This window comes from Arthrobacter sp. NPDC093128, assembly GCF_040683875.1.
Lineage (GTDB): Bacteria > Actinomycetota > Actinomycetes > Actinomycetales > Micrococcaceae > Arthrobacter.
In genome coordinates this window covers 57672-173014 of sequence record NZ_JBFBEY010000006.1, presented here as the reverse complement: position 1 = coordinate 173014, position 115343 = coordinate 57672, and the positions used below count along the sequence as shown (strand labels likewise).

The following is a 115343-nucleotide window of genomic DNA, read 5'->3' as shown; positions in this document are numbered from 1 at the left end:
AACTCCAACGATCCGGCAGAGGGCGTCTACGCCCGGCTCAAATTCGAAGGCGGCGTGCACCGTGTGCAGCGGGTCCCCGTGACGGAATCCCAGGGCCGCATCCACACCTCGGCTGCCGGTGTGCTGGTGCTTCCGGAAGTGGACGAACCCGAGGAACTCGAGATCAACCAGAACGATCTGAAGATCGACGTCTACCGGTCCTCGGGACCCGGCGGACAGTCCGTTAACACCACGGACTCCGCAGTCCGTATCACGCACCTTCCCACCGGAATCGTGGTGGCCATGCAGAACGAGAAGTCCCAGCTGCAGAACCGTGAAGCCGGCATGCGCGTCCTGCGTGCCCGCATCCTGGCCCACCAGCAGGAGCAGATCGACGCAGAGAACTCCGCGCAGCGGAAGTCCCAGATCCGCACGATGGACCGCTCGGAGCGGATCCGCACGTACAACTACCCGGAAAACCGGATCGCGGACCACCGCACCGGTTACAAGGCCTACAACCTGGACCAGGTCATGAACGGCGACCTCGAGCCCGTGATCCAGTCGGCCATCGAGATGGACGAACAGGCCCGCCTCGACGCCATCGGCGAATAGTCTCCGGCTGGCCCTTTGATGACACTTGGAACAGGACTGAGCCTGGCGGAGGCCGTCCGCGAAGCAACCGCACTGCTGGCCGACGCCGGTGTTCCCAGTCCCCGCGTGGACGCGGAACTGCTGGCGGACCACCTCCTGGGCGTCGGGCTGGGCAGGCTGCGGGCCATGCTCCTGGGGGATTCCCCGGAGCCGGACGGCTATGCCGAGCTGGTGGCGGAGCGCGTTCGTCGCGTCCCGCTGCAGCACATCACCGGTGTGGCCCACTTCCGGTACCTGCAGCTTGCCGTGGGTCCCGGCGTGTTCATTCCCCGGCCGGAAACCGAGTCTGTAGTCCAGCTGGTCATTGACTGGCTCAGGGACCTGGAGCGGCTGCACGGCAGGGACCACCCGAAGGTGGTGGACCTGGGCACAGGCTCGGGAGCCATCGCGGGCTCGGTGGCGCACGAGGTGCCCGGCGCGGAAGTCCACGCAGTGGAGTTCAGTGAATTCGCGCATGCCTGGGCGGCGGGGAACCTGGCTCCGCTGGGCGTCAAACTGGTCCGCGGGGACCTGCGCGATGCGCTTCCCGAACACAACGGAACCTTCGACGTCGTGGTTTCGAATCCGCCGTACATTCCCGCGGAAGCGGTCCCCAACGAACCCGAAGTGGCCCTGCACGATCCGCCCGAAGCCCTGTACGGCGGGGGAGCGGACGGAATGGAACTTCCGACGGCGGCAGCCGCGTCCGCTGCCCGGCTGCTCGTTCCCGGCGGCTACTTCGTGATGGAACACGCCGAAGTCCAGGCAACGTGGATCGCAGCGATGCTGAAGAACTCCGGTTACTGGTCCGATGTGACAACGCACGTGGACCTCAACGGCAAGGAACGTGCCACCAGCGCGGTCCTTACCGAACCGTCTGACCATAGTGATGAAAGAATAGGCCAGTGACCACAACCTATGACTGTACGGCAGCCGACCAGCGGGCTGAAGGGCTGGAGCATGCCCAGCGGGCCATCCGCCTACACAAATGCGTGGTGTTCCCGACGGACACGGTTTATGGAATCGCCGCGGACGCCTTTTCGCCGCAGGCCGTCACCATGCTGCTCGTCTCGAAGGGCCGCAGCCGGCAGATGCCGCCGCCCGTCCTGATCCCGAGGCTCAATGCCCTGGACGGACTGGCAACTGATGTGCCCGCAGAGGCCCGCAAGCTTGCCGAGGCCTTCTGGCCGGGCGGCCTCACCATGATTTTCCACGCACAGCCTTCGTTGGACTGGGACCTGGGTGAAACCAAGGGCACGGTGGCGTTGCGGATGCCGGCGGACGACGTCGCGCAGGACCTGCTGACGCTGACCGGACCCTTGGCGGTGTCCTCCGCGAACCGCACCGGCCAGCCGGCTGCCCGGACCGCCGCCGACGCCATGACCCAGCTCGCGGAATCGGTGGAGGTCTACCTCGAAGGTGGGCTGCGGCCGGCAGGCGACGGGGACGTTGAGGCTCTTCCGTCCACGATCGTCGACGCCACTGCACAGCCGCTCAGGGTGGTCCGCCAGGGTGCCATCACGCTGGAACGGCTCCGCGAGGTTGTCCCGGGCCTGTTGGACATTGACGGTAATGCCGCCGACGTCCCGGCGTCCGACACGGAACCCGGCAATGAGATGGTGGCTGAACCGGAGCCGGAATCAGATGAGCCTGCTGAACCGGCTCCCGCTGCCCAACCGCGCGTGACGGGAACCGGCACCGAATGATCATGACGCGGCAGCACATCCCTGTTCTTGGCGTGGACGCGACGCCACTCACCGTTTCCGAGATGACCGCGACGCTCAACCGCTTTGTCGCTGAAGGCGTCACCCGCACGGTGGTGGGCCACAACCTGCACAGCGTGACGCTCTTCCATTCGGACCCGGAATTCCGCGCCCTCTACGAAGGCAGCGATGTTGTGCTGCTCGACGGCGCCCCGGTCCTGTTGCTGTGGGGACGCTCGGGGGATGCCGACGGGCCGGTCATGGATTACCGGCTGGGCTCCACCGACTGGATCCCGGCCCTGGGGAATGTCGAAGGCCTCGAACGGATTGCCGTGATCGGCGCCGGAGCAGAGGCCAACGCCAAAGCAGTGGCGCGCCTGGCGGGAATCGTGCCGAATGCCAAGGTTGCCGGCATGCCCGGCGAAGGCTGGAACGACGACATTGAGGACCAGGCCGTGGCCTGGCTGGCGAAGCTTCGCCCGCAGCTGGTGCTGATCGGCCTCGGCATGCCCCTGCAGGAGATGGTTCTCCGCCGCCGGTTGGACGACCTTCCGCCGGCCGTATACTGCGCGGTGGGCGGAGCGATCGAACAGATTGCCGGCATCCAGAAGCTGGCACCGCGCTGGCTGGGCCGCCTGGGCCTGGAATGGGCGTGGCGGCTCATGCTGCACCCGCGCAGGGTGGCTTACCGCGTGTTCGGTGAGCCGTGGGTGCTCCTGGCGCTCCTGGTCCGCCGACGCCTTACGTCAAACCGCTAGAACTTCTGGTCCTTCAGGGGTGCGAACCCCTTGCCGCGGAGTCCGGTGGAAAACGCCCGGAACCAGTCGGCCAGCCCGCGGAAGTCGCCGCGACGCAGGAAGTAGCCGAGGTAGCCGCCCACGTCCGCCACGAGGGACTTGACCCGGAAGTGGCGGCGGATCAGGTAGCCGCGGTTCCGGTAATAGTAATAGCGCTTGAAAGCGGTCTCCGGAACAATCACGTGCCACCGGGCGCCCAAAACGTGCTTCGTCTCGGCAAACGCGTGCGGATGCGTGATTGCCGTCGTGGTTACCGTGCCGAACCGGATTCCCGCCTTGCGGAGCCTGATGGTGAAATCCACCTCGTCGCCGCGGATGAACAGCCGCATGTCGGGCAGGCCCACCTTGAAGAAGACGTCCGAACGGATCAGCGCGCCGTTGAAGAAGTGGCCATCGTCAGGCAGGAAGCCGAGCTTCTCCACTTCCGCACGGTCATGTGTCACTTTGCCGTCGAGACGGAAGAAAAAGGACAGCCGATCAGGGTGGCCGGGCGCAGCCACCAGCGGGACAACCGCGTCGAGGCCGCGCGACTCAGCCTCGCGGAGCAGCGTGGCGAGGCATTCCGGGTCACCGGGCTCGGCGTCGTCGTCCATCATCCAGATCCAGTCAGCGCCGCTGGCCACTGCCTTGAGGATGGCCAGCGAGAAGCCGCCGGCGCCGCCCAGATTCGCTTCCGACCGGACATAGTCCACGTTGGAGTGCTCTTCCGCCACGTCCTTGGCGGGCACAGTGCCGCTGTCCACGAGGCAAATGGAACGGACAGGCGAAGTCTGCCTGTTGATGGCGTTCAGCAGAACGGCGAGCTCACGGGGACGGTCAAACGTCACGGCAGCAACTGCAACCGACATGGACATTGCTGGTTCCTTTCAACACGGCCGCCGGTGGTTTTCCCGCCGGCATTGGGCCGTGTGACGCGAAGCCAGCAAGCCGTTGGCATTAGTATCTTGACTAGAGTCCACTGTAATACAGCCCTGTCAGGCACTACGCACTGCCTGCCGCGCGCACGGCGACGGAGAAGTTTCATTTATCGAAAGTCAGTTCCACAGCAATCCCGCCCGAGCTATCCAAGCCGCCCGGCATTGACCCGGCCGCAGGGATACACGCTGCCCAGGGCCGGTTCCGCTGACGGCACGGGGAAGGTGGCGTCCCCATGATCATGTACCTGCTCATGATGCTGACTGCGGCCGTGGTGTCCTATGGCGCAACCTGGGGCGCACGCCTGATCGGCAACAGGCTTCAACTGTTTTCGCCGATCCGTAGCCGCGACACGCACTCGCACAAAGTCTCCAGGCTGGGCGGCCTGGGCATTTACGCAGGATTCCTGGTGGCGCTCTGCGTTGCCAGCCAGTCATTCTTCGTCAAAGACATCTACCGCGGCAACGCCTCCCCGTGGGGGGTCCTCGCCGGCGCGACGCTGATCGTCATAGTGGGCCTCGCAGATGACTTGTTGGACCTGCGGTGGTGGGTGAAGCTGATCGGCCAGAGCGCCGCAGCAATGGTGGTGGCCATCTGGGGCGTCAGGATGGCCATCGTCCCGTTCGTACCGGAACCGATCATCCTCGAGAACGAGATCGTGAGCATAGTCCTCACCGCCGGGCTGATCGTGACCACCATGAACGCCTTCAACTTCATCGACGGGCTCGACGGGCTGGCCGCCGGCGTTGCCATCATCGGCGGCGCTGCCTTCTTCCTGACGGCCTACTGGGTGCACCGCAACTCGGACGTGCTGGACAAGTCCGACCTCGCGACACTCCTGACCGCCGTCGTGGTGGGCAGCTGCGTGGGCTTCCTGCCGCACAACTGGTTTCCCTCGAAGATCTTCATGGGCGACTCCGGCGCCATGCTCATCGGCCTGCTCCTGGCCTCCGCAGGCATCGTGTCAACCGGCCAGATCACCTCCGGACTCTATGACCGCGCCAACGGTATACCGACCATCATCCCCATCCTCCTGCCGTTCGCAGTGTTGTTCCTGCCGTTGCTGGACCTTGGCCTGGCTGTCGTTCGCCGCACGGCGCTGGGCCGTTCGCCCTGGTCCGCCGACCGCGGGCACCTCCATCACAAACTGATGGACATCGGATACTCCCACCGGACCGCCGTCGTCCTGATGTACATGTGGACGTGCATCCTGGCGTTCGGCGGCCTGGCATTCGCCATCTTCCCGTGGCAGACGGTGCTGGCCATGGACGTGGCCGCGGCCGCCGTTATGGCCGTGGTGACCGCATGGCCGTACCTTCGCGACAAGGCCCCGAAGCCCGGTCCGCGGTCGGAAGCAGAGGCCGAAGCCGAAGCCGAAGCAGCGGGGCAGGAATGAGCGTTGACGTCTCTTTTCCGAATAATTTCTATCTCATGTAGAATTCCAGTGCGGCCATTCGCCGCACCAACCCTTGCCAGCGCGCAGTACACGACGATTGGGATCTCATGACCTCCAACGCCGAACCCGGACCTAGCTCCGGCAACGGACCCGTTGGTGTCTCGGGCCCCACGAAGTCACTGTGGCTGCGGCTGTTGATTCTGAGCAGCGGCGCCGGACTGGCCGGTCTTGTCCTCGCGGGAATTCCGGCCGCCATCCTCAACGGCGCCGGGGGAGTGCTGTCCAGCACTTTCGGCGGCCTCCTGGTCATGGCCTTCTTCGCGATCAGCCTCCTGGTTGGCCATTTCGTCGGCCGGAACAATCCGTCAGGTGCCATCGGGGTCTTTGTCGTCACCTACTTCGTCAAAGTTGTGGGTTTTGCCGTGGTGCTCTTTGTCATCGGCACACCCGACTGGCTCCACGACCGCTGGTTCCTGATTGGAGCCGTTGCCTGCGTCGTGTTCTGGCAGGCTGCCGAGATCTACGGTTTCAGCAAAGCCCGCTTCCGCATCTATAACGACCCCGAACCCGTGAAAGACGGCCATGATGAGCAGCCGTAATTCCAAGCGCAAAAACGTGCGGCAAATCCCCAATTCCACGTCCGGTTCTCCCGGCGTATCTTCCGACGGCGGGGACGGCGGATACAACGCCGGCATCGCCGTCTTTAGCTACATAATTGGCGGAATCATCGTCTGGAGTTTGATAGGGTGGGGTCTGGATTATCTGTGGGGAACCCGCTGGATTGTGCTCGCAGGCGCTCTGCTTGGAGCTGCGGGAGGGTTCTATCTTTCTCATATGCACGGCCTCACCAGTAACAGAACGTCAACTGGTGAAGACAGTGCAGCCAGCGGCCCGTCCAAGGACGAGGAACAGTAATGCCTAACAATTTCACATGGGGAAGGGCGGTCATGAAGATCGCCGGACCCTCACCAACGCCCAATGATGGACACTGCAGAGAGGAAACGCGTTGATCGCGCTTGCGCTCCCGGCCCAAGATTCAGGAGAGTTCAATCCTCCTGGAATTGACGAAATGCACCTGCCGGCAATCCTGCCGTGGGGTGTGGCAGACGGATTCTCCAAGCAGATGCTGCTGGTAATCCTGTCGGTCGTCATTATCGCTACATTCTTTCTGCTAGCTGCGCGGAAGCAGCAGCTTGTTCCAGGCAAACTGCAGTTTGCAGGTGAGGCCGCCTACGGCTTCGTCCGCAACAGCATCGCCAAGGACATCATTGGCGGCAAGGACTTCATGAAGTACGTCCCGCTGTTGTTCAGCCTCTTCTTCTTCATCCTGGTGAACAACATCTACGGCGCCATCCCGGTGGTCCAGCTTCCGAGCTTCTCACACGTTGGCGGCGCCTACGTCCTGGCAGGCATCGTTTACTTCACCTGGATCGCCATCGGCGTCAAGAAGAACGGTCTCAGGTACTTCAAGCTGGCCACCGTTCCTTCGGGCGTGCCGGTGTACATCCTCCCGATCGTCATTCCGATCGAGATCATCTCCAACTTCCTGGTTCGGCCCGTCACGCACAGCCTCCGTCTGTTTGCCACCATGCTGGCCGGACACCTCATCGTGATGATTGCCGGATCCGGCATCGAGTACCTCGTCATGCAGGAGAACATCCTCCTCAAGGGCACCTCCGTACTGGTCCTCGCCGGCGCCATCGCCATGTACATGCTGGAAGCGCTGATCATGGCGCTGCAGGCTTACGTCTTCACGCTGCTGACTGCCATCTACATTGAAGGCGCACTGCACGCGGACAGCCACTAGGCACCCACAAACTTCCCCTTCGCGGGGATGAAGCAACCCAAACAACCTGCCACACGGGTGGCATCTTGAAAGGAAGAAAAATGGAAGGCTCCATCAACGGCTCCCTCAACCTCATCGGCTACGGCCTCTCCGCTATCGGCGGTGGTATCGGTGTGGGTCTCGTCTTCGCGGCTTACATCAATGGTGTGGCACGTCAGCCGGAAGCCCAGCGCGTCCTGCAGCCGATCGCGTTCCTCGGCCTTGCGCTGACTGAAGCACTCGCCATCCTCGGCCTGGTCTTCGCTTTCGTTCTTTCCTAAGCGTTAGAACTATCGAACATCCAGAACCGAGTAGATAAGGACGGGTGAAATATGAATCAGATGATCATCTCAGCCGCCACCGAAGGCGCCGAGCCGACTAATCCGCTCATTCCCAACGTATGGGAAATGGGCGTAGTCCTGGCCGGCTTTGCTGTCCTCTTTTACATCGTGGTCAAGTTCGTTGTCCCGATGTTCGAGAAGACGTTCGCAGAGCGTGCCGAGGCTATCGAAGGTGGCATCGCCAAGGCCGAAAAGGCCCAGGCAGAGGCTTCTGCCGCACTCGAAGAGTACAAGCAGCAGCTCACCGACGCCCGTGCCGAAGCCAACCGCATCCGCGAGGAAGCCCGTGCCGAAGGCGCCCAGATCCTGGCGGACCTGAAGGAAAAGGCAGCTGCAGAGTCTGCCCGCATCACCGCCCACGCCCACGCGCAGATCGAATCCGAGCGCCAGGCGGCCGTTGTGTCGCTGCGCTCGGAGGTCGGCACGCTGGCTACCACGCTGGCAAGCCGCATCGTCGGCGAGTCACTCAGCGATGACGCGCGTGCAGCCCGTGTGGTTGACCGCTTCCTGGCAGATCTGGAGAACCAGAACGCAGGTGCAGCTAAGTAATGGCAGGTGTATCGAGCGAATCGCTGACCGCGGCGCTGGTGGCGTTGGAAGCCAAGCTTCCCTTCGCTTCGCTGCAGTTGGCTAAGGAACTCTTCGGAATCCTGGGAACGGTGGACAGCTCGGCTGGCTTGCGCCGCGCCCTGACTGACCCGTCCCGCAGCGGTGACGAAAAGTCGGCGCTGGTCAAGCAGCTCTTCAGTGGGAAAGTCTCTACTGATGCTGCGGAAATTGCGAGCGGACTGGCCGGTTCACGCTGGGCGTCGGCTCGGGATATCGGCGATGCACTCGAGACTCTTGCCGCTTCGGTGGTAATTGCCGTTGCTGAGAACAAGTCGGCCGTCTCTGCCTCAGGAATCACCGGACTGGAAGCGCTGGAGAACGATCTGTTCGCCTTCAACCAGGCCGTCATTTCCAGCCACGAGGTACAGCGTGCTCTGTCCGAGCCGCAGGCGAGCCCGGCTGCCAAGACTGTCCTCGCCGAAAAGCTCGTTCCCAATGCGAGCGAGGAAGCGAAAGTCCTTATCGGACAGGCAGTTACGCAGCCCCGTGGCCTCAAGGTGACAAACCTTGTGCGCCGTTTCGCAGAGCTTGCAGCCAAGCGCCAGCAGCGCTGGATCGCAACGGTCAGCATCACCCGTCCGCTGACGGAGACGCAGGCCAGTCGACTGCAGGCAGGGCTGAACGCCCTGTACGGGCGCGAGCTCAAGATCAACATGAACGTTGACCCGGCACTGATCGGTGGCATCCGGATCCAGGTTGGTGACGAAGTGGTTGACGCTTCCGTTATCGCCCGCCTGGGCCAGCTCCAGCGTCAGCTTGCCGGCTAACCGGACAAGCACAACTTAACTGATAGAAACCCCGGTCATCGTGACAACGATGATCACGAAAACAGGAGAGCAGGGACTGCAGATGGCCGAATTGACCATCAACGCCGACGACGTCCGTATTGCGTTGAACGAGTTCGCGGCGTCCTACGAACCCGGAAACGCAGAGCGCGTAGAGGTCGGCCGTGTGACCACCGCAGGTGACGGCATCGCCCGTGTTGAGGGCCTTCCCTCGGTCATGGCGAACGAGTTGCTTCGTTTCGAAGACGGCACGCTGGGCCTGGCCCAGAACCTCGACGTCCGCGAAATCGGTGTCATCATCCTCGGTGACTTCACCGGCGTCGAAGAAGGCCAGGAAGTCCACCGCACCGGTCAGGTTCTGTCCGTGCCGGTCGGCGACGCCTTCCTCGGCCGCGTGGTTGACCCACTGGGCCAGCCGATCGACGACCTCGGTGAAATCAAGGCTGAAACCACCCGTGCACTGGAACTCCAGGCGCCCGGCGTGACCCAGCGTAAGTCGGTTCACGAGCCGATGCAGACCGGTCTGAAGGCTATCGACGCCATGATCCCGATCGGCCGCGGCCAACGTCAGCTGATCATTGGCGACCGCCAGACCGGCAAGTCGGCAATTGCCATCGACACGATCATCAACCAGAAGGCCAACTGGGCTTCCGGGGATGTCACCAAGCAGGTGCGCTGCATCTACGTGGCCATCGGCCAGAAGGCGTCCACCATCGCGGCTGTCCGCCAGACGCTCGAGGACAACGGCGCACTGGAATACACCACCATCGTGGCTTCCCCCGCGTCCGACCCCGCAGGCTTCAAGTACCTGGCTCCTTACGCCGGTTCGGCTATCGGCCAGCACTGGATGTACGGCGGCAAGCACGTCCTCATCGTGTTTGATGACCTCTCCAAGCAGGCTGAGGCCTACCGTGCAGTGTCGCTGCTGCTCCGCCGCCCGCCGGGACGCGAAGCCTACCCGGGCGACGTCTTCTACTTGCACTCCCGCCTGCTGGAGCGTTGTGCCAAGCTCTCCGACGAGCTGGGTGCCGGCTCGATGACCGGTCTGCCGCTCATCGAGACCAAGGCAAACGACGTCTCCGCCTACATCCCGACCAACGTGATCTCCATTACCGATGGCCAGATCTTCCTGCAGTCGGACCTCTTCAACGCCAACCAGCGTCCCGCCGTCGACGTGGGTGTCTCGGTATCCCGCGTGGGTGGTGCAGCACAGGTCAAGTCCATGAAGAAGGTCTCCGGTACCTTGAAGCTGGAACTGGCTCAGTACCGCGACATGCAGGCATTCGCAATGTTCGCGTCGGACCTCGACGCCGCATCGCGTCAGCAGCTGACCCGTGGTGCACGCCTGATGGAACTGCTCAAGCAGGGCCAGTACTCGCCGTTCCCGGTTGAGAACCAGGTTGTGTCGATTTGGGCCGGTACCAACGGCTACTTGGACGACGTTCCGGTTGAGGACATCAACCGCTTCGAGACCGAGTTCCTGGAGCACCTGAAGCACAAGTCCTCCATCCTGACGACGCTGGCACAGACCAACGTCATGGACGATGACACTGCGGAAGCACTGAAGACCTCGATCGTGGCCTTCAAGAAGGGCTTCTTCGGCGAGGGCGACAACTTCCTGGTTGGTGCGGGGCATGAGGAACACGCCCCCATCGACGAGACGCAGGTCGACCAGGAAAAAATCGTCAAGCAGAAGCGCTAGTTTCGCTGGCAGGGACTGCCGGAACCCCGACGGGTTCCGGCAGTCCCGGCCACCGGGATCTTAGGAAAGGATAAGTATGGGAGCCCAGATTCGGGTCTACCGCCAGAAGATCAGCTCGACGACGTCGATGCGCAAGATCTTCAAGGCGATGGAACTGATCGCTACCTCGCGCATCGGCAAGGCCCGCGCACGCGTAGCGGCTTCACTGCCTTACGCAAACGCGATTACGCGTGCCGTTTCTGCTGTCGCAAGCCAGAGCGAAATCGACCACCCGCTGGTCACCGAGCCCGAGCAGATCCGGCGCGCCGCTGTCCTGGTCATCACCTCGGACCGTGGCCTCGCAGGTTCCTACTCGGCAAGCGTGCTCAAGCAGGCGGAAGGCCTCACCGAGCTGCTTCGCGAGGAAGGTAAGGAAGTCAAGACGTACGTTCTCGGCCGCAAGGCCCAGGCTTACTTCGACTTCCGCAACCGTCCTTACGCCCAGGTATGGACCGGCAACACGGACGCGCCGGTGTTTGCAACCGCGCAGGAAATCGGCGCAGCACTGCTGGAGGATTTTGCCACCGCATACGAAGAGGGAGGCGTGGACGAGATCCACGTTGTCTACACCCGCTTCAAGTCCATGGTGACGCAGGAACCGACGGTCATCCGTCTTCTTCCCCTCGAGGTCGTCGAAGAGCAGGCGCAGTCCGATTCGGATCTCCTGCCGCTCTACGAATTCGAGCCGGAGGCGGAGCAGGTTCTCGATGCCCTGCTGCCGCGCTACATCGAATCACGCATCTTCGCCGCAATGTTGCAGGCAGCAGCTTCCGAGCTCGCAGCCCGTCAGCGGGCGATGAAGTCTGCCGGCGACAACGCCACGGACCTCATCAAGAAGTACACGCGTCTGCGCAACACTGCCCGCCAGGCTGAAATTACGCAGGAGCTTTCCGAAATTGTGGCCGGCGCCGACGCCTTGAACGCGTCCTAGCCAGCACGGTTCCGGATCCAGCTGTACCTGCATCAAAGATAAACTTAACATCCACGCCATCTACTGAGTGAAGTGAGAGAGATGACTGCCACCGCTACCGAACACGTAGCCGCGACGACCGGTGCAACCGGCCGTATTGCACGTGTTATTGGCCCGGTTGTCGACGTCGAATTCCCGGCTGACGCAATCCCCTCGATTTACAACGCACTCACCACGGAGATTACTCTCAACGGTGAGACCAAGACCATCACGTTCGAGGTTGCCCTGCACCTGGGTGACAACCTCATTCGCGCCATCTCCCTGCAGGCCACCGACGGACTCGTCCGCGGCACCAACGTAGTGGACACCGGCTCGCCCATCACCGTGCCTGTCGGCGACGGCGTCAAGGGCCACATCTTCAACGTCCTCGGCAAGCCGCTGGATGTTGACGAGTCCGAGATCCAGGCTTCGGACCACTGGGCCATCCACCGCAAGGCCCCGGCCTTCGCGACCCTCGAAGGCTCCACCGAGATGCTGGAAACCGGCATCAAGGTGATCGACCTCCTCACCCCGTACATCAAGGGTGGAAAGATCGGCCTGTTCGGCGGCGCCGGTGTCGGCAAGACCGTGCTGATCCAGGAAATGATCACCCGTGTTGCCCGCAACTTCGGCGGCACCTCGGTGTTCGCCGGCGTCGGCGAGCGTACGCGTGAAGGTAACGACCTCTGGGTTGAAATGGAAGAGGCAGGCGTCCTCAAGGACACCGCCCTTGTATTCGGCCAGATGGATGAGCCGCCGGGAACGCGTCTGCGCGTTGCACTGTCCGCGCTGACCATGGCGGAGTACTTCCGCGATGTGCAGAACCAGGACGTGCTGCTCTTCATCGACAACATCTTCCGCTTCACGCAGGCAGGTTCCGAGGTCTCCACCCTTCTCGGCCGCATGCCTTCCGCCGTGGGTTACCAGCCCAACCTTGCTGACGAGATGGGCCTCCTCCAGGAGCGCATCACGTCCACCAAGGGCCACTCCATCACCTCGATGCAGGCCATCTACGTTCCCGCGGATGACTACACCGACCCGGCACCGGCCACCACCTTCGCACACCTCGACGCGACCACGGAACTTTCCCGTGAAATCGCTTCCCGTGGTCTGTACCCGGCTGTGGATCCGCTGACGTCGACTTCCCGAATCCTGGACCCCCAGTACATCGGCAAGGACCACTACAACACGGCTGTCCGTGTGAAGCAGATCCTGCAGAAGAACAAGGAACTCCAGGACATCATCGCCATCCTCGGTGTTGACGAACTGTCTGAAGAGGACAAGATCGTCGTGTCGCGTGCACGCCGCATCCAGCAGTTCCTCTCCCAGAACACCTACACCGCCAAGCAGTTCACCGGCGTCGAAGGCTCCACCGTTACCATCAAGGACACGGTCGAAGGCTTCACCGCTATCTGCGACGGCGAGCTTGACCACGTTGCAGAGCAGGCGTTCTTCAACGTCGGTGGCCTGGATGACGTTGAGCGCCAGTGGGCCAAGATCCAGGAACAGACCAAGTAATATGGCTGAGCTTGAGGTTGAGATTGTCGCAGCGGATCACTTCGTGTGGTCCGGAGCGGCCAAGATGGTCAAGGCCCGCACCAGCGATGGTGAAATCGGAATCCTGCCCGGCCACTCGCCCCTGCTGGCGATTCTGGCCGAAGGTGAGCTGGCCATTGAGCCTGTTTCCGGTGACCGCATTGCTGTAGTTGTCGACGGCGGATTCTTCTCCGTCGACAACAACAGGGTCGTCATTGTTGCTGACAACGCCCAAATGGGTGACGCGGCTACTGCGGGGATCCGCTAGCACGACCTTGATGAACGATCCTGGTTTTCCGTTCATCGCGTTGGCAACTGCCCTTGCGTTGCTGATTTTTGCACTGTGCCTGTCCGGGGTACGCCGCTTTAACCTGCGGCGTGCCCTGGGCACAGTGGACGCCTCCATTTGCACGGCTGGAAAAAGCTGGCAGATGGGGGTTTGTCGTTATCAGGACAACGACCTGGAGTGGTTCAAGCTGCTCTCGCTCAGTGTCCGTCCCAAATACACTTTCCGGCGCAGCTCGCTGGAACTCGTAGGGCGCCGCAAGCCCACCGAAGCCGAACTCGTCAAGGTGCAGCCTGATTCCGTCATCGTGGAACTCCACTACGAAGGCCAGGAAGTCCTGCTGGCGATGAAGTTCGACGCCTATACCGGACTGTCATCGTGGCTGGAGGCCGGCCCGGTCATCGGTGTTGGCACCTGGCGCTAACGCCGGTGGATTTCGTAGCTGACATCCATCTCACCGACGGACCCATGCTCTGGATTGCCTGGGCAGCCGGAGCCGCTGGGTTCGGCTGGCTGCTGTGGGCCCGCGGACGCCGCTGGGCCCTGAGCGCGGGCGCTGCCCTCCTCCTGTCCGCCGGCGTCGTGGCCGGGGTGCACTGGCTGCTCATCTATGCGTTTTCCACCCTGCCCGAGGTACTCCCGCGCGAAGTGCTCGCGTGGTTTGTGGCAATGGTTTTTGCCCTGTTCCTCTGGGCGCTGCGGCTCTGGAAACTCCGCCGGCCGTCCCCTCCGAAGAGCCGCGGTGCGTGGCGGGGGAGGACCGCCGTGACAGCTGCCATGCTGGGAGTGTTCCTGCTCGGCGCCGTCCAGATCAATGCCTACTTCGGCCTCAACCATACGGTCAGTGATGTCATGGGCACGGCCGTGGCCAGGATCCCGCCGCTCGAATCCGAACTGAAGCGCCAGCCCGCGGCCGCCGCCCCCACTCCCTTGGATACCTGGCGGGCACCGGAGGGATTGCCGGCGGGCGGTGTGCTGCGGACGGCCGTAATCCCCGGCCCCGTGTCGGGCTTCAGCAGCCGCAAGGCCTACATCTACCTTCCTCCCGCCTACCAGGCCGCACCCCGCCCTGCCCTTCCGGTCCTTGTCCTCTTCTCCGGTCAGCCGGGCGGACCATCGGACTGGCTCACCGGAGGGGCGCTGCGCAGCAGGATGGACCGTTTCGCGGCGGAGCACAACGGCGTCGCGCCGGTCGTCGTCGTGGTGGATCCCAACGGAACGGCGTCGGCCAACACGCTCTGCATGGACAGCCGCATCGCCCGGGCCGACACGTTTCTGTCCCTGGATGTGCCGCAGTGGATTGAACAGAACCTGGACATTGATCCGGACCACCGGCAGTGGGCGGCCGGCGGATTCTCCTTCGGAGCCACGTGTGCCATGCAGATGGGCACCCGCCATCCCGACGTCTACGCTTCCGTCCTCGCCTTCTCCAGCGAGCGTGAACCGGCGCTTGCCAAGGAGCGGCACAAGACGGTTGACGCGGCCTTCGGCGGCGACGTGGCGGCCTTTGATGCACAGACTCCCCTGAACATCATGCAGAAGACCCGGTTCGAGGGCCATGCCGTGTACTTCGGCGCCGGTTCCAGGGATCCGGAGTTCATGGCCTACATGGACGAACTCTCCGCAGCCGCGCGCAAGGCAGGCTTCACCGTCCAGGCCCAGCCGGTGGCCAATACAGGTCACTCCTGGGAAGCCGCTTCCAGGGGCCTTCCGGCAGCCCTGGACTTCATGGCGCAGCGATGGGGAATCCTGCCGTGACCAACGAGCGAGTTGCAAGCCGGCCGGAGGCCAAGGACGGTCCCACAGCCGATGGCGGCGTGACGTGGGCCGCTGTCATCCTACGGGCGCTCCGGCGTACGCGGGACCACTTCATGGCGGTGCCGTTTACCCTGGTTGTCCTTGGCCTGTTCCTTGGAACGGGCGCGGCCACCAACAGTTTCCTGTCGGGTCCTCCGGAAGCCCTTCTCGACGTCGCCTCGGTGAACATGACGGCCCTGAAAGGCGGGCAGTGGTGGTCCCTGTTCACATCGCTCTTCTTCGCCACGAACCCCGCGGCCTACCTCACCGCCGCGTCCATGATCCTGTTGCTGCTGGGACTCGCCGAGCGCAGGCTGGGCACGCTGCGGACGGCGGGGTTCTTCTTCGGCGGACAGTTTGCTGCCGTTTCGCTGTTCCTGCTTTTCACCCAGCTCGCCCACTACGCCGGCGACGGCTGGATGGGGCTCATGGTGGACGCCCGGCTCATTGGGCCGTACGCCGCGGTCCTTGCCGCGACGTTGGGGGCCAGCGGACTCGTGCCCACCCTGTGGCAGCGGCGCCTTCGCACCGGCATCGTGTCGGCCTCGCTGCTCCTCGTCCTCTACGTGGGGCATCCGGAGACCGTGGTCGGGTTCCTCGGTGCCTTGGCCGGGCTGGCCACCGGGTGGTGGATCCAGAGCGACCACGGGACCCTCCACCGGCACCGCTCCACCGGCCGCGAGACGCGGAATCTCCTGTCCCTGATCGTTGGCATTTTCGCGGTCGGACCCATCCTGACAGCGGCCGTCCGGAGTCCCACCGGCCCGCTGGCGCTGCTGCGGGACGTGGTCCTGAACCCGTTGCCCACCCTCAGCCAACTGGAGCAGAACTGCGGCGGGACTGTGGACGTGGACTGCCTGGAGATGGGCCGTGCCGGGTTCGCGGGACCCCTGGGCCTTGCCCTGGCCGTGGTACCCGTGCTGCTGCTGCTGATCTGCGCCGACGGGCTCAGACGGGGCCGCGGGCTCGCCTGGCGGATCACCCTCGGCGTCCAGCTGGCCGTCATCGCGTTGTCCGCCGTGTACCTCACGCTCTTTGCGCGGATACCGCACTACCCGTCGCGGCCGCACACGGCTGTGATGGGTTCCGGGTTCGTCCATGTGCTTCCGCTGGTGGCAGTTCCGCTGCTGCTGGTGGTGCTGCTGTGGATCAACCGCCGCCAGTTCCGCGTGGAAACCTCGGCAGCGGACAGGCGGCGCCTGACCCGGGTGCTGGCAGGAACCTGGATGGCACTTGCAGGCACTTACACCATCGCCTGGCTGGCGGCCGGCGGATTAGAGCGCGACGGAGGCCCGTCCGGGCTCGCGGCCGAACTCGCCCGCCAGTATCTGCCGGTGCCCATTCCCAGCCTGTACAACCGGATCTTCCAGGACCGGAATTCGGTTGAGGCCTTCCTGTTTGCCTATTCAGGCATCGCTTTCTGGGCTGTGGCCCTGGCCGGCGTGTGGGTGGCACTCCTCGGGCGGCATCACGGTGCCGGGGCCGGTGTTGAGGAGCGGGACGTTGCCCGCCGGCTGGTGCGCAGGGGCGGCGATTCACTGTCCTGGATGGCCTTGTGGGAGCCCAACAAGTACTGGTTCAGTCCCGCCCGCGACGCCGGTGTGGCCTACCAGCAGCATGGCAGCGTCGCCCTGACGCTGGGCGGTCCGTTCGGAGACCCGGAACTGCGGGAGGAGGCCGCCGCCGGATTCATGCAATATTGCGCCGAGCACGCCCTGGTTCCTTGCTTCTATTCCTGCACTGACGGGCTTTGGCCGATGCTCCAATCGCGGGCGTTCAGCCGGGTAGCCGTGGCACAGGAGACCCGGCTTGCCGTCAGGGAGCTGGAGTTCAAAGGCAAGGAATGGCAAAACGTCCGGACAGCGTTGAACCGCGCCCGGAAAACCGGGGTCACTGCTGTGTGGGGACGCTACAGCGGGTTTCCCGCGGCACTGCGCGCCCAGCTCCTTGAAGTGTCCGAGGAGTGGGCCGCCCAGAAGTCCGTCCCGGAGATGGGTTTCACGCTCGGCGGCATGGACGAACTGATGGACGACGACGTCCTGTGCTGCGCCGCCGTCGACGGGGACGGCAAGGTGCACGGCGTGACCAGCTGGCTCCCGGTATTTGAGGACGGGAGCGTGGTCAGCTGGACGCTCGACTTCATGCGCCGGCGGGAGGACGGGTTCCCCGGCGTCATGGAGTTCCTGATTGCCTCCGCCGTCCTCGAACTGCGGGGTTCGGTTGGGGTCATTTCCCTGTCCGGCTCACCGCTCGCCAAGGAGCCTGCTGACGCGGCGGCGTCCGCCGCGCAGGGGGACCCGGACCGGGTGCCCGACCCGGACCCGAAGCGGGAGAAGGACGGGGAGCCGGAGGGCCTGGCGGCGATCCTTGATGTGGTGGGGCGGGCACTGGAACCCGTGTACGGCTTCCGCTCCCTGGCCACCTTCAAATCCCGCTTCAAACCTGACTACCGTACGCTCTACCTCTACTACCAGGACCCCCTGCAGCTGCCTGCCATTGGCCGGGCGCTGAGCCGCGCCTACCTTCCCGGCCTCTCGGTCCGCCACAGCGCCCGCCTGCTGCGGACATTGGTGAGCTAATTCGGTAACACCGGCCGAGCGTTTTCGGCATCATGTTTTCTGATTCTGAAAACATTTGTGACAAGAAACAATGCGTTGGCAGGCACCGGATAATGACAAAAAATGATCCCCGGCACTAATGCCGGGGATCATTTGATTCGTTGGAGGCCGCCGTCAAGCGGCCCTCCGACGCGGGACTAGACCAGCGTTACACCGGTAGCCTGGGGGCCCTTGGCGCCCTGGCCGATCTCGAACTGAACGCGCTGGTTCTCGTCGAGGGTCTTGAATCCACCGGTCTGGATCTCCGAGTAGTGAACGAAGACATCGCCATCGGAGTCGTCCGGGGTGATGAAGCCGAAGCCCTTTTCAGCGTTGAACCACTTGACGGTTCCCTGTGCCATTTATTTCTCCTCATTGTGGAACTTGCTTAAGTTCGGCACACTTCGTGCCGCACTTGGTCACTCCGCGAGAAGAATCCTGGCTTGCCGCCCGGTGGAACCGGACACTAGCTGACGAAGCTTCGCGCTCGCAACATGTCTTGCGAGCATGAAAAACACCTACACAAAGACTTATATAAGAATTTCATGTGGGTTGCGTCAGGTCAACGGGCAAAACGGGGAATTCGATAAATTTTGCGTAAAGCCCATGTGAACCGCTGCCTTATGACAGTGCGCCGCCCGCGCTATTGGACGGCCGCCAATTCAGAAGAGGCGGGATTCGCTGTCGTCAACGCCGCGCATGGCGTCGTAGTCGAGGGTGACGCAGTCGATGCCGCGGTCGTTGGCGAGCACCTTGGCCTGCGGTTTGATCTGCTGGGCGGCGAAGATGCCGCGGACCGGCGCCAGCAGCGGATCCCGGTTGAGCAGTTCCAGGTAACGGGTCAGCTGTTCGACGCCGTCGATGTCGCCGCGCCTTTTGAGCTCGATGGCCACCGTGGCACCGTCTGCGTCCCGGGCCAGGATGTCCACCGGACCGATGGCCGTGAAGTATTCGCGCCGGATGAGGGAAAAGCCGGTGCCGAGCCGTTCGATCTGATCGGCCAGCAACCGCTGGAGGTCAGCTTCGACGCCGTCCTTGATGAGGCCCGGATCCTGGCCCAGCTCATGGGAGGTGTCGTGCAGCTGCTCATGGATATTGATGATGAGCCGGTCATCGGTCTTGGCGGACTGGACGGTCCACTGCTCGGTGACACCGAGCTCGAGGTCCACCTCGTCGGGCGTGGAGACCCGGAGGCTGGCCGGGGGGCTCATCCAGTTCAGCGGCTTGTACGAGCCGCCGTCGGAGTGCACCAGGACGGACCCGTCCGCCTTGACCAGCAGGAGCCTGGTGGCAAGGGGGAGATGGGCCTTGAGCCGGCCAACATAATCAACAGAACAACGGGCTATGACTAAACGCACCCGGTAAACACTACCGTCTGGGCCCAAGGCAGGAACAACGCGGGGTCAGGGCCTGGGGCAGAATGGAGGCATGCCCCGTTCCAACCGCCCCCGCCGTGCCGCCTCCGGAAAATTGGGACAGGCCAGCCGCAAACACGCCGGCGGCCCCGTGCCGGAGCTGGACCTCGAACGTGCCCGGTCCGGCATCGCCCGGCGGGAAAGCGCCCCCGACGGCGAGTGGATGGTCCGCACCATGACGGCCAAGCGGGCCGAAAAGTCCTACATCTGCCCGGGCTGCTCCACAGCGGTCCTCCCCGGCGTGGAGCACCTCGTGGTCTGGTCCGAGGATCACCTGTTCGGCGCGGCGGCCGGCCTTTCGGAACGGCGCCACTGGCACTCCAACTGCTGGACGTCACGCACGTACCGCTATCGCTAAGCTGTTAGTCATGACTTTTGACCCGGCGTCGTTCGTATTCAGCCAGCCTTCCGAAGCAACCGCCATCCGTGCTTCGACAGTTCTTCCGGCCCGCCGGGAGAACGTGGAAATACGCACCGAAGACGGTCACGTCCTCGTCGGCGAACTCGCCGTCCCGGAATCCGGCGACATCACCGCCACGCTGATCACGCTGCATCCGCTGCCCACCCACGGCGGGTTCATGGACTCGCACGTGTACCGCAAAGCGTCCTACCGGCTGCCCGCGCTGGCCGGTGTGGCCGTCCTCAGGTTCAATACCAGGGGAACCAGTTCGCCCCGCGGCACCAGCGAAGGACGGTTCGAAGAGGGCATCGGCGAACGGCTCGACGTCGAGGCGGCCGTCAGGTTCGCCGCTGGCCGGAACCTGCCCAACCGCTGGCTCGTGGGCTGGTCGTTCGGCACCGAGCTGGCTCTTATGTACGGGGCGACGGAACCGGTGGCCTCGAAGGTGGAAGGCGCCGTGCTGCTTTCACCGCCGCTGCACCGGGCCACGGATGTTCACCTGAAGGAGTGGGCGGCCGCAGGCAAGCCCCTGAAGGTGCTGGTTCCCGAACACGACGACTACCTCCAGCCGGCCGCCGCCGCCGAGCGCTTCAGCCTGGTGCCGCAGGCGGACGTGGTGGGGGTCGACGGCGCCAAGCACCTGTGGGTGGGGGAGAAGTACGCTGCCCGGGTGCTGAACGAAATCGTCGACGAGGTCACGGAGCGCGGCGCAGGCCCGGACGGCCTGCCCCAGGAATGGAACGGACCCGTGGCCACGGCCGCGCCGTAGGACGGAACCGCTACACAACAGGACAGCCGCCGCGTGGACCCACGGGGCGGCTGTCCTGTTTCCTGGCGGAATCCCTGGTCAGTGCTTGTCCTGGCGGACGATGAAGATTTCCTTCACGAGCAGCATGACCGCCGCGGCGGTGGGAATGGCGATCAGGGCGCCGAGCACGCCCAGGAGGCTGCCGCCCGCGATCACGGAGATGACGGCAACGGCGCCGGGCACGGCCACAGCTTTCTGCATGATGCGGGGGGAGATGAAGTACGCCTCGAACTGCAGGTAGGCAAAGTAGCAAATGGCATAGACAACGGCGGTCTGCCACCCTGCGGTGAGGGCGATCAGCGTGACCAACACGCCTGCGATCATTCCGCCGACCAAGGGGATGAAGGCCAGCAGCGCCACAACGAACGCCAGCAGAACGGCAAAAGGGACGCCAACAATGGACATCACGATGAACGCAAAGGTCGCGTTGACGAGGGCAACGCAGGCCTGGCCGATGACGTAGTTGCCCACGGAACCGGTGATCTCTTCCGAAAGGGCTTCCACCCGTACCCGGCGGGAGCGGGGTGCCAGCCGGTAGCCCCACTTCTTCATGGCGGGAAGGGCAGCAAGGAAATATAGGCTCAGCACGAGGACAATAAGGGTTCCGAAGAGCCCGTTCGCCACCGTGGACCCGAAACCGACGACCCCTCCGAAGATGCCACCCACAGCATCCGGATTGTTAACGAACTTTTCCAGCTCCTGCGTGATGCGCTCCCGCACGCCAAACTGGTCGTCGAGGCTGCGGAAGAAGTCCGAATCGATGAAGTCCTGGATCCAGCGGGGCGCTTCCTGCACAATCTGGGTCACCTGCTGGACGATGGTGGGGATCAGCGTGGCAAAGAATCCGACGACGGCGGAGACAAGGACGGTGACCGACACCAGGATGCCGACGGGCCGCGGCAGCTTGCGCCCTTCCAGCCAGCGCACCACCGGGTCCAGGCCCAGGGCGATGAAGAGCGCGGTCACAATCCACAGCAGGAGCTGCGTGGTGTTGGACCCGATCCAGTAGACGAGCAAGGCCAGTCCGACGCCGACGGTCCCCATGAATCCCATATAAAGGGGATGCTGGGATGACATGCGCGGACCGGGATGGCCGAAGCGGGTACCGGTCTCGGTTTCGGGGGTGATGGAGTCCTCCGCGGACTCCGGCGGCATCTCGAAGCGCAGCCGGGGCTGGGCGCCGGGAATGGGCGTCCGCAGCCTGCGTACCACCGCCGCCGCCAGGTCCGGCAGCCGCCGTCTGCGTTTGTGTTGCCTGCCGTCCGTTACACCTTCCTGGGCACCGGATCCCGTGATGTCTTCCTGTCCTGGGGTGGACGAATCCGTGTGTTCAGTCACTGCGTTTTGGGGCCCTTTACCGTCTGTGGCACCGCCTTTGCGGGCCTTGTGATGATCATCGCAAACACTATCAGCAGGCCTGTCAGCGCCCCGTTTTCCTGCGGTCGCGGCCAGTTGCCCTAGGCTGGGAACAAAGCCCCGATCTGACTCATTGGTAACAAAACGGTTACTATTGAAAGTAAACCCCCGCTGATGATAGGTATCCTTTTGCGTTTCAAGACTGCAGTTGCACTAGTGCTGCTCGGCCTCCTAACACTGCTGGCCGGCGTAGGACAGAAGACCATCTGGGCCCCGGCCGAGACCGTTACAGCCTCGGCGCCCACCGACGGCACCGCCGCACCACTTACCGTCATTGACCAGAAGTTGAGGACCCTTCACGGGGGAACGGTCAAGATCAACGTCAAGGGCGAAGGCAGCTTCATGCTGGCCGCCGGCCGTCCCGACGACGTGGATGCCTGGGTCGGCAAGACGGCCCACAACACGGTCTCCGGTGTTGCCGAGGACAACAAGTCCCTCCAGCTGGCCCACACGGACGGCGAAGCCGCCGCACCGTCGCCCGCCGGTTCCGATCTGTGGGTCTCCTCGGAGAACGCCAGCGGTGAGCTGAACTACACCTGGAGTGCCCCGGCCGACGGCGACTGGTCGCTCCTGCTGGCCTCGGACGGCACCAAGCCGGCGCCGTCGTCTATCTCCATGACGTTCCCCAATGACACGTCCACTCCGTGGGCCGTGCCGTTGATGGTCCTTGGCGGCCTCCTGATGCTGGCCGGACTGGCGCTGCTGGTGCTCAAGCCCAAGGGCGGCAAGCCCGCCGACATTGGCGGGGAGGACACCGGCGAATCCCTGAAGGACAGACTCATCCGGCGTGCCCGTGCAGTCCGCCCGGCCGACAAGACGGCGCCCACAGCCCCTTCGCCTGTTGAAAAGCAGCCCGGCGGCGCCAGCTCCACCGCCACCTTCAGCACGAGGCGCGCAGGCGTGGCCATGGCCGCGCTCGCTGCCACGATCGTTGCCGGCACGGGCGTAGCCGCCCAGGCCACCACCCCGGCCCCTTCGCCGTCAGCCAGTGCAGCCGCCGGGGCGGACACCGCCGCGGACTCGCCGGTGCTGCTGGACGCCCAGTTCCGCCGGATCCTGGAGCAGGTTTCCAGCACGGTGGATGCCGGCGACGCCGCCAAGGATGCCGCGAAGCTCAAGTCCCGCGTTGACCGCACCGAACTCGAGGTCCGCACGCAGAACTACAAGATCCGCTCGCAGGTTGGCGCCTACGAGGCGCGCATGCCCGTCCGCGCCACCAAGCTGCTGACCACCGTTGTCACCAGCAAGCGCGCCTGGCCCCGTTCGGTCATGGCCGTCACCCAGGGTGAAGGCAACGTTGTGCCCCAGCTGCTGACCCTCGTGCAAAAGTCCCCGCGCGAGAACTACAAGCTCGTGGAGACCACGCCGCTGCAGCCCGGCACCACGTTCCCCGCCATCGGACGGGACGGCACGGAAACCCTGGCCGCCGACGACAAGTCAGGCCTGCTCTACAGCGGCGAGGAAGCCCTTGCCGGACTCGGGGACCGCCTGACCAAGGCCGATTCGACGTTCAAGGACAAGCTCGTGGAGGGTCAGTCCTCGCCGTATATCGCCGACACCCTTGCGTACCAGGCCGACGTCGCCAAGACCGGAGTCGACGGCAACTTCAGCTTCACGCACAAGGTGGCACCCGAGGAAACGGTGGTGTTCCGCACCGCAGACGGCGGCGCCCTGGTCCTTGGCCGCCTGAACTTCGCCTTCGACGGAACTCCCAAGGCCGAAGGGGACAAGCTCGCGATCGGTGACGACGCAGCCGTCCTGGCCGGGGGCAAGGAAACGAGCTCCGGCATGGTGCTCAACTTCGCCGAGTCCATGGCGGTTTACATCCCGCCGACCGGATCCAAGGACCCGATGAAGCTCGTGGCCGCCACCCGCGGACTCGTCGGAGCAACCTTCAAGTAGCGCCTGCTCCGGGTATGACCAGCAGCGGCCGGAGTGGCTAGAGTGGAGGCTATGAGTTCGCCAGCCTCCCGTCCAGTCCCTCCAGCCGCTGCCAGCCAGCTCAACCTGCGTGGCGCCGTCGACCTTTCCAGCCTGAAACAGCGCCCTGCGCCACCGGCGGGAGGGCAGCCGCCCGCCGGCGGGCAGTCTTCTGCCGGGCAGCCGGGGGCCGTGCCGCCGTCGGCGCCTGCCGAGGGGGCGGCGCCGGACACCGGCGGGCAGCCGCTACGCGTCGACGTCACCGAGGCAAACTTCCAGCAGCTCGTTGAACTGTCCGCGCAGGTGCCAGTGGTGTTCGGCCTCTGGGCAAGCTATTCGCCCGCCTCGGGCGAGCTGATCAGCGTCCTTGAGGACATCGTCAACAGCTATGGCGGACGCCTGGTCCTGGGTGCCGCAGACATCGACGCATTCCCGCAGCTTGCCCAGGCCTTCCAGGTCCAGGCAGTCCCGACGGCCGTGGCCGTGGTGAAGGGACAGCCGGTGCCGCTGTTCCAGGGCGGAGCCGACGAACAGCAGGTGCGCAGCCTGCTGGATGAACTGCTGAAGGTCGCGGCCGCCAACGGCGTCACCGGCAGCCTCGGCGGCGCCGGAGCCGCACCCGCCGACGCCGAACCTGCCCCGCTGCCCCCGCTGCCCCCGCTGCACCAGGCAGCCTACGACGCCATTGAGGCCGGAGACTACGCCGCTGCGGCCGCTTCCTACCGGCAGGCGCTGCTGGAAATGCCCGCGGACGCGGAAGCCAAAGCCGGCCTCGCCCAGGTGGAACTGATGGAGCGCCTGCAGTCGCTGACCGGTCCGGACGGCGATGCGCTCCGCCAGCTCGCCGCTGATCAGCCGGACAACCTCGATGCCCAGCTGGGCGTGGCGGACCTGGATATTGCCGGTGGACACATCGACGACGCACTGGGCCGGATCGTCGGTTTCATCGGCCGGAACTTCGGCCCGGAGCGCGAGACCGCACGGGTCCGGCTTCTGGATCTCTTCGAGGTGGTGGGCCCGTCCGATGAACGCGTCGCCAAGGCACGGCAGGGGCTGGCGCGGGTGCTCTTCTAATGCCCCCGGCCCTCTTTTCACCGCTGGAGCTCCGTTCACTGACACTGCGCCACCGCGGGTGGGTCTCGCCCATGTGCCAGTACAGCTGCGGCCCTGACACCGGCGAAGGCGTACCCCACGACTGGCATCTCATGCACCTCGGGTCCTTCGCGGCCGGGGGAGCGGCGCTGATCCTCACCGAGGCTGCGGCAGTCAACGCAGCCGGCCGGATCAGCCCCATGGACGCCGGAATCTACAACGACGAGCAGGCAGCCGGCTGGGAACGGATCACGGCGTTTGTGCACCGCCACGGCGCGGCGGACGCCAAGATCGGCACCCAGCTGGCGCACGCGGGCCGCAAAGCCTCGACCTACTGGCCCTTCTCGGGGAAGCGCGGTTCAGTGCCGGCGTCCGACGGCGGCTGGGAGACTGTGGGGCCGGGCACCTCGGCGTTCGACGGGTACGCGGCACCCGGCGCCATGACCGCGGCGGAAATTGACGGCGTCATCGCGGACTTCGCCGCGGCCGCCGTCCGGGCCGTCGACGCAGGGTTCGACACGATCGAAATCCACGGCGCCCACGGTTATTTGCTGCATCAGTTCCAGAGCCCGCTCATCAACGACCGTGCTGACGAATGGGGCGGCGACGAGTCCGGACGGAACCGGCTGACCCTGGCCGTGGTGGACGCGGTGCGCAACGCCATCCCCGATTCGATGCCGCTGCTGCTGCGGATCTCCGCATCGGACTGGGCCGAAGGCGGGATCGACGCCGCGGCATCGGTCCGTTTGGCCGGAGCGGCCGCCGAACACGGCGTGGACCTGGTGGACGTGTCCAGCGGGGGAGCGGTGGCGCACCAGCAGATTCCCGCCGGTCCCGGCTACCAGACAGGTTTCTCGTCCCGGATCCGGCGCGAGGCAGGCGTCCGCACCGGCACCGTGGGGCTCCTGACCTCGGCAGGGCAGGCGGAACACGCCGTCGCCACCGGCCAGGCTGACGGGGTCTTCATTGCGCGCGCGGCACTGCGCGACCCGCACTGGTGGCTTCGGGCCGCCTTCGAGCTCGGCCACGAGCTCCCGTGGGCCCCGCAGTATGAACGGGCCATTCCCCGCCATTCTTTCTAGGAAGTAACCCTTTCGGACGATCCTCCCGGGACATCCGGGAGACTACGCTGGCACCATGACTGAACCGCAACCCGGGCCTGATCCGTCCGCCGGCCCTCAGCAGCATCCCGTTCCAGCCCTTGCCATCCGCGGCCTTGCGAAACGCTTCGGCGGCAAGATCGCAGTCGACGGCATCAGCCTCGACGTGCCGGCAGGGTCCTTCTACGGGATTGTGGGTCCCAACGGCGCCGGCAAGACCACCACGCTGTCCATGGCCACGGGGCTCCTCCGGCCCGACTTCGGCACCGCCCTGGTGCACGGCGTCGACGTCTGGGCAAGGCCGCTCGAAGCCAAGAAGCTCATGGGCATCCTTACCGACGGCGTGCGGCTGTTTGACCGGCTCACGGGGGAACAGCTTGTGAGCTATGCGGGGCTGCTCCGCGGGATGGACAAAGACGTGGTGTCCGTCAGGGTGGCGGAACTGCTGGCCGCGCTTGACCTTAGCGCCGACGCCGGAACCCTGGTGGTGGACTATTCAGCCGGCATGACCAAGAAGATCGCCCTGGCCTCCGCCCTCATCCACGCCCCCAGGCTGCTGGTACTCGATGAACCGTTTGAATCGGTGGACCCGGTCTCCGCGGCGAACATCCGGGACATCCTGGACCGCTACGTTGCATCCGGCGGGACGGTGATCGTCTCCAGCCACGTTATGGACCTGGTCCAGCGGATGTGCGACCACGTGGCTGTGGTTGCCGCGGGCCGGGTGCTCGCGGCCGGCACGGTGGAGGAAGTCCGCGCCGGCGCCTCCCTGGAGGACCGGTTTGTCCAGCTGGTGGGCGGCCGAAGCCAGACGGAGGGCCTGGAATGGTTGCGCACCTTCTAAGGCTGAAAATCACGCTCCTGCGCAACAGCCTCCGGCGCAGCCCCTGGCAGCTGCTGGGACTGATCATCGGCGGGCTGTATGCCGTCGGGATCGCCGGTTTCTTCGGCGTGGCACTGGTGCTGCTCCGGACGGCTGAGCTGGAGCTTGCCCAGACCGTGGTGGTGCTGGGCGGTTCCGCCGCCTTCCTGGGCTGGGCCATCGTCCCTGTTGTTGCCTCCTCCGCCGACATGACCCTGGACCCGGCACGCTTCACCACCGCGGCAGTGCCCATGCCGCAGCTGCTGGCCGGGCTTGCCCTCGGCGGACTGATCGGGATCCCCGGCATCGCCACCGCCCTCGTCGCGCTGGCCACGGTGGGCACCTGGAGCAGGGGAGTGCCTGCTGTTCTGGCTGCCATGTTGGGTGCCGTCCTTGGTGTGATGACCTGCGTTGTCCTCTCCAAAGTTGTGACGACGGCGACGGCGGGCCTGGCGTCCTCCCGGCGGTTCAAGGATGTCAGCGCCCTCGCCTTTATGGTTCCGCTGATGTTTATGGGGCCGCTGGCGGCATTTGTTGCCCAGGGAGCTTCAGGCTCCGCCGGCTTCCTGGCCGATCTCGCACGGGTTCTGGCGTGGACGCCGGCAGGCGCAGCGTGGTCGCTCGGCGGAGACGCCGCCGCGGGTCACTACGGACCGGCCGTCCTGAAACTCCTCATCGCGCTGGCAACCCTGGCCGGCCTGGCCTGGTGCTGGAAGGTGCTCCTGCAGCATGCCCTCGTCACCCCGCCCTACACGGCCGGCGGCAAGAAGCGCGCCGGAAGAATGGGGCTGTTCGCAGTGATGCCGGCGACGCCCACGGGTGCTGTTGCGGCGCGCTCGCTGACCTATTGGCTTCGCGATCCCCGGTATTCAGGTTCACTGGTGGTCATTCCGCTGCTGCCCGTCCTGCTGTTCTTCCAGGCGAGCCAGACCGGTGACTACGGAGTGCTTGCGATTACCGGCCCGCTGGCGGCGTTCCTGCTGGCCTGGTCGATTTCCGCGGATGTCTCGTACGACAACACCGCGTTTGCCCTCCATCTGTCCAGCGGCGTCCGTGGTGTCCACGACAGGTTGGGGCGGGCCCTTGCGTGCCTGGCGTTCGCACTCCCGATCGTGCTGGTCTTCAGCATCGGCCCGTTCTTCTTCACCGGGGACTGGGAATGGCTTCCGTCGCTGCTCGGACTGTCCCTTGGCATCCTGTTCACCGGGCTGGGCCTGGCGTCCGTTGTTTCGGCGCGGTACACCGTTGCGGTTCCGCTTCCGGGCGACAGCCCGTTCAAGAAGCCCCCGGGAAATGTCGCCCAGACCATGGCCGTGCAGTTCGGCGGGATGGGCGTGCTGCTGGTGCTGGTGCTGCCGGAAGCGGCGCTGTTCATCGCGCAGTCAATCACGGGCAGCATGGTATCCGGATGGATCAACCTTGTGCTGGGTCCGGTCCTCGGACTGGCCCTCTTCGTGGCAGGCGTCCGCCTCGGCGGCAAGTGGCTTGACGCGCGCGGCCCGGAACTGCTGGCCCAGCTCGCAGTCAACCGCTAGGCCGGCCCGGGGCATGATGTAGTAATAGGGACGCGGAAAGGCGGTTGGCCATGGAAATCGTGATTCTTCCGGGGAGCAAGCAGATCGGAGCCCTGGCGGCGGACGCCGTCGAGGACCTGCTGCGCCGGAAACCGGACGCTGTCCTGGGCCTTGCCACCGGGTCCTCCCCGTTGCCGGTCTACGACGAACTTGCCCGCAGGCACGAACAGGATGGCCTCGACTTCAGCAGGGCACACGGCTTTGCCCTGGACGAGTACGTGGGCCTTGAGCCGGGGCATCCGCAGTCCTACCGGGAAGTGATCCGGCGGGAGTTCACGGACCGCGTGAACATTGCTCCGGAGAACGTCCACAGCCCCGATGGCTCGGCGGCTGACATCCCGGCCGCCTGCCAGGCGTATGAAGAAGCCATCAAGGCGGCCGGAGGCGTGGATCTGCAGCTGCTGGGGGTGGGGACCGACGGCCACATCGGGTTCAACGAGCCGGGCTCGTCCCTGGTGTCGAGGACCCGGATCAAAAGCCTGATCGAACAGACGCGCCGGGACAATTCCCGGTTCTTCAAGAGCATCCATGATGTTCCCCACCATGTGCTCACCCAGGGGCTGGGCACCATCATGGACGCCCGCCACGTGATCCTCATTGCAACCGGCGCCCAGAAAGCACAGGCTGTCCGGGACCTCGTGGAGGGTCCGGTCGCCGCCATCTGCGCCGCGTCCGTGCTCCAGATGCATCCGCATGCCACAATCCTGGTGGATGAGGCCGCTGCGTCGTCGCTCCGGCTGGCCGACTACTACCGCCACACCTATGACAACAAGCCCGGGTGGCAGGGCCTGTAGCCGCGGGGTTCAGTTTTTTGTCCGGGACAACGGCTAAGATGGATGCCATGACTAGCATGACGGATCCCCTCGAAAACGACCCGATGCGTGAGCTTTCCGGAGCAGGAACGTCCACTGCCACTATCGAGCGCGAGGAACTGCGCCAGGAAGTGGAGCCCGGTGACCGGGAACGGTTCTCCCACTACGTGCGCAAAGAGAAGATCATGGAATCGGCCGTGACGGGCGACCCTGTCATCGCACTGTGCGGCAAGGTGTGGACCCCCGGCCGCGATCCGCAGAAGTTCCCGGTCTGCCCAGAATGCAAAGAGGTCTACGAAGGCCTGCGTCCCGGCAACGACGGCGGCAAGGGCCCGGGCGACGATTCCGGCAAGTAGCCGGCGCTTCCCTGCGGTCACCCATTCCTTGAGGTGACCGTGCCCGGCCAGGGCAACAAATCACGGTGCGCTATTCCCTGCTGCGCGCGTCCCGTGACGTGATGATCGTGGTTACCGGACCAGTGCGGCTCTTCCGGAACAGATTGGTGTTTATGTTTATGTGTCTTTCGCTGACGGCTGCCGCAACGCGGGGAATTGAGGGCTCTGCGTGACGGAGACACTCTTTGGCGGGCCAACGCTGCCACCGGCCTACCCCGAACGGGCAGCGTGGGGAACCGCGCAGAAGCTCCGGGCCTGGCAGCAGGAAGCGCTTGACCGCTATTTTGCGACCGGCCCCAAGGACTTCCTGGCCGTCGCAACACCCGGAGCAGGAAAGACCACCTTCGCCCTCCGTGTGGCCTCGATGCTGATCGAAGCCGGCACCGTGAACCGGGTGACCATCGTGGCGCCCACGGACCACCTGAAACGCCAGTGGGCTGATGCGGCGGCCCGGGTGGGGATCGCGATCGACCCCAACTTCAAGAACTCGGACGGGCAGCACGGCCGCGGCTTCATCGGTGTGGCGGTCACCTACGCCCAGGTGGCCAGCAAGCCCATGCTGCACCGCGCGAAGACTGAGGCTGCCCGGACCCTGGTGATCCTCGACGAGATCCACCACGGCGGCGAAGCCCTGTCCTGGGGTGATGGCCTCCGTGAAGCCTTTGATCCGGCAGCACGCCGCCTTTCGCTGACGGGAACGCCGTTCCGCTCGGACACTTCGCCCATTCCGTTCGTGGAGTACGCCGAGGACCGGGACGGCATCCGCCGCTCCAAAGCCGACTACACCTACGGCTACGGGAACGCCCTCCGTGACCACGTGGTCCGTCCGGTCATGTTCATGGCCTACTCCGGTCAGATGCGCTGGCGCACCAGCGGCGGCGAGGAGATGGCCGCTTCCCTGGGCGAGACGGCCGTGACCAAGGACATCATTTCGCAGGCCTGGCGCACCGCCCTCAACCCGGCAGGCGAATGGATCCCGGCCGTGCTGGCCGGGGCGGACAAGCGCCTGAGCGAGGTCCGCCGGACCGTGCCCGACGCCGGCGGCCTGGTGATCGCCACCGACCACGACGACGCCCGCGCCTACGCCGGCCAGCTGAAGAAGATCACCGGCGAATCGCCCACCGTGATCCTTTCCGACGACGCCAAGGCATCCAGCAAGATCGAGGAATTCACCGCCAGCGAAAAGCGCTGGATGGTTGCCGTCCGCATGGTGTCCGAAGGTGTGGACGTGCCCCGGCTTTCGGTGGGCGTCTACGCGACTTCCACGTCCACGCCGCTCTTCTTCGCCCAGGCCGTGGGCCGGTTCGTGCGTGCCCGGAAGCGGGGCGAGACGGCCTCCGTGTTCCTGCCCTCCGTTCCGCAGCTGACCGCGCTGGCGAACTCGATGGAGGCCGAACGGGACCATGCCCTGGACCGGCCGGAGAAAGAGGACGGCGACGGCCTGTTCAATCCGGAGGACTCGCTGATGGAGGAGGCCAACCGGGAGGACAAAGCCTCCGACAGCCTCACCAAAGGCAAGTTCGAGGCCCTGGACTCGCAGGCACTGTTCGACCGGGTGCTGTTCGACGGCGGCGAGTTCGGCACCGGCGGCGACATCGGATCAGATGACGAACTGGACTTCCTCGGCATCCCGGGTCTCCTGGACGCCGAGCAGGTGGGCACGCTGCTGCGCCAGCGCCAGCACGAGCAGCAGAGCCGCAAGAAGCTCAGGTCCACGGAGCCCGTTGCCGCCCCTGCCGTGCCGGACCACCGGATGCTGATGGACCTCCGCAACGAACTGGCAAAGAACGTGGCTGCCTGGTCCGCCCGGACCGGAACGCCGCACGGCGTGGTGCACACCAAGCTCCGCACCGTCTGCGGCGGCCCGCCGGTGGCGCAGGCCAACGAGGAACAGCTGCAGGCCAGGCTGCGGAAGCTTCAGGACTGGTTCATCGGCCGCAAGTAGGGCCGGCCATCAACGAAGGGCCGGCTCAGGCCAGGTCCACGCCGCCCAGTTCCATTTCGGCGTAGGCGTCGTCGAGGTCGTCGGCGATCCCGGCCGTCAGGTCCCGGATCACCGTCACGGAGTAGCCTGCCTGCACGGCATCCAGGGACGTGGCCATCACGCAGTAGTCGGCGGCGAGGCCCACGATCACCACGTCTTCCACGTCATGGCTCTGCAGCCAGTCGTCCAGGCCGATCGCATCCTCGTCGGCGAATGAACTGGCGGTGAACGCCACCGCGTCGTCCGGCAACGGCAGGGCCCCGGGCTTGCGGTCACCTGTCGGGACGGCGTCCTCGGGGGCAAGGATGCCCTCGAAACCGGAGTAGGCGGCCGTGAACTGGCCCTTCTGGAAATAGGCCTGGATGTACTCGGTGTCCAGGTCCGGATGCAGTTCCGCGCCCTTGGTGCCGGCCACGCAGTGCGGCGGCCAGGTGTCAATGAAGTCGGGTTTCTCCGCGAAGTGCAGGCCGGGTTCGATGTGCCAGTCCTGAGTCGCCACGATGTGGTCGAACTGGCCGTGATGGGCATCGACGTACTCGCTGATTGCCCCGGCAACCTCAGCACCGCCCTTGACGGCGAGGGAGCCTCCTTCGCAGAAATCGTTCTGGACATCAACAATGATCAGGGCGCGGGACATCAGTTCTCCTCGTAGATGGTGGGGATGGCCGGTTCGCCGCGCTGCAGGCGGTTGACCACGGCGGGCAGTTCCGCCATGGAGTCCACGTGCCGCTGCCGGGCGCGGAACACGCCCTCCGTTCCGGTCCAGCCGGGGAGCAGCTCGCCGTTCTTGATGAACTGCTGCAGCAGCTGGCGGTCGTTGCCGTCGTCTTCGGGCCGGTGTCCCACCCCGACGATCTCCTGGGTGGCGACGCCCCGCTCGTTGAGCCGTCGCAACGCGTACTTCCGGCCGCCCTTGCTCGCCTTGTTCTTGGCGGCCTTGGCCACCGAAACGAATTCCCCGGCGTCATCCGTGCGGCTGACGAGTTTGTACACCATGCTCGCAGTCGGGGCACCGGAACCGGTGACCAGCGAGGTGCCGACGCCGTAGGAATCAACCGGTGCCGACTGCAGTGCTGCGATGGCGTATTCATCCAGGTCCGAGGTGACCACAATCTTGGTGTTCTCGTTGCCAAGGTCGTCCAGCAACTGCCGGACCCACTGGGCCTGCGCCACGAGGTCCCCGGAGTCCAGCCGGACTGCCCCCAGCTTGGGGCCCGCAAGGTCAACGGCCGTGCGGACGGCCGTTTCGACGTCGTACGTGTCCACCAGCAGCGAGGTTCCGCTGCCGAGCGAGGCGATCTGCGCCTCGAACGCTTCCCGTTCGGTGTCGTGGAGGAGCGTGAAGGAGTGGGCGGCGGTGCCCACGGTCTTGATGCCGTAGCGCCGCCCGGCTTCCAGGTTGGAGGTGCTGTCGAAGCCGGCGATGACGGCTGCGCGGGCGGCCGCGGCCGCGGATTCCTCCTGGGTCCGCCGGGAGCCCATCTCGATGCAGGGCCGGGTGCCTGCTGCAGTGATCATCCGGGACGCTGCGGAGGCGATGGCGCTGTCGTGGTTGAGCACCGAGAGAATGTACGTCTCCAGGATGCAGGCCTCTGCGAACGTTGATTCCACAATCAGGATGGGGGAGTGGGGGAAATATGCTTCGCCCTCCGCGTAACCCCAGATATCGCCGGTGAAACGGAACCCGGCCAGGTAGTCCAGGGTTTCGGCGTTGACCACTCCGGTGCTCCGGAGGAAATCCAGCTCAGGGCCGCCGAAGCGGAAGTCCGCGATGCCCTCCAACAACCTGCCCGTTCCGGCCACGACCCCGTAGCGGCGGCCGTCCGGAAGCCGGCGGGCGAACGCCTCAAACACCGACTTCCGGTGCGCGGCGCCGGAATGCAGGGCCGCCTGGAGCATGGTCAGCTCGTAGTGGTCGGTGTACAAAGACGTGCGGGGATGGTCCCAGCCAGCAGAGGTACTCACGAATTCACTCTAGTGCGCATCGCCCTAGAATGGACAGATGACCCTAAGCGTTGCGCTCGGCCCTGACACCCAGGAGAGCACCCAGACCGGAACAGTGACGTCCACCGACGCCCTGACGGCCCCGGACATTCCCTGGAACCTGGTGATCTGGAATGATCCCGTCAATTTGATGAGCTACGTGAGCTATGTCTTCCAGAGCTACTTCGGCTATTCGGAGCCCAAGGCCAACAAGCTCATGATGGAGGTCCACAAGAAGGGACGCTCCATCGTGGCGCACGGCAGCAAGGAACAGGTGGAGCAGCACGCCGTCGCCATGCATGGCTTCGGCCTGTGGGCAACGGTGGAGAAAGCCACCGGCGGCGGCAAAGACGGCGGATCCGGCAAGGGTAAAGGCAAACGTGGCTAAGGCATTCAAATACGGACTCAAAGGCATTACCGGGTACCTGGAACCCGCGGAACGGGAACTGCTGCGCAGCCTGATTGACGACGTCATCTCCATGCTCGAGCCGGCGGAAAGTGCCAGCGAAGATCCGCTGACCGCCCTGATCGGGCTGGACATGAATGTCCAGGAACCGTCGGACCGCGCGCTGCGGCGGCTGCTGCCCAACGTCACGAAGAACGACGACGCCGCCTCCCTGGAGTTCCGCCAGCTCACCGAACGCTCACTGCGGGAAAACAAGATCGGCGCCCTGCGGGCGGCGGCGCTGGGGCTGGACACCAATGACGTGGTTCTTTCACCCGCCGATGCCCGGCTCTGGTCCCAGGCGCTCAACGACGTGCGGCTTGTCCTGGCCGAACGGCTGGACATCCGGGACGACGCCGACGCCGACCACGTCCACACCATGCAGGACTGGTCCCAGGCCGAAGACGTGGAAAGCTACCTGGCGCTGGTGTACAACTTCACCACGTGGCTGCAGGAATCGCTGGTGCAGGCCATGCTCCAGTCCATGGAATCGCGCGGCTGACCGGAAGCGTGTGCCCCCGGCGGCCCGTCACGCAAGTGTGACCCATCCGACATGAGTCGGACGACACAATGTGATGGCCGCACCAACAGGGAAGCCCTATCCTCGAATAATCATGACAACAGCCTCGAGCACGGATCCGGCAGCGGGAGCTGCGGCGGATTCCCCAGCGATCAGCACGGACAACAGCCCCATGGGCTCGCGGCCTATCGGCATCTTCGACTCCGGAGTCGGTGGGCTGACTGTGGCGCGGTCCATCATCGACCAGCTGCCCAACGAGTCGATCCTCTATGTGGGCGACACCGCCAACGGCCCGTACGGACCGCTGCCCATCGCCGAGGTCCGGGCCAACGCCCTGGGCGTGATGGATGAGCTGGTCGATTCCGGCGTCAAGCTGCTGACCATCGCGTGCAACTCCGCCTCCGCCGCCGTGCTGCGGGATGCCCGTGAACGGTACACGGCGCGTTACGGGATCCCGGTCATCGAAGTGATCCAGCCGGCCGTGCGCCGGGCCGTGGCCGCCACCCGGAGCGGGCGTGTGGGCGTCATCGGGACGTCCGCGACCGTGGGCTCCCGCGCCTACGAGGACACCTTCGCCGCCGCCCCGGACCTGCACATCACGTCCGTGGCCTGCCCGGCTTTCGTCAGCTACGTGGAAGCCGGCGTTACCACCGGCCCGGAACTGCTGGCCGTCGCCCGGGAGTACCTTGAACCGCTCCGCGCGGCAGGCGTGGATACCGTCGTCCTCGGCTGCACGCATTACCCGCTGCTCACCGGAGTCATCTCGTACGTCATGGGCGAGGACGTCACGCTGGTCTCCAGCGCGGAGGAAACAGCCAAGGACGTGTACCGGGCACTCGTCTCGCACGATCTGCAGCGGACACTCGAGGCACCGCCGCAGCACCACTTCATCGCCACCGGGGAAGCAGGCCAGTTCGAAACCCTGGCAAGGCGCTTCCTGGGCCCGGAAGTGCTCAGTGTGCGGCACGTGGACCATGTCGCCGCACAGTACCCCACGGGCAGCCTGGCCAGAATAACGCCGGAGATGATCGCGGCCGCCCAGGCCGGCGCCGCCCGGCCACGGCTCTCCAACTTCGTCAGCGGATCCGCGGCCGGAGGTTCCCGCCTGTGAAGCTGACCATTGTTGGCTGCACCGGGTCCTTCCCGGGACCCGGCTCCCCGGCGTCGTGCTACCTGCTGACCGCCCACGACGGCGAGCGGACCTGGAAGATCGTGATGGACCTTGGCAGCGGGGCCCTCGGTGCAATCCAGCGGTACACGGACCTGGAGGACATCGACGCGATCTTCCTCACGCACCTCCACCCGGACCACTGCATGGACCTGTGCGGCCTCCATGTGGCTGTGCGGTGGAAGCCGGGCGGCTGGGGGCGTGACCGGATTCCGGTCTGGGGCCCTGCCGCCACGGCGGACCGGATGGCCACGGCGTACGGGCTGGAGCTTGACCCCGGCATGCACGAGGAATTCGACTTCACCAACTGGACTGAACGGCAGTCCGTCACAGTCGGTCCGTACACCGTGACGCCGTTCGCAGTGAACCACCCCGTGGAGGAGGCCTACGCCCTTCGGGTGGAAGTCACCGAACCGTCCGACAACGGCGTTCCGGTCACCCGGGTGCTCACCTATTCGGGGGACACGGACTCCTGCGCCGGGCTGGAAGAGGCCGCGAAGGACGCGGACCTGTTCCTGTGCGAGGCCGCCTTCGAGGAAGGCCGCGACGACGACATCAAGGACGTGCACCTGACCGGCAAGCGCGCCGGCGAGGCCGCAGCCGCCGCCGGGGCGCGCCGGCTGCTCCTCACCCATATTCCGGTCTGGACGTCGCAGACCAAGGTGATGGCCGAGGCCAAGCCGGTGTTCAACGGCGACGTCGCGGTTGCCGTGGCCGGAGTCCACTACACGGTCTAAGGCCCAACTAAGTAGCAGCAGGTGTCGTTTTGAAGGCTCAGAACGACACCTGCTGCTACTTACTTGGGTGGGACGGGTCATGGCCAGGGCTGCGCGATCGCTAAGCTTGCAGTATGACTTCTGAAGCAATTGCCACCCCCGTCATTCGTGCCGACGGCCGTACCCCTGATCAGCTTCGCCCGATCAGCATCACCCGCGGCTGGTCCAAGCAGGCCGAAGGCTCGGCCCTGATCGAATTCGGCAACACCCGGGTGCTGTGCACGGCTTCCCTGACCGAAGGCGTGCCCCGCTGGCTCAAGGGGGAAGGCCGCGGCTGGGTCACAGCCGAGTACGCCATGCTGCCCCGTGCCACCAACACACGCTCCGACCGCGAGTCCGTCAAGGGCAAGATCGGCGGCCGCACCCACGAGATTTCGCGCCTGATCGGCCGCTCGCTCCGTTCCATCATCGACACGAAGGCCCTCGGCGAGAACACCATTGTGCTGGACTGCGACGTCCTGCAGGCCGACGGCGGCACCCGCACCGCCGCCATCACCGGCGCCTACGTGGCGCTTGCCGAGGCCATCCGCTTCGCCCGCGAAAACAAGATGATCTCCAAGAACGCGCAGCCCCTCATCGACACCATCGCCGCCGTGTCCGTCGGCATCATCGACGGCATCCCCATGCTGGACCTGCCGTACGTCGAGGACGTCCGCGCGGAGACCGACATGAACGTCGTGGTCACCGGGTCCGGAAAGTTCGTGGAGGTCCAGGGGACGGCCGAGGGCGCCCCCTTCGACCGCGACGAGCTCAACCAGCTGCTGGACCTGGCCCTGCTGGGTACCGAACAGCTCGCGGCCATCCAGCGCGAAACGCTGGCGGAAGCCCCGTGACCCACGCGGCTGGCCCGGCTCCCGTGCTGGTCCTTGCCACGCACAACCAAGGCAAGCTCCGCGAACTCCGGGAGCTGCTGCGCGGGCAGGTTCCGGGGCTCGACGTCGACACGCAGGTTGTGGACGCCGGCGCCGTCGGGGCGCCGGACGTCGCCGAGACGGGCGTGACGTTTGCCGAGAACTCCCTGCTGAAGGCCCGCGCGGTCGCCGAGGCAACCGGCCTGGTGGCCATAGCCGACGACTCGGGACTCTCCGTGGACGTCCTTGGCGGCGCACCGGGAATCTTTTCGGCAAGGTGGAGCGGCCGGCACGGAGACGACGCCGCCAACCTGCGGCTCCTCCTGGCCCAGCTCGCGGATGTTCCGGATGAATTCCGCGGGGCCGCCTTCGTCTGCGCGGCCGCGCTCGCCGTGCCGGGCCAGGCAGCGGATGGCGGCGGACGCGAGGTGGTGGAGTACGGCCAGCTCGAAGGCTCGCTGCTGCGCGAGCCGCGGGGGGAAGGCGGCTTTGGCTATGATCCGGTGTTGCAGCCGAGCGGCCTTGACCGCAGCTGCGCCGAACTGAGCCCGGAGGAAAAGAACGCCATCAGCCACCGCGGCCAGGCATTCAGGGCGTTGCTGCCGGCAATCGTCGAGGCACTGGCGGCGCATCGCCGGCGGGACCAGGCCTAGCCTCAGGAACAACGGCGTTTCAGGAACATCGACGAAGGCGCCCCACAATGTGGGGCGCCTTCGTCCTTATCCGTGGCCTGGCTTTCCGCAAGCCGGAGCTACATGTTCGTCTTGCGATCTTCTTCCGGAGCGTGCTCCTCGATGTACTCGTCCACGGCGTCTGTGCCGAAGTGGGCGGCCTGGCGCTTGGCGGACAGCCCGCGCAGGACTTCGATGCCGATGGGGATCACGGAGACCAGCACAATGACGATGAAGATGATGTCCAGGTTGTCGCGCACCCACGGCACCCGGTCGCCCAGCAGGTAGCCGAGGAGCGTGACTCCGCCGCCCCACAGCACGGCGCCGATGACGTTAAAGAGGAAGAACTTCCGCTTGCTCATCTGCGCGACGCCGACGATCACCGGAACGAAGGTGCGGATGATGGGGACGAAACGCGCGAGGATCAGCGCCTTGCCGCCGTGCTTTTCAAAGAAGGCGTGCGCGCTTTCCACGTTCTCGCGCTTGAACAGCTTCGAATCCGGCTTGTTGAAGATCGCCGGGCCGGCCTTGGAACCGATGAGGTAACCGGTCTGGTTTCCCACGATGGCCGAGACGATGATCAGCGCGGCAAAGAGCCAGATGTTGAACTTGATGGTGTCCGTGGCCACCAGGAGGCCTGCCGTGAAAAGCATGGAATCTCCGGGCAGGAAGAATCCGATCAGCAAACCCGTCTCCGCGAAGATGATGCCGCAGACCAGCAGCACAACCCAGGGGGCAAGTGCCGGGTCGGCCAGGAAAATCTGGGGGTTGAGCCAGTCAGGGAGGAACGAGGCCAGGTGCGGCTGCACGGGTCCCGCACCCCCGAGGGTGGACACGGCAAAGTCACTCATCGCATGTAGGTTCACCCCTCAAGGTTACTGGACCTCCGGCGCCGGCCTTTGCCCGGTGGCCCGCGGCGTGACCATCGACACGCACGACAGTCGGGGCAACGGTACCGGGGCCCGCGCGGGCCGACGCTAAAGTGGAGCCGTGGGTTTGGACTTTACGGCGATCGACTTCGAGACAGCCAACGGCTTCCGCGGTTCGCCGTGTGCCGTTGGGCTCAGCAAGGTCCGTGGCGGGGTGGTGGTGGAGGAAGCCTCCTGGCTCATGCGGCCGCCCGAAGACCATGACCGGTTCGACTACCACAATGTGCGGATCCACGGCATACGGCCCGAGGACGTCGCCGGCCTGCCGCGCTTCGGCGAGCTCTTCCCCGAAATAGGCGCATTCATCGGGGGAGACGTGCTGGCGGCGCACAACGCCGCATTCGACCTGGGCGTGATCCGCTCCGCGCTGGAAGTGTCCGGCCTGCCCGGCCCTGCCTACGACTACGCCTGCACGGTGATGCTCTCACGCCGGTGCTATTCGCTCGTCTCCAACTCGCTGCCCTACGCAGCCGAGGAAGCCGGCGTCCCGCTGGTCAACCATCACGACGCGGCAGAGGACGCCAGGGCGTGCGCGGGCATCCTGATCGACATTGCGCGGCGGAACGGCGCCGGCAGCATCGCCGAACTCTTCATGTCACTCGGACTTGCGCTCCCGCATCAGCAGGCGTTCGATCCTGCCCGCGACGGCCTTTCGAAGGCAACGCTCACCGCCCTCGGGGCGGCCGGCGGCAACGGAGCCGCGCCGGTGCGGGCGTTCAAACCGGGCTGGCCCGAAGAAGGGGCCAACCCCGTGCCGAACACCGACGCCGAGCCCGGTCATCCGCTGTTCGGGCAGACAGTGGTGTTCACGGGCGAACTCGCCATGCCCCGGCCCGACGCCAAGGTCCTGTCAGCCGAGTATGGCGCGCAACCCGAAAGCAGGGTGACCGGCCGGACCACGATGCTGGTGGTCGGCGACGGCTTTGTGGCGTCAGACCTTCGCTCCGGCCGCCTGACCGGCAAAGCCAGGCGCGTCCTGGAGCTCCACGAGCGTGGCCAGCGCATCGAGGTGCTGTCCGAAGGCGAGTTCCTGCAGATGGTGGGCGGCCAGGTTCCTGCAACCGCAGCGCTGCTCTAGCCGGGGCGTTGGCTCCGGGTGCCGGCTGCCGCACGAAGCTGCAGCGGGTCATACGGCGCAACAATGCTTCCGGTGCCGGAGGGCGCCTCCTAGCCTTGCACCATGGTCAAACTCCGAGTCACCGACACTGACGCCGACACAACCGCTGACGCGACCCCGGGCAACGGCAGCGTGGTTGCGACGGGAAGCCGGCGCGCCGGCGTCGACTGGCGCAAGGTGTTCGAATTCCCCAACCCGGTCAACGAGTACGCCGCCCGGATCACTGCCGGCCTGGTGGTGCTGCTGGCCGCCGTCACCCTGCTGACGGGCTGGGGATGGGGACTGGCCGTCATCGCCGCCGGTTTCTGGCTGCGCGTGCTGTTCGGCCCCAGGATTTCGCCCCTGGCACAGCTCTCCGTCAAGGTCCTGGCACCGCGCCTGGGCCGGGCAAAGCTGGTCCCCGGCCCGCCCAAGCGCTTCGCGCAGGGCATCGGGGCGGCGATGTCAACAGCCGCGGCACTGCTGTTCGCTGCAGGGCTGGCCCCCGCCGCCTGGATTCTCCTGGCCGTGCTGGTGCTGGCAGCCTCGCTGGAAGCGTTCGCGGGGTTCTGCCTGGGCTGCGCGATCTTCGGTTTCCTTCAGCGCCGCGGACTCATTCCGGCGGAAATCTGCGAAGCCTGCAACAACGTCAGTTTCAACCGATAGTAACCGTGATCAGCTGCCCGGCCATTCCCCGGATGACCTCCGGGGCTTCCAGGGCTGCCAGCCACTCGGCCGGAAGGCATTCCTCGCCGTAGAAGGCACCCAGGATGTTCCCGGCAATGGAGCCGGTGGAGTCGCTGTCTCCGCTGTGGTTCACGGCCAGCGCAATGGCGTCACGGAAATGCGCCTCGGGTTCAATGCCGGCTGTCTCCGGGGTCACCTCCCGTGCGGGCGCAGTGGCCAGCACCGCATAAAGGGCGACGGCGAGGGCCTCCTCGGCCACCCAGCCTTCTCCCAGCTCGCGCACCAGGTCTTCCGGACTGAGCAGTTGGTCGGTGGCCGCCCCGGCCCCCGACCCTTCCGCGAGCTGAAGGGCCCGCTCCAGCCGGCCAAGGAGCGCCGGCTCGGCGTCGGCCTGGCCCCGCGCATGGTTGAGGGCGAATTCGGCCGCTTCAGGGAGACTTTGGCCACTCATGAGGGCATGGATCAGGAGGCTGAACGCTCCGGCGCTCTGCCGGGCCGAACGGTGCCCGTGGGTCAATGACGCCGCGTCCGAGCTCAGCTTGTAGACCGCCTCGGCAGGAACATGCGGAATGAGGCCGAACGGCGCCGAGCGCATCACGGTGCCGCATCCCTTTGAATCAGGATTCACCGGTCGGTACACGGTGCCCATTTCACCGGTGGCCAGCCCGCTGAGGCAGGCATTTCCGGGTGCGCGCCGGTGCTTCAGGGCTGCCTGGGCGTCAATCCAGCGCGGTTGCGGGACCGGTGCAGACGCAGGGACCGGCACCCCCTGCGTCGCGAGCCACCGCAGGTAGGCAAGCCACACGCAGGCGTTGGCGTCGGCGGCCGTCCCGTCGTTGGCCCACTCCAGCGCCTCTACGAGGCCGTCAACCGTGTACAGCGTCATCTGCGTGTCGTCCGAGAAGTGGCTGCCGCCGTCGAGCGCTGAAAAATCCTGGAGCCCCGCGGGACCGAAGCGGCTCCGGATGGTGGAAATATCATCGAATTCCACGGCGTAGCCAAGGGAATCGCCCAGGGCGCCGCCCAGCAGGCAGCCGTGGATCCGGGACTCGGGCGTCGGCGCCGTCCGGCGGAAAGGTTCAGTGCTCATGTCAGTAAATTTACCCCGGGCAGGTCACGCCCCGGTGCGCGGGCAGGCGCGCAGTCGCAACGACAGGCGCCCGCCCGCTAAGCTCGGATCCAGCAAGCGTCCAGACTCAATTGGCAGAATACGTCGGACAGTACATTGCCGGGTGCACCGCCGCCCGCACGCGCACCGGAATCACCGGCTGCGCAACGAAGCAAAGGATTTTCCAAAACATGACCTCCCCCGTGCCTGCACACCAGACCTCAAGTCCCGATTTGCACGCCGCTCCGGAGGCCTTCAAACCGGGGCTTGTGGCCCGCCTGTCAGCCGAGGCCTTTGGAACCCTGTTCCTGGTGATCGCAGGGCTGGGCGTCCCGCTGTTCACGATTCCGCAGTCCAACCCGCTGCCCGCCTCCCTTGCCACAGGACTGGCCGTCACCGCGGCCATGCTCGCCTTCGCGTACATTTCCGGCGGCCACTTCAACCCGGCCGTGACACTGGGCAACGCCATCGCCGGCCGCATCAGGCTGCCGGAAGCTGCGGCGTACCTCGGCGCGCAGCTTGTTGGCGCCATCGCCGGAACCCTGGCACTGTTCGGCGTCCTGCGGACGGTTCCCAAGATCGAGGACACCCGCGCCGCTTTTGACACCGTGACCGCAGGCTTCGGCGAGCATTCCATCATCCAGGCGCCCATGGCCGGCGTCCTGCTCGTCGAGGTCCTGGGCGCCGCCCTGCTGGTCGCCGTCTTCCTTGGCACCACGGCCGCGCGCAACACCAACAAAGCCGCCGCACCCTTCGCCGTGGGACTCACGCTGGCCGTCCTGCTGCAGCTCGGCCAGGCAGTGGGCAACACCCCCTTCAACCCCGCCCGGGCAACTGCATCAGCCATCTTCAGCAACACCTGGTCCCTCGAGCAGCTGTGGCTTTTCTGGGTGGCGCCGCTGGTGGGCGCCGCGATCGGAGGCCTCGTCTTCCGCGGCTTTGCCGAGACGCCGGCGGTGCCGGCCCGAACGTACGCCGGGGACGACTCCGCACTGGACTCCGACGACGACGGTCTGGACGACGACGACCTTGGCGCCGACGACCTGGACTCCGCGCAGCAGCCTTCGGCCCGTGCAGCTGACCCGCGTACGCCGGCGGCACAGCTGAAGTCCGACGGCGGCGACGCCGTCAACGACGACGCCCGCGACTTCTTCGACGGCAAGCGCGGACAGTAGTTGCCCGCCCTGCCGTGTCTGTTCCGCAATTCTGTCGGTACCCGCGGATAGCTTAAGAACATGCGGTTATTGCACACTTCCGATTGGCACCTGGGCAGGTCGTTCCACGGCGTCGGCATGCTGGACGCCCAGCAGGGCTTCATCGACCAGCTGGTCGATTTCGTCCGCGTGGAACAGGTGGACGTCGTCCTGATTGCCGGTGATGTCTACGACCGTGCCCTGCCGGGGGTTGACGTGGTCCGCCTCCTCGACGATGCCCTGGTGCGGCTGACGGACGCAGGAGCGCAGGTGGTCCTCACCAGCGGCAACCACGATTCCGCCATCCGCCTCGGCTTCGCCTCCAGGCTGCTGGAACGCGGGGGAGTGCACCTGCGGACCCGGCTGGCCGAACTGGACGTCCCGGTGCTGCTGCCGCTGGACTCCACCGTTGACGGTCCCGTGCTGGCCATCTACGGCATTCCGTGGCTCGAGCCCCGGCTGGTCGCCGAGCAGCTGGGCGTTGAGCCCGCGAGCCACTTTGAAGTGACACGCGCGGCCACCGGGAGGATCCGGGCCGATGTGGGCGCCCGGGCCACGAGCCGGCCGGTCCATTCCGTAGTGCTGGCCCACACTTTCGCGAGCGGCGGCATCAGCTCGGACAGCGAACGGGACCTGAGCATCGGCGGAGTCGGCGCCGTTCCGCTGGACCTGTTCGACGGCTTCGACTACACCGCGCTGGGACACCTCCACGGCAGGCAGTCGCTCTCGCCAACTGTCCGGTATTCCGGATCGCCGCTCGCCTACTCGTTCTCCGAGGCGAAGCACCGCAAGGGTGGCTGGCTGATCGAAGCGGACGCCACGGGCATCACCGAAGTCAGTGAGGTCCTGTGGGACGCCCCGCGCTCCCTCGCCGTACTGCGGGGCACGCTGGACCACCTGCTCTCAGCAGAGGAGCATTCCCGGGCCGAGGCCGCCTATTGCCAGATCACCCTGACGGATGCCCAGCGTCCCGCCCAGGCCATGGACAAACTGCGGGCCCGCTTTCCGGACACACTGGTTCTGGGCTTCGATCCCGAAGGCGCGGTTGCCGACGCCAGGACGAGTTACAGCAGCAGGCTCGCTGCGGCGGAGGACGATCTTTCCATCTGCTGCGGCTTCCTCGAACACGTTCGCGGCCGAAGCACCGACGACGCCGAAGCTGCCGTCCTGGGGGAAGCCCTCGAAGCCGTACGCCTGGAGGAGATGTCACGATGAGGATCCACCGCCTCGAAATTTCCGCGTTCGGCCCCTTCGCAGGCACCGAGCACATCGACTTTGACCGGCTCAGCGCGCACGGACTCTTCCTGCTGAACGGGCCCACCGGCGCCGGCAAGACCAGCGTGCTCGATGCCACCTGCTTTGCCCTCTACGGATCCGTGCCGGGCGCACGCCAGGAAGGCAAGCGCCTCCGCAGCGACCACGCCGATGCCTCCGCCGAACCACGGGTCACGTGTGAGTTCTCCGCCAAGGGCAGGCACTTTGAAGTGTCACGGATCCCGGCCTGGAACAGGCCCAGTGCACGGGGCAGGAACGGATATACGGAGCAGAAGGCCAACACCCTCCTGCGCGAACGCGTGGACGGGCAGTGGATCGAGAAGTCCGGCCGGAACGATGAAGCCGGAGCGGAAATTAGTTCGGTGCTGGGCATGGACCGGGACCAGTTCACCCGGGTGGTCATGCTGCCGCAGGGCGACTTCGCCGCCTTTCTCCGGTCGAAACCCGCGGACCGGCTCGACCTGCTCCAAAGCCTCTTTGGCACGCAACGGTTCGAAGCCGTGGAACACGAACTTGCCCGCCGGGCCGCCGATTCCCGTGCGGAGGTCGCCGGCCTGAACAACCAGTTGGACCTCCTGCTGGCACAGGCCCGGTCCGAAGCGGCGCCGCCGGAACAGGACCTGCCTGGCGCCCTCCCTCAGCCGGAGGGCCCGGAGGAACTCCTTGACTGGCTGCAGGAGTCCGTTGCGGCCAGGGCAGCGGCACTGCAATCCGCAGCGGAGCAGGCGGAAGCGGAGCGCACCGGGAGCGCCAGACGCCTCGAGGCTGCCGCCGCCCGCGCCGCCCGCCAGGCGAAACTCTCAGCAGCAGAACGGCGGCGGGCCGCCGCAGACGCCGCAGCCCCCGAGCTCGAGGAAAAATCTGAGCGCCTTGGCCTGCATCGCAAGGCCGAAGTCCTTGGTGGCCAGCTTCAGGCCATGGACAGGGCCGGGGACGCCGAAGAGCGGGCTGCCAAGGCGATGGTCGCGGCGGCCGACGAACTGCATGCGGCAGTACTTCTGGACCCGGAGCTTGTTGCCCTTTCCGTCGCCGCCGGCCAAGGCGACGGTGGCCCGGGGGAACCATTTTTCGGGGCTGAAGTACTGCGCAGCGAGCTCACCCGCCTGAGGTCCCTCCGCGCCGTACTCGAGGAACGCCTGCCTGACGAGGCCAGGCTGGACGGGATGGTGGCCCGCAGGACCGAACTTCAGACGACGTTGAAGCAGCTGGGGCAGGCAAGCCGGGCGGGCGCGGCTGTCCTTGATGCACTGCGCGACGAGGCTGCCGCGCTGCAGGAGCGGGTGCAGCCCCTCGAGGAGCTCGCTGCGGAGGCCCAGCTGCGGACCAAGGAAGCCGCGGCCGCAGAAGAACTCGTGGCCATGGTCAGCCGGCACACCGCAGCGGTCCAGGTATGTTCCGGCGTTGCGGAACGGCACCGCCTGGCCCGGGATGACCACCAGAACCACCGTCAGCGCTGGCTGGATCTGCGGGAAGAGCGGCTCGCCAATGCCGCTGCGGAACTCGCTTCCCAGTTGCTGCCGGCCGAGCCCTGCCCGGTGTGCGGGAGCCCCGAGCATCCGTCTCCCGCGCCCGCGGCCACGGCGGCGTTGGCCGTCGCTGAAGCGGAACGGGGCGCCCAGGAGGCCTGCGAGGCAGCAGAAGCGGTCCTTGCGTCACTGGAAACCGAACTTGCCGAGGTGCGGCAGCAGGTCGCTGTCCTGGCGGCCCAAGGCGGCGACACTCCGCCGGAGGAAGCCCGCGCCGACGCCGCCCTGGCGAAGGAACGCGCGGACCAGGCCGTCCTGGCTGCCAGGGAACTCGCTGCGGGCCGGGAACGGCAAATGGAACTGGGCGACCAGATCGCTGCTGCCGAGTCGACGCAGGCGGCCACTGAGTCCCGCATCGCGAAAACGGATTCCACCCTTCTGGAGGTCCTGGAACAGGCCGACGCCCTGGACGGGGCACTGCGCAAACTGCGTGCCGGCTACCCGACCCTTGGCGGCCGCATCACATCCCTGAGTGGAACAACGGCGCTCCTGGAACGGACAGATGCGGCCCGGACCAGTCTCGAACAGGCCCGGCTGCGGGCCGCGGACGCCGGCCAGCAGCTGGAACAGGCGCTCCCGGACTCCGGCTTCGAATCCGTGGATGCGGTGCGGTCCGTCCTGCTGCCGGCCCCGGACGCGGCCGTGCTCGAAGCCGCCATCCGCGCCGGCCAGGACGAGGCCGCGCGCGTCGCGGAACTCTTCGCCGGTGAGGAGCTCACCCTGGCCGCCCGCGAGCTGGAAGCAGACGGCCCCGTGGAGGCCGCGGAGCTCGAACTGCTCCGCGCCGAGGCTGATGCCGCTGAACGAACCGCCAGGCAAGCCGTCGTGGGCGCAGGCCTCGCGGACAAGTCAGTGCTTACCGTCCGGCGGATCGCGGCGGACTACGCCCGGCTCGCAGCTTCGGGCCAGAGACCAAGGGAACGCGCAGCGCTGCTGACCGCCGTGTCCGAAGCAGCCCGCGGCGCCGGGGACAACACCTACCGCATGAGCCTGAACAGCTACGTGCTCGCTGCCAGGCTTGAGCAGGTGGCCATCGCCGCCTCGGAGCGGCTGGTCGGCATGAGCGACGGCCGCTATACCCTGCAGCACACGGACGCCAAAGCGGCCCGCGGAGCCAAATCCGGCCTGGGGCTGGAGGTCGTGGACCAGTGGACCGGCCACCGCAGGGACACCGCCACGCTGTCCGGCGGCGAATCGTTCATGGCTTCGTTGGCCCTGGCCCTGGGTCTCGCCGATGTGGTGCAGCAGGAGTCCGGCGGAGTCGACATCGAGACACTCTTCGTGGACGAAGGTTTCGGCAGCCTCGACGAGCAGGCCCTTGAACAGGTGATGGACGCACTCGAGGGGCTCCGGGACGGCGGCCGGGTGGTCGGGCTTGTGAGCCACGTGCCGGAAATGAAGCAACGCATCAACACCCAACTGCAGGTGGTCAAGGGCCGGAACGGCTCCACCCTTCACATTTCGGACGACGCCGTGGCATGACCCGCAGGCACGCGCCCCGTCCTCGTTCGCCGCGCTGAGGCCTCGGCTACAATTGAAGAGTTACCGGGTCGCGCGCATCGGGAGGAGGGACGATGCGCACTCTTGAACGAACCCGGAATAATGACTCCTTCAACGTCTTTGCAGACATCCGCCGCAACATCATCCGCCGCGGACACCGCACGCCCCGCCCCTCATTCTGAGCAGGATTTCCCGAGTCCGCCTTCGCCGGCGGGTGGCCGCTACGCCCGGCTCCCTTTGCTGGCCGGCAGGGGATTCATCCCGCTGGGACTCTTCGCCCGTCTTCCCCTGGCCATGCTGACAGTGGGCGCCCTGACCCTGGTTACCGCGGTCACGGGCTCGTACGCCGTCGGCGGAGCAGCGGCCGGGGCCGTCGGCATCGGCTCCGCGCTGGGGGCGCCTGTCCTCGGTGCGTGGGCGGACCGGCTGGGCCAGCGGCCCGTGCTGCTGTTCGCCGCGATTTTCAATACCGCCGCCGTGGTGGCCCTGATCCTCACGGCCTATCTCGTCCCGTCAGGCCGGGACCTGGCGGACGCAGTACCCGTCCTTGCAGCGGGTTTCGTGGCCGGAGCGAGCTGTCCCCAGGTGGGCCCCCTTGCCCGGGTCCGGTGGATGGCCCTGACCGCCCGGGGCAGCACGGCGGGGAATGCACAGGACCTGGACGCCGCCCTGTCCTACGAAAGCACGGCGGATGAACTGACCTTCGTCCTCGGCCCTGCGTTGGTGGGCATCCTTGCCAGCCTGATCGCCCCGTGGCTCCCGCTTGCCCTCGCCGCGGCCCTGACCATCACCCTGGTTCCCGCGTTCGCCGTCCACCGCACGCACCGCGCCGTACCCCTGAGCGTGCGCCGCCGGCGTGGCACTTCCCCAGCTGCTGGCCCCGCCGCCGCCGGTTCCCCGGCTGCTGGCATCCGGGGCGCGGGCATGGCAGCCGTAGCCCTGCCCGTCCTGGCCATGGTGTGCATGGGAACATTTTTCGGTTCCACCCAGACCGGGCTGAGCGCCTTCTCCGCTGGCTTCGCCACCGCCGAAATCGCCGGGCTACTGTACGCCGTCATGGGGCTGAGCTCCGCCGCGGCCGCACTGAGCGTTGCCTACTGGCCCCAGCGCTTCACGCTGTCAGCACGCTGGATGGTCAGCGCCGTGCTGATGGCCGGCCTCGCCGTGCTCCTGCTGCTCCCGGCCTCGGCGCTCCCGATGGTACTGGTTCTGCTTGTCCTGGGACTGCCGGTGGGTCCGCTGATGGTCACCGTGTTCGCCATCGGCGGGGTGGTGGCTCCTGCCGGGCGCCTGGGAACGGTCATGACAGCCCTGGCCAGCGGCATTGTGGCCGGCACGGCCCTGGGGTCCTCCATTGCCGGACAGCTGGCGCAGCACCAGGGGTATTCCGCAGCTTTCCTCGTACCGGTGTGCGCCGCAGCGGCGCTGTTCCTGCTCGGGGCGGCCGCCGCCGTCGTAATCCGCCAGCGCAGGAAGGCGACGCCGGCAGCCGCGAAGTAGGGCCGCCGGCCCGGCGCCTTACAGCAGTTGTTTCTCGATACGGGCGGCGCTCGTTGTCAGGGCGGCTGCCACTACAGCAGGATCCTGCGTTGAGCGGATATAGACGACGGCGACCGATGCTGGGCGGCCGCCTGGCACGTTGATGGGGGCGGCCAGCGATGAAACCCCGGCGATGACTTCGTCGTGGCTTGCCGCATAGCCGCGTTTCCGTGCTTCCGCCGCCTCGGCCCGGTAGGGAATGTCCGGTGCCAACAGCTTCCAGTCCTGTTCCGTGAGCGCCGACTGGATGGCGATGCCCGGGGCTCCGGCGCTGATCGGGTGCCGCGAGCCGGGGTGCTGGACAACCGTTGCGGCCGAGTGCCTGGGCTCAACCGTCACGAGGGTGATGCAGTCCTGGTGGTCCCACACCGCGATGAAGGCGGTCATGTTAAGGGTGTTGGCAAGCTGGGTCAGCTCCGGCAGCGCCGCCGACTGCAACGTGCGTGAAACCCCCCGCGCCAGGACGGCCAGTCCGGGGCCGGGCTGGACCCTGCCGGCGTCGTCCCGGACCAGGAGTGAATGGTCCTCCAGCGTGCGTAGGATCCGGTACGCCACGGAACGGTGGACACCCATGGCGTCCGCGAGTTCCGCGATGGTGAGTGGCTGCTCGGCTTCCGCCAGGATTTCCAGTGCGCGGATGCCACGCGAAAGAGTCTGGGACGGGGAGGCCGGCGCGGGCGCAGTCTGTGCGCCGGCGCCTGCGGTCTGAGTCATGTTGTCCATCCTAGGCCGGGAACTGTGGCGCTCTGCCCGAAGGGTCTTGTGTTGCGCCTCACTTTGAGCTAGCGTTCCATATGGGAACTATATGTTCAACTATAGAACAATTCAAATATAGAACAGCCAATCCAAGGGATCAATGATGATTGCCAGGCCCCGCCCGGGAGAGGCTCCCGAAGTCATGGGCAGGACATCGGCACCGCGGTCCCACCATTTCCGCGGGAGCCTCGGCAGGTTTGCCACCGGAGTGGCGATCGTGACGTTCGACGGCGTCACCAAGCGCCACGGCATCACCGTCAATTCGTTCATGTCCGTGTCCATGGAGCCGCCCCTGGTCCTGGTCAGTATTGCGCGGACCGCCAAGGCGCACGATGAGCTGGCCGGCCGTCCGTTTACCGTGAACATCCTGGGCGCCGAACAGCGGCAGTTGGCCATGCACTTCGCCGGCCGCCCGGGACCCGAACCCCGGTGGGTGGAAGGTGGGACAGCGCCGCGGCTGTCCAGCGTCCTCGCCTACTTCGAGTGCACGCCATGGGCGCAGTACGACGGCGGCGACCACACCCTGTATCTCGGCGAGGTGGTGGATTTCAATTACCGCAACGGAGACGCCCTGGCTTTCGCCAACAGCGCCTTCACCACCATCCCGGAGAGCCAGCTGGGCATGGAGGACCTTCTGTAGCGCTGCCATCCCCGAACCTTGAGGGCCACTGACTAACCCCACTGCAGCTCAACGACGACTGGAGGAACAACAATGGGCATCCGCACCGGCCAGCAGTACCTGGACAGGCTCAACGCCATGACGCCCCATGTGGTGATCGACGGGGAAGTGGTCAGCGAGAAAATCGCCGAGCACCCCGCGTTCCGCAACGTGGCCCAGTCTTACGCGAAGCTGTTCGACATGCAGCACAACCCCGCATATCAGGAAGCCCTGACGTACGCCTCGCCCTCCACTGGCGATCTGGTGAACGCATCCTTCCTGGTGCCCAGGACGGTTGAGGACCTCAAACGCCGGCGGAGGGCAATTTCCACGTGGGCCGAATCGTCCAACGGATTCCTCGGCCGCTCGGGAGACTATATGAACTCTGCCCTGACGGCGCTCAGTACCGCAGAGAAATGGTTCGCGCAGGCCGACCCCAAATTCGGCGAAAATATCCGGAAGTACTACGAATGGGCGCGCGAGAATGACGTCCTGGCCACGCATACGCTGATCCCGCCGCAGGTCAACCGCTCCGTCTCGGGCTCCGAGCAGATGGGCGGGCAGCTGACGGCGCACATCGTCGAGGAGCGAGAGGACGGCATCGTGATCAGCGGCGCGCGCATGCTGGCCACCATCGCGCCGATTGCCGATGAACTCCTCGTTTTTCCGTCCACCGTGCTGCGCGGCACCCCCGAGGATGCTCCGTACTCCTTCGCGTTTGCCATCCCCAACGATGCGCCGGGCTTGCGCTACCTCTGCCGCACTTCGCTGTACAACGGCGGCAGCACCCACGACGAACCGCTGGCCTCACGCTACGAGGAGATGGACGCCGTCGCGATCTTCGACAAGGTGTTCGTGCCGAGCGAGCGGATCTTCATGCTGGGCAACCCGCAGCTCTGCAATGCCTTCTACACGGAGACCGGCGCGGGAGCCCTGATGACGCACCAGGTGGTCACGCGGACCATCGCCAAGAGCGAGTTCTTCCTTGGCCTGGCGTCCGAGCTCGCCGATTCGATCGGCATCGACGGCTTCCAGCACATCCAGGAGGACATTGCGGAACTCATCATGGACGTCGAAATCGGCAAGGCGCTGGTCCGGGCGTCCGAGGCGGACGCCCAGCTCAACGAGGCCGGGATGATGCTGCCCAGGTGGTCCACGCTGAACGCCGCCCGGAACTGGTACCCCAAGATCGCCCAGCGCTTTCCGCAGATCATCCGGAAATTCTCGGCGTCCGGCCTGATGGCGCTGCCCGGTGAGGCTGACGTCAACAGTGAGGCAAGGGCGGACATCGACATGTACCTGCAGGGCAAGACGCTCACAGGCCCTGAGCGCGTCCGGCTGTTCAAGCTGGCCTTCGACGCCTCAATCTCAGGGTTCTCGGGCCGCCAGTCCCTCTACGAGTACTTCTTCTTCGGGGACCCCGTCCGGATGGCCGGCGCCCTCGTCAATACCTACGACCGCGAGCCGGTCCGGGCCCGCGTCCGGGAATTCCTCAACCGGCAGGACTGACGTGGCGGAAATGTGCGGTTCCCGGTCGCCGCCGCTGAGGGCGGCCAGGGTTCCGCAAAGAATTAAGTGCGCTTTGTCACATATTCGAGTATCCTCATACCAACTGACCGTTCGATCAGTAAATCGCATGGCCCAAACCACCTCAGGCAGTGTCACTGCCCCCAGCCACGGAGTTCCAATGACCGCAACTTCACACGTCGATTCAGAGGCGGGCCCCAGCAGCAAGCATGAGGAACGCAAAGTCCTCGCGGGCACGCTGGTCGGCACCACCATCGAGTGGTACGACTTCTTCATCTTCGCCCAGCTGACAGCAACGCTGCTGTCGCCGCTGTTCCTTGCGCCGCTGAACGACTCCAACCCCGGCCTGGCGCAGATCCTGTCCTTTGCGCTGATCGGCATCAGCTTCCTGTTCCGCCCGCTCGGCGCGATCATTGCCGGTCATCTCGGAGACCGCCTGGGCCGAAAGGCGATGCTGGTCTTCACGCTCATCATGATGGGTGCCGCGACGGCGCTGATCGGCATGCTGCCGACCTACGCCCAGATCGGTGTCTGGGCTCCGATCCTGCTGATCACCCTCCGCATCATCCAGGGCTTCTCCGCCGGCGGCGAATGGGGCGGTGCTGCCCTGATGGCAGTCGAGCACGCACCCATGAGCAAGCGCGGCCTGTTCGGCGCCTACCCGCAGATCGGGGTTCCCGTCGGCATGATCCTGGCCACGGGCCTGCTGTTCTTCCTCAACACGAGCATGTCCAAGGAAGACTTCGCCGCGTGGGGCTGGCGCGTGCCGTTCCTGCTCTCCATCGTCCTGATCGTGGTCGGGTACCTGATCCGCCGCGCAGTGGCCGAGAGCCCCGTCTTCAAGGAAATGATCGAGCGCAAGGAGAAGGCCAAGGCCCCGCTCGGCCAGCTGATCAAACACCACAAGAAGTCCGTGCTCTACTCCACCATGATCTTCATCGGCAACAACGCGGCGGGCTACCTGCTGATCGCGTTCTTCATCTCCTACGCCACCAAAACGCTCAAGATGCCGGTAGCGGAGATCCTGCTGGCTACTACCCTGGCGTCCTTCGGCTGGCTGATCTTCACGCTCGTGGGCGGCTGGCTCTCCGACAAGATCGGCCGGGTCAAGACTTTCCTCATCGGCTATGGCATCGTGTTCGCCTGGATGATCCCGATGTTCGCCCTGATCGATACCAAGAACATCATGCTGTACGGTCTGGCCCTCTTCGTCCTGACCATCGGCCTCGGCCTGTCGTACGGCCCGATGTCGGCCATGTATGCCGAGATGTTCCCGGCCAACGTCCGCTACTCCGGTATCTCGATCGGCTACGCCTTCGGTGCGATCCTGGGCGGCGCGTTCGCCGCCACCATCGCCGAAGCCCTGATGCAGAGCACCAAGTGGACCGGCTCCATCGGCATCTACATCATGATCCTGTGCGTCATCTCGGCTGTGGGCGTCATCCTCGCCAAGGAGACCAAGGGACGCCCGTTGGGCGTCAGCAGCCACCACTAGGCCACGCTGAACAGGCGGCGGGCACGGACCGAATGCGGTCCGTGCCCGCCGTTCCTGGTGCCGGACTCTCTAGACGCCCAGGAAGTCGATAGCGCCCTGCTTGAATGCCCTGCTGGTGATCACGTTGCTGTGGTTCCGGCCCGGAATCAGCAGCTGCTCCACGAGCGCCCCTGACTTGGCGCCCAGTTCGGCGAGCTCGGGCATGGTGGCGGCGCGGTCGTCCTTTTCGCCGGCCACGAGCAGCATGGGCATGTGCGGGATGGCTTCGGCCGGGTCGAAGGGCTCGCCCTTGATCGCCTCCACGAGGGACAGCAGCGCAAAGATGTTGTTGCTGGGCAGCCCCTGCGCCATCTTCAGCAGCCCTGCAGTGGACTCGTCCGCGATGGGCGTGCCGTCCGCCAGGTACCGCTGCGCGGCCACCAGGTCGAAAGCGGCCAACGGGTCCGCGATGTTGGGGCCCCCGAGCACCAGCCGGTGAACCAGTTCCGGCTGGGTGGCGCCGAATTCCCATGCGAGCCGGGATCCCAGGGAGTAGCCGATCACGTCGAGACCGCTGACCGGGTCGCCGTCCCGCAAAGGACGGGCGCCGGCGTCGAACGCCACCTGCAGGAGGTCCGCCCGGATCCTGCTGGGGCTGTACGAGTCCATGTCCTCCGGGGCTCCGCTCCGGCCGTGGCCGGGCAGGTCCACGGTGATGACGCGGCGGCCGGCTTCCAGCAGGGCGGACAGCCAGCCTGTGTCCTGCCAGTTGAGCCTGGTGGAGGACGAAAATCCGTGCAGCAGCAGGACAGGCCGCAGCCCGGTGTCGGCCTCCGGTTCGTGCACCTCCACGTAAAGCTGGGGGTCGGTGCCCTCCACGGTGTGGTGGTGCTGCTCGCCGGTGTGCCTGCCGCTCATGGTGTCAGTCCTCATCAAGTACGGCGCTCAGGCGGACCCGGCGCTTCGGTGCCTCTTCCTTCGGGACCGTGCCCACGATGCCGGCGGTGTTGTCCGGCACCTCAAACACAATCAGGGGCTCGCCGACATTGATCTTGTCACCGGGCCCGCCGTGGATACGCACCACTTTACCTGCCTGCGGACTGGGCAGTTCAACGGCCGATTTGGTGGTTTCCACCTCGACGAGCGGCTGGTTCCGTTCCACCTGGTCACCCGGTGAAACCAGCCATTCCAGTACTGTCGCCTCGATCAGGCCTTCGCCGAGGTCGGGAAGCGGGAAGGAAATTTCAGCCACGGCGGTACTCCAATACTCGCTGGATGCCAAAGAGGATCCGGTCAATGTTCGGGATGTATTCGTCTTCGAGGTCGCCGGAGGGATACGGGACGTCAAAGCCGGTGACTCGCTCCACAGGAGCCTTGAGCGTGTCGAAGCAGCCCTGCGTGATCAGCTGGGCCACTTCGGCGCCCAGCCCCGAGGTCAGCGGCGCCTCATGGACGACGACGGCGCGCCGCGTCTTCCGCACGGACGCCGTCAGCGCCGCTTCGTCGATGGGCTTCAGCCAGCGGAGGTCCAGGACTTCAATGTCGATCCCGTCCTCGGCGGCGAGCTCGGCCACCTGCAGGCAGCGGGCCACCATGGCGCCCCAGGCGACGAGGGTCAGGTGCCGGCCCTCGCGCATGACCTTGGCGCCGGTGGGGGAGCCGGACGGGTCCGCTGAGTCGAAGTTGACCTCGCCCTTCTGCCAGTAGCGGGACTTCGGCTCCATGAAGATCACCGGGTCCGGCCGGGTGGCCGCGTACTTAAGCAGGTGGTAGGCCTCGTGCGGGTTCGACGGCGAAACCACCTTGAGGCCCGGAACGTGGGCGAAGAGTGCCTCGAGGCTTTCGCCGTGGTGTTCGGGGGCGCGGATGCCGCCGAAGCTGGGCACGCGCAGGGTGATGGGCATCGGCATGGTGCCCCGGCTGCGGTAGTTCATCCGGGCGATCTGGCAGACGATCTGGTTGATCGCCGGATAGGCGAAGCCGTCGAACTGGACCTCGGGGATCGGGTGGAAGCCGGCCATCGCAAGTCCCACGGACATGCCGAGGATGCCGGACTCGGCGAGCGGGGTGTCAAACACCCTGCCGGTTCCGTACTTCGCCTGGAGCCCGTCCGTAATGCGGAACACGCCGCCCAGCCGCCCGCAGTCCTCCCCGAAGATCAGCGTTTTCGGATTCCCGGCCAGGACCTCGTCGAGGGCGCGGTTCAGCGCCTGCTGCATGGAAAGCTGTTCGACTCCGCGGCGTGGAGTTCCATCGGCCATGGCGGCCTCGCTTTCAAGGACGGCGTTAGACATGTTCGGACTCCTCGCGCCAGTTGGCTGCCTGGGCCTGCAGTGCAGGTGTGGATTCCTGGAAGACCAGGTCGAACATTTCGCTGCCGGGTCGGGAGCCGAGCGACTGGATGCCGGCACGGATTTCTTCCTCTTCGGCCTTGGCTGCTGCGATGGCTTCGGCGAAGAAGGCCTCGTCGGCGACGCCGTCGGCGAGCAGCCGCTTCCGGAACCGTTCCAGCGGGTCCTCCCCGGCGCCGTCGCGCTCCTCGTTGAGGGAGCGGTAGCGGCCCGGATCATCAGAGGTGGAGTGTGGGCCGCGCCGGTAGGTCATGGCCTCGATCAGCACGGGGCCGTTGCCTGCCCGGCAGTGCGCGAAGGCGCTCCTGGTCGCGTCGACGACGGCGACGACGTCGTTCCCGTCAATCCGCAGCGCCGGGATGCCGTACCCGGCTCCGCGGGCGGCGACGGAGCCGCCGGCCACCTGGCGTTCGGTGGGGACCGAAATGGCCCAGCCGTTGTTCTGGACGAAGAAGACCACGGGAGCCTTCATGACTGCCGCGAAGTTCATGGCTTCATGGACGTCGCCTTGGGAGGAGGCGCCGTCGCCGAAGTAGGTCATGGCCACGCCGAGCGTGGCCTCGGCGGTGTTTGTCCCGGCGGTGCCGGCCAGCGTCTGGCCGTGGGCCCAGCCCACGGCATGGAGCACGGAACCGCCCACCACAGCCTGGATCGGCGCCAGCCGGGATTCCTGGGGATCGTAGAGCCCGCCGTGCCAGGTTGCCTTGTGCGTGGACATGTACGCCACCATGTCCACTCCCATGGCCCGGGCCACGCCCATTTCGCGGTAGGTGGGAAAGACGAAGTCGCGGGTGGTGTCCACGGCGTAGCCGCTTCCCACCTGCGCGGCCTCCTGGCCGAGTTCGGGCGCGTAGCCGGGGATGAGCCCCTGACGCTGCCAGGCGATGGCCGAGGTATCCAGGTGCCGGACGGCCACCATGAGCGAATACAGTTCGCGGAGCTGGCCGGCGGTCAGCGGCTCGGACGGAAGGCCAAACAGTTGCTCGGAGTGCCGTTCCGACGGCGGGACGGCGTCGTTGCCGGCGGTCGGGGAAAGCGGGGTATCCATAGCTGTGACCCTAGTCACTCGCGAAAGACTGGGCAATCAGTTCAGGGATCACTGACCAAATTGCCGAAAGCTGCCAGCAGTGGAGCCGAACCGCATAGCAATTTGCCTAATGGGCCCGGGGTTGGTCCGCAGGCCGTGTCACCCAACTAGGTAGCAGTTGATGTCGTTTTGAGCGCTCATAACGACATCAACTGCTACCTGGTTGGGCTGCGACTTGGCCGGTGTGCAGTTACCGGGGTGCCCTTACGGGGTTGGGCTGTCCTGGCGCGACGCGGCGACCTTGGCACCGATCCGGCACGCTGCGGCAATCGCGGCGATCAGGATGATGGTGCTCACCAGCTGACGGCTGCTGTCGGCGTTGCTGAACCCGACGGCGAAGATCAGGGCCAGCAGGACCAGCCCGAAGATCGTCAGGCCCGGGAAGCCCTTCATCCGGAGCGGAAGTTCAGTGCCGTCGCGGTCAGCCCGGCGGCGCAGGATCAGCTGCGAGACGAGGGCGGAGCCCCAGACCATGAGGCAGGTGGAGCCCACGAGCTGGAAGAGTGCCGGCAGGATCTGCTCCGGGAAGAGGAGCTCCAGCACGGCGGCAATGAAGCCGAAGGCCACGGACACGCCGACGGCGACCATCGGCACCCTGGCCTTGTTCAGCTTCGAAAGGAAGCGCGGGGCTTCGCCGCGTTCGGACAGGGAGTAGATCATCCGGGAGGCGCCGTAGAGGTTCGCGTTGAGTGCGGACAGCAGCGCAATGACGGCCACGAGGGTGATGGCTGTGCCGGCCCCGGGGATCCGGGCGGCATCGAGGACGCCGGCGAACGGCGACGCCAGGGATCCGGACGTGGCGGGAAGGACGGCCGCGATGACAAAGACGGAGCCGATGTAGAACACGAGGATCCTCCACACCACCGTGCGGATCGCCTGGCCCACGCTGTGGCGCGGGTTCTCCGTTTCAGCGGCGGCGACGCTCACGATCTCGGTGCCGCCGAAGGCGAAGATCACAACGAACAGCGCGGCGGCAATTCCGCCGAGGCCTTCGGGGGCGAAGTCTTCAGTGATGTTGGCCAGGCCCGGGCTCGCCACTTCCGGAAGCAGGCCCAGGAGCAGTGCGGTGCCGACGCCCAGGAACAGCAGGATCGCGGCCACCTTGAGGATCGCGAACCAGAACTCGAATTCGCCGAAGTTGCTCACACCCGCCAGGTTGATGGCGGTGAAGAGGGCCATGAACGCCAGGGCCAGGGCCCAGACGGGAATAACCGGCCACACGGTGAAAAGCAGGCCGGCCGCGCCGAGGGCCTCGGCCGCGATCACCACTACCAGCTGCAGCCACCACAGCCAACCCACTGTTGCCCCTGCGGTCCGGCCCATGGCCTTCTCGGCGTAGACGGAAAAGGCGCCACTGTTCGGATTGGCCGCGGCCATTTCGCCCAGGGCCCACATCACCAGGATGATCAGTGTGCCGGCTACGAGGTAGGAGATCAGTACGGCGGGCCCGGCGGCCTGGATGCCTGCTCCCGAGCCGAGGAAGAGGCCGGCGCCAATGGCGCTTCCCAGCCCCATCATGGTGAGCTGACGGGGTTTCATACTGTGCCCGAGACTTGTGGTGGGGCGCACTGCGGTGGACTTCATTGTCATGCTTGCGAACCTTCTTGTGGTCGGTGGTGAGGTCCTTTTGGGACAACTTGAATTTACCGCCCCCGCACGTCCCTTCGCGCACCGTTCATGAGAGCATGGTGGCAGTTTGCAGGTACGTCGTCGTTTTATTCGATGATTTGTGACCTGGCCGGCCAGGTTGGAAGGAAATTCGATGAATGTGGACGCGGTGGACGCCAAAATTGTCCGGTTCTTCACGGATTCGCCCAGGGCCTCGGTGCTTGAAGCCTCGCGTGTTTTGAAGATCGCCCGTGCCACCGTCCAGTCGCGGCTGGACCGGATGACCGCGGGCAGGGTCATCGGGTCGTGGGTGCCCCAGCCGGATCCGGCCCACTTCGGCTACCCGGTGGTGGCGTTCTGTTCCCTCACCATCAACCAGGACCTGGGGCATGATGCGGTGGTCGAAGCGTTGGCCCGAATCCCCGAACTGATCGAGATCCATACCGTGTCCGGCAGTTCGGACCTGATGGCCAGGATCGCGGCCAGGTCCAACCCCGACCTGCAGCGCGTCCTGGATGCCATGATCGCCACCAGGACGGTGTTGAGGTCCTCGTCCGTGATTGTCCTGAACACGCACTTCGAGGGCCGGACGCTGCCGCTGCTCGAAGCCGCCGCCGCAATGTGACCTGAAACATTTTGCCTACGGGCCCGGCAGTCGTACCATTAGTTCTAGTCAGTTTGACTATAACTACCGAGGGCGCCCCGACGGATGGGCGCGCCCGACGAAGCACATAGGCGCCGCCGGGCGCGAGGAAAGCGGGGTGAACCGCCGTGTATACGAGCTCTGCCAATGTTGCCGAGCGGCAGGCCGCACCGCCGTCGCTGGCCATTTCCACGGTGATCTTCGCCCTCCGCCCCAGCGAGAAGTCCGGCCGCCCCACCCTGTGGATCCCGTTGGTGCGCCGGATCCGTGAGCCGTTCAAGGGACTGTGGGCACTGCCCGGAGGCCCGCTGACCCACGCCGAATCCCTGCAGGACGCGGCGTCGCGGAACCTGCGGGAAACCACCGGCCTGGCGCCCAGCTACCTGGAGCAGCTTTACGCCTTCGGCGGGCTCCACCGTTCTCCGACGCAGCGCGTGGTGTCCATCGTGTACTGGGCCCTGGTGCAGCCTACGGAAGCAGCGCTCGCCGATGAGTCCGAAAACGTCAAGTGGTTCCGTGCGGACCGTCTGGGAGACCTGGCGTTCGACCACAACGCGATCGTGGACTACGCCCTCTGGCGCCTGCGGAACAAGCTGGCCTACGGCTCCGTTGCCTACCACCTGCTGGGGGAGTACTTCACCCTCGCCCAGGTCCGGGAGGTCTACGAAGCGGTCCTGGACCGCGAACTGGACCCCGCCAATTTCCGCCGGCAGCTCAAGTCCACGCCGGAGATCGAAGAAACCGGCGAATACCTGCAGGGCGGCAAACACCGCCCGCCCCGCCTCTACCGCTTTACCGGCCGCCCCGGCCTTGACCCAGATAACAGGAGCACACCATGAGCAGCGTCAACACAGCAATCCAGTTGATCACTCGCGAACAGGCCGAACAGAAAGCTCTGGGTCTGGCGACCGGAGCCGCCGCCACCTGCAGCCCGGCACTGGCCCGCGGACCATGGGACTACGATCTTGCCGAGGCCCTCGCCGGTGTGCCCGCATACGGCCCGGGTGCCTCGAGCACCGATGTTGCCCCTGCCGCGACGCCGCGCCAGGGCCAGCTGCCCGAGGAATACAAAAAGGCCAGCGACGCCGAACTGGACGCACGCATCCGGGCGGCGAAGGCCACATTGGGGGACAAAGCCGTCATCCTCGGCCACTTCTACCAGCGGGACGAGGTCATTGAGTACGCCGACTTCGTCGGCGACTCGTTCCAGCTGGCCAATGCCGCACTGACCAAACCGGACGCCGAGGCCATCATCTTCTGCGGCGTGCACTTCATGGCGGAAACCGCGGACATCCTGTCCAAGCCCGACCAGGCCGTCATCCTGCCGAACCTCGCCGCCGGCTGCTCGATGGCGGACATGGCAGACATCGATTCCGTGACCGAATGCTGGGAGCAGCTGGAGGAGCTCTACGGCACCGAGCCCGACGCCGACGGCCGGGTTCCGGTCATCCCTGTCACCTACATGAACTCCTCCGCCGCCCTCAAGGGCTTCTGCGGGGAGCACGGCGGCATCGTCTGCACGTCCTCCAACGCCGCCACCGTCCTTGAATGGGCCTTCCAGCGCGGCCAGCGGGTCCTGTTCTTCCCCGACCAGCACCTGGGCCGCAACACGGCCAAAGCCATGGGCGTGCCGATGGAGCAGATGCCCATGTGGAACCCGCGCAAGGACCTCGGCGGCAACGACGAACAGACCCTGCTCGATTCCCGCGTGATCCTCTGGCACGGCTTCTGCTCGGTGCACAAGCGCTTCAACGTGGCCCAGATCGAGAAGGCCCGCGCCGACTTCCCGGGCGTCAACGTGATCGTCCACCCTGAATGCCCCATGGAAGTTGTGGACGCCGCCGATTCCGCCGGATCCACCGACTTCATCAAGAAGGCCATCGCCGCCGCCACGGAACCCACCACGTTTGCCATCGGCACCGAGATCAACATGGTCAACCGGCTGGCAGCGGAGTACCCCCAGCACACCATCTTCTGCCTGGACCCGGTGATCTGCCCGTGCTCCACCATGTACCGGATCCACCCGGGGTACCTCGCCTGGGTGCTGGAGGGGCTGGTCAACGGCGAAACCCTGAACCGCATCACCGTGGATCACGAGGTTGCCGCTCCGGCGCGGGTGGCCCTCGAGCGGATGCTGGCGGCGCGGCCGTGACCAGGCCCGGTGTGGCCCGCCCGGCTGCGGCCGACGGCGGTGCGACCCGCAACGGCGGCACCGCGCCGCGCCGACTCGTGGTGGTGGGCAGCGGCATCGCGGGGCTGTACGCGGCGCTGCTGGCGGCCGACGCCGACGAAGGCGCCGCGGCGGAGGTGGTCCTGCTGAGCAAGGGGCAGCTGGAACACAGCAACACGTTCTACGCACAGGGCGGCGTGTCCGCCGTGCTGGAACCCGGCGAGGCCGCCCCCGGCGACTCCGTGGAGGCCCATATCGCAGACACGCTGGCAGCCGGCGCCGGACTGAACAACAGGGAAGCCGTGCGGATCCTCTGCACGGAAGCAGCACAGGACATCGCGGGGCTGCGGCGGTACGGAGTCACCTTCGACGCCGATGCGCAGGGGGACACCGCGCTGGGGCTGGAGGCTGCCCATTCAGCGCCGCGCATCCTGCACGCCGGCGGGGATGCCACCGGCGCCCGTATTGCCCGCGGCCTGATCGCGGCCGTCCTGGAACGCGCCGTGTCCGGCCGGCTGCGGTTGGAAACCGGCGCGTTCGTCACGGAGCTGACGACGGCGGGCGGCCGGGTGACCGGGGTTGAGTACCTTCAGAACGGCGAACTCAAGAGCCTGCAGGCCGCGGGCGTGCTGCTCGCCACCGGCGGCGCCGGCAGGATCTTTGCACGCACCAGCAACCCCGCCGTTGCCACGGCGGACGGACTGGCGCTCGCCTGGCGTGCAGGCGCCGCGGTGGGTGACCTTGAATTCTTCCAGTTCCACCCCACCACCATGGCCATGCGCGAGACGGCAGGAGGGCCTCCGCCGCTGCTGGTTTCCGAAGCTGTCCGCGGCGAAGGCGCGGTACTCCTCGACGCCGACGGCCACCGCTTCATGCCGGACTATCATCCCGACGCCGAGCTTGCACCGCGCGATGTCGTCTCCCGCAGCATCGCGCTGCACCTTGCCCGCACCCGGGCTCCCGCGGACAGCCCGGTGTTCCTGGACGCCAGGGGTATAGAGGCTGCCAGAGGTTCCGGCTTCCTGGCACGGCGCTTTCCCACCATCAATGCCGCCACGCGGGCGGCAGGCTACGACTGGACCGCCGAACCGCTCCCAGTGTCCCCGGCAGCCCATTACTGGATGGGCGGGGTGTCCACCGACCTGGCCGGACGAACCTCCGTCCCGGGCCTGTACGCAGCAGGCGAGGTGGCCTGTACCGGCGCCCAGGGCGCCAACAGGCTTGCCAGCAATTCGCTGCTCGAAGGATTGGTATTCGGCCGCCGCGCCGTTGAGTCTTTCCTTGGTGCTGATTCGTCGGTTGGGGCGTCGTCCGACGCCGTTCCTCCGCGTGCTGTCTCGGCCGCGGGCGGCCTCCCCTTGACGCACGCTTCCGGAACACCCTCAAACGACGGCGGACAGCGCGACTTCGGTTGGGCGGAAGTAGCCTCAGCGGAGGTGCCCGAAGGTGTTGTTAATTCTGTGCCTGATCCCGGGCCGTTTTCCCGTGACGCCCTGGGGCGGTTGATGACCGCGCATGCCGGGGTGTTGCGCAGTGGCGAGGGGCTCCGTGAGGCGGAGGCTGCGCTTTCTGCCTGGGCCGCCGTCGTCCGCCCTGAGATCGTGGCTGAAGGGCCCGACCCGCGGGAGTACGAGGACCGCAACCTGCTGCTGGCTGCCCGGCTGCTTGTGGACGCCGCCCGGAACCGGACGGTATCCGTGGGCGCACATTACCGGGCCGATACGCACCACGCGTCAGCCCCTACCCATTCCATGCAAAGGATTTCCTCATGACCACCACCGCCCCGGAAACGCCGGCCCTGACGGCCGTTGAGCTCACCGGCAGCCTTCCCGAAGCCGCCGTGCTGGGTGTGCTGCGGGCTGCGCTCGCCGAGGATGCTCCGTACGGTGACATCACCTCCCAGGTCCTCATCCCGGCGGAAGCACGCGCGACGGCGGTGCTCAACGCCCGTGTCCCGGGTGTCCTGAGCGGGGGAACCGTGTTCGCCGCCGCCATGAAACTCACGGACCCGGACGCCGTCGTCGAGCTGCTCGTGGCGGACGGCGAAAGGTTCCGCGCCGACACGCCGCTGGCCAGGGTCACCGGCAACGCCCGGGCAGTCCTGCTGGCGGAACGCGTAGGACTGAACCTTGTTCAGCGGATGAGTGCCATCGCCACCAAGACCGCCGAATTCGTGGACCTCGTCCAGGGGACCAAGGCCAGGATCACGGACACACGGAAGACGACGCCGGGCCTGCGCGTGCTGGAGCGTTACGCCGTTCGCTGCGGAGGCGGTGCCAACCACCGCTTCAGCCTGTCGGACGCAGTGCTGGCCAAGGACAACCACCTCGCGGTCATCACCGGAGGGGACCCGGCGAAACTCACAGCGGTACTCAGGGCGGCCAGGGCCCAGCTCGGCCACACCACCCACTTCGAGGTTGAGGTTGACCGGATGGACCAGGTGGAGCCGGTCCTCGCTGCCGGGGTGGACACCATCATGCTGGACAACTTCACGCTCGAGGAACTGGCTGCCGGTGTGGCCCTGGTCGGCGGACGGGCCCGGGTGGAGGCCAGCGGCAACGTCAACCTCCAAACAGTGGCTGCCATTGCCGGCACCGGCGTGGACGTCATCTCCATCGGCGGCCTCACTCACAGCGTCATCGCCCTCGACCTGGGCCTGGACGTCGAGCTGACGGTGGGCTGAACCGCCATGATTTTCCTGGACGCAGCGGCCACCACGCCGGTCCGCCGCGAGGTGCTGGAAGCCATGTGGCCCTACCTCACCGGCGACTTCGGGAACCCGTCGAGCCATCACTCGCTCGGCGAGTCCGCCGCGGCGGCGCTCGCCGGCGCGCGGACGGGTGCCGCCAAGGTGCTGAACTGCCGGCCGGCAGAAATCACCTTCACGTCCGGCGGCACGGAGGCGGACAATCTCGCCGTCAAGGGCATTGCCCTGGCCAGGCAGGCAGCCGACCCGACCCTCAACCGTGTGGTGATCAGCGCCGTCGAACATCCTGCGGTGGAGGAATCGGCGCGGTACCTCGAACGGTTCCACGGTTTTGCCGTTGATGTCGTCCCCGTGGACGGCTTCGGGCAGGTCACGCCGGAGGCCCTCGCCGCCGTGCTCCGGCCGGAGACCGCGCTGGTCAGCATCATGTACGCGAACAACGAAGTGGGAACGGTCCAGCCGGTCCGGCAGCTCGCGGCCCTCAGCCGTGAACACGGCATTCCATTCCACACCGACGCGGTCCAGGCCGCGGGCTGGCTCCCGCTGGACACGAAACTGCTGGGTGTGGACGCCATGAGCATCTCCGGGCACAAACTGGGCGCACCGAAAGGCAACGGGGCGCTGTTCGTACGGAGCCGCACCCGGCTTGAACCGCTTATCCATGGCGGCGGGCAGGAACGCGGCCGCCGCTCCGGGACCGAGAATGTTGCCGGTGCCGTGGCCTTGGCGACCGCACTGTCGCTGGTCCGCCCCGACCTGGGCCTGCCTGCGCAGGTTGCCGCCCTGCGGGACGACTTCATCCGGGAGGTCCTGGCCGGCGTTCCCGGCGCACACCTGACGGGTCACCCCGTGAACCGGCTGCCGTCGGTGGCTTCGTTCTGTTTCCCCGGAACCAGCGGAGAGTCGGTGCTCCTTGAGCTGGAACGGCAGGGGGTGGTCTGCTCCAGCGGGTCGGCCTGCGCGGCCGGATCCGACGCTGCCTCGCCGGTGCTGCTGGCGATGGGCATTCCGGCCGAAGTCGCCCAGACGGCCGTCCGGTTCAGCTTTGATGCCACGGTGACGGCGGCGGAACTGCAGGAAGCGGCAGCAGCCGTTCGTAACGCCGTCGGCAGCGTGCTGGCGCTCGGCATCCGCTAGGCGTCACCTCGCTAGGAGTTAGGGGTAAGGCGTCAGCGGTGCCGCGCGCGGCGGAAAATCCAGTGCCGCAACAGGGCAAACCGCACGGCGGTGGCCAGGAACCCGGACAGCGTGGTGGTCCACAGCTCGTCTGACATCGTGGCGTCGGGATTGAGCCAGTGCAGCACGCCAAGGCTGCCGCCCGTGATCACCAGCGCAATCACGATGACAACCAGTCCGCTGAGATGGTCCCTGGCGATTTTTCCGCGTCCGGCGATCTTGAACGTGAGGCGCCGGTTCAGGGCAGTGTTCATCACCGAGGTAATGATCAGCGCTGCGGCATTGGACAGCTGGGGTCCCAGCCAGGGCCGCAGCAGGGCATACAGGGCAAGCGATGTCACCGTGCACACGATGCCTACGCCGGTGAACCGGAGGAGCTGCCGGACTGCGGGAAAACGGAGGATGCCCGGGTAGTGCTTCGTGGCGGGGCGGCGCCGGAGGGCGGCTCCGGGAGCGGGGGCATCGGGCATGTGGAGGCCGGGACCGGGCTGTTGCGTCAGTGGGGCCGCGGTCGCAGCAGGTGACTCCATCCATCAAGCCTGCCATACGCCAGCGCCGATTCCCGTCAGGCTGAGGCCCTCACCGGGTTCGTCAGTTCGCCGATTCCCTCCACCCGGCACGTGACGGTGTCTCCGGGGTGAAGCCGCGCGCTTTCGGCGGGGAATCCCGTGAGGACGAGGTCGCCGGGGTGCAGCGTCATGAAGGACGTCAGGTAGACCAGGATTTCGTCTACGCCCCAGCCGAGGTCCGCCGAGCTGGCATGCCGGAGTTCCTTGCCGTTGTGGACGATACCAATGGAAAGCGCGCCGCTGTCCAGGCCTGTCACGATCCACGGTCCCGCCGGCGTGAACGTGTCCTGGCTCTTGGCGCTGATCCACAGGTCGTCCGTTTTCTGGAGCTCGCGGGCCGTGACGTCGTTGCCAACGGTAAAGCCGAGGACGGCTGTCCGTGCATTTTCCAGGGTCAATCCGCGGGCCCGGCGCCCGACGACGATGGTCAGCTCGGCTTCCGGGTCCACATGCCCCACGCCCGGCGCGAGTTCGATGGAATCGCCCGGTCCCACCACGCTGGTGGCCGCCTTGTGGAACGCCTGGGGCGGAAGGTCCCGGCCCGCCTGGCCGGTGTTGTGCGCCATGCCCAGGACGTTGGCCGGAACGCTGGGCGCAAGGAAGCTGAATGAGTCTTCGCCAACAGTGGATCCGTGCTGCCAGCCTGTCCGCGGAGGGGCCCCGGCGTTCGCCACGGACCCTGGGAACGGGCTATCAATTACCGTCCAGACCTTTCCCGCATCGCTGGCAAAATCCTGGGCCTCATTGGCCACGAAGAACTGTTCCCGCTCTGAGGCAGGGGAGTGCGGACGGACTCGGGCAATTCGGCGGGTTTGCATGGCGGTCATCATGACATCCTACGTCCTGTCCGGTGCTTGGGTGCAGTGTGTCGTCCGCAAGCTGCCGGCACAGGTCTGAGCCGTTAGAAGAGGGCTGCAGATCCGAATGCCACACTGAACCTGTCGCACCAAAGCACCACGGTGTCCAGCCCGCTGAGGTCCGTTCCCGGCGGGACCGCGTAGTTCTGGTTGCCGTGGGTTGCCTTGACTGGGCCGAGATCCAGGAACCTGCCGGAACGGTACTTGAACCAGTCTCCGCCTGCCTCGCGGTCGCTGAGCCACACTTTGACGTCGGGGCCGTCGCTGCTGGCAAGGTTCTCGAGTCTGACCACATGCGAACCGTCAGGCAGTTGCACCAGGCTCGCGCTGCCTGAGGTGGGATGTTCCTGGGACTGGAACGGCCCAGTGGCCAGAACATTGGGCAGTGCGGGTGCCGTAGCGACGGGAGCGGTGATTGCAGCGGCCGGCGTTGAACCGGCCGGTGAAGTGGCCGGTGAAGTGGCAGCAGGGCGCTGCGTCAGGGGTTCATCGATCGAGCTGCTGGTGAACAGCCGCCATGGCTGGAACAGTCCCATGCCCGCTACAAGCGACACCAGGAAAGCCGCGGAGGCGAATGCCAGGAGGGTGCGTCGTCGGGGTTTTCCCATAGTCAAAGGCTAAATGCCGTGCGGGCGTGGCGTCCCGCGGTTTTTCTTACGGTTCCCTATCGGCGAGGGAGCGTGTCAGTAAAGTTCGCCCACCGGGATCTCTACGGCCAGCCGGTTGGACGGACCCGCCAGCGGGCACGCCCACGCTTCGTTGTAGGCGCAGGACGGGTTGTAAGCGAAGTTGAAGTCGAGGATGAATTCGGCGTCGGGACCGGATCCCAGGACGCCGTGGAAGGCTCCCTTGATCGTGTCCAGGAGGTAGCGCCCGGCGCCGTAGCTGCCGCCGGGCTGGCCCGCCGTCGCATCCCGGAACGGCACGAAGATGCCGCCGCCGTAACCGTGCAGCTTCCAGACGGCCAGCTGGCCCATCTCCGGCAGGTCGAAGGTGCCCAGGCGCACAAACCTGACAACGCCGTCGGTCGCGGTCTCGACGTTCATTTCGCGGCCCTCGCCCTCTTTTGTCAGGGGCACGTGGAACCGGTAGATGGGGTCGTAGTCGGCGGTCCGGAGGCCGCTGAATGTTGCCTTGTCCGCTGCAGTGAGGGCGGAGGCAGGGTGGGTGCCGAACATCCGGTCCCGTTCCTGGCGCCAATACGAGTGAGCCTCGGCGGGGCTGTCCGCGGCGATTCTGCGGACGTCCTGGTACATGGCGAACGTCCGGACCCGCCAGTCGGCAATGTCCAGGGCCGAGATGTCCGCCACGCTGTCCTGGTCCGCGTCAAAGTGCTGTTCCGCCATGTCCCCAGCGTATCCCTCTTTGCGGGCGGGAAAGCCCGCACGCAAGAGTAACGCCGCCCGCGGCGGCGGGCGCGGATGCAACAACACTCCGTCCGGAACGCAGGGGCTGCGGCGGCGGCGCGGCTACGCTTGCCTCATGACAGGCAAGGCAGTAGCCCGCAGGGCCCGGTTTGGCACGGCGCTGATCGTTGTTGCCGCGGTGATGTCCGGCTGCAGCGGCGACGGCAAGGGCGAACCCGCCTGGACGGCGGGCAGCAGTGCAACGGAAAGCGCGACGCCGGCGGGCACCCCGTCGGGGTCGGCACCCGGAACAACTCCCGGAGCCTCCGCCACGGGTACGGAATCCGCGTCCCCCGACGCGACGGCGTCGGCGTGGAAGGCCTTCTCCGATTCCGCCAAGAACGTCAGCTTTGAACTGCCCCGGGACTGGATCGCGCAGTCAGTCACGCCGGACCAGGGGACGCTTCCTGGCGCCCTCAAGATCGAGGTCAAGGATGCCAAGGGCAACTACCTGGCCACACTGCAGACCGGCCTGCCATCGCCGGCCGCTGCCTCGTGCGCTGAGGCGGACCGGAAGCCGTATGTTGTGGTCAGCAGCGTCCCCGTGGACCTGCCGCACCGTGAGGGCGAGGGCCTTATCGCCCCGTATGTGGTGTTTCGTGTCATTCAGGGATACAGGTTCTTCGGCTCTTACGGCATCACCAACGTGGTGGGAGGAGGCGACGGCAGGGCCTGCGCCCTCCAGAACATCGTCCGCGGACCCGAAGGCAAAGGGGACGTCTCGTTCGGCGACCTGACCGCACTGAAGACCTTCGCGACCGACGAGAAAGTGGCCCCCGCCAAGGCGTTCGATACCCTGGACCTGGCGGCCAAGTACGTCAACGAGGGGTCCGAATTCGCGAACGTCCAGCGGATGCTAATGTCTCTGAAGATCAAAAGTTAGTCCCGCCGCCCCCCTGTAAACCCAACCGGCCGGCACTGGGGACTGTTCTGCCGCTACCTCACACCCCGGAGATACATGGAACGCAGCGTAGCCGCCCGGCTCGTCTTCAAGACCGTAGCTGAAACCAAAGTCGCACTGGCGGTTTCCGTCGCCAGGAACCCGGGGTATTCGTCCCTCGTTGAAACACTTTCGGTGACGTCAGGGGCGGACCAGGTTCCCGTCACGGAACTGTCCGACCATCATGGCGGGCGCTTCCACTACATGGAGTTCGCTGAACCCACGGAGGTGACGGTGGAGTACACGGCCGCCGTCTCCGGACTGGCGGTTCCGGAAGAGCCGAACCGCATGGAGCTCATCCGCTACGTCCGGCCCAGCCGCTACGCGGAGTCCGACCGGCTGCTCCCCACGGCCTATGCGGAATTCGGCGGGGCCCAGGGGGAAGAGCTTCTCCATGCTGTGCGCAACTGGGTCTTTAGCGAGCTCCGCTATGTCAGCGGCTCCTCCCGCGGGACCGACGGTGCGGTGGAGACGCTCCTGCACCGCCGCGGCGTGTGCCGGGACTTTGCGCACCTGGCCATCGCCCTGCTGCGGTCCAAGGACGTCCCGGCAAGGCTCGTGGCCGTCTATGCACCCGGGCTTAGTCCGATGGATTTCCACGCAGTGGCCGAGGCCTACATCAACGGTGCCTGGTACGTCATCGACCCCACCGGCCTCGCCCCGCGGGAGAGCATGCTGAGGATCACCGCCGGCCGGGACTCCTCGGACACAGCCTTCCTGTCCACCGTGGGCGGAAGCCTGTCCCTGAGGGAGCTTCGTGTGACGGCAGTGGTGGACGGCAACTTGCCCGTGGAGGATCCCACGAAGCTTGTCGCCATCACCTGAGGCACTGGTCCGTACCTCCTATCGCCCTGTCACGGCGCCCCGCAGTTTTTCGGTGAGCCGCAGCAGCTCGCGCTGTTCGCTGGCGGTCAGCGCCGGAGTAATCAGGGCGGTGATGTCCCGCACGTGCTCCCGCCCGATCTGTTTTTGCAGGTCCCGGCCGGCGTCCGTCAGCTTCAGCAGGACACCCCGGCCGTCCTGGGGCGCCGGCATCCGCTCCACCAGTCCGCGCTTTTCCAGCCTCTCCACAAGCCTGCTGAGGCTGGACTGGCTGAGCAGCACGTTGTCGTTCAGTTCGTTCAGGCGCAGCCAGCCGGAGGGGCAGCGGGAGAGCGTGAACAGGACGTCGTATTCGTTGACCGCCAGTTCCTTGAAAGCAGGGCCGGACTGCAGCCTGCGCATCACCGCCACCTGGGCGCGGAACAGCGATTCCCAGGTCTCGGCGGCGAGCCGGACAGGCGACCCGCCTGGCTGGGCGGCCATCAGGCGTCCTGCACTGTCGGCTTGCTCAGGGTGTCTTCCTGTACCTGGGCAGCCATCCGCGCTGCCACCCTCCCTGCATGCGTGGGCGGTTCCGGTACATGGGCGGGCGTGAGGGCGGCGTACTCCTTGCGCAGCACGGGCAGGACTTCCTCGCCGAACAGGTCCAGTTGTTCCAGCACGGTCTTCAGCGGCAGGCCCGCGTGGTCAATCAGGAAGAGCTGGCGCTGGTAGTCCCCGAAGTACTCACGGAACGTGAGGGTCTTTTCGATGACCTCCTGCGGGCTGCCGACGGTCAGGGGTGTCTGCGACGTGAAGTCCTCCAATGAGGGGCCATGGCCGTAGACGGGCGCATTGTCGAAGTAGGGGCGGAACTCCTTCACGGCGTCCTGGGAGTTCTTGCGCATAAAGAACTGTCCGCCCAGTCCCACGATGGCCTGGTCGGCCTTGCCGTGGCCGTAGTGCTCGTAGCGTTCGCGGTAGAGGCTGATCAGCTGCTGGTAGTGCTCCTTGGGCCAGAAGATGTTGTTGGCGAAGAATCCGTCGCCGTAATACGCGGCCACTTCCGCAATCTGCGGAGTGCGGATGGAACCGTGCCACACGAAGGGGGCCACGCCGTCGAGCGGGCGCGGAGTGGAGGTGAAGTTCTGCAGCGGCGTGCGGTGCTTGCCGGACCAGTTCACCGTGTCTTCATCCCAGAGTTTGCGCAACAGGCTGTAGTTCTCGATGGCCAGCTCGATGCCGTCCTGGATGTTCTTGCCGAACCAGGGGTAGACCGGGGCCGTGTTGCCGCGCCCCATGACCAGGTCCACGCGGCCGTCGGCCAGGTGCTGCAGCATCGCAAAGTCTTCGGCGATCTTCACGGGGTCGTTGGTGGTGATCAGCGTGGTGGCAGTGGACAGGATGATGCGTTCCGTCTGCGCCGCGATGTAGGCCAGCGTGGTGGTGGGGGAGGAGGAGAAGAACGGCCGGTTGTGGTGCTCGCCGATGGCGTAGACGTCCATACCGATCTCTTCGACTTTTTTGGCGATGGCCACGGACGCCTTGATGCGCTCGTGTTCTGTGGGCGTGCGCCCCGTGGTGGGATCAGTGGTGATGTCACTGACACTGAATACGCCGATCTGCATGATGTGCCTTTCCGTTGTCCGAACTGTTCCGGGTCTTGTTCCAGTGTAACCGATTTACATGCATTTGCATCTATCGGTGAGTGTAACGTCCGGTACGCCAGGATATTCCCGCACGGTTAAAGCAGCAGTGCCCGTACCGCCGGGGCGGCACGGGCACTGCTTTTCATCGGGCACTGCTATTTTTCAGGCGGTGTCATGATTGAGCCGCTGATGCTACTCGGGCTCTCCGGCGGCAGCCCGGCGGCCGGAGACCTTGGGAACCGTCCCCGTTGTCCAGTCGACGAACTCTGCGTCGACGTCAACCGCCGGCCCGAAATCAGGACGTTCGTGCATCGCGCGGAGCAGGGCCTTCCTCTCCCGGCGCCCCTCCACCAGCCGGTACAGCACCGGTACCAGGACCAGCGTGAGTGCGGTTGAGGAGATCAGGCCGCCGATCACCACGATCGCCAGCGGCTGGGAGATGAAGCCGCCGCCGCCGGTCAGTCCCAGCGCCATGGGCGTCAGTGCGAAGACGGTGGCCAGGGCGGTCATCAGGATGGGACGGAGGCGCTGCCGTGCGCCGTGCGTGATGGCGTCGGCCACGTTCATCCCCGGCTGGCCGGTCCGCGGCTGCCGGTACTGGTTGATGAGGTCGATCAGGACGATTGCGTTGGTCACCACAATGCCCACCAGCATCAGCATGCCGATCAATGACGGCAGGCCGAGCGGCACCCTGGTTACCAGGAGCAGCGCGATTGCCCCGGTGGCCGCGAATGGCACGGACACCAGGAGGATCAACGGCTGGATGAGCGACTTGAAGGCTGCCACCATGATCACGTACACAATGGCGATGGCGGCAAGCAGGGCCAGGCCCAGCTGCTGGAATGACTCTGTCTGCTGGGTGGTGGCCCCGCCGATCTCTGCCGTGACTCCCGCGGGAAGCCCAACGCCCTTGAGCCGGTTCTGCACCTCTGCGCTGACTTCGCCGAGGTTGGCGCCCGACGGCGTGACTGAGACGCGGGCGGTGCGCTGGCCGTTGCTGGCAGTAATGGAAACCGGGATGTCCACTTGCTCCACGGAGGCAATGCTTCCCAGCGTCACGGCTCCGCCGGACGTGGGCAGCGGAATGTTCCGCACGGCGCTGACGCTCGTGAAGCGGGTGCCCTCGCCGATCTGCACCGGGAAGTCATTGGTGTCGATCCGTACGGTACCGGCTGGAATCGGGCTGATAGTGGAAGCCAGGACGCCCGCCACCTGTTCCTCGTTCAGGCCGGCGGCGACTGCCTTGGCTCGGTCCACCTTGACCTGCACCACGGGTTGGCTGGCTGCCAGGTTGGTGGCAACCTCCGTGCTGCCGGGAACGCCCTCCATCGCCTTGACCATGGCATCGCTCGCAGCGCGGAGGTCCGCGGAGTTGGCGGCCTTGAGCGTGATGTCCACGGTGGACGTGGTGCCGAACCCGCCCTGCTGGGAGCCGACGGAGATCTTGCCCGCGTCGCTGAGCTTGGCCAGTTCGGTGCGGACGGTCTCCTGGAGCCGGGCCTGGTTGGCTTTCTCCTCGGTAACAACGGTGAACGAGGAGTTCGAGGCACCGCTGGAGGTCAGCGCGGTGAAGCCGGTCTGTGCGTTGCCCGAGGTGACCTGGACGTCCCTGATACCGTCGATGCTCCGCAGCACCTCTTCGACCTTCACGGCGGCCGCACTGGTGTCCGTCAGGCTGGTTCCGGCCGGCAGGACCTGGCGGACCGTCATGCTGTTCTCACCGGACCTGCCCAGCAGGTCGGTGGCAAGCAGCGGCGTCATGGCAGCCGTTCCGCCGAGGACCAGGACCGCCGCGATGAGGGTCACCACAGGATGCTTCTGCGTCTTGTTGAGGAGCGGCAGGTAGCCGCGCTGCAGCCGGCTGCGCTGCTCTGCCTCATGCGCCTTGGCGGCGGCTTCCCGGGCGGCCCCGGCGGAGAGTGCGGCGCCGGCGGCGGGTGTCTTGAGGAACCAGTAGGCCAGAACGGGAACGATGGTGAGCGACACCAGCAGTGAGGAAAGCAGCGCGATGGTCACCGTCAGGGCGAAGGGTCGGAACAGCTCGCCGGCCAGCTCCCCGACGAAGGCGATGGGAAGGAAGACCGCCACGGTGGTCAGGGTGGATGCCGTGATGGCGCCGGCCACTTCACGGATGGAGGTGAGGATGGCCTCCAGTTTGGCCTCGCCGTAGCTGAGGTGGCGCTTGATGTTCTCGATCACCACAATCGAGTCGTCCACCACCCGTCCGATCGCTATGGTGAGGGCCCCGAGGGTCAGGATGTTCAGGGAGTATCCGGTCGCGGACAGTCCGATGAACGTGATGAGCAGGGACAGCGGTATGGAGACGGCCGTGACCAGCGTGGACCGCACGGACATCAGGAACACCAGGATCACTGCCACAGCAAACCCGAGGCCCAGCAGGCCTTCGGTGGTCAGGTCCTTGATGGACTTCTCGATGAACGGGGCCTGGTCGAACACCGGGGTGAACTTGGCGTTGGATCCAAGCTCCGCTTCGAGCTGGCCGATGGAATCCTTCACCGCGTGCGAGATGGCCACGGTGTCGCCTTCGGGCTTTTTCGTCACGGACAAGGCAAGCGTTTCCTTGCCGTTGGTCCGCGTAATCGACGTCCGGACGTCGTCCTTGATGCTGACATCGGCCACGCTGCCGATGGTGGCGGCGTCCTTGGCGCCGCCGAGCGGCAGGGCCTTGACGGCGTCCAGGGAGTCCACCGGGCTGCCGATCTGCAACGAAAGCGTCTTGCCCTGTTCCTCGATGGTGCCCGCCGGAATCAGGGCCCCGTTGTTCTTCAGCGCATTGCTGATGGACTGGACGGTGGCACCCTTGGCGGCCATGGCCTCAGGGCGGGGAAGGATCTGGATGTGCTGGGTGGCGCCGCCGGTGACGTCGGCGCCCCTGACGCCGTCGAGCTTCTGGAGGCGGGGGACGCTGAGGCGCTGGAGGTCGGCGTTCAGCTCACTGAGCGGCTTGTCGGACGAGACCGCCAGGAACACGATCGGGAAATCGCTGATGCTGCCGGCGATGGCCTGCGGCTGGACATCATCCGGCAGCGCGCGCTTGGCGTTGGAGACGGCCCGGTCGATCTGGTTCCGTGCACGGTCCAGGTTTGTCCCGTATGTGAACACCATGGTGATTTGCGAGACGCCCGTGCGGGAGGTGGACGACGTCGACTCCAGCCCCTCGACACCGTTCAGTGCGGTTTCGAGGGGCCCGCTCACCTGTTTGTCCACGACTTCCGGAGACGCCCCGGGCATGGACGAGATGACCGTGATCTGCGGAAACTCGATGGAAGGGATGAGTTCCTGCTTCAGCGAGGACATGGTGATCACGCCGAACACCGACGCGAAGACGGTGATCAGCGCGATCAGGGCCCTGTTTGCCAGCGAAAGTTTTGCCAGCCGGTACATCTCATCGTCTCCTGGTGGGTTATCGGACTTGTGGTTGGGGGTGAAACCTGCCGTAACCCGAACAGGGCGTCAGCTGGAAGGCGCGTCCACGGCCTCCAGCTGGAGGGTCTTGGCAGTTTCTGCCTCCAGCTTTGCGGCCAGCTCCGGGTTGTCGTTGAGCTTGACGCCGTAGCCGGGCATCATCTCCTTGAGCTTCGACTGCCAGCTCCGGAAGTTCTTCGGGAAGGACTTCTGGAGCAGTTCGATCATGATGGGAACAGCGGTTGACGCTCCCGGGGACGCCCCCAGCAACGCGCCGATGGAACCGTCGCGGGCCGCGATCACTTCAGTGCCGAACTGCAGGACACCACCCTTCTTCGGATCCTTCTTGATGATCTGAACACGCTGACCGGCGGTGATGAGTTCCCAGTCGCCGTCTTTTGCTTCCGGGTAGTACTCGCGAAGGGCCTCCACCTTGTCGCCGTGGCGCTTGGCGACTTCCTTGACCAGGTAGGCAGTCAGGTCCATGTTGTCCTTGGCCACAGCCAGCATCGGGATGATGTTGCTGGGGCGGATGGACAGCGGCAGGTCCAGGTACGATCCGTTTTTCAGGAAGTTGGTGGAGAAGCCTGCGTACGGTCCGAACAGCAGGGAGCGCTTGCCGTTGACGTAGCGGGTGTCGAGGTGCGGGACGGACATGGGCGGGGCTCCGACGGATGCCTGGCCGTAGACCTTGGCGCTGTGCTGGCCGGAGAGTGCCTCATCGGTGCAGCGGAAGAACTGGCCGGAGACCGGGAAGCCGCCGTAGCCCTTGCTCTCCGGAATTCCGGAAGCCTGCAGCAGGTGGAGGGCGCCGCCGCCGGCGCCGACGAATACGAACTTCGCGCGGATGTTGCCGTGCTCGCCGGACTTCTTGTGCTTGAGCGTGAGGTCCCATCCTCCGCCCGGGGCGCGGCGGATGCCGTTGACGTCGTGGCCGTAGTTGATCTCGACGCCGTTGTTGCCCAGGTAGGTGGTCAGCTCGCGGGTCAGTGCGCCGAAGTCGACGTCGGTTCCCTCGGCTGCGCGGGTAGCGGCGATGCGCTGCCTGGCGTCGCGGCCCTTGACGATCAGGGGCGCCCACTTGGAAATCTGGGCGTGGTCTTCGGAGTACTCCATGGAACGGAAGAGGGTGTTCGGCTTCAGTGCCTCATACCGGGTCTTCAGGAAGTCCACGTTGGCGTCTCCGATCACGAAGCTCATGTGCGGGACCGTGTTGATGAAGCCCTTGGGGGACCCGATGAGGGAGTTGCTGACCAGGTGGGACCAGAACTGGCGGGACAGCTGGAACTGCTCGTTGATGTGCAGCGCCTTGGAGGGGTCAACCGAGCCGTCTTTGGCTGCGGGAGAGTAATTAAGCTCACACAGGGCGGCGTGGCCGGTTCCTGCGTTGTTCCACGGGCCTGAGCTTTCCAGGCCGGCTTCGTCGAGCCGCTCGAACAGCGAGACGGTCCAGTTCGGTTCGAGCTGCTTGATGAACGCACCCAGCGTGGCGCTCATAATGCCGCCGCCAATCAGGACGACGTCGGCATGTTGGGTCTTGGAAATGAAAGTCACAATGAGTCTCCGATAGCAGCGGCTCTGGCTGTCACAGAATATCCCCGAGCACCCCACTAACTGAAATTGGTTCAGTCCGTCAAGGTTTCAGCTCGACCTTTGTGAAAACTTCGTTTAATACCGGGGACGCGGGGTACTTCAGCACCCGGTCGGACAGCGCCAGGGCCGATATGGGGAAGGCGATGGGGACGGCCGGGACAGACTGGGCAATCTGGGCGTTGATCGTGCGGTACTGCTCCGTCCGATCCTCGCCCTCCGGCAGGCCCCGGGCCCGGGCGATCTTGGAAAAGACCTGCGGATCCTGGTAGCCGAATTCGCCGGTCTTCTCGCCGAACAGGGGGCCGACGAAGTTGTCCGGGTCGGCGTACGAGCCGTTCCAGCCGAGCAGGTGCAGGGCATGGTCACCCGGTGACTGCACTTTTTGCAGGTACCCGTCCGACCACTCCACCGGAACGGGCTTCACGTTCAGGCCCACTGCGGTGAGTTGCCTGCTGAGCTCGGCGTAGACCTTTTCGGGTGTGGGGAGGTACGGCCTTGTCACATTAAGGGGGTAGTAGAACTTGAGTTCCTCGCCCTTGTACCCGGCTTCCTCCAACAGCGCTTTGGCCTTGGCCGGATCGTAGCCCAGGGACGGAGCGTTGTTGTTGAACCCGCTGAGTTTGGGCGGGACGAACTGGGTTGCCTGCGTTGTGTTGTCGATGAAGAACCTGCGGATCAGTGTTTCCTTGTCCACTGCCATTTCGATGGCCTGCCGCACTTTGAGGTTCTGCAGGATGGGCACTTCCTGGTTCATGCCGAGATACATTACGGAGAAGGGGTCGCGCTGGATGATCTGTTTTCCGCGCTTGACCAGCTGATCGAAGTTCCCCACAGTGACGGTGTCGTAGGCGTCGATCTTCCCGTCGAGGAGGGCCTGCAGCCTCGACTGGGGCTGGTCGTAGGTGACGAAGTTGATAGTGCCGATCTGGCCCTTGTCGCCCCAATATTCCTTGTTGCTGACCAGCTTGACGCTCGAGTCTTCCCACGCCGCGAAACTGTAGGGACCCGTGCCCACGGGATGCAGTGCATAGTTCGAGACCGGCTGGCCGTCGCGGGTCTGGCTGAGGGTGTCGGCCTTCTGCTCCGCCATGGCCTTCGGGGACGACATGGCGAAGGCCGGCAGCGTCAGCGCCTGGAGGAAACCGGTGAAGGGCTGCGTGAGGTCGATCCGGACATTCCCGGCGGAGAGAGCGGTGCAGCCCTTGTAAATTGACAGAGAGGCCTGGTCGGCGTGGGCCTTGAAGACACCCTTGAAAGACGTGCCGGGGGCCTGCTTCCGCAGGCTTTCCGGGAAATTGAACCAGCGGTTGAAGTTGGTGCAGACCGACGCGGCATCGAACGGTGACCCGTCCTGGAAGGTGACGCCCTCACGGAGCTTGAACGTGTATGTGCTGCCCTCGTTGGATTCTGCCCACTCGGTCGCGAGCAGGGGAGTGGGCAGGCCGGTAGTCTGGTCCACCCCGACCAGGCCTTCGAGGACCTGGCGGGTGATCCGGTAGGACTCCGTGTCGGATGCCAGCGCCGGATCGAGTCCCAGCGGCTGGGCCGCGGTGCCGAACGTAAACGTCGCCGTGGGCGAGGTGGGGGCCGAGCTGGTCGGAACCGCAGAGGACGACACCGGCGCGGGAGCGGGCACTCCCGTGCACGAGGCAAGCAGCAGTGACAGGACACCTGCACCGATACTGACTGCAATGCGGCGCGATTTACTGCTGGGCACTCGATTATCACCTCTGGACGGCCGGAAGGCCTCTGGACGGCTGGGAGGTCCGCGGGCCGGGACCGTTCCCCAGTCTAATTGACCGATCCTGGACGCTGGCCGGGTCCGGGACGCGCCGTCCCGGGCACAACGAAGGTCCGCACCATCGGTGCGGACCTTCGGTTTCTCCAGGGTCGGCCCAGGGAGTTAGGCTGGAGCCGGATCAGGAGCGTTTGCGGGTTGCCTACTTCGGCATCAGGACGGAGTCCACCAGGTAGACCGTGGCGTTGGCGGTCTTGACGCCGCCGCAGATGACGCTGGCGTCATCGACCTTCAGCGCATCCTTGGTGCCGGTCACGGTGACGGAACCGCCCTGGACAGTCTTGTGGGTGCCCACAATCTTGTCGGGGGTGATCTGGCCGGGAACCACGTGGTAGGTCAGGATCTTGCTCAGCAGCGCGTCGTCGGTCTTGAGGGTTTCGATGGTGGCGGGGTCGATCTTGGCGAACGCGTCATCCACCGGGGCGAAGACCGTGAATTCGCTGCCATTGAGCGTATCCACCAGGTCAACCTTCGGGTTGAGCTTGCCGGACACTGCTGCCGTCAGGGTCTTAAGCAGCGGGTTGTTGGAAGCTGCAACCGCGACCGGGTCGAGGGCCATACCGGCCACCGAGCCTGCGCCGTCCGGAACCTGCTCTGCGTAGCCTGCACAGCCGGGACCCACCAGGTTGGCGGCCGGGTCCATGGCGACCGAGGAGCTGGCCGACGGGGACGGTGCCATGCTCGAAGCGGAGGGCGTGGCAGCCGGTGCCGACGAGCTGTTTGCCGTCGTGGCGGAGCCTCCGCAGGCGGTCAGGCTGAGCAGAGCGGCAGCTGCAACGCCTGCAACGGTGAAGGTAGTGCGCTTGAATGACTGCATTTCGATTCTCCTTGTTAGTGCCGATCATTGCCTGCGGCGAACGACTCTTTCGATCACTGCACTGGCTCAATTCCGACTGTGGGCACCGACCCTAGGTTGGTGTCTCAATGGGTATTCGGCAGTTCGGCGGCACCGGATGGGTGGACCTGGAGAATTCTTTTCCTGCGGACTTTTCAGGCACGGGGCATTGGCGTTAAACGACGGAATCCCGGACCGTGAGGTCCGGGATTCCGGTGTTCCTACTGCTGTGCGCAAGGGGGGACTTGAACCCCCACGCCCGAAGGCACAGGAACCTAAATCCTGCGTGTCTGCCAATTTCACCACTCGCGCGCGGCGCCGTCGTACTTAATCCTGACGCTGTTCCTGCGAATGCGAAAGGACGTACGACGGCGGATGCCAGGCTCCAGTGTACCTGCCGGCCGGGCCTTTCGCTCGGTGGCCGAAGACGCGGTTCCTACCCGCGAGGGCAGGAAACTTAGGCCAGGCCGAGGTCCCGGCGGAGCTTGGCTACGTGGCCGGTGGCCCGCACGTTGTACTGTGCCACCGCCACGTTGCCGTCCGGATCCACCACAATCGTGGACCGGATGAGGCCCTCGTAGGTCCGTCCGTAGTTCTTCTTTTCCCCCCAGGCCGCGTAGGCCTCAGCCACGGAGTGGTCCTCGTCGGACAGAAGCGGGAAGGTTAGCCCTTCCGCCTCGGCGAACTTGGCGAGCTTCGCAACCGGATCGGGAGACACGCCCAGGACGTCATAGCCTTCCCGTTGCAGGGAGGCGAGTGTGTCGCGGAAGTCGCACGCTTCCTTGGTGCAGCCGGGCGTGGACGCTGCCGGGTAGAAGTACACAATGGTGTTCCGGCCGCGGTAGCTCTTCAGGCTGACATCGTTCCCTGCGGAATCCTTCAGCGTAAAGTCCGGTGCCGGAGTGCCGGGAATGAGTCGTTCAACCAAGATGTTCTCCTCTGGAATGTTGTGGACATCCAAGCTTAGTGAGTGGGGGAGCGGGCGACGAATCCCACGCTGGCTATACTAAGTGGTATGCCTGATATGGATCGCTGGCCCACAGGGCGCCTCTTGTCCACGGCGGCACGCCTCGTCGAACATTCCTGGAATGAGAAGCTGGGAGCCATCGGGCTTACCCATGCCGGGGTCATCGCCATGGAGGTTCTCGCCTTCAACGGACCCATGACCCAGGCACAGCTTGCCCAGTTGGTCCGCGTCCAGGCCCAGACTATGGGGAAAACCCTCAGCCGGCTTGAGTCGCATGGACACATCCGCCGGGAGCGCAGCACGTCTGACCGCCGAAGCCATGTGGTGTCCCTCACCGAACGGGGGGTTGAGGCCGTGGCTGCGGCAGCGGACATGGAACGAACCGTATTGGCTGCTGCTTCGATCGACCCCGACGTGCTGCGGCAGGAGCTCCAGGCCGTAGTGACCGTCCTGGCCAGCCGCTTTGCCTCGCCGGAGACCAAATCCATCGTGGCCAACGCCGAATCCGGGCTCACCGTGGATGCCAACAGCGCCAACTGAAAAGCCCGGTAGCCGACAGGGCCGGTGATCGGTGCTGGCTGGCGGGGCTGTAAAGCAGGGCCGGGGTTTTCGCTGCAAAACGAAACCCCGCCTTCATGGCTTGTGGCCAGTGAAGACGGGGTTTCTGTGGTGCACCCCCCGGGACTCGAACCCGGAACCCATTGATTAAGAGTCAATTGCTCTGCCAGTTGAGCTAGAGGTGCAGCTGTTGTTTTGGCTGTTCCCGCGGGCTTTTGTTTCCCGCGTTCATCTCCGCAACGACATGAAACTCTACACGAGATTTAGCGCCGTGTGAAATCGGCGCCCGCTTCAGCTCCCCGGCCGGGCGGGAGGGGCCAAAATCAGCGCGGAATCAGGGTTTTCGTTGTTGGTAAGCATCCACAAGGTGCCGTCCGGGGCGAGCGAAACGTCCCGAATGCGCCCGTATCGGTTTGTGAAATGGCTCACAGGATTGCCCGCATTTTCGCCTTCGAGGGGGACTGCCCACAGCCGCTGGCCCCTGAGCGCGCCGAGATAAGCCGTGGAGCCCACAATCTCGAGCCCGCTCGGGGATGATTCCGCGGTGGACGGCCAGACCACCTTGGCATCGATGAAGCCTGGCCTGCCCGGCGCCCCTGTGACCTCCGGCCAGCCGTAGTTGCCGCCCGGCTGGATCAGGTTCAGCTCGTCATCCACGTTCGGGCCGAATTCACTGGACCACAGCCGGCCGGAGTCATCCCAGTCCAGGCCCTGGACGTTCCGGTGTCCAAGGCTGTAGACGGGGTTGTCTCCAAACGGGTTCCCGGGGGCGGGACGGCCTTCCGCGGTAATCCTGAGGATTTTGCCGCCCAGCGCGTTCGGATCCTGCGGTTGGTCGCGGCGTTGTGAATCACCGGTTCCCACGTACAGATTTCCGTCCGGTCCAAAACGGATTCGGCCGCCGTTGTGGGTTGAGGCCTTGGGGATGCCGGCGAAGATGACCTCCGGCTGTCCAAGCTTCAACGGGCTTCCGGGTTCGGCTTCCGTCAGCGTGAGACGGGCAATCCTGTTGTCCGCACCGGAGGTGAAATAGGCGAACAGCGACATGTCGGATTCGTAGTCGGGTGACACTGCCAACCCCAGGAGGCCGCCTTCTCCGCCGGGAACAACTCCGGGGACGCTGCCAAGCACCGTTGTCTTCCCGTCCTTGACCGATTTGAGTTCGCCGCTGTCACGTTCCGAGATGACGGCGGTGCCATCCGGCAGGAACACCGTGGACCAGGGCAGCTGCAGCCCTTCAACGGTCCGCAGCACCTGGGGTTCCTGGGCGGCCGGCTTGCTACCCGTGACTGAACCGGCGTTGCCTGTGGGAATGCCGCTGCCGCCGCCGGTGCAGGCGGCCAGGGTGAGCGACGAGAATAGCGCGGTGGAGGCATAAAAAAGGCGGAGCGCACGCCTGGATGTGCACCCCGCCCTCTCCGGGTTCATTGTGTACCCCGCCTCGTGGACGGCCGGGCCTAGTGCCGGCTCCGACGCGGAGCCCGGAACCCTGCTGCTTCCGCGTGGGCGGCCGACTCGAACCAGACCTCTGCGGTGGTCTCCTCGTAGTCCGGGCTGGTCTCATCGTGGTAGATCATCGACTGCGCATTGCCTTTGACCGCATAGCCCTCCGGTCCGCTGCCGTCCGGGCCCGGAGCTGCGGATCCGTCACCGTAAGGCTTGTCGGCTGCAAGGTGTCCGGTGGGCTCAGCCGTGTGGCTTGCGGCCGCTTCGGTGGCCGCTGATGACGCCGCCGCCTGCAGTGTTTCAGCATCTCCCCCGGAGGGGACGCCTGTGTCGGTCCCGGCGGCCGGTGCGGCTCCGCCGGCGGGTGACGGTTCCGCTCCGCCGGCGGGTGACGGTTCCGCTCCGCCTTCAGCGGCCGCGACATCCTCCGTCACGGCGTCCTCGGCCGCGGCGGATTCGGCGCCGGGAAGGGTGGGGGCGTGGGGTTCCGTGTACTCAGGGTGATGGACGGGTGCCTGTTTGCCTCCGTCGGCGGACGGAGTTTCCCGTGCCGCAGGTTCTTTGGCTGCTGTCTCCTTGGGGTGCGTTTCGACGGCATGCGGAGTGCTGGCCGCCTCGGACCACTGCGCTTCCCATTCGGCCTTGCCGGCCCCAGCGGCTCGGTCCGGCGCTGGGGCAGCATTCTGTGTCGCCGTGCTGGCTGTCCCTGCCGCAGGCGCATCCGCTGATGAGTCCTCGTCCCAGTCATCCACGTCTCCGCCGGCGCTCGCCGGAGCCGGGCTCATTGGACCGGCGCTCGCGGGAGGTGACGCCACCGGCGAGGACGGCTCGGCCGGTTCAGCCGCCGGGGTAGCTTGCGACGAAGGATGCGGAGTCGAAGATTCGGCAACCGGCGAGCCGAAGCCTGCGGCACTCGCCATTCCGGCAGTGGCGGCTGCCTCTGCCGACACGGCCGCGCCTCCGCCGGCCGGTGCGGCTCCCGCGGGCCTGCCTGAGCCGGCCTGCTTTGCCTGTGGAGCGGACACACCGGAATCGGAGGACGTCGATGTTCCGGTGGTATTCCCTGAACTGTTGCGGTTCAGGAGCCACCAGACGACCCCGACGATGACTACGATGACGATGACCCAAATAATCCAGTCCATAGCAGAGCCCTTCTGTCCACAAGGCAAGGTTGCCGTTGCTTGACGTTACGTCGGTGTGATTACGGCTGTAAAGGCTTACATGGGGGAATCGGGGACGTCCTGTAGCCTCGCCTCATGGATTTGAAACGGCTCCGGATTCTCCGCGAACTTTCGGACCGGGGCACCGTGGGCGCCACTGCCGAAGCAATGGAGGTGACGCCCTCCGCGGTCTCCCAACAGCTCAAGACACTCCAGGACGAACTGGGTGTTGTCCTGGTTGAAAAGTCCGGCAGGGGAGTGCGGCTCACAGAGGCGGGCCGAGCCATGGCGGCGGCCGCGGCGGACGTTTCCACGGCCATGGCCCGCGCTGAAGCCACCATCGACACGTACCGGCAGGGCTGGCAGACGCACGTCAAGGCGGCCTTCTTTCCGAGCGCGGCTGAGATGTTCCTCCCCGGCCTCCTGCATCGCGTCAAGGGGGTGGAGGGCCTTCGGTTCGAGGCCTGCTTCGAGGACCCGGGCGTCGCAGGATTCACTGCCCTGGCCGCCGATTACGACATCGTGCTGGCCCATAGCGTGGATGGCCCCGATGTTTTCGCCCGGCAGGGGCTTGTGGTTGTTCCGCTGCTGAACGAGCCGCTGGACGTGGCCATGCCGGCCGGGCACGTCCTGGCGACAAAGCCATCGCTGACAGCCAGCGATGTGGTGGGATTTCCCTGGATGGGCGTGCCGGAGGGCTTTCCGTTCGACACTGTGCTTCGCCAGATCGAGGTGCAGGCGGGAGCTCCGGCATTGCGCGCGCAGCTGTTTCCCGACCTGCGGGTGTTGGAAGCGCTTGTGAGCGCCGGCCACGGCTTGAGCCTGCTGCCCCGGTACACGGCCCGGAGAAACCAGGAGCGCGGCTTTGTGCTGCGTCCCCTGCTGGGGGTAACTGCCCGCCGCAGCATCGTAGCGCTCGCGCGCCCGGATGTGGCGGCCCGCACCACCATCCAGCAGGTCCTGTCCATGCTCGAGTCCGAAGCCGCATCGATCAACACCGCAGGCCTGAGTGACGCGTGACACATCCAAAGCGGCGACGACCCCCGGGATCTCATTATTTGAGACGAGAGTCCACTATTTGATCGAAATATTCCCGGTTTTCGGCTTAACCCTCCTTCCGGGGTCGTTGGCGTCCCGATCGGAGTCATAGACTTTGACCCATGAGTGAGGACACCCAAACAGCAACCGAGAACAAGATCGACATCAAGCCCCGCAGCCGGGTCGTCACCGACGGGATCCATGCCGCCCCCGCGCGCGGCATGTTCCGCGCCGTCGGCATGGGCGATGACGACTTCGCGAAGCCTCAGATCGGCGTTGCGAGCTCCTGGAATGAAATCACTCCCTGCAACCTCTCCCTGAACCGGCTGGCCCAGGGCGCCAAGGAAGGCGTCCACGCCGGCGGCGGCTTCCCCATGCAGTTCGGGACGATCTCCGTTTCCGACGGAATTTCCATGGGCCACGAAGGCATGCACTTCTCGCTCGTTTCCCGCGAGGTCATCGCCGACTCCGTGGAAACCGTCATGCAGGCCGAGCGCATCGACGGCTCCGTCCTGCTCGCCGGCTGCGACAAGTCCCTCCCGGGCATGCTCATGGCAGCAGCCCGCCTGGACCTGGCCAGCGTCTTCCTCTACGCGGGCTCCATCATGCCGGGCTGGGTCAAGCTCGAGGACGGCTCCGAAAAGGAAGTCACCCTCATCGACGCCTTCGAAGCCGTGGGCGCCTGCGCCGCCGGCAAGATGAGCCTCGGGGACCTGGAGCGCATCGAAAAGGCCATCTGCCCCGGCGAAGGTGCCTGCGGCGGCATGTACACGGCCAACACCATGGCCTGCATCGGCGAGGCCCTGGGCATGTCCCTGCCGGGCTCCGCTGCTCCGCCCTCGGCAGACCGCCGTCGTGATGAATTCGCCCGCAAGTCCGGCGAAGCAGTGGTCAACCTGCTCCGCCTCGGCATCACTGCCCGGGACATCATGACCAAGAAGGCCTTCGAGAACGCCATCGCCGTGACCATGGCATTCGGCGGCTCCACCAACGCTGTGCTGCACCTGCTGGCCATCGCCCGCGAAGCCGAGGTTGAGCTGACCCTGGACGACTTCAACCGCATCGGCGACAAGATCCCGCACCTGGGAGACCTGAAGCCCTTCGGCCGCTACGTTATGACTGACGTGGACAAGATCGGCGGCGTGCCGGTCATCATGAAGGCACTGCTCGACGCCGGACTGCTGCACGGAGACTGCCTCACCGTTACCGGCAAGACCCTTGCCGAGAACCTCGCGTCCATCAACCCGCCGGACCTTGACGGCAAGATCCTGCGCGCCCTGGACAACCCGATCCACAAGACCGGCGGCATCACCATCCTGCACGGTTCCATGGCTCCGGAAGGCGCCGTCGTCAAGAGCGCCGGCTTCGACGCCGACGTCTTCGAAGGCACGGCCCGCGTGTTCGAACGCGAGCAGGGCGCCCTGGATGCGCTGGACCACGGACAAATCAACAAGGGCGATGTTGTGGTCATCCGCTACGAGGGCCCCAAGGGCGGTCCGGGCATGCGCGAAATGCTCGCCATCACCGGTGCCATCAAGGGCGCCGGCCTGGGCAAGGACGTGCTGCTGCTGACCGACGGCCGCTTCTCTGGCGGAACCACCGGACTGTGCATCGGCCACGTTGCGCCCGAAGCGGCCGACGGCGGCCCCATCGCCTTCGTCAGGGACGGCGACCGGATCCGCGTGGACATCGCTGCGCGCAGCTTCGACCTGCTGGTGGACGACGCCGAGCTCGAGTCCCGCAAGATCGGCTGGGAGCCGCTGCCGGCCAAGTTCACGAAGGGCGTGCTCGCCAAGTACGCCAAGCTGGTGCACAGCGCCTCCACCGGCGCATACTGCGGGTAGCACCCCGTAGCCGCGCTAACCCAACTGACTGGCAGTTAACGTCCGCCAACGCGCTTTTCGAAGCGTTAACTGCGAGTCAGTTGGGAGGGTCGGCCAATTGGTGGACAATGACGTCCACACTGTGAGACGCGCGCCGTCGTCGTTGACACGTGTCTCACATAGAGGGAAAACTGAACGCATGACCGCATTCGTTACCGCCGACATCCTCGTCGTCCTTACCAAGCGCGTGGCTCAATAGCCCGACTGGTAACGAACCGTCACGCGCAACCCCTCGAAGAGCCACCAGGCTGAGGGGTTTTTTTATTTGTTGCAGTAATTGAATCCGCCATGAGAACCACCCGCTAATGAAGATCCACAAAGGAAGAGTCCGATGAGCAAAGGATCGCCGATCAGCCCCTCGCTGATGGCTACAAAGTCCGCTGGAGCCCCTAAAGCTCCGGAACGCGCCGACCGCACGGCCGATGCCGGTGTCGACCACGCTGCTGCTGTCTCTCCTGTCCTTGGACCGAACAACGTCGTACCCCCGACGGTGATGACCGGTTCACAAGCTATTGTCCGCTCGCTCGAAGAACTCGGCGTGGACGATATTTTTGGTTTGCCCGGTGGCGCGATCCTGCCCACCTATGACCCCTTGATGGCTTCCAGGATGAATCACGTCCTGGTCCGTCACGAACAGGGAGCCGGCCACGCCGCGCAAGGCTACGCCATGGTTACCGGGCGGGTGGGCGTTTGCATTGCCACCTCGGGCCCCGGGGCCACCAACCTCGTTACCGCCATCATGGATGCCCACATGGACTCCGTGCCGCTCGTGGCCATCACCGGCCAGGTGTCCAGCGGAGTCATTGGCACGGACGCTTTCCAGGAAGCGGACATCGTCGGCATCACTATGCCGATCACCAAGCACTCGTTCCTGGTGACCGACCCCAGCGACATCCCGCACGTCATGGCGGAGGCGTTCCACCTTGCTTCCACCGGCCGTCCCGGTCCGGTGCTGGTGGACATTGCCAAGGATGCGCAGCAGGGCCAGATGACCTTCTCCTGGCCTCCCAAGATTGACCTTCCCGGTTACCGCCCGGTGGTCCGCGGCCACAACAAGCAGGTTCGCGAAGCAGCGAAGCTGATTGCCGCGGCCAGCAAGCCTGTGCTCTACGTCGGCGGCGGCGTGGTGAAGGCGCACGCTTCGGCAGAGTTGCGGGAACTCGCCGAAATCACCGGCGCGCCCGTCGTAACCACCCTGATGGCCCGCGGCGTGTTCCCGGACTCGCACCCGCAGCACGTCGGCATGCCGGGCATGCACGGTACGGTCTCCGCCGTGACCGCGCTGCAGCAGTCCGACCTGCTCATCACGCTGGGCGCCCGTTTTGATGACCGGGTAACCGGCATCCTGAAGACGTTCGCGCCCAACGCGAAGGTCATCCACGCGGACATCGATCCGGCCGAGATTTCCAAGAACCGCACGGCGGACGTTCCGATCGTGGGATCCGTCAAGGAGATCATCCCGGAGCTCACCGAAGCCGTGAAGACGCAGTTCGAGGTATCCGGGAAGCCGGACCTGGACAACTGGTGGACGTTCCTGAACAACCTGAAGGAAACGTATCCGCTGGGCTGGACGGAGCCCGAGGACGGCCTCAGTGCACCGCAGCGCGTCATTGAGCGCATCGGCGCCCTGACGGGTCCCGAAGGTATCTACGTGGCAGGCGTCGGCCAGCACCAGATGTGGGCGGCACAGTTCATCAAGTACGAACGCCCCCACGCGTGGCTGAACTCGGGCGGAGCCGGCACCATGGGCTACGCAGTCCCGGCGGCCATGGGCGCCAAGGTGGGTGAACCGGACCGGGTGGTCTGGGCCATCGACGGTGACGGCTGCTTCCAGATGACCAACCAGGAGCTGGCCACGTGCGCCATTAACAAGATCCCCATCAAGGTTGCCATCATCAACAACTCCTCGCTGGGAATGGTGCGCCAGTGGCAGACCCTCTTCTACGAGGGCCGCTACTCGAACACCGACCTGAACACCGGACACGAAACAGTCCGCATTCCGGACTTCGTGAAACTGGGCGAGGCCTACGGCTGCGCGTCCTTCCGGTGCGAGCGCGACGAGGACATCGACGCCACCATCCTGAAGGCCCTTGAGATCAATGACCGCCCCGTGGTCATCGACTTCGTAGTGAGCCCCGACTCCATGGTGTGGCCGATGGTGCCCGCCGGAGTGAGCAACGACCAGATCCAGGTCGCCCGCAACATGACCCCGGAATGGGAAGAGGAGGACTGATCATGAGCCGCCACACGCTGTCCGTTCTGGTCGAAGACAAACCTGGTGTGCTGACCCGCGTAGCGAGCCTCTTCGCGCGCCGGGCCTTCAACATCAATTCCCTGGCCGTCGGCCCGACGGAAGTTCCGGGCATGTCCCGGATGACCGTCGTCGTCGACGCCGACGGTGACCTGATCGAACAGGTCACCAAGCAGTTGAACAAGCTGGTCAATGTGATCAAGATTGTTGAACTCACCTCAGAATCTTCCGTGCAGCGAGACCACATCCTGGTCAAGGTACGTGCGGATGCCGCAACTCGTCTGCAGGTGACCCAGGCTGCAGACCTGTTCCGCGCTTCAGTGGTCGACGTCTCCACAGACTCCGTGGTTATTGAAGCAACCGGCCACCCCGAAAAGCTCACCGCACTGCTCTCAGTGCTCGAGCCCTTCGGTATCCGCGAAATTGTGCAGTCCGGCACCTTGGCCGTTGGACGGGGATCCCGCTCCATGAGTGACAGGGCGCTACGCTCCGCGTAAGGCAACAGCCTAAACAACGGCGGGGCACAGCCTCGCCTGCGGCGCAACGCCCGTGCAGTACCGCAACACCACAGACTATTTACACACCAGAGAATCCACTCAAAAGGAGTTACGCAAGTGACTGAAATGTTCTACGACGACGACGCAGACCTCTCCATCATCCAGGGCCGCAAGGTTGCAATCGTCGGCTATGGCTCCCAGGGCCACGCCCACGCCCTGAACCTGCGCGACTCCGGCGTCGAAGTGACCATCGCCCTCAAGGAAGGCTCGTCGTCGATCGCCAAGGCCGAGGATGCAGGCTTTTCGGTGAAGAACGTCGCAGACGCCGCCGAATGGGCCGACGTCATCATGATCCTTGCGCCGGACCAGTACCAGCGCTCGATCTTCAACGACTCCATCAAGGACAAGCTGACCCCGGGCAAGGCACTCGCCTTCGCACACGGCTTCAACATCCGCTTCGGCTACATCGAGGCACCGGAGGGCGTTGACGTCATCCTGATCGCCCCGAAGGCTCCCGGCCACACCGTGCGCCGCGAATTCGAAGCCGGCCGCGGCATCCCGGACATCATCGCCGTGGAGCAGGACGCCTCCGGTTCCGCTTGGGACCTGGCCAAGTCCTACGCCAAGGCCATTGGCGGCACCCGCGCCGGCGTTATCAAGACCACCTTCACTGAAGAGACCGAAACCGACCTCTTCGGCGAGCAGTCTGTCCTGTGCGGCGGCGTGTCCCAGCTGGTCCAGTACGGCTTCGAGACCCTGACCGAGGCCGGCTACCAGCCGCAGATCGCCTACTTCGAGGTCCTGCACGAGCTCAAGCTCATCGTTGACCTCATGTGGGAAGGCGGCATCGCCAAGCAGCGCTGGAGCGTTTCCGACACCGCAGAATACGGCGACTACGTCTCCGGCCCGCGCGTCATCACCCCCGAGGTGAAGGAAAACATGAAGGCTGTCCTCGCCGACATCCAGTCCGGGGCCTTCGCCAAGCGCTTCATCGAGGACCAGGACAACGGCGGCGTTGAGTTCAAGGCACTGCGCGCCAAGGCCGAGCAGCACCCGATCGAGGCCGTTGGCCGCGAACTGCGCGGTTTGTTCTCCTGGCAGCAGCAGGACGAGGACTACGTAGAGGGCTCGGCAGCCCGCTAAGCCCGGCATTCAGCCGCCAGGCAGAAGACAACAGTGAGGCCGGGTTCACACTTAACAATGTGAGCCCGGCCTTTCCGTCAGCCTAGACTTGATTTATCCCCAGGACTGCAACGCAGAGGATCAGCCGTGTCAAAACCCGTAGTACTGCTCGCCGAAGAACTTTCCCCCGCCACAGTCGAGGCCCTCGGCCCGGACTTTGAAATCCGCCAGACCGACGGTGCCGACCGTTCCCAGCTGCTCGCAGCCATCGCGGATGTTGACGCTATCCTGGTCCGCTCTGCCACCCAGGTGGACGCCGAGGCCATCGCCGCGGCCAAGAACCTCAAGGTCATTGCCCGCGCCGGCGTCGGCCTGGACAACGTCGACATCAAGGCCGCCACCCAGGCCGGTGTCATGGTGGTCAACGCACCGACGTCGAACATCGTTTCTGCCGCCGAACTCACGGTGGGCCACATCCTGAGCCTCGCCCGCCACATCCCGCAGGCCAGCGCCGCTCTCAAGGACGGCGAATGGAAGCGCTCCAAGTACACGGGCATTGAACTCTACGAGAAGAAGATCGGCATCATCGGCCTCGGCCGGATCGGCGCCCTCGTGGCAGCCCGCCTGAAGGGCTTCGACACCAAGATCCTGGCGTACGACCCCTACATCACCTCGGCCCGCGCAGCACAGCTGGGCGTGCAGCTGGTCACCCTGGACGAACTGCTGGCCCAGTCGGACTTCATCACCATCCACATGCCCAAGACGCCGGAAACGGTGGGCATGCTCGGCGCTGAGGCGTTCAAGAAGATGAAGAAGACCGCCTACGTCATCAACGTTGCCCGCGGCGGCCTGGTGGACGAGGAGGCTCTCCACGCGGCCCTGAAGGACGGCGAGATCGCCGGAGCCGGCGTCGACGTCTTCGTCAAGGAACCCAGCACGGACCTGCCGTTCTTCGAGATGGACAACGTCGTGGTGACACCGCACCTGGGCGCATCCACCGACGAAGCGCAGGAAAAGGCCGGCGTTTCCGTGGCCAAGTCCGTCCGCCTGGCACTGGCCGGGGAACTGGTTCCCGATGCAGTGAACGTTGCCGGCGGCGTCATCGCTCCGGACGTTCGCCCGGGCATCCCGCTGATCGAGAAGCTGGGCCGCATCTTCACGGCCCTGACCCACGCATCGCTGACCCAGTTCGACGTCGAAGTTGCCGGCGAGATTTCCTCGCTGGACGTCAAGGTGCTGGAACTGGCCGCGCTCAAGGGCATCTTCGCGGACGTCGTGACCGAACAGGTCTCCTACGTCAACGCACCGGTCATTGCTGAGCAGCGCGGCATCAACGTCCGCCTGATCACCACTCCGGACACCGAGTCGTACCGCAACGTCCTGACCCTGCGCGGCGCCCTGAGCGACGGCAGCCAGATCTCCGTGGCCGGAACCCTGACAGGCCCTAAGCAGATCCAGAAGCTCGTGGGCGTCAACGGCTACGAGGTGGAAATCCCGATCAGCGAGCACCTGGTGGTGGTGGCCTACGCCGACCGCCCCGGCGTGATCGGCACCATCGGGCATATCCTGGGCATGAACAACATCAATATCGCCGGCATGCAGGTTGCGCGCCAGGCGGAGGGTGGCCAGGTCCTGGCGCTCCTGACCATCGACAGCTCGGTGCCGCAGCAGGTTCTTGACGCAATCAAGGCCGGTATTGGTGCCGAAATGGTGCGCGAAGTCGATCTGGAAGACTGACTTCCCGCCTACTCGGTGAACTTCCTGTGACAGAGGTTAACTTCTGCCACGTATGATTGGCCGGTCTGCGTACAATGGCTGGGTCCGATTTTCGGATCCGGCCGGCAGACCGGCCATTATTTTTTGCACACCCGGCAGGGGACGCCTTCACGCCTAATTAGGTGTGACTGAGGTGTGCACACACGCAATCCAGCTTTCAGGGAGCCCAATGAACGCCGTCCAGAGGTTCATCAGAAGCCGAGTGCTTTTGCTGACCGCGGCCATTTTGATCGTCGCTATGTGCCTGTCCGTCCTCGTCCAGGGCCAGTCACAGGCGGCGCTCAACCGAACAGTCGACGAGAATTCCCGCGGCCTCTATGACATTTTGGTCCAGGCCAAGGCCGGATCCGGCGGAACGCTGATGCAGCCGGAAATCGCCAACGGCCAGGGCGGCATCAGCTTCGACCAGCTGGATGGCATCAGGAAGCTCTCAGGCACGTCCGTGGCGGCTCCGATCAGCCTGGTGTCACGGGTATCGCAGAACCTGGAGTCCCCGCGTCTTGACGCCATGGACTATCTGGGATTCAACGCCGGACTCGTGGGCACCGCCACCGCCGGGGAACCGGGAGCAACCGACCCCAGCAAGTGGCCGGCAGCCGAGTCCGTCCTCACCGACGAGGCAAAGAAATACCGGATGACGGCCAGCGCCGTCAGTTCGGACGGCAAGTCGGAACAGACCCTGTTCAAGTCCATGGCCGAAGGCTCGCTCGGCAAGGCGAGGCTCGTCGAAGAGCAGACCGCCGGCGGCAAGAGCATCCGCATCGCAGGCCCCGAAGGCGAAACCGGCGTCAAGTTCCCGGCTCCCGCTGGCGGTTCCGAACACAACCTCTTCAATCTGTCGGTGTCGCTGCCGCTGGCGCCGCAGGTGACGGAGTCCGTCGTCGCCGTCGACCCCGTGTCCGAGCGTGCCCTGCTGGGCACTGCCGGTGACTTCCTGGCACCGCTCGAAAAGGCTCCGCCGGCTGACGCCCGCAACGCCGGTGCGATCGGCCGGCACTTCGAAAGCCTGTTCACCACCGGCATCAGCATGAAAGAGCTCGAAGAGGGGCCCGACTTCCTCGGCGTCAAACTCAAGTACTGGGCGCCGCTGATGACCCAGTACCAGCAGGCAAAGCGGGACGGCCAGCTCACCGCCGATTCCCAGGCCATCCCGCTGATTGTCCGCTCCGGCACCTCCCTGGACCTCAAGTACTCGGTCAAGATCGAGGAAATCGACGACTCCGGAAACGTGGTCAAGGACGTGGGCACCGTGACCCGCTCCCTGGACAAGGACTACCTCCCGTTCGTCTCCAAGTCGCCGTTCGCGCTCTCCTGGCCCGGGTCGCAGGACTACTCCAAGCTCCTGGGCAACACCGGCAACTTCAGCCAGGGCCTCTACAACCCCGCGACCTGGAGCACCGACTTCGCGTCGGCCCCCAAATACACCGATGGCTCCACCGCCGGAAACGGTGCCGTGGACAAGACCGCCACACCGGGGGAGTGGGTGACCGTCAACCGGCTCCCGGAGAAGGGTGCCGGCGGCGCGCCGGTCGACCAGACCCAGCGTGAGCCGGTCGACGAGCGCTCCTACCGCGAAAGCCTGGAGACGGGCAGCAAACCCGCCGCTCCGCTTGCCATGGTCTACGGCACATTCGATGCCGACAAGGTCCAGGAAGCTGCCGGGGACATCAACCGGCTGCCCCTGGGCGGCTACGACCCAACACCGCTTACCCTGACGGAGGACGCGCAGGGGAAAAAGGTCGAGAACACCGAACTCAAGCCGTCACTGAGCGCCACGGGCCTGGTCAGCCAGTCCGCCGGCGCCATCACCGACTACTACGGCCTCGCCGCAGCGCGGGGATACGAAGAGAACGCATCCGTCATCGACGCCATCCGTGTCCGTGCCAAGGCGCCGGGAAGCTGGAAGCAGTCGCAGCCTGAGGTCGAGCAGCTCGCCAACGAAATCCGCGACATGGGCCTCGAGGCCACCGTTGTTGCCGGCTCAGCGCGTGAAGACGCCAACATCTTTGTTCCGGGCTACTCCAAGGACGACGCCGGCAAGGAATCCGCGCTTGGCACCGTTACGCAGTCCTGGGTTCGCCAGGATGCGGCTGATGCCGTCTCCGGCTCCCTGACCGGAACGAACCTGACGCTGCTGTTCCTGACGCTCATCGGGGCGGCCCTGCTTACCGGCGCATCGACCGTCAGCTACATCCGTCAGCGGCGCCTGGAGGCCGGCACGCTGCGGGCCATGGGCTGGACCCAGACGAGGATCCGCAGCTGGGTGCTAGCGGAATTCGCTGTCGGAGCCAGCCTCCTGGCAATTGCCGGCACCGTCCTGAGCCTCGTGAGCTGGAACATCGCAACGGTCATCGTCTCGGCATCGGTCCTGGTGCTCTACGCCGCCGCGGCCTATTTTGCGGCGAGGCAGCTAAGGCACCGCGACGAAGTGGACCAGGAACCGCAGCACGACGAGCGGCTGATCGCCGTGGACTCCCCGCTCACGTTCGCCAACCGCCAGCTGAGCACCAACAAGTTCAATACCATCTCCCTTGCGGTCGCGGTCGGTGTCTTTGGGGCCGCAGTGGGCGGGCTCATAGCACTGCTGATCGACATTCCCCGGGCTGCCGGCGCGAGCGCCCTGAGCGGACTTGCCGCGGCCAGTGTGGCGCTGCCCAGCATCGTCCTGGCGCTCTCCGGAGTGGCCGTGGGCCTGGTGCTGACCCTGGTCACCGGGCGCTTTGAGCTCCAGGCCAAGCGGCAGTACCTCGGCACGCTCGAAGCGATGGGCTGGAACCCCGACATGCTCGGCCAGGTCCGGCTGTTCGAAAACGCCCTCGTGGGAACAGTGGCCTTGCCGCTCGGCGTGGTGGGCGCCCTCGGCATCGGCCTGCTGCTTGCACCCTATGCCGCACTCTGGGCCGCAGTGGCCGGACTCGTGGCTGTACTTTGCTGGATTCCAATTGCAACGAAAGTGGTCCAATGAACAACGACGTGAATCTCGACCGGATTCCCCAGGATGACGCCGGGGACGGCTCGCTCCAGACCCGTGCCAACACCATCCTGAAGGCCGCAGACCACGGGACCCCGCTGGAACTGAGCAACATCACCATCCGTTACGGCGGCCAGAAGGGCGGAGCCGACGCCGTCAACGTCGTCGAGGGCTTCGACCTGACCCTCCATGCCGGCGAAATGCACTGCGTCGCCGGCCGAAGCGGTTCCGGCAAGACCAGCATCCTGACCGTCGGCGCGGGACTGACGCTGCCGACGTCGGGCCGTGTCTTCTGGGAAGGCCAGTCCCTCGAGAGCATGGGCGACGACGAAATCGCCGACCGCCGCCGGGCACTGATCGGCTACGTCGACCAGGGCGGCGCCCTCATTGACGGCATGAGCGCCCTGGAGAACGTGCTGCTGCCCGCCGTTCCGGACGGCGAGGTGGACCAGCGCCGCGACATGGCCAAGGACCTCCTGGACCTGGTGGGACTGGGCCGGCGCATGCGGCACCGCCCCGCCCAGCTCTCCGGCGGCGAGCGTCAGCGCGTGGCGATTGCCCGCGCACTCATCCTGGGAACCCGGGTCCTTGTAGTGGACGAACCCACCGCGAGCCTGGACCGCACGTCGGCCAACCGCATCATCAGCATCCTCAAGGACACCACGTCCGACGGTATTGCTGTCCTGGTGGCGTCACATGACCACGAACTTGTCCGGCTCAGCGATACCCTGACCGAACTGATCTAGATTTAGGGGTAGCGTTTCCCGTCTGCCGGCCCAGCCACCGCTTCCGAAAAAAGGTAACTTCCCAGAGTGTCGTCTTCAGCCCACACCCCGTTCTACATCACCACTGCCATCACGTACCCCAACGGTGTACCGCACATCGGCCACGCGTACGAGTACATTGCCACCGACGCAATGGCCCGTTTCAAGCGCCTGGACGGGTTTGACGTCTTCTTCCTGACCGGCACCGATGAGCACGGCATGAAGATTGCGCAGGCTGCTGAGAAGGAAGGCATCACGCCCAAGGAGCTGGTGGACCGGAACGCCGGGATCTACAAGGCTGCCCACGCTGATTTGGGAATTTCGTACGACCGCTTCATCCGGACCACGGACGACGACCACTACGCCGCTTCGCAGGCCATCTGGAAGAAGATGGAGGCCAACGGGGACATCTACCTGTCCAAGTACGAAGGCTGGTACTCGGTCCGCGACGAAGCGTTTTACGTCGAAGACGAGACCGTGGTCAAGGAAGACGGCCTCCGCTACTCCCGCGAGACGGACACCGAACTGACGTGGACGGCCGAGGAGAGCTACTTCTTCCGGCTCTCCTCCTACCAGGACAAGCTGCTGGCCCTGTACGAGGCGCATCCGGAATTCGGCGCCCCGCAGTCCCGCTTCAACGAGGTCATCAGCTTCGTCAAGCGCGGGCTGGAGGACCTCTCCATCAGCCGCACGACGTTCGACTGGGGTGTTCCGGTTCCCGGCAACGACAAGCACGTGATGTACGTGTGGGTGGATGCGCTGACGAACTACCTCACCGGTGTGGGCTATCCGGACGTTGACTCCGAGTCGTTCCAGAAGTTCTGGCCGGCGGATGTCCACGTGATCGGCAAGGACATCTCCCGGTTCCACGCCATCTACTGGCCGGCATTCCTGATGAGCGCCGGACTGGAGCTGCCCAAGCGGATCATGATCCACGGCTTCCTGCACAACAACGGCGTCAAGATGTCCAAATCCCTGGGCAACGTCGTGGCGCCGGCGGACTTCGTGGCCCAGTACGGCCTGGACCAGGTGCGTTTCTTCTTCCTGCGCGAAGTTCCCTTCGGCGCCGACGGCAGCTACAACCACGAAGCGATTGTGGGCCGGATGAACTCGGACCTCGCAAACAACTTCGGAAACCTGGCGCAGCGCTCACTGTCCATGGTCGCCAAGAACTGCGAGGGCCGGGTTCCGGTCCCCGGTGACTTCACGGCGGAGGACACCGCGCTGCTGGCCCAGGCCAACGGCCTGCTGGACGCCGCCCGGGCTGCGTTCGAGAAGCAGGAATTCAGCCGTGCCCTGGAAACGATCTGGGGTGTCCTGGGCGACACCAACGCATACTTCGCCGAGCAGGCCCCGTGGGTGCTGCGGAAGACCGACGTCGAGCGCATGAACACGGTGCTGTACGTGACGCTTGAGGTGCTCCGGATCGTGGCCATCCTGGTCCAGCCGGTGATGCCGACGGCGTCTTCCGCGCTGCTGGGGACACTCGGCCAGCCCGACGGCGATGCCCGCCTGTTCACGGCGATCCCCGCGCCGCTGGTTCCCGGCACGCAGTTGCCCGCTCCTGCGCCGATCTTCCCGAAGTACGAGGAACCCGCCGAAGTGTAGTTCCCGCCGGTTGCTCCGGTACGTCACCAGCAAAATACCCGACGCTCCCTCACCCTTTTCGACAGGGTGGGGGAGCGCTCTTTTGCCCATCGGACGACGGTTCCCACAGCCTTTGGGCAGCAGCGCGCAGGTACTGCTTCCAAGTAGTTCAGCCTATGCATGCGAGTGAATATATTCATGAAGCAGGTAATTGGCAGCCGTGCCCGGCCGGGTAATCGCGTACCTGTTACTCGGGCTTAACCTTCGCCGCAAACCTAGCCTGAAAAGGCAAGCGAACTGATGACGAAGTCTGGGGAGTAACTGTCACCGTTCATTTCGCTTTTGAGGTCTCACACGGGTTTAGCAGTTCCTGGTCTCAAGACGGTTACTCCACGCAGTCTGGTCGGTTCGAATCGGAATTGCTATGGAGGGACCGAAAATGAAACGCACTATCGCCACTCTGGGGGTGGTGGGGCTGGGGCTGATGGGTGCCACAGTTGCAGCGAACGCCGCACCGTCGGACAAGATCACCATCTGCCACGCCACAGGCTCGGCGTCCAACCCCTATCTCTTGGAAACAATCAACCTCAACGCGTTGGCCGCCCACGTCGGTGATACCGCCGACATTGTGCCGGCGAACGTGGGGAATGACATTCCCCACGGGCAGAACCTCACGCCGGCCAACCTCATCCTGCTGGCTAACAACTGCGTGGCGCCACCCGTTCCGGTGGATCCGGGACCCGTGGACCCAGGTCCGGTCGACCCGGGTCCCGTGGATCCTGGCCCGGTGGATCCGGGACCCGTGGACCCAGGTCCGGTTGATCCGGGACCCGTGGATCCTGGCCCGGTAGACCCTGGCCCCGTTGATCCGGGTCCGGTGGATACCGTTGACGCGGTTGTCCCGCCGGCAGCTGTTGTCCCGGACGGAGTGCTGCCTGCCGCCGTGCCGCCTGCGGCTGCACCGGCTGCGGTTGTCCCGCCGGCCGCGGCAACGGTGGCGCCTGTTGCGTCAACGTCCCGGGCGGCAGCTGCCGGAGCCGTTCCGGCTGCGAGCAACGTGGGCTACAACGTCCAGACTGCTGTGGGGAGCTCAGGCACCGGGATCCCGGCATGGCTGTCCGGGTTGACCGCCCTCTTTACGGCGGTGGGGGCGTGGGTGCTCGTGAAGGGCGGCCTGCGCTCCCGCGGCGCGAACGGCTAGGGTACTCAACCCAGGGGCGGGTGCCGTGAAGTTACGGCACCCGCCCTCCTGTTTCAGCATTTCAGTCTCAGCGTCATCAGGAGCCTTTTATGGTCAGTCACCGCCGTAACCGGCGAATGCGTGCCGCCCGGATCCGTGGCCTGCTGCTTAGCTACCGGGACGTCCTGGTGCTCGCCGTATGCGCCGCGGGGCTTCTCGCAGCGTGGCTGGTTTACGGCGTGACGGGGACCGGTGACCACGGTGCGCCGGCAGCCGGGGAGCCAACAGCGATAGTGCTGTCGGGGCAGCTTCCCGATCCGTTGGATCGGGCAGAGGCGCCGGCGACGGGAACCCCGGCACCCGTAGCGGCGCCGGCACCGACCGCGCCGCCCGCTGTGACACTCGCCGACGGCGGCGCGGCTGCGGCGCAGCCGGCCGTTTCCTACCCTGCTGCGTCTGCGCCGCAAAGGATCACCTACCCGGCGGCCGGAATGGACGTGGTGGTGCATCCGCTGGAGCCCGATTCCCTTGATGCCGAAAGCCACAGCATCGTCCCGCCGGAGACGATGGACGGTTATTGGCTGACTCCCTTCGGGACGCCCGGGGCCGGGTCCACCAACACGACATACGTCATCGGCCACAGCTGGGAAGGCCTGGATGCGCCCTTCAACCACCTGAGTTCAGCCGCCGCGGCCGGAGACGAACTGACGGTCACCACAACTGCCGGCACCATGACGTACACCGTGGAGTCCGTCACCACCTATACCAAGGCCACCTTGAAGGACAGCCCCATCTGGACGGTTGCCCCCAACCGTCTGGTCCTCATCAGCTGCTACACAGAGGATCCGTGGGGCAAGAACGTGGCTGTAGTGGCCTCGCCGGTGCCGGGGCGCTGACGTTCCGGGCCGGCCGCCACGCAGTAGGTCTGGCCCGCCGACGGGCTCCCGGGCCGCGGTGTGTTCGAATATTGAGACAACTTGACCATCATGTGGATGCCTTGGCTACCCTGAAAGCATGAGCGCATCCACCATTAATCTTGCAGTCATTCCCGGCGACGGCATCGGCCCCGAGGTCATCGCCGAAGCTTTGAAGGTCCTGGAGAAGGTTGTGGCCGCTGAAGGCGTCACGCTGGACCAGACCCACTACAAGCTGGGAGCCCAGCACTGGCTGGAGACGGGCGAGACCCTCCCGGAGGAAGTGCTGAGCGATCTCCGGACCCGTGACGCCATCCTGTTCGGCGCCGTCGGGGCAGCCCCCGGCGACACCCGGATCCCGTCCGGCATCATCGAGCGGGAGATGCTCCTCAAGCTGCGCTTCAGCCTGGACCACTTCGTCAACCTACGCCCGTCACGCCTGTTCGGCAGCGTGGGCAGCCCGCTGGCCAACCCCGGCGTCATTGATTTCATTGTGGTCCGCGAAGGTACCGAGGGGCCCTACGTGGGCAACGGCGGCACCCTCCGCGCCGGGACCATACACGAGGTTGCCACCGAGGTTTCCCTGAACACCGCCCACGGCGTGGAGCGCGTGGTCCGCGATGCGTTCCGCCGGGCCAGCGAACGTCCGCGCAAGCACGTCACCCTTGTCCACAAGCACAACGTGCTGGTCTACGCGGGCCACCTGTGGAAGCGCACCGTTGAAGCGGTGGCACAGGAATTCCCGGACGTCACCCACGACTACCTGCACATTGACGCAGCAACGATCTTCATGGTCACCGACCCCTCGCGCTTCGACGTGATTGTCACGGACAACCTTTTCGGCGACATCATCACGGACCTCGCCGCTGCCGTCACCGGAGGCATCGGGCTGGCTGCCTCGGGCAACATCAACATGGAGCGCACCGCACCGTCCATGTTCGAACCGGTGCATGGATCGGCTCCTGACATCGCCGGCCAGCAGAAGGCAGACCCCACCGCGGCCATCCTGTCGGCGGCGCTGCTCCTGGACCACCTCGGCTACACCGACGCGGCGAAAAAGATCGAGGCGGCGGTCATTGCCGACGTTGAAGGCCGCAACGGCGAGGCACGCAGCACGAGTGCTGTGGGCGACGCAATCGCTGCCGCCCTGTAGGGGCCCGCATCAGGCGTAAGCTTGTTTCGAATCACCAATATGCTGCCGTGGTCCGACGCTGAACCACGTTCACACACCAGGCAGCCGACCGTGGAGGAACCATGACTCAGACTGCCCATGGCGTCGAATTCACCCAGCAGCCCTCGGCAACCCCGAAGTCTGCTGAAGAGCGTGCAGCCATCCTGGCGAACCCAGGTTTCGGCAACTATTTCACCGACCACACCGCGGTCGTCGACTACAGCGTCGACGAGACCGGCAAGGGCGGCTGGCATGACGCGCGCATTGAGGCATACGGTCCCATCTCACTCGACCCTTCGGCGGCGGTGCTTCACTACGGCCAGGAGATCTTTGAGGGGCTCAAGGCCTACCGCCATGCCGACGGCTCGGTGTGGACGTTCCGTCCCGAGGCCAACGCCGCGCGACTGAACAAGTCCGCACGCAGGCTCGCGCTGCCGGAACTTCCGGAAGAATACTTCCTCGGAGCCATCCGCGAACTCGTGCAGGCCGACCGCGAATGGGTCCCGGCGGGGGACGGCGAGGCCCTGTACCTCCGTCCGTTCATGATCGCCACCGAGGCGTTCCTGGGCGTCCGTGCAGCCAGGGAGGTCTCCTTCCGCGTGATCGCATCACCGGCCGGTAACTACTTCGGCGGCGAACTGAAGCCCGTTTCGATCTGGATCTCGCGTGAGTACGCCCGTGCGGGCCGCGGCGGAACCGGTGCGGCCAAGTGCGGCGGCAACTATGCGGCGTCCCTCATCGCGCAGCAGGAGGCTGAGGCCCACGGCTGCAAGCAGGTCCTCTTCCTGGACCAGTTCAACGACAACGCCGTTGAGGAACTTGGCGGCATGAACGTGTTCTTCGTTATGAAGGACGGTTCGCTGGTGACGCCCGCCCTGACCGGAACCATCCTTGAAGGTGTCACCCGGATGTCCGTCATGCAGGTGGCCAAGGACATGGGCCGCACCGTCACGGAGCGCAAGATCACCCTGGACGAATGGCGCGACGGTGTCGCATCGGGCGAGATCACCGAGGTCTTCGCCTGCGGGACCGCGGCCGTCATCACGCCCATCGGTGTCCTCAAGGACGCCACGGAGTTCATCGGCTCCGAGGATGCGAAGGCAGGGGAGACCACCATGGCCATCCGCGAGCAGCTCCTCGGCATCCAGACGGGCACCGTCGAGGACACCCACGGCTGGCTGATGCGCCTCGCTTGAGTCCTTCTGACTGACGCACGACGCCGGGTGGCCCGCAACGCTTGCGGGGCACCCGGCGTCGTACTTTCCAGAGTTTTACCCGCAGCGGGGCTTTTTCTCCCTATTAATAGGCGGGCAGCAACGGCATAACGGGCGAGCACTAACAGCCGCCGCCCGGGCGACGGGTCCTGCCGGCTCAGAAATGCGAAGATGGACAGGTGAATCCCGCATCCTCACCGTCGATTCTTCCCGCCAGCGACCTGGCCCGTTTCCGGCTGGCACCCAATCCCGGGCCCATGAGCCTGGACGGGACCAATTCGTACTTGCTGGGCGGCCCGGAGTCCGCGAGCTCGGTAGTGGTGGACCCCGGGCCGTTGGATGAGCAGCATCTGCTGGAGCTGGCCGGGGAGGGGAGTGTGGAGCTCATCCTCGTCACGCACCGTCATGCGGACCACACAGCAGCGGCCGCACGCTTCCACGAACTCACGGGGGCTCCGGTCCGCGCTGCGGACGCCCGGCACTGCCACGGGGGTCATCCGCTCGTTGACGGTGAAACGATCCTCGCGGCCGGAGTTGAGCTGCACGTCATTGCCACCCCCGGCCACACCTCGGACTCGCTGTGCTTCCACCTGCCCGGCGACGGCCGGCACGGATCAGTGCTGACCGGCGACACCATCCTGGGACGCGGCACCACGGTGCTGGATTTTCCCGACGGCAAACTGGGCGACTACCTGGCAACCCTGGACAGGCTCGAAAAGCTTGGACCGGCCACCGTCCTTCCCGGGCACGGGCCGGTGCTCCCCGCGCTGGATGCCGTTGTCCGCGCCTATCGGGAGCACCGCCACGAACGGCTTGCGCAGATCCGTGCGGCTATGACGGAGCTCGGCCCCGGTGCAGGAGTGCGTGAAATCACCGACGCCGTTTATTCGGACATCGATCCCGCCGTCCGTCCGGCAGCGGAGAACTCCGTGGCCGCGCAGTTGGAGTACATCCGGGGCTGAGCACGCGGCAGGACGGCTGACCGGAGACGGTACGCTAGGAACCATGCGTATCGCCCGTTTTGTAGCTGATTCCGATCCCCTCTACGGCGTTGTTGAAGGCGAGCCCGGCAGTGAGGAAGTCACTGTCATCAAGGGTGACCCTTTCTTCAACGGCGTTGAACGCAGCACCGTCAAGTACAAGCTTGAGGATGTGCGGCTGCTGGCCCCCATCATCCCGCGCAGCAAAGTTGTGGGCGTCGGACGAAATTTCGTTGAGCACGCCAAGGAACTGGGCAACGAGGTGCCGCAGCAGCCCCTCCTGTTCCTTAAGCCCAACACCTCGGTCGTGGGCCCCAACGATCCCATAGTGCTGCCGGAATTCTCGGACGAGGTTTCCTTCGAAGCCGAGCTGTGCGTGGTGATCGGACGGATCTGCAAGGACGTTCCCGAGGACCGCGTCGACGACGTCATCTTTGGCTACACCTGCGGCAACGACCTGACCGCCCGTGACGTCCAGAAGACGGACCTGCAGTGGGCGCGGGCCAAGGGCTTTGACACCTCGGCTCCGCTGGGCCCGTGGATCGAGACCGAACTGGACACCGATGACCTCCGGATCCAGGGCTGGCTCAACGGTGAACTCCGCCAGGACGGCAGCACCAGCCAGATGATCCGCGGCGTCCGCGAACTCGTCGCGGTCGTGTCGCAGGCCTTCACGCTGCTTCCCGGCGACGTGATCATGACCGGCACACCTGCGGGTGTGGGAGTGGTTACGGCCGGTGACCGCTTTGAGGTGGAGATCGAAGGCATCGGCCGCCTGTCCAATCCGATCGTCCGGCGCTAGAGACAAAACCCGCGCTAGACACAAAATCGCACAGAAACGCGGACAGCCGTCCCGGGAATTCCCGGGGCGGCTGTCCGTTTCTGCAGCGGAACTGGCGGCGGATTTGGTGGCGGGGCGGCTCCCCCGGGCAGGCGGTAAAGTTGGAGTCACTATGACTACTCCTTCTGTGTCCAACGCCGTTTCCAGTCCTGCCGTCACCCCCGAAACCCCGGTCCGGGTGCGGTTCTGCCCGTCGCCCACCGGCACCCCGCACGTGGGCCTGATCCGGACGGCGCTGTTCAACTGGGCCTACGCCCGGCACACCCAGGGAACGTTTGTGTTCCGCATCGAGGACACGGATGCGGCGCGCGACTCCGAGGAGAGCTACGAGCAGCTGCTTGAGGCGCTGAAGTGGCTGGGCATCTCGTGGGAAGAGGGCGTGGAAACGGGAGGCCCGCACGAGCCGTACCGCCAGTCACAGCGCCTTGACCTCTACAAGGACGTGGTGGCCAAGCTCCTGGACGCCGGCTACGCCTACGAGTGCTACTCGTCCCCGGAGGAAGTGGAGGCGCGTCACCGTGCCGCCGGCCGCGACCCCAAGCTCGGCTACGACAACTTCGACCGCAACCTCAGCGCCGAGCAGATTGCCGCGTTCAAAGCCGATGGCCGCGAGCCTGTGCTCCGCGTCCGCATGCCTGACGAGGACGTCACGTTCACCGACATGGTCCGCGGCGAAATCACCTTCAAGGCCGGCAGCATCCCGGACTATGTGATTGTCCGCGCGGACGGCTCCCCGCTGTACACGCTGGTGAACCCCGTTGACGACGCCCTGATGGCGATCACCCACGTGCTGCGCGGCGAGGACCTGCTCTCCTCAACTCCCCGCCAGGTGGTGCTGATCCGCGCCCTGATGGAGATCGGCGTCGCCAGCTACATGCCGGTGTTCGGCCACCTTCCCTACGTCATGGGCGAGGGCAACAAAAAGCTGTCCAAGCGCGATCCGCAGTCCAACCTGTTCCTGCTCCGGGACCGCGGCTTCATCCCCGAGGGCCTGCTCAACTACCTCTCGCTGCTGGGCTGGAGCCTGTCCGCCGATGAGGATATCTTCACCGTGGAACAGCTCATCGAAAACTTCGACGTCCACGACGTCCTGGCCAATCCCGCGCGCTTCGACATCAAAAAGGCCGAAGCGATCAACGGAACGCACATCCGGATGCTGGCGGCGGACGATTTCACGGGCCGCCTGGTCCCGTACCTCCGCGCCGCCAACCTGGTGGGGGACACTCTGACCGCACGCGAGGAGGAGATCCTCGCCGAGGCCGCACCGCTGATCCAGGAGCGCATTGCCCTGCTGGGCGAAGCGCCCGAGATGATTTCCTTCCTGTTCAAGAACGACGACGCCATCGACGTTGCGGACGATGCCCGCAAGGGGCTGCCGGAAAACCTCACCGAGGTCCTGGACGCCGCGACCGCCGCCCTGGGCGCCGTCACGGACTGGAACGCCGAGAACATCCAGACCGCGCTGAAGCAGGCGCTCGTGGAGGACCTGGGCATCAAGCCGAGGCTGGCCTTCGGTCCTGTCCGCACGGCCATCTCGGGGCGGCGGATTTCCCCGCCGCTCTTTGAATCCATGGTCATCCTGGGCAAGGCCTCATCGCTGGCCCGCCTGCACGCGTTCCGCGGCTGATGACTGCCATGCGCGGTGACGGCGGCGGTGTCCTCCATACGGGCTTTGGCGTCATCCGGGGTGTTCTGTTCGATATTGACGACACCCTGGTGGACCTTGAATTCGCCATGACCACCGCGCTGCGTGATGTCAGCGAACATCTCCTGCCCGGCCTGGACCAGGCCGGGTGGGAGAAGTTCGGGCGGATCTTCACGCACGAAACCACACACTTCTATGACCGCTACCTTGCCGGCGAACTGACCTTCAACGAGCAGCGGCTCCTCCGGGGACGGGCTGCCCTGGGCCACTTCGGCGTGGAGCTCGAGGAGGGTGAAGAGTCCCACGCCTGGGTCACGTCCTACGCGGCCCTGCAACACGGCTACGTGCGTGCGTTCGAGGACGTTACTCCGGTCCTGGACGCCCTTGACGCTGCCGGGATTCCCTACGGGGCGGTGAGCAACAACGTCCACGACTACCAGCGGGTGAAGCTGGACACGGCGGGACTGCAGCGCATCAGGGTGCTGGTGGGAACGGACACGGTGGGCGTGCCCAAACCGGATCCGGCCATCTACCTTGAAGGGGTCCGCCTCCTGGGCAGCAGCGCCGCCGAGACGCTCTACGTGGGCGACAACCGGCTGCTTGACGCAGAAGGTTCGACGGCGGCGGGTCTGCTGGGCGTCTGGCTGAACCGCAGCGGTGAAACCGAGTCTGCTTTCGCCGGTCACCAGGTAGGTTCACTGGCGGACCTGCTCGGGTAAAGGCCGGTGGCGGGCATCAGGCGGAATCCCGACGCGGCCGTTTGTTGCGCAAGGCCACAAAAGCACCCACGGAACCCAGTCCCAGCACCCCCACCATGCCGATTGCTGTGCCGGCGTCGGGCCGTCCCGCCATATCTGACGGCGACACCGCAGCGGCGCTCGAGTGCAACGTCTCCGTTCCAGCCGCTACCTTGGCGTTCCCCTCCGCGAGCCTGCCGGCCCCTGCGGCCAGTTGTGTGGAACCGGCGGCAAGCTTGGTGTTGCCCTCTGAGAGTTCCGAGGCTCCGGCGGCCAGGGCCGCGGAACCGCTCAGCAGCCCGGGTTTGGCAGGGTCAGCCGGGTCGCCCTTGACGCCGGTGTTCAGGGCCACGGCCCCGGCGGCAAGCCGGGAGGAGCCTTCGGTCATGCCGGCAGTGGCCTTGAGCAGGCCCGGGCGCTCGGCGTTTCCGGGCACGCCGTCCATCCCCACCCTGATCTTGGCGGTGCCCTCGGCCAGGAGCTGCGTGCCGAGGACAACGCCGGGGCTCGCCGGATCCTGGCTGTTGAGCTTGCCGCTCAGGGTGGTGAAGCCGGCGGTCAGCCTGCCGGCGCCGGCCTGCAATTGCCCGGTGCCTTGGTGGAGCCGTGCGGCGCCGGACTGGAGCTGGGCGGCTCCGGCGTCGAGCTTGTGGGCGCCTGCCGTGATTTTTGCAATCTTGTCTTTCACTACGGACAGCGGTACGAGCCCCTGGACGGGGTCTTCGGCGGCTGCCTGCAACAGCTCAAGGGCCTGGGCCAGGGCAGCGGTGCCCGTACCCGCCTCCGGATTGCCGTTGGCCCCGGGGTAGCCCACGAGCTGATCCGTCCCGGCAGCGAGCCGGCCAGCGCCGGCTTCCAGCCGTGAGGCACCGTCGCTGAGCTGCGTGGCGCCGTCGGCCAGATTGTTTTCCGCGTTTCCGGCGGGTGTGGGAGTCAAGGCTGCGGAAAGCTGGACCGCCCCGGCGGCAAGCTTCTGCGCACCGTCATCAACTTTGTACACGCCGGGGGCGAGTTTGTTGTTGACGTCCGCCTCAATCTTGACCGCTCCGGCCGCGAGCTTCTCGGCGCCCGCTTGGAGCTGGTCGGCGCCGGGAGCGAGCTTATCGGTGATGCCGGAACGGACCTTCTCTGCCCCGGCCGAGAGCTTTCCCGCCCCCGTGTCTGCCAGCGCGGCACCCGTGGAAAGTTTTCCGGCGCCGTCCTGGAGCTGGTCGGCACCCGCGGAGGCCTGGCCGGCCCCGTCCTTGAGCCGCGCAGATCCGTCAGTAATGCGCCCCGTGACCACGGTGTAAAAACCCAGGAGTGCAATCAGGAGCAAGGCGAGTACCGCGATGGCGATCTGCTGGGTGCGGGTGCGGATGCGGTTGTTGGGGGGAGCAGTGGCACGACTCTGTGGCACGGAGGTTCCTCTCGACGGTTCTGGCAGGAGCTGTTGTCCCTGGACGCCTCCGACCGTGACGCAGCTAACACTTGGAGCTGGGCGTGAAACTGCCGGTCGGGAAGGGGCAGGGTGACTAGTTACTGAGTGGTAACTTACCGAGAGTAAACTTGTTTCGCCCGGAATTGCAAGGAATTTCTCGGCCCGCAGTTCGGATTGCCTCCCGGCTGGGGCGTGCGGCGGTCTCGCCCGAGCGCCCAGGGGCCCCGATTTGTGCCAGCCAAAACTCTCGGGTAAAGTAATTACTCGTGCTGAGGCGCTCGGAGCAAAGGTTTAGACCTGAATCTCCGGCCCGAAAGCGTCATTGGGATATGGTGTAATTGGCAACACTACGGTTTCTGGTACCGTCATTCTAGGTTCGAGTCCTGGTATCCCAGCTCTGAAATACTGCACTCCGGTGCGGCGGATCAGCGGTTTCAAAGCGGTTTAGTCGATTTGAAACACCGGCTCTTTGTATGAAACAATCACTGAGCCTGATGGCAGAAATGCTATCCGGAAGTACGCGGCCCCATCGTATAGCGGCCTAGTACGCTGCCCTCTCACGGCGGTAACGCGGGTTCGAATCCCGCTGGGGTCACCATCGAAACGGTCCCGGGCAACAGCCCGGGGCCGTTTTGCTTTTCCTTCTTCTTTCCACCGCGCCATTGGGTTCTTTCTGGCGTCCGTGCATTCCGTGCGTTACTGCCGCCGGATTCGCGCGCCGGACCGGGGCTGAACTGGCATGATGAAGCTGTGACGTCCCCATCTGAGAGTCCGCCCCCGGGCCCGGCCGCGCCAAACTCACGGGCTGCCGCTGCCGTGGAGCTGCTCGAAGCCGTCCGCGGTGACCTCAGCACGGCCGTGCTGCCGCTCGCACTGCCGGGAGCGGACTCCGCCCGCCTTGATATCAGGAATGCGTTGTCGCAGCTGGATGACTACATCCTTCCGCGTTTCCGCAGCCTGGACGCTCCGCTTCTGGCGGTCGTGGGAGGATCCACCGGGGCCGGGAAATCCACCCTTGTGAATGCCCTAGTGGGCCACCCCGTCACACGGGCCGGTGCCATCCGGCCAACCACCAGGCAGCCGATCCTGCTGCACAATCCGGTTGACTCAGGCTGGTTCGAAGACCAGCGCGTGCTGCCGAGCCTGAGCCGAATCAGGGGTGTTGTGGTGGACGCTCAGGTGCCAGCCAACCGCGCCGGCGCCGCACCGGATGCCGCCGCGATATCGTCCTTGGTGCTGGTGGGGCATCCGGCGGTGCCGGCAGGGATTGCGCTGCTGGATGCTCCGGACGTCGACTCTGTCTCGGATGACAACCGGAAGCTCGCAGGACAATTGCTCGCGGCGGCCGACCTCTGGGTATTTGTCACAACGGCGAATCGCTATGCTGACGCCGTCCCCTGGAAGCTGCTCCTCAACGCCGCAGCCAGGGACATCATGGTGGCCGTGGTGCTGGACCGGGTGCCCCCTGCCGCAGAGGCGGAGGTGAGCGCGGACCTCCGGGCGATGCTGCAACAGGAAGGCCTCGGCGCAGCGAAGCTGTTCATTGTCCGGGAGGTCGCCCTCGACCGCCTCGGAATGCTGCCCGCCGAAGCAGTGGAACCCCTGGGGCGGTGGTTGCGCGAACTGGCGGCAGATGCGGCGGGTCGGGCCGAGATTGCCCGGCGGACGCTGAACGGCACCGTGCGCACGCTCAGCGGGCGCGTCGCTGCCCTCGCCCGGGCCTCGCAGGAGCAGCAGCAGGCGGCGGAAGTGTTGGCCAAGGATGTCCGCACCGCCTATCAGGACGCGGTGACCCGGATTCTGGAGGCCACACGGGACGGTGCCCTCCTGCGCGGTGAAGTCCTTGCCCGCTGGCAGGACTTCGTGGGCACCGGCGAGTTCTTCCGCGTCCTGGAACAAAACATCGGGCGCATGCGGGACCGGGTGGGTGCGTTTTTCCGCGGAGAGCCTGCCCCGGCGGTCAGGGTCGAAACAGCCATCGAAACCGGGCTGCAGGCCGTCATCATGGACGAAGCGGCGAATGCGGCCGAGGATGCAGACCAGCGCTGGCGTTCGGACCCGGCGGGCCGGCAACTGCTGGGCACCGACGACCTTTCCGGCACCAGCGCCGGCTTCCCGGACCGGGTCGCGGCAGAGATCCGGGCGTGGCAGGGAGGGCTGATGGAGCTCATCCGCACCGAAGGCCAAGACAAGCGCACGCAGGCCCGGTGGCTCTCCTTCGGGGTCAACGGGCTCGGAGCCTCCCTCATGATCGTTGTATTCTCCATGACTGCCGGACTCACTGGCCTGGAGGTCGGCGTGGCGGGCGGGACCGCCATTGTCGGTCAAAGGCTCCTGGAAGCCGTCTTCGGTGAAGATGCCGTACGGCGACTGGCCAAGACGGCGCGTGAGGACCTGAACGCGCGGTGCCAGAACCTGCTGCAGGATGAGCAGCAGCGCTTCCTCGAACGGCTGGACTTTGCCGCCGGCGATTCACCGGACGTGCTGGCAGGCCATGCCCGCGCCCTGCAGCGGCTGGCGGAGTCCGCGTGAGCAGGCACAGCGGGACCAGGGAAGCCTCGCGGCTCCACACCCGGCTGGAAGCCCTGAACGACGCGCGGGAGCTTGCCGGCGGGGTGCTGCCCGAGGAGTCGCTGGATGACGTGCTGCAGGTCCTGGAGCGCGCCAGTTCGCGCCGTTCGCTGTCCTCGGAACACACGGTGGTGGGATTCTTTGGTGCCACGGGCAGCGGCAAGTCCTCGCTCTTCAACGCCGTGGGCGGCGCTGACATCGCGACGGCGGCAGCACGCCGTCCCACGACCTCGGAACCGCTGGCCGGCGTCTGGGGAACAGAGGGCAGCGAGCCGCTGCTGGACTGGCTCGGGGTGAACAAGCGGCACCATTTCCCGGCAGTGCCGGGATTCGCCGATGAATCCACGGGACTGATCCTGCTGGACCTGCCCGACTTCGACTCAACGAAGGCCGCCAACAGGGAAATTGTCCAGCGGATGGTGGGGCTGGTGGACGTACTCGTGTGGGTGCTGGACCCACAGAAATATGCGGACGCAGCAGTGCACAACGACTTCCTTGCGCCGCTGGCGTCGCACGGAGCGGTCACCCTGGTGGTGCTCAACCAGATCGACCTGCTTCCGGGACCGGACATCGCCCCCGTGCTGGAATCGCTCAAAGCCATTCTGGCCCGTGACGGACTGGGCAAAGTCCAGGTCCTCGGTGCCTCTGCCCTGACGGGGACCGGCGTGGACAAAGTCCGGGCGGCCATCCGCCACGTGGCGCTGCAACGGCAGGCGTTGTCCCAGCGGCTGGCGGCGGATGTTTCCAAGGCCTCGGCGCAGCTCGCGGCGGCCTCCGGAAACGGGGAAGCGGCAGGTGTCAGGGCCGGCACCCGGTCGCGCCTGGCCGACGAGCTTGCGGCGGCCGCCAACGTCCCGCTCGTGGTCGAAGCCGTGTCGCGGTCGTACCGGCACGAAGCAACGCGGCGCACCGGCTGGCCCCTGACCCGCTGGCTGGTCCGGTTCCGTCCCGACCCGCTGCGGCGGCTCAACCTCCGCCGTGAAGGGGCCAGCGCCGAGGTCAACAGGACATCGCTGCCGCCGGCGGGGGCACCGGAACGCGCCAGGACGGACGCGGCTGTGCGGGAATTCGCGGACGCGGCCAGTACCGGAGCTCCCGGGCCCTGGCGTGCGGCCATCCGCAGCGCGGCGCGCGAAGGACGGGACCAGTTGCCGGATGCGCTGGACCAGGCCATTGCCGGCACCGACCTGCTGGCCGGACGCAAATCGTGGTGGTGGGGCCTTTTCAACGCCGTCCAGTGGCTGGCCCTTCTGGCAGCCCTGGGCGGACTCGCCTGGCTGGGCGTCCTTGCAGGCCTCGGCTATCTCCAGCTGCCGGTTCCGGAAGTGGCCAGGGTGGAGGGGTGGCCTGTGCCCACCCTGTTGATTGCCGGGGGAGCGGTGCTTGGCATTGTCCTGGCCAGCGCCGCGAAGGTCATCGCCGGCGCGGCTGCCGGACTGAGGGCCGCCGCGGCGCGGAAAAAGCTCAATGCGGCTGTCGCTGCCGTGGCGGACAGGCTGGTGGTCGAACCGGTGGAAGTCGAGGTCAGCAGGCTGAAATCCTTCAACGCGGCCCTGAAGTCCGCCGGCCGCGGCTAGCGTTGCTGCCGCGGTCAGCCTCCGTGCAGCGCTGCCGTGGCGTCGCGCACCTTGATCATGGTGCGCAGGTTGCGCGTGGTGGTGCTGGATTTGTAGCGGACCTTGGACGACACCTTGCTGAACGGGCTGTCCAGGGTGCCGCCGGCGGGTGCCAGCCAGGCCATCGCCTCCGGACCTAGTCTTTGCTGCCGGGTGCCGTCCAGGCGGGCGCCTGCCTCGAACAGTTCGTCCAGCATGGCCTTGTCCGAACTGAGCGTGATGTAGGTATGGGTCGCCTTGTCTTCGGCCGGGTACGGGCACGCCTCCACGATCGCGGCAACCCTGTCGGCGGTCAGTACCACTACCCACGCGTCATAACCAAAGGCTTCACGCAGGCAGGCTTCGACGTCCTTCTTGACCGCTGCCGCCCCGAGACTGCTGGCGAGGGCCACGTTGCCGCTTGCCAGGAGGGTCTTCACTCCGGTGAATCCGCGGGACGCCAGCGCATTCTTGAGGTCCGCCATTTTGATGTTGATGCCGCCCACATTGATGCCGCGCAGGAATACCGCATAGCTCTTCATGGGCACAGCCTATAACCCGCGAACGGGCCGGGGACGCCGGGCAAACCGCGTCCGGCGGGTGTTGTGCCGGGTCAGTCGTTGTTTTTGCGCAGTGCCTCGGTGAGGACACGGGCGGCATTGCAGACGACTTCGGCATGCAGCCGGCCCGGCTGGCGCGTCAGGCGCTCAATCGGCCCGGAAATCGAGACGGCGGCAATCACCCGTCCGGACGGACCGCGGACGGGCGCCGAAACGGAGGCGACCCCCGGCTCGCGTTCGCCGAGGCTCTGGCCCCAGCCCCGCCGTCGTACTCCCGCCAGGACCGTGGGCGTAAAGCGCGCGGCCTGCAGTCCTTCGAGGAGGCGGTCGTGGTCCTCCCAGGCAAGCAGCACCTGGGCGGCGGAGCCGGCCTTCATCGAAAGCTGCGTACCAACCGGGATGGTGTCCCGGAGGCCGATGGGGCGTTCAGCCGACGCAACGCACACGCGCCAGTCACCCTGCCGGCGGAAGATCTGCGCGCTTTCGCCGGTGGCGTCGCGCAGCTGCATCAGGACCGGCCCCGCGGAAGCGATCAGCCTGTCTTCGCCCGCGGCCGACGCGAGCTCCACCAGACGGCTGCCCAGCACAAAGCGCCCCTGGATGTCGCGGCTCACCAACCGGTGATGAACCAGTGCAAGTGCAAGCCTGTGCACGGTGGGACGCGCCAGTCCGGTGGCAGCCACCAGCTGCGCCAGGGTGGTGGGTCCGGCCTCAAGTGCGTCAAGCACGTGGGCCGCTTTATCGATGACGCCGACTCCACTAGAATTGTCCATGTACTGATATTGCCGTCTCAATATCTGAGATGCAAATCATTTGGCTGGCGTATTACGCGGGCGTGCTGGTTCAGTGGATACAAACAGCCAACAGCAGTGAAGGGAGATGGCCATGGCAAAGACATTGGCCGAGAAAGTCTGGGACGCGCACGTGGTGCGCAAAGGCGACGGCGAAGGTGCCAATGCCCAGCCGGACCTTCTCTACATCGACCTCCACCTCGTGCATGAAGTCACGTCCCCGCAGGCCTTCGAGGGGCTCCGCCTGGCCGGCCGCAAACTGCGCCGCCCGGACCTCACCATCGCCACCGAGGACCACAACACCCCCACGCTGGACATCGACAAGCCTATCGCCGATCTGACCAGCCGGACGCAGATCCAGACCCTCCGCAACAACTGCGCGGAATTCGGCGTCCGCCTGCATTCCCTGGGCGACGCCGAGCAGGGAATCGTCCACGTGGTGGGCCCCCAGCTCGGGCTCACCCAGCCGGGCATGACCGTGGTCTGCGGCGACTCGCACACGTCCACGCACGGAGCATTCGGCGCACTGGCCATGGGCATCGGCACGTCCGAGGTGGAACACGTGATGGCCACGCAGACGCTGTCCCTGAAGCCGTTCAAAACCATGGCGATCAACGTCGAGGGCACGCTCCGTCCCGGTGTTTCGGCGAAGGACATCATCCTGGCCGTCATCGCCAAGATCGGCACCGGCGGCGGGCAGGGCTACGTCCTGGAATACCGGGGCTCCGCCATCCGTGCGCTGTCCATGGAAGCCCGGATGACCATCTGCAACATGTCCATCGAAGCCGGTGCACGTGCAGGCCTGGTTGCCCCGGACCAGACCACCTATGACTACATGTACGGACGCCCGCACGCGCCGGAGGGCGCGGAGTGGGACGCCGCCGTCGAATACTGGAACACCCTGCGCACCGAAGACGACGCGACGTTCGACGTCGAGGTGGACCTGGACGCCGACACGCTGGAACCCTTTGTTACCTGGGGCACCAACCCCGGCCAGGGCGTTTCGCTGTCCTCCAAGGTTCCCTCACCCGAGGACTTCGGTGATGAAAACGCCAAGGCCGCGGCCGAACGGGCACTGCAGTACATGGGCCTGGAAGCCGGTACGCCGATGAAGGAGATCCGGGTGGACACGGTCTTCCTGGGATCCTGCACCAATTCCCGGATGGAGGACCTTCGCGCTGCGGCGGACGTCATTCGCGGCCGCACCAAGGACCCGAACATCCGCATGCTCGTCGTACCGGGCTCGGCACGCGTCCGGCTCGAGGCCGAAGCGGAAGGCCTGGACAAGGTCTTCAAGGAGTTCGGCGCCGAATGGCGTTTCGCCGGCTGCTCCATGTGCCTGGGCATGAACCCGGACCAGCTGGACGTGGGGGAGCGCTGCGCCTCCACGTCCAACCGCAACTTCGAGGGCCGCCAGGGCAAGGGCGGCCGCACCCACCTCGTCTCGCCGGTAGTCGCGGCGGCGACGGCGGTCCGCGGAACGCTGAGCTCGCCGTCGGATCTGGACCCCGCCCCGGAGTCCGCCGCCCTCCGCACCAGCGCCGCCTAGATAACGCCGACCAGTCCAGGCCGTTTAGACGCCGCCCAGACCTACCCAGCACCGAAGGATCCGCCATGGAAAAGTTCAGCACCCACACCGGGATCGGCGTACCGCTGCGCCAGAGCAACGTGGACACCGACCAGATCATCCCCGCCGTTTACCTCAAGCGCATCACCCGCACCGGCTTCGAGGACGCACTCTTCGCCGCCTGGCGCAAGGACCCGGCCTTCATCCTCAACCAGGCACCGTTCAACGCCGGCTCCGTGCTGGTTGCGGGGCCCGACTTCGGCACCGGGTCCTCCCGTGAGCACGCTGTGTGGGCACTGAAGGACTACGGCTTCAAGACCGTCCTGTCCTCCCGGTTCGCCGATATCTTCCGCGGCAACTCCGGAAAGCAGGGCCTCCTGGCGGCTGAACTCGCCCAGGATGACATTGAGCTCATCTGGAAGGTGCTGGAGAACGCCCCCGGCACCGAAGTGACGGTGGACCTCGTCTCGAAGACCGTGATGTGCGGCAACATCGTGGCTCCGTTCGAGATTGACGACTACACGCGCTGGCGCCTGCTGGAAGGCCTGGACGACATCGGGCTGACCCTCCAGCACGAGGAAGACATCACCACCTACGAGGCGACCCGTCCTGCCTTCAAGCCGAAGACCCTCCCGGCACGGCTGTCCTAGACCGGACGGTATTACCGGACCGAATTACCGGACGGGCGCGCCACGCCGCGGGTCCGCTGCTGAACGCTGCCGCGCCCGGGCCTGGTCCCTGCTGTGCCCGCTCCGGACCGTGGCGGGCCCTTCGAAAGGCGTGCCGTATTTCAGATCGGTAACGCAAGCTCCTATGCTTAGCTGGAGCCTTTGTAAGGATTTGGGGGCGAGTAGTCGTGAGGAAACCGGTATATGAGTAGTGTTCTGACAATCCGCGGAGGCGTCCCGCTGACTGGCCGCGTCACCGTCCGCGGGGCCAAGAATCTTGTCCCCAAGGCCATGGTGGCTGCCCTCCTGGGCAACGAGCCGTCCGTGTTGCGCAACGTTCCTGAAATCAAGGACGTCGAGGTTGTCACCAGCCTGCTCCAGCTCCACGGCGTCACCGTGGACAAGGACCCCGTCACCGGGGACCTCACCCTGGATCCGAAGGGCGCCAAGACCGCGTCCAGCACCGCCATCGACGCCCACGCGGGCGATTCCCGGATCCCCATCCTG

Annotated in this window: 104 protein-coding genes and 4 tRNA genes (2 of these 108 cut by a window edge); 76 read left to right on the top strand and 32 right to left on the bottom strand. The window is 65.8% G+C overall.

Translation table 11 applies throughout. The features are described 5' to 3' along the window. The 4 genes in view from prfA to AB0N24_RS09340 are tightly spaced (at most 18 nt apart) and all read left to right on the top strand, a layout consistent with a single transcriptional unit that may run on beyond the window. A protein-coding gene (gene prfA, locus AB0N24_RS09355; RefSeq protein WP_364123107.1) for a peptide chain release factor 1 crosses the window boundary here: on the top strand, positions 1 to 591 show its 3' portion. 483 nt of this gene lie to the left of the window's left edge; 591 of the gene's 1074 nt are visible here — the last part of the coding sequence; its start codon lies off the left edge, out of view; its stop codon occupies positions 589 to 591. Positions 592 to 609: 18 nt separating this feature from the next. Then, the gene (gene prmC, locus AB0N24_RS09350; RefSeq protein ID WP_364123105.1) at positions 610 to 1518 is read left to right on the top strand and encodes a peptide chain release factor N(5)-glutamine methyltransferase; all 909 of its coding nucleotides are present in this window, start codon (positions 610 to 612) and stop codon (positions 1516 to 1518) included. After that, complete coding sequence (locus AB0N24_RS09345; protein WP_364123103.1) at positions 1515 to 2315, top strand: L-threonylcarbamoyladenylate synthase; 801 nt, start codon at positions 1515 to 1517, stop codon at positions 2313 to 2315. The genes prmC and AB0N24_RS09345 overlap by 4 nt, the downstream gene beginning before the upstream one ends. After that, positions 2312 to 3070, top strand: a complete 759-nt coding sequence (locus tag AB0N24_RS09340) for a WecB/TagA/CpsF family glycosyltransferase (RefSeq protein WP_364123101.1) — start codon at positions 2312 to 2314, stop codon at positions 3068 to 3070. The genes AB0N24_RS09345 and AB0N24_RS09340 overlap by 4 nt, the downstream gene beginning before the upstream one ends. Here the strand turns inward: AB0N24_RS09340 and AB0N24_RS09335 are convergent. Then, entirely contained in the window at positions 3067 to 3963 is an 897-nt protein-coding gene (locus tag AB0N24_RS09335) for a glycosyltransferase (protein WP_364123099.1), read from the bottom strand. The two genes, AB0N24_RS09340 and AB0N24_RS09335, sit on opposite strands and share 4 nt — an antisense overlap. A gap of 296 nt (positions 3964 to 4259) precedes the next feature. Between AB0N24_RS09335 and AB0N24_RS09330 the strand changes: the two genes are divergently transcribed. The 14 genes from AB0N24_RS09330 (at position 4260) to AB0N24_RS09265 (ending at position 17868) form a co-directional block, all read left to right on the top strand. Continuing rightward, entirely contained in the window at positions 4260 to 5420 is a 1161-nt protein-coding gene (locus AB0N24_RS09330; protein ID WP_364123097.1) for an MraY family glycosyltransferase, read from the top strand. A 107-nt stretch (positions 5421 to 5527) separates the two neighbouring features. Beyond that, positions 5528 to 6019 carry a hypothetical protein gene (locus AB0N24_RS09325; RefSeq protein WP_104172341.1) on the top strand — a complete coding sequence of 164 codons (492 nt, stop codon included), beginning with the start codon at positions 5528 to 5530 and terminating at the stop codon, positions 6017 to 6019. Further along, the gene (locus tag AB0N24_RS09320; protein WP_104172421.1) at positions 6006 to 6335 is read left to right on the top strand and encodes a hypothetical protein; all 330 of its coding nucleotides are present in this window, start codon (positions 6006 to 6008) and stop codon (positions 6333 to 6335) included. Before AB0N24_RS09325 ends, AB0N24_RS09320 begins: the two co-directional genes overlap by 14 nt. Before the next feature lie 91 nt (positions 6336 to 6426). Then, entirely contained in the window at positions 6427 to 7227 is an 801-nt protein-coding gene (gene atpB, locus AB0N24_RS09315; RefSeq protein ID WP_364123095.1) for a F0F1 ATP synthase subunit A, read from the top strand. 80 nt (positions 7228 to 7307) lie between these two features. Next, positions 7308 to 7526, top strand: a complete 219-nt coding sequence (atpE, locus tag AB0N24_RS09310; RefSeq protein WP_011692451.1) for an ATP synthase F0 subunit C — start codon at positions 7308 to 7310, stop codon at positions 7524 to 7526. Positions 7527 to 7577: 51 nt separating this feature from the next. Continuing rightward, positions 7578 to 8135: a F0F1 ATP synthase subunit B gene (locus AB0N24_RS09305; protein ID WP_104172343.1), complete on the top strand. Its 558-nt coding sequence runs from the start codon at positions 7578 to 7580 to the stop codon at positions 8133 to 8135. Further along, positions 8135 to 8962 (top strand): F0F1 ATP synthase subunit delta, encoded by an 828-nt coding sequence (locus AB0N24_RS09300; protein ID WP_364123092.1) that lies wholly within the window; start codon positions 8135 to 8137, stop codon positions 8960 to 8962. The genes AB0N24_RS09305 and AB0N24_RS09300 overlap by 1 nt, the downstream gene beginning before the upstream one ends. Before the next feature lie 82 nt (positions 8963 to 9044). Continuing rightward, positions 9045 to 10682 carry a F0F1 ATP synthase subunit alpha gene (gene atpA, locus AB0N24_RS09295; RefSeq protein ID WP_214953126.1) on the top strand — a complete coding sequence of 546 codons (1638 nt, stop codon included), beginning with the start codon at positions 9045 to 9047 and terminating at the stop codon, positions 10680 to 10682. A 76-nt stretch (positions 10683 to 10758) separates the two neighbouring features. Next, positions 10759 to 11652 carry a F0F1 ATP synthase subunit gamma gene (locus AB0N24_RS09290; protein ID WP_364123090.1) on the top strand — a complete coding sequence of 298 codons (894 nt, stop codon included), beginning with the start codon at positions 10759 to 10761 and terminating at the stop codon, positions 11650 to 11652. A gap of 81 nt (positions 11653 to 11733) precedes the next feature. Beyond that, on the top strand, positions 11734 to 13188 hold the full coding sequence (gene atpD / locus AB0N24_RS09285) for a F0F1 ATP synthase subunit beta (protein ID WP_214952964.1): 1455 nt from the start codon (positions 11734 to 11736) through the stop codon (positions 13186 to 13188). Position 13189: 1 nt separating this feature from the next. After that, entirely contained in the window at positions 13190 to 13474 is a 285-nt protein-coding gene (locus AB0N24_RS09280; RefSeq protein WP_104172348.1) for a F0F1 ATP synthase subunit epsilon, read from the top strand. 10 nt (positions 13475 to 13484) lie between these two features. Further along, positions 13485 to 13916 (top strand): DUF2550 domain-containing protein, encoded by a 432-nt coding sequence (locus AB0N24_RS09275; protein ID WP_214952962.1) that lies wholly within the window; start codon positions 13485 to 13487, stop codon positions 13914 to 13916. 5 nt (positions 13917 to 13921) lie between these two features. Next, positions 13922 to 15250 (top strand): alpha/beta hydrolase-fold protein, encoded by a 1329-nt coding sequence (locus tag AB0N24_RS09270; RefSeq protein WP_364123087.1) that lies wholly within the window; start codon positions 13922 to 13924, stop codon positions 15248 to 15250. Positions 15251 to 15363: 113 nt separating this feature from the next. Continuing rightward, positions 15364 to 17868, top strand: coding sequence for a phosphatidylglycerol lysyltransferase domain-containing protein (locus tag AB0N24_RS09265; protein ID WP_364123228.1), 2505 nt, complete (start codon positions 15364 to 15366; stop codon positions 17866 to 17868). Positions 17869 to 18044: 176 nt separating this feature from the next. Here AB0N24_RS09265 and AB0N24_RS09260 read toward each other — a convergent pair whose 3' ends face one another. Next, the gene (locus AB0N24_RS09260; RefSeq protein WP_011692441.1) at positions 18045 to 18248 is read right to left on the bottom strand and encodes a cold-shock protein; all 204 of its coding nucleotides are present in this window, start codon (positions 18246 to 18248) and stop codon (positions 18045 to 18047) included. Positions 18249 to 18548: 300 nt separating this feature from the next. Continuing rightward, positions 18549 to 19244: an endonuclease NucS gene (gene nucS, locus AB0N24_RS09255; RefSeq protein ID WP_011692440.1), complete on the bottom strand. Its 696-nt coding sequence runs from the start codon at positions 19242 to 19244 to the stop codon at positions 18549 to 18551. A gap of 70 nt (positions 19245 to 19314) precedes the next feature. On the opposite strand from nucS, the gene AB0N24_RS09250 reads away from it, so the two are divergent. Continuing rightward, positions 19315 to 19659 carry an ATP/GTP-binding protein gene (locus AB0N24_RS09250; RefSeq protein ID WP_214952954.1) on the top strand — a complete coding sequence of 115 codons (345 nt, stop codon included), beginning with the start codon at positions 19315 to 19317 and terminating at the stop codon, positions 19657 to 19659. 10 nt (positions 19660 to 19669) lie between these two features. Then, a complete protein-coding gene (locus AB0N24_RS09245; protein ID WP_364123084.1) occupies positions 19670 to 20470 on the top strand; it encodes an alpha/beta fold hydrolase in 801 nt (266 codons plus the stop codon). A gap of 78 nt (positions 20471 to 20548) precedes the next feature. On the opposite strand, the gene AB0N24_RS09240 is transcribed toward AB0N24_RS09245, so the two are convergent. Continuing rightward, complete coding sequence (locus AB0N24_RS09240) at positions 20549 to 21742, bottom strand: AI-2E family transporter (protein ID WP_251042674.1); 1194 nt, start codon at positions 21740 to 21742, stop codon at positions 20549 to 20551. A 297-nt stretch (positions 21743 to 22039) separates the two neighbouring features. Here AB0N24_RS09240 and AB0N24_RS09235 point away from each other — a divergent pair, with 297 nt between their 5' ends. The 8 genes from AB0N24_RS09235 (at position 22040) to AB0N24_RS09200 (ending at position 31625) form a co-directional block, all read left to right on the top strand. Then, complete coding sequence (locus tag AB0N24_RS09235) at positions 22040 to 23827, top strand: hypothetical protein (protein WP_364123082.1); 1788 nt, start codon at positions 22040 to 22042, stop codon at positions 23825 to 23827. A 51-nt stretch (positions 23828 to 23878) separates the two neighbouring features. Then, complete coding sequence (locus AB0N24_RS09230) at positions 23879 to 24919, top strand: tetratricopeptide repeat protein (RefSeq protein ID WP_364123080.1); 1041 nt, start codon at positions 23879 to 23881, stop codon at positions 24917 to 24919. Next, positions 24919 to 26019, top strand: coding sequence for an NADH:flavin oxidoreductase/NADH oxidase (locus tag AB0N24_RS09225; protein WP_364123078.1), 1101 nt, complete (start codon positions 24919 to 24921; stop codon positions 26017 to 26019). The genes AB0N24_RS09230 and AB0N24_RS09225 overlap by 1 nt, the downstream gene beginning before the upstream one ends. A 55-nt stretch (positions 26020 to 26074) precedes the next feature. Further along, a complete protein-coding gene (locus AB0N24_RS09220; protein ID WP_364123076.1) occupies positions 26075 to 26881 on the top strand; it encodes an ABC transporter ATP-binding protein in 807 nt (268 codons plus the stop codon). Beyond that, complete coding sequence (locus tag AB0N24_RS09215) at positions 26863 to 28434, top strand: transporter (RefSeq protein ID WP_364123074.1); 1572 nt, start codon at positions 26863 to 26865, stop codon at positions 28432 to 28434. Before AB0N24_RS09220 ends, AB0N24_RS09215 begins: the two co-directional genes overlap by 19 nt. Before the next feature lie 50 nt (positions 28435 to 28484). Continuing rightward, positions 28485 to 29267, top strand: coding sequence for a glucosamine-6-phosphate deaminase (gene nagB / locus AB0N24_RS09210; protein ID WP_364123072.1), 783 nt, complete (start codon positions 28485 to 28487; stop codon positions 29265 to 29267). Between the two features lie 38 nt (positions 29268 to 29305). Beyond that, entirely contained in the window at positions 29306 to 29641 is a 336-nt protein-coding gene (locus AB0N24_RS09205; RefSeq protein WP_364123070.1) for a DUF3039 domain-containing protein, read from the top strand. A gap of 208 nt (positions 29642 to 29849) precedes the next feature. Continuing rightward, positions 29850 to 31625: a DEAD/DEAH box helicase gene (locus tag AB0N24_RS09200; protein WP_364123068.1), complete on the top strand. Its 1776-nt coding sequence runs from the start codon at positions 29850 to 29852 to the stop codon at positions 31623 to 31625. 25 nt (positions 31626 to 31650) lie between these two features. Here AB0N24_RS09200 and AB0N24_RS09195 read toward each other — a convergent pair whose 3' ends face one another. Together AB0N24_RS09195 and AB0N24_RS09190 are read right to left on the bottom strand one after the other, a co-directional pair. After that, positions 31651 to 32301: an isochorismatase family protein gene (locus AB0N24_RS09195; RefSeq protein WP_364123066.1), complete on the bottom strand. Its 651-nt coding sequence runs from the start codon at positions 32299 to 32301 to the stop codon at positions 31651 to 31653. Further along, complete coding sequence (locus AB0N24_RS09190) at positions 32301 to 33629, bottom strand: nicotinate phosphoribosyltransferase (RefSeq protein WP_364123064.1); 1329 nt, start codon at positions 33627 to 33629, stop codon at positions 32301 to 32303. Before AB0N24_RS09190 ends, AB0N24_RS09195 begins: the two co-directional genes overlap by 1 nt. Before the next feature lie 37 nt (positions 33630 to 33666). Between AB0N24_RS09190 and clpS the strand changes: the two genes are divergently transcribed. The 6 genes from clpS to rdgB all read left to right on the top strand — a co-directional run bounded on the left by clpS (position 33667) and on the right by rdgB (position 38060). Beyond that, a complete protein-coding gene (clpS, locus tag AB0N24_RS09185; RefSeq protein WP_028270073.1) occupies positions 33667 to 34035 on the top strand; it encodes an ATP-dependent Clp protease adapter ClpS in 369 nt (122 codons plus the stop codon). Continuing rightward, a complete protein-coding gene (locus AB0N24_RS09180) occupies positions 34028 to 34594 on the top strand; it encodes a DUF2017 domain-containing protein (protein WP_104172367.1) in 567 nt (188 codons plus the stop codon). The genes clpS and AB0N24_RS09180 overlap by 8 nt, the downstream gene beginning before the upstream one ends. Before the next feature lie 73 nt (positions 34595 to 34667). Further along, positions 34668 to 35723, top strand: coding sequence for a glutamate racemase (murI, locus tag AB0N24_RS09175; protein WP_364123062.1), 1056 nt, complete (start codon positions 34668 to 34670; stop codon positions 35721 to 35723). Beyond that, positions 35720 to 36517, top strand: a complete 798-nt coding sequence (locus AB0N24_RS09170) for an MBL fold metallo-hydrolase (RefSeq protein WP_364123060.1) — start codon at positions 35720 to 35722, stop codon at positions 36515 to 36517. Before murI ends, AB0N24_RS09170 begins: the two co-directional genes overlap by 4 nt. Positions 36518 to 36630: 113 nt before the next feature. Continuing rightward, on the top strand, positions 36631 to 37389 hold the full coding sequence (gene rph, locus AB0N24_RS09165; protein ID WP_104172370.1) for a ribonuclease PH: 759 nt from the start codon (positions 36631 to 36633) through the stop codon (positions 37387 to 37389). Next, on the top strand, positions 37386 to 38060 hold the full coding sequence (rdgB, locus tag AB0N24_RS09160) for an RdgB/HAM1 family non-canonical purine NTP pyrophosphatase (RefSeq protein WP_364123058.1): 675 nt from the start codon (positions 37386 to 37388) through the stop codon (positions 38058 to 38060). The genes rph and rdgB overlap by 4 nt, the downstream gene beginning before the upstream one ends. 98 nt (positions 38061 to 38158) lie before the next feature. Here the strand turns inward: rdgB and AB0N24_RS09155 are convergent, their stop codons facing one another. Further along, positions 38159 to 38929: a VTT domain-containing protein gene (locus tag AB0N24_RS09155; RefSeq protein ID WP_364123056.1), complete on the bottom strand. Its 771-nt coding sequence runs from the start codon at positions 38927 to 38929 to the stop codon at positions 38159 to 38161. A 139-nt stretch (positions 38930 to 39068) separates the two neighbouring features. On the opposite strand from AB0N24_RS09155, the gene AB0N24_RS09150 reads away from it, so the two are divergent. Then, complete coding sequence (locus AB0N24_RS09150; RefSeq protein WP_364123054.1) at positions 39069 to 40085, top strand: exonuclease domain-containing protein; 1017 nt, start codon at positions 39069 to 39071, stop codon at positions 40083 to 40085. A gap of 102 nt (positions 40086 to 40187) precedes the next feature. Further along, the gene (locus tag AB0N24_RS09145) at positions 40188 to 40769 is read left to right on the top strand and encodes a DUF4395 domain-containing protein (protein ID WP_364123052.1); all 582 of its coding nucleotides are present in this window, start codon (positions 40188 to 40190) and stop codon (positions 40767 to 40769) included. On the opposite strand, the gene AB0N24_RS09140 is transcribed toward AB0N24_RS09145, so the two are convergent. Next, on the bottom strand, positions 40759 to 41880 hold the full coding sequence (locus AB0N24_RS09140) for an ADP-ribosylglycohydrolase family protein (RefSeq protein ID WP_364123050.1): 1122 nt from the start codon (positions 41878 to 41880) through the stop codon (positions 40759 to 40761). The two genes, AB0N24_RS09145 and AB0N24_RS09140, sit on opposite strands and share 11 nt — an antisense overlap. Before the next feature lie 209 nt (positions 41881 to 42089). On the opposite strand from AB0N24_RS09140, the gene AB0N24_RS09135 reads away from it, so the two are divergent. From AB0N24_RS09135 to AB0N24_RS09120, 4 genes are all read left to right on the top strand, one after another. Beyond that, entirely contained in the window at positions 42090 to 43073 is a 984-nt protein-coding gene (locus AB0N24_RS09135; RefSeq protein ID WP_364123048.1) for an aquaporin, read from the top strand. A 60-nt stretch (positions 43074 to 43133) separates the two neighbouring features. Beyond that, positions 43134 to 44306, top strand: coding sequence for an exonuclease SbcCD subunit D (locus tag AB0N24_RS09130; RefSeq protein WP_364123046.1), 1173 nt, complete (start codon positions 43134 to 43136; stop codon positions 44304 to 44306). After that, on the top strand, positions 44303 to 47374 hold the full coding sequence (locus tag AB0N24_RS09125; RefSeq protein WP_364123044.1) for an SMC family ATPase: 3072 nt from the start codon (positions 44303 to 44305) through the stop codon (positions 47372 to 47374). Before AB0N24_RS09130 ends, AB0N24_RS09125 begins: the two co-directional genes overlap by 4 nt. Before the next feature lie 120 nt (positions 47375 to 47494). Further along, a complete protein-coding gene (locus AB0N24_RS09120; RefSeq protein ID WP_364123042.1) occupies positions 47495 to 48892 on the top strand; it encodes an MFS transporter in 1398 nt (465 codons plus the stop codon). A gap of 18 nt (positions 48893 to 48910) precedes the next feature. Here the strand turns inward: AB0N24_RS09120 and AB0N24_RS09115 are convergent, their stop codons facing one another. Next, the gene (locus tag AB0N24_RS09115) at positions 48911 to 49645 is read right to left on the bottom strand and encodes a helix-turn-helix domain-containing protein (RefSeq protein WP_364123040.1); all 735 of its coding nucleotides are present in this window, start codon (positions 49643 to 49645) and stop codon (positions 48911 to 48913) included. A 142-nt stretch (positions 49646 to 49787) separates the two neighbouring features. On the opposite strand from AB0N24_RS09115, the gene AB0N24_RS09110 reads away from it, so the two are divergent. The 3 genes from AB0N24_RS09110 to AB0N24_RS09100 all read left to right on the top strand — a co-directional run bounded on the left by AB0N24_RS09110 (position 49788) and on the right by AB0N24_RS09100 (position 53367). Beyond that, positions 49788 to 50327 (top strand): flavin reductase family protein, encoded by a 540-nt coding sequence (locus AB0N24_RS09110; protein ID WP_364123038.1) that lies wholly within the window; start codon positions 49788 to 49790, stop codon positions 50325 to 50327. Between the two features lie 72 nt (positions 50328 to 50399). After that, positions 50400 to 51854: a 4-hydroxyphenylacetate 3-monooxygenase, oxygenase component gene (gene hpaB / locus AB0N24_RS09105; protein ID WP_364123036.1), complete on the top strand. Its 1455-nt coding sequence runs from the start codon at positions 50400 to 50402 to the stop codon at positions 51852 to 51854. 178 nt (positions 51855 to 52032) lie between these two features. Further along, entirely contained in the window at positions 52033 to 53367 is a 1335-nt protein-coding gene (locus AB0N24_RS09100) for an MFS transporter (protein ID WP_214952911.1), read from the top strand. Positions 53368 to 53436: 69 nt separating this feature from the next. Here AB0N24_RS09100 and AB0N24_RS09095 read toward each other — a convergent pair whose 3' ends face one another. The 5 genes from AB0N24_RS09095 to AB0N24_RS09075 all read right to left on the bottom strand — a co-directional run bounded on the left by AB0N24_RS09095 (position 53437) and on the right by AB0N24_RS09075 (position 58374). Further along, positions 53437 to 54264: an alpha/beta fold hydrolase gene (locus AB0N24_RS09095; protein ID WP_364123034.1), complete on the bottom strand. Its 828-nt coding sequence runs from the start codon at positions 54262 to 54264 to the stop codon at positions 53437 to 53439. Positions 54265 to 54268: 4 nt separating this feature from the next. Continuing rightward, positions 54269 to 54598, bottom strand: coding sequence for a biotin/lipoyl-containing protein (locus AB0N24_RS09090; protein ID WP_043482513.1), 330 nt, complete (start codon positions 54596 to 54598; stop codon positions 54269 to 54271). Beyond that, the gene (locus AB0N24_RS09085; protein WP_364123031.1) at positions 54591 to 55640 is read right to left on the bottom strand and encodes an alpha-ketoacid dehydrogenase subunit beta; all 1050 of its coding nucleotides are present in this window, start codon (positions 55638 to 55640) and stop codon (positions 54591 to 54593) included. The genes AB0N24_RS09090 and AB0N24_RS09085 overlap by 8 nt, the downstream gene beginning before the upstream one ends. Next, entirely contained in the window at positions 55633 to 56616 is a 984-nt protein-coding gene (locus AB0N24_RS09080; RefSeq protein WP_364123226.1) for a thiamine pyrophosphate-dependent enzyme, read from the bottom strand. The genes AB0N24_RS09085 and AB0N24_RS09080 overlap by 8 nt, the downstream gene beginning before the upstream one ends. Before the next feature lie 372 nt (positions 56617 to 56988). After that, a complete protein-coding gene (locus tag AB0N24_RS09075; RefSeq protein ID WP_364123029.1) occupies positions 56989 to 58374 on the bottom strand; it encodes an amino acid permease in 1386 nt (461 codons plus the stop codon). 172 nt (positions 58375 to 58546) lie between these two features. Here AB0N24_RS09075 and AB0N24_RS09070 point away from each other — a divergent pair, with 172 nt between their 5' ends. The 6 genes from AB0N24_RS09070 to AB0N24_RS09045 all read left to right on the top strand — a co-directional run bounded on the left by AB0N24_RS09070 (position 58547) and on the right by AB0N24_RS09045 (position 65049). Next, positions 58547 to 59017 (top strand): Lrp/AsnC family transcriptional regulator, encoded by a 471-nt coding sequence (locus AB0N24_RS09070; RefSeq protein WP_364123027.1) that lies wholly within the window; start codon positions 58547 to 58549, stop codon positions 59015 to 59017. 146 nt (positions 59018 to 59163) lie between these two features. Next, positions 59164 to 59874, top strand: coding sequence for an NUDIX domain-containing protein (locus AB0N24_RS09065; protein WP_364123025.1), 711 nt, complete (start codon positions 59164 to 59166; stop codon positions 59872 to 59874). Beyond that, positions 59871 to 61187 (top strand): quinolinate synthase NadA, encoded by a 1317-nt coding sequence (gene nadA, locus AB0N24_RS09060; RefSeq protein ID WP_364123023.1) that lies wholly within the window; start codon positions 59871 to 59873, stop codon positions 61185 to 61187. The genes AB0N24_RS09065 and nadA overlap by 4 nt, the downstream gene beginning before the upstream one ends. 77 nt (positions 61188 to 61264) lie before the next feature. Then, a complete protein-coding gene (locus tag AB0N24_RS09055; RefSeq protein ID WP_364123224.1) occupies positions 61265 to 62977 on the top strand; it encodes an FAD-binding protein in 1713 nt (570 codons plus the stop codon). Then, entirely contained in the window at positions 62974 to 63888 is a 915-nt protein-coding gene (gene nadC, locus AB0N24_RS09050; protein WP_364123021.1) for a carboxylating nicotinate-nucleotide diphosphorylase, read from the top strand. The genes AB0N24_RS09055 and nadC overlap by 4 nt, the downstream gene beginning before the upstream one ends. A 6-nt stretch (positions 63889 to 63894) precedes the next feature. Next, a complete protein-coding gene (locus tag AB0N24_RS09045; protein WP_364123019.1) occupies positions 63895 to 65049 on the top strand; it encodes a cysteine desulfurase family protein in 1155 nt (384 codons plus the stop codon). 32 nt (positions 65050 to 65081) lie between these two features. Here the strand turns inward: AB0N24_RS09045 and AB0N24_RS09040 are convergent, their stop codons facing one another. The 4 genes from AB0N24_RS09040 to AB0N24_RS09025 form a co-directional block, all read right to left on the bottom strand. Further along, a complete protein-coding gene (locus AB0N24_RS09040) occupies positions 65082 to 65618 on the bottom strand; it encodes a GtrA family protein (protein WP_364123017.1) in 537 nt (178 codons plus the stop codon). Positions 65619 to 65653: 35 nt separating this feature from the next. Further along, a complete protein-coding gene (locus AB0N24_RS09035) occupies positions 65654 to 66484 on the bottom strand; it encodes a fumarylacetoacetate hydrolase family protein (protein ID WP_364123015.1) in 831 nt (276 codons plus the stop codon). A gap of 74 nt (positions 66485 to 66558) precedes the next feature. Continuing rightward, positions 66559 to 67122, bottom strand: a complete 564-nt coding sequence (locus AB0N24_RS09030; RefSeq protein ID WP_364123013.1) for a DM13 domain-containing protein — start codon at positions 67120 to 67122, stop codon at positions 66559 to 66561. 75 nt (positions 67123 to 67197) lie between these two features. Next, the gene (locus AB0N24_RS09025; RefSeq protein ID WP_214952879.1) at positions 67198 to 67860 is read right to left on the bottom strand and encodes a DUF1684 domain-containing protein; all 663 of its coding nucleotides are present in this window, start codon (positions 67858 to 67860) and stop codon (positions 67198 to 67200) included. Between the two features lie 136 nt (positions 67861 to 67996). Between AB0N24_RS09025 and AB0N24_RS09020 the strand changes: the two genes are divergently transcribed. Together AB0N24_RS09020 and AB0N24_RS09015 are read left to right on the top strand one after the other, a co-directional pair. Continuing rightward, on the top strand, positions 67997 to 68803 hold the full coding sequence (locus tag AB0N24_RS09020; RefSeq protein WP_364123011.1) for a hypothetical protein: 807 nt from the start codon (positions 67997 to 67999) through the stop codon (positions 68801 to 68803). A 75-nt stretch (positions 68804 to 68878) separates the two neighbouring features. Next, positions 68879 to 69685, top strand: coding sequence for a transglutaminase family protein (locus AB0N24_RS09015; RefSeq protein WP_364123009.1), 807 nt, complete (start codon positions 68879 to 68881; stop codon positions 69683 to 69685). 18 nt (positions 69686 to 69703) lie between these two features. Here the strand turns inward: AB0N24_RS09015 and AB0N24_RS09010 are convergent, their stop codons facing one another. The 8 genes from AB0N24_RS09010 to bcp form a co-directional block, all read right to left on the bottom strand. Beyond that, positions 69704 to 70165, bottom strand: a complete 462-nt coding sequence (locus tag AB0N24_RS09010) for a MarR family winged helix-turn-helix transcriptional regulator (protein WP_364123007.1) — start codon at positions 70163 to 70165, stop codon at positions 69704 to 69706. Then, the gene (locus AB0N24_RS09005) at positions 70165 to 71289 is read right to left on the bottom strand and encodes an LLM class flavin-dependent oxidoreductase (protein ID WP_364123005.1); all 1125 of its coding nucleotides are present in this window, start codon (positions 71287 to 71289) and stop codon (positions 70165 to 70167) included. Before AB0N24_RS09005 ends, AB0N24_RS09010 begins: the two co-directional genes overlap by 1 nt. A 213-nt stretch (positions 71290 to 71502) precedes the next feature. After that, complete coding sequence (locus AB0N24_RS09000) at positions 71503 to 74715, bottom strand: efflux RND transporter permease subunit (protein ID WP_364123003.1); 3213 nt, start codon at positions 74713 to 74715, stop codon at positions 71503 to 71505. Between the two features lie 69 nt (positions 74716 to 74784). After that, positions 74785 to 76290 carry a malate:quinone oxidoreductase gene (locus tag AB0N24_RS08995; protein WP_364123001.1) on the bottom strand — a complete coding sequence of 502 codons (1506 nt, stop codon included), beginning with the start codon at positions 76288 to 76290 and terminating at the stop codon, positions 74785 to 74787. 79 nt (positions 76291 to 76369) lie between these two features. Then, entirely contained in the window at positions 76370 to 78046 is a 1677-nt protein-coding gene (locus AB0N24_RS08990; protein ID WP_364122999.1) for an ABC transporter substrate-binding protein, read from the bottom strand. A gap of 223 nt (positions 78047 to 78269) precedes the next feature. Continuing rightward, entirely contained in the window at positions 78270 to 78944 is a 675-nt protein-coding gene (locus AB0N24_RS08985) for a fasciclin domain-containing protein (RefSeq protein ID WP_364122997.1), read from the bottom strand. Between the two features lie 248 nt (positions 78945 to 79192). Continuing rightward, positions 79193 to 79274: transfer RNA gene (locus AB0N24_RS08980), tRNA-Leu, on the bottom strand. 145 nt (positions 79275 to 79419) lie between these two features. Further along, on the bottom strand, positions 79420 to 79890 hold the full coding sequence (gene bcp / locus AB0N24_RS08975) for a thioredoxin-dependent thiol peroxidase (protein WP_364122995.1): 471 nt from the start codon (positions 79888 to 79890) through the stop codon (positions 79420 to 79422). Between the two features lie 96 nt (positions 79891 to 79986). Here bcp and AB0N24_RS08970 point away from each other — a divergent pair, with 96 nt between their 5' ends. Further along, complete coding sequence (locus tag AB0N24_RS08970) at positions 79987 to 80469, top strand: MarR family transcriptional regulator (protein WP_364123222.1); 483 nt, start codon at positions 79987 to 79989, stop codon at positions 80467 to 80469. Positions 80470 to 80596: 127 nt separating this feature from the next. Here AB0N24_RS08970 and AB0N24_RS08965 read toward each other — a convergent pair. The 3 genes from AB0N24_RS08965 to AB0N24_RS08955 form a co-directional block, all read right to left on the bottom strand. Further along, positions 80597 to 80672: transfer RNA gene (locus AB0N24_RS08965), tRNA-Lys, on the bottom strand. 106 nt (positions 80673 to 80778) lie between these two features. Further along, a complete protein-coding gene (locus AB0N24_RS08960; RefSeq protein ID WP_364122993.1) occupies positions 80779 to 81915 on the bottom strand; it encodes a PQQ-dependent sugar dehydrogenase in 1137 nt (378 codons plus the stop codon). A 29-nt stretch (positions 81916 to 81944) separates the two neighbouring features. Beyond that, complete coding sequence (locus AB0N24_RS08955; RefSeq protein WP_364122991.1) at positions 81945 to 83075, bottom strand: hypothetical protein; 1131 nt, start codon at positions 83073 to 83075, stop codon at positions 81945 to 81947. Between the two features lie 114 nt (positions 83076 to 83189). Between AB0N24_RS08955 and AB0N24_RS08950 the strand changes: the two genes are divergently transcribed. The 17 genes from AB0N24_RS08950 (at position 83190) to AB0N24_RS08870 (ending at position 105646) form a co-directional block, all read left to right on the top strand. Beyond that, positions 83190 to 84113 (top strand): LysR family transcriptional regulator, encoded by a 924-nt coding sequence (locus AB0N24_RS08950; protein ID WP_364122989.1) that lies wholly within the window; start codon positions 83190 to 83192, stop codon positions 84111 to 84113. 140 nt (positions 84114 to 84253) lie between these two features. Then, positions 84254 to 85975: a dihydroxy-acid dehydratase gene (ilvD, locus tag AB0N24_RS08945; RefSeq protein ID WP_364122987.1), complete on the top strand. Its 1722-nt coding sequence runs from the start codon at positions 84254 to 84256 to the stop codon at positions 85973 to 85975. A gap of 370 nt (positions 85976 to 86345) precedes the next feature. Then, complete coding sequence (locus AB0N24_RS08940) at positions 86346 to 88247, top strand: acetolactate synthase large subunit (protein WP_364122985.1); 1902 nt, start codon at positions 86346 to 86348, stop codon at positions 88245 to 88247. A gap of 2 nt (positions 88248 to 88249) precedes the next feature. Next, on the top strand, positions 88250 to 88762 hold the full coding sequence (ilvN, locus tag AB0N24_RS08935) for an acetolactate synthase small subunit (protein WP_055796055.1): 513 nt from the start codon (positions 88250 to 88252) through the stop codon (positions 88760 to 88762). A gap of 117 nt (positions 88763 to 88879) precedes the next feature. Next, positions 88880 to 89905 (top strand): ketol-acid reductoisomerase, encoded by a 1026-nt coding sequence (gene ilvC, locus AB0N24_RS08930; RefSeq protein ID WP_364122982.1) that lies wholly within the window; start codon positions 88880 to 88882, stop codon positions 89903 to 89905. Between the two features lie 126 nt (positions 89906 to 90031). Continuing rightward, a complete protein-coding gene (serA, locus tag AB0N24_RS08925; protein ID WP_364122980.1) occupies positions 90032 to 91621 on the top strand; it encodes a phosphoglycerate dehydrogenase in 1590 nt (529 codons plus the stop codon). Positions 91622 to 91829: 208 nt separating this feature from the next. After that, positions 91830 to 94625: an FtsX-like permease family protein gene (locus AB0N24_RS08920; RefSeq protein ID WP_364122978.1), complete on the top strand. Its 2796-nt coding sequence runs from the start codon at positions 91830 to 91832 to the stop codon at positions 94623 to 94625. Continuing rightward, positions 94622 to 95377, top strand: a complete 756-nt coding sequence (locus tag AB0N24_RS08915) for an ATP-binding cassette domain-containing protein (RefSeq protein ID WP_104175371.1) — start codon at positions 94622 to 94624, stop codon at positions 95375 to 95377. Before AB0N24_RS08920 ends, AB0N24_RS08915 begins: the two co-directional genes overlap by 4 nt. Positions 95378 to 95443: 66 nt before the next feature. Continuing rightward, on the top strand, positions 95444 to 97003 hold the full coding sequence (gene metG / locus AB0N24_RS08910; protein ID WP_364122976.1) for a methionine--tRNA ligase: 1560 nt from the start codon (positions 95444 to 95446) through the stop codon (positions 97001 to 97003). 418 nt (positions 97004 to 97421) lie between these two features. Beyond that, positions 97422 to 98183, top strand: coding sequence for a hypothetical protein (locus AB0N24_RS08905; RefSeq protein WP_364122974.1), 762 nt, complete (start codon positions 97422 to 97424; stop codon positions 98181 to 98183). A gap of 89 nt (positions 98184 to 98272) precedes the next feature. Then, complete coding sequence (locus AB0N24_RS08900; protein WP_364122972.1) at positions 98273 to 99058, top strand: class F sortase; 786 nt, start codon at positions 98273 to 98275, stop codon at positions 99056 to 99058. Between the two features lie 118 nt (positions 99059 to 99176). Further along, on the top strand, positions 99177 to 100229 hold the full coding sequence (locus tag AB0N24_RS08895; RefSeq protein WP_364122970.1) for a 3-isopropylmalate dehydrogenase: 1053 nt from the start codon (positions 99177 to 99179) through the stop codon (positions 100227 to 100229). Between the two features lie 101 nt (positions 100230 to 100330). Next, entirely contained in the window at positions 100331 to 101443 is a 1113-nt protein-coding gene (locus AB0N24_RS08890) for a branched-chain amino acid aminotransferase (RefSeq protein ID WP_364122968.1), read from the top strand. 197 nt (positions 101444 to 101640) lie between these two features. Continuing rightward, positions 101641 to 102423 carry an MBL fold metallo-hydrolase gene (locus AB0N24_RS08885; protein ID WP_364122966.1) on the top strand — a complete coding sequence of 261 codons (783 nt, stop codon included), beginning with the start codon at positions 101641 to 101643 and terminating at the stop codon, positions 102421 to 102423. Positions 102424 to 102466: 43 nt separating this feature from the next. After that, positions 102467 to 103243 (top strand): fumarylacetoacetate hydrolase family protein, encoded by a 777-nt coding sequence (locus AB0N24_RS08880; RefSeq protein ID WP_364122964.1) that lies wholly within the window; start codon positions 102467 to 102469, stop codon positions 103241 to 103243. A 151-nt stretch (positions 103244 to 103394) separates the two neighbouring features. Further along, positions 103395 to 104909, top strand: a complete 1515-nt coding sequence (gene gltX, locus AB0N24_RS08875; RefSeq protein ID WP_364122962.1) for a glutamate--tRNA ligase — start codon at positions 103395 to 103397, stop codon at positions 104907 to 104909. Further along, the gene (locus AB0N24_RS08870; RefSeq protein ID WP_214952820.1) at positions 104909 to 105646 is read left to right on the top strand and encodes an HAD family hydrolase; all 738 of its coding nucleotides are present in this window, start codon (positions 104909 to 104911) and stop codon (positions 105644 to 105646) included. Before gltX ends, AB0N24_RS08870 begins: the two co-directional genes overlap by 1 nt. 16 nt (positions 105647 to 105662) lie before the next feature. Here the strand turns inward: AB0N24_RS08870 and AB0N24_RS08865 are convergent, their stop codons facing one another. Beyond that, the gene (locus AB0N24_RS08865) at positions 105663 to 107063 is read right to left on the bottom strand and encodes a hypothetical protein (protein ID WP_364122960.1); all 1401 of its coding nucleotides are present in this window, start codon (positions 107061 to 107063) and stop codon (positions 105663 to 105665) included. A 344-nt stretch (positions 107064 to 107407) separates the two neighbouring features. Between AB0N24_RS08865 and AB0N24_RS08860 the strand changes: the two genes are divergently transcribed. From AB0N24_RS08860 to AB0N24_RS08845, 4 genes are all read left to right on the top strand, one after another. Continuing rightward, positions 107408 to 107479, top strand: a tRNA-Gln gene (locus tag AB0N24_RS08860). Between the two features lie 127 nt (positions 107480 to 107606). Further along, positions 107607 to 107682: transfer RNA gene (locus AB0N24_RS08855), tRNA-Glu, on the top strand. Between the two features lie 152 nt (positions 107683 to 107834). Then, entirely contained in the window at positions 107835 to 109616 is a 1782-nt protein-coding gene (locus AB0N24_RS08850) for a dynamin family protein (RefSeq protein ID WP_364122958.1), read from the top strand. Next, positions 109613 to 111232, top strand: a complete 1620-nt coding sequence (locus tag AB0N24_RS08845) for a GTPase (protein WP_364122956.1) — start codon at positions 109613 to 109615, stop codon at positions 111230 to 111232. The genes AB0N24_RS08850 and AB0N24_RS08845 overlap by 4 nt, the downstream gene beginning before the upstream one ends. 14 nt (positions 111233 to 111246) lie before the next feature. Here the strand turns inward: AB0N24_RS08845 and AB0N24_RS08840 are convergent, their stop codons facing one another. After that, entirely contained in the window at positions 111247 to 111792 is a 546-nt protein-coding gene (locus tag AB0N24_RS08840) for a DUF1697 domain-containing protein (protein ID WP_364122954.1), read from the bottom strand. A gap of 71 nt (positions 111793 to 111863) precedes the next feature. Next, entirely contained in the window at positions 111864 to 112583 is a 720-nt protein-coding gene (locus AB0N24_RS08835; RefSeq protein ID WP_011692361.1) for an IclR family transcriptional regulator, read from the bottom strand. Between the two features lie 112 nt (positions 112584 to 112695). Here AB0N24_RS08835 and leuC point away from each other — a divergent pair, with 112 nt between their 5' ends. From leuC to murA, 3 genes are all read left to right on the top strand, one after another. Next, the gene (gene leuC / locus AB0N24_RS08830; RefSeq protein WP_364122952.1) at positions 112696 to 114150 is read left to right on the top strand and encodes a 3-isopropylmalate dehydratase large subunit; all 1455 of its coding nucleotides are present in this window, start codon (positions 112696 to 112698) and stop codon (positions 114148 to 114150) included. Positions 114151 to 114215: 65 nt separating this feature from the next. Next, positions 114216 to 114818 (top strand): 3-isopropylmalate dehydratase small subunit, encoded by a 603-nt coding sequence (gene leuD, locus AB0N24_RS08825; protein WP_104175385.1) that lies wholly within the window; start codon positions 114216 to 114218, stop codon positions 114816 to 114818. Positions 114819 to 115040: 222 nt separating this feature from the next. Beyond that, positions 115041 to 115343, top strand: partial view of a UDP-N-acetylglucosamine 1-carboxyvinyltransferase gene (gene murA, locus AB0N24_RS08820; protein ID WP_364122949.1) — the 5' end (the start) only. The gene runs 1023 nt beyond the window's last position; only the first 303 of its 1326 coding nucleotides appear in the window; its start codon is at positions 115041 to 115043; its stop codon lies beyond the right edge, outside the window.

Coding starts and splice junctions, on each gene's coding strand:
- AB0N24_RS09110 (WP_364123038.1), top strand. CDS start 49,788: ATGATGATTGCCAGGCCCCGCCCGGGAGAGGCTCCCGAAGTCATGGGC.
- AB0N24_RS09025 (WP_214952879.1), bottom strand. CDS start 67,860: ATGGCGGAACAGCACTTTGACGCGGACCAGGACAGCGTGGCGGACATC.
- nagB (WP_364123072.1), top strand. CDS start 28,485: ATGGAAATCGTGATTCTTCCGGGGAGCAAGCAGATCGGAGCCCTGGCG.
- AB0N24_RS09035 (WP_364123015.1), bottom strand. CDS start 66,484: ATGACCGCCATGCAAACCCGCCGAATTGCCCGAGTCCGTCCGCACTCC.
- AB0N24_RS08905 (WP_364122974.1), top strand. CDS start 97,422: ATGAAACGCACTATCGCCACTCTGGGGGTGGTGGGGCTGGGGCTGATG.
- AB0N24_RS08950 (WP_364122989.1), top strand. CDS start 83,190: ATGGATTTGAAACGGCTCCGGATTCTCCGCGAACTTTCGGACCGGGGC.
- AB0N24_RS09075 (WP_364123029.1), bottom strand. CDS start 58,374: ATGACAATGAAGTCCACCGCAGTGCGCCCCACCACAAGTCTCGGGCAC.
- AB0N24_RS09325 (WP_104172341.1), top strand. CDS start 5,528: ATGACCTCCAACGCCGAACCCGGACCTAGCTCCGGCAACGGACCCGTT.
- AB0N24_RS09335 (WP_364123099.1), bottom strand. CDS start 3,963: ATGTCCATGTCGGTTGCAGTTGCTGCCGTGACGTTTGACCGTCCCCGT.
- prmC (WP_364123105.1), top strand. CDS start 610: ATGACACTTGGAACAGGACTGAGCCTGGCGGAGGCCGTCCGCGAAGCA.
- AB0N24_RS09235 (WP_364123082.1), top strand. CDS start 22,040: ATGATAGGTATCCTTTTGCGTTTCAAGACTGCAGTTGCACTAGTGCTG.
- leuD (WP_104175385.1), top strand. CDS start 114,216: ATGGAAAAGTTCAGCACCCACACCGGGATCGGCGTACCGCTGCGCCAG.
- AB0N24_RS08960 (WP_364122993.1), bottom strand. CDS start 81,915: ATGAACCCGGAGAGGGCGGGGTGCACATCCAGGCGTGCGCTCCGCCTT.
- AB0N24_RS09260 (WP_011692441.1), bottom strand. CDS start 18,248: ATGGCACAGGGAACCGTCAAGTGGTTCAACGCTGAAAAGGGCTTCGGC.
- AB0N24_RS09100 (WP_214952911.1), top strand. CDS start 52,033: ATGACCGCAACTTCACACGTCGATTCAGAGGCGGGCCCCAGCAGCAAG.
- AB0N24_RS09020 (WP_364123011.1), top strand. CDS start 67,997: ATGACAGGCAAGGCAGTAGCCCGCAGGGCCCGGTTTGGCACGGCGCTG.
- AB0N24_RS09130 (WP_364123046.1), top strand. CDS start 43,134: ATGCGGTTATTGCACACTTCCGATTGGCACCTGGGCAGGTCGTTCCAC.
- AB0N24_RS08895 (WP_364122970.1), top strand. CDS start 99,177: ATGAGCGCATCCACCATTAATCTTGCAGTCATTCCCGGCGACGGCATC.
- AB0N24_RS09220 (WP_364123076.1), top strand. CDS start 26,075: ATGACTGAACCGCAACCCGGGCCTGATCCGTCCGCCGGCCCTCAGCAG.
- AB0N24_RS08920 (WP_364122978.1), top strand. CDS start 91,830: ATGAACGCCGTCCAGAGGTTCATCAGAAGCCGAGTGCTTTTGCTGACC.
- AB0N24_RS08970 (WP_364123222.1), top strand. CDS start 79,987: ATGGATCGCTGGCCCACAGGGCGCCTCTTGTCCACGGCGGCACGCCTC.
- murI (WP_364123062.1), top strand. CDS start 34,668: ATGGCCGCACCAACAGGGAAGCCCTATCCTCGAATAATCATGACAACA.
- AB0N24_RS09155 (WP_364123056.1), bottom strand. CDS start 38,929: ATGAGTGACTTTGCCGTGTCCACCCTCGGGGGTGCGGGACCCGTGCAG.
- AB0N24_RS08870 (WP_214952820.1), top strand. CDS start 104,909: ATGACTGCCATGCGCGGTGACGGCGGCGGTGTCCTCCATACGGGCTTT.
- AB0N24_RS08915 (WP_104175371.1), top strand. CDS start 94,622: ATGAACAACGACGTGAATCTCGACCGGATTCCCCAGGATGACGCCGGG.
- AB0N24_RS09000 (WP_364123003.1), bottom strand. CDS start 74,715: ATGTACCGGCTGGCAAAACTTTCGCTGGCAAACAGGGCCCTGATCGCG.
- AB0N24_RS09120 (WP_364123042.1), top strand. CDS start 47,495: ATGACTCCTTCAACGTCTTTGCAGACATCCGCCGCAACATCATCCGCC.
- atpE (WP_011692451.1), top strand. CDS start 7,308: ATGGAAGGCTCCATCAACGGCTCCCTCAACCTCATCGGCTACGGCCTC.
- AB0N24_RS08835 (WP_011692361.1), bottom strand. CDS start 112,583: ATGGACAATTCTAGTGGAGTCGGCGTCATCGATAAAGCGGCCCACGTG.
- AB0N24_RS09040 (WP_364123017.1), bottom strand. CDS start 65,618: ATGGAGTCACCTGCTGCGACCGCGGCCCCACTGACGCAACAGCCCGGT.
- clpS (WP_028270073.1), top strand. CDS start 33,667: ATGACCCTAAGCGTTGCGCTCGGCCCTGACACCCAGGAGAGCACCCAG.
- AB0N24_RS09140 (WP_364123050.1), bottom strand. CDS start 41,880: ATGAGCACTGAACCTTTCCGCCGGACGGCGCCGACGCCCGAGTCCCGG.
- AB0N24_RS09010 (WP_364123007.1), bottom strand. CDS start 70,165: ATGGCCGCCCAGCCAGGCGGGTCGCCTGTCCGGCTCGCCGCCGAGACC.
- AB0N24_RS09340 (WP_364123101.1), top strand. CDS start 2,312: ATGATCATGACGCGGCAGCACATCCCTGTTCTTGGCGTGGACGCGACG.
- AB0N24_RS08985 (WP_364122997.1), bottom strand. CDS start 78,944: ATGCAGTCATTCAAGCGCACTACCTTCACCGTTGCAGGCGTTGCAGCT.
- nadA (WP_364123023.1), top strand. CDS start 59,871: ATGAGCAGCGTCAACACAGCAATCCAGTTGATCACTCGCGAACAGGCC.
- AB0N24_RS09265 (WP_364123228.1), top strand. CDS start 15,364: ATGGCGGTGCCGTTTACCCTGGTTGTCCTTGGCCTGTTCCTTGGAACG.
- nadC (WP_364123021.1), top strand. CDS start 62,974: ATGACCACCACCGCCCCGGAAACGCCGGCCCTGACGGCCGTTGAGCTC.
- AB0N24_RS08840 (WP_364122954.1), bottom strand. CDS start 111,792: ATGAAGAGCTATGCGGTATTCCTGCGCGGCATCAATGTGGGCGGCATC.
- AB0N24_RS08880 (WP_364122964.1), top strand. CDS start 102,467: ATGCGTATCGCCCGTTTTGTAGCTGATTCCGATCCCCTCTACGGCGTT.
- atpD (WP_214952964.1), top strand. CDS start 11,734: ATGACTGCCACCGCTACCGAACACGTAGCCGCGACGACCGGTGCAACC.
- AB0N24_RS09245 (WP_364123084.1), top strand. CDS start 19,670: ATGACTTTTGACCCGGCGTCGTTCGTATTCAGCCAGCCTTCCGAAGCA.
- AB0N24_RS09145 (WP_364123052.1), top strand. CDS start 40,188: ATGGTCAAACTCCGAGTCACCGACACTGACGCCGACACAACCGCTGAC.
- AB0N24_RS09280 (WP_104172348.1), top strand. CDS start 13,190: ATGGCTGAGCTTGAGGTTGAGATTGTCGCAGCGGATCACTTCGTGTGG.
- AB0N24_RS09320 (WP_104172421.1), top strand. CDS start 6,006: ATGAGCAGCCGTAATTCCAAGCGCAAAAACGTGCGGCAAATCCCCAAT.
- AB0N24_RS09005 (WP_364123005.1), bottom strand. CDS start 71,289: ATGCAGATCGGCGTATTCAGTGTCAGTGACATCACCACTGATCCCACC.
- AB0N24_RS09250 (WP_214952954.1), top strand. CDS start 19,315: ATGCCCCGTTCCAACCGCCCCCGCCGTGCCGCCTCCGGAAAATTGGGA.
- AB0N24_RS09115 (WP_364123040.1), bottom strand. CDS start 49,645: ATGACTCAGACCGCAGGCGCCGGCGCACAGACTGCGCCCGCGCCGGCC.
- AB0N24_RS09095 (WP_364123034.1), bottom strand. CDS start 54,264: ATGAGCGGCAGGCACACCGGCGAGCAGCACCACCACACCGTGGAGGGC.
- AB0N24_RS09080 (WP_364123226.1), bottom strand. CDS start 56,616: ATGGTGGCCGTCCGGCACCTGGATACCTCGGCCATCGCCTGGCAGCGT.
- AB0N24_RS09070 (WP_364123027.1), top strand. CDS start 58,547: ATGAATGTGGACGCGGTGGACGCCAAAATTGTCCGGTTCTTCACGGAT.
- gltX (WP_364122962.1), top strand. CDS start 103,395: ATGACTACTCCTTCTGTGTCCAACGCCGTTTCCAGTCCTGCCGTCACC.
- AB0N24_RS09195 (WP_364123066.1), bottom strand. CDS start 32,301: ATGTCCCGCGCCCTGATCATTGTTGATGTCCAGAACGATTTCTGCGAA.
- AB0N24_RS09205 (WP_364123070.1), top strand. CDS start 29,306: ATGGATGCCATGACTAGCATGACGGATCCCCTCGAAAACGACCCGATG.
- AB0N24_RS09045 (WP_364123019.1), top strand. CDS start 63,895: ATGATTTTCCTGGACGCAGCGGCCACCACGCCGGTCCGCCGCGAGGTG.
- ilvD (WP_364122987.1), top strand. CDS start 84,254: ATGAGTGAGGACACCCAAACAGCAACCGAGAACAAGATCGACATCAAG.
- AB0N24_RS09125 (WP_364123044.1), top strand. CDS start 44,303: ATGAGGATCCACCGCCTCGAAATTTCCGCGTTCGGCCCCTTCGCAGGC.
- AB0N24_RS09215 (WP_364123074.1), top strand. CDS start 26,863: ATGGTTGCGCACCTTCTAAGGCTGAAAATCACGCTCCTGCGCAACAGC.
- leuC (WP_364122952.1), top strand. CDS start 112,696: ATGGCAAAGACATTGGCCGAGAAAGTCTGGGACGCGCACGTGGTGCGC.
- AB0N24_RS09275 (WP_214952962.1), top strand. CDS start 13,485: ATGAACGATCCTGGTTTTCCGTTCATCGCGTTGGCAACTGCCCTTGCG.
- AB0N24_RS09330 (WP_364123097.1), top strand. CDS start 4,260: ATGATCATGTACCTGCTCATGATGCTGACTGCGGCCGTGGTGTCCTAT.
- rph (WP_104172370.1), top strand. CDS start 36,631: ATGACTTCTGAAGCAATTGCCACCCCCGTCATTCGTGCCGACGGCCGT.
- AB0N24_RS09135 (WP_364123048.1), top strand. CDS start 42,090: ATGACCTCCCCCGTGCCTGCACACCAGACCTCAAGTCCCGATTTGCAC.
- AB0N24_RS09225 (WP_364123078.1), top strand. CDS start 24,919: ATGCCCCCGGCCCTCTTTTCACCGCTGGAGCTCCGTTCACTGACACTG.
- AB0N24_RS09230 (WP_364123080.1), top strand. CDS start 23,879: ATGAGTTCGCCAGCCTCCCGTCCAGTCCCTCCAGCCGCTGCCAGCCAG.
- AB0N24_RS09290 (WP_364123090.1), top strand. CDS start 10,759: ATGGGAGCCCAGATTCGGGTCTACCGCCAGAAGATCAGCTCGACGACG.
- atpA (WP_214953126.1), top strand. CDS start 9,045: ATGGCCGAATTGACCATCAACGCCGACGACGTCCGTATTGCGTTGAAC.
- AB0N24_RS08890 (WP_364122968.1), top strand. CDS start 100,331: ATGACTCAGACTGCCCATGGCGTCGAATTCACCCAGCAGCCCTCGGCA.
- AB0N24_RS09015 (WP_364123009.1), top strand. CDS start 68,879: ATGGAACGCAGCGTAGCCGCCCGGCTCGTCTTCAAGACCGTAGCTGAA.
- AB0N24_RS09030 (WP_364123013.1), bottom strand. CDS start 67,122: ATGGGAAAACCCCGACGACGCACCCTCCTGGCATTCGCCTCCGCGGCT.
- AB0N24_RS09085 (WP_364123031.1), bottom strand. CDS start 55,640: ATGTCTAACGCCGTCCTTGAAAGCGAGGCCGCCATGGCCGATGGAACT.
- AB0N24_RS08900 (WP_364122972.1), top strand. CDS start 98,273: ATGGTCAGTCACCGCCGTAACCGGCGAATGCGTGCCGCCCGGATCCGT.
- AB0N24_RS09300 (WP_364123092.1), top strand. CDS start 8,135: ATGGCAGGTGTATCGAGCGAATCGCTGACCGCGGCGCTGGTGGCGTTG.
- AB0N24_RS08940 (WP_364122985.1), top strand. CDS start 86,346: ATGAGCAAAGGATCGCCGATCAGCCCCTCGCTGATGGCTACAAAGTCC.
- ilvN (WP_055796055.1), top strand. CDS start 88,250: ATGAGCCGCCACACGCTGTCCGTTCTGGTCGAAGACAAACCTGGTGTG.
- hpaB (WP_364123036.1), top strand. CDS start 50,400: ATGGGCATCCGCACCGGCCAGCAGTACCTGGACAGGCTCAACGCCATG.
- AB0N24_RS08955 (WP_364122991.1), bottom strand. CDS start 83,075: ATGGACTGGATTATTTGGGTCATCGTCATCGTAGTCATCGTCGGGGTC.
- AB0N24_RS09305 (WP_104172343.1), top strand. CDS start 7,578: ATGAATCAGATGATCATCTCAGCCGCCACCGAAGGCGCCGAGCCGACT.